The following is a 113,495-nucleotide window of genomic DNA, read 5'->3' on the forward strand; positions in this document are numbered from 1 at the left end:
GCATGGAGGAATGTATCCGAATTGTTAGGGAGGAAAACTGTGCGTTAATGGTAATGCTTTGCATTTGCGCGCGTTATCCATTACCAAACGTATCGGCTTTGAAATGTGTTACGAGATGTGTTTTTTGCCGTTTTGCGTGCGGTTTTTTGTCGCTTACAGGACTGCTGTAGGCGCTTCCTTAGAATTATTTCGCCTAAATACAGACGATTCGCGAAATTGACACATAGTTCCGGGCGCGACTAGGATTGCGCCCAACGCCTGTGGCTAACCGCCATGACTCATCCAATAAAAAAGGCCCGCGGCCTGTTAAGTCGTCCGCGGGCCTTCTTTTTTCCGGAATCAGTCGACACCAGAAAAAGCGACACGGAGCCTGGTGTCACAGCGCGTACTCAACCAGGAATAAGGAATACAAGAAAATGTTGAAGCAACGGATGAGTCTGATCGCTCTGGGGATTTTGAGCGCATCGACAGCAATGGCAAACGACCAGGACCAGTCCAAGGGCTTTATCGAAGACAGCCACCTGAACATCGCCGCACGTAACGCCTACATCAGCCGTGACTACAAGAACGGCAAGCAAGACAAAGCCGAGTGGGGCCAAGGCTTCATCGGCAAGCTCGAGTCCGGCTTCACCCAAGGCACCGTCGGTGTGGGTGTGGACGTGATCGGCCAATACGCTATTCGTCTGGACGGCGGTAAAGGCCGTGCCGGCGCTGGCGGTATCGACTTCTTCAAGCAGGGCAATGGCACCACCAACCCTGATGGCTCGAACAACCCTGGCTCGGCACCACACGACCTGGCCAAGGGCGGCGCTGCCGTGAAGTTCCGCGTTTCCAACACCGTGCTCAAGTACGGTGATCAGTTCCCGGCCGTGCCTGTGCTGCAGTACGACAACTCCCGTCTGTTGTCGGAAACCTACACCGGTACCTCGATCGTTTCCAAAGAGATCGCCGGTCTGCAACTGGACGCAGGTCACTTCACCAAAGAAGCCCGCAAGAGCATGGAAGGCACCGACAGCGGTCGCCTGAAAAGCATCGACTACATCGGTGGTAGCTACAAATTCACCGAGAGCCTGTCGGCCGCGCTGTACGCCTCCGACATGCAGGACGTGCTGAAGAAGCAATACGTCAACGTCAACTACGTGCTGGCCCTGCCAGAGAAGCAGTCGCTGACCTTTGACTTCAACGGCTACAAAACCAAGCTGGACCGCAGCTTCGCCCTGGAAAACCAGAAAGACGCTGACGCCCGTGACAACAAGATCTGGAGCCTGGGCGCTACGTGGGCTGTCGGCCCGCACAGCTTCACCGTCGCGCACCAGCGCAGCACCGGCGACACCGGTTACCTCTACGGCGGCTACCGCAACGCTGGCGGCATCGGCGACGGTGGTAACACCATCTTGCTGGCCAACTCCTACTGGTCCGACTTCAACGGCAAGGACGAGCGTTCGTGGCAGCTTGGCTACGGCATCGACTTCGCCACCTTCGGCGTACCAGGCCTGACCTACAACGTTGCCTACGTTCGCGGTACCAACATCGACGACGGTACCAACCGCGGCGACGGCACCGAGCGTGAAATCTGGAACCAGTTTAAGTACGTGGTCCAGAGCGGTCCAGCCAAAGACTTGAGCCTGCGTGCTCGCGCCTCCTGGCTGCGTGTCTCCAACAACGCTGACCAGTACAACGTAGGCGGTAACGAAATCCGTCTGTTCGCCGACTACCCGATCAACGTTTTCTAATTGATCCGACGTCGCGCCTGATTTCGGGCGATAAAAAACCCCGACTGGTTCGGGGTTTTTTTATGCCTGGCATTCCAGCGCTGTCTTGTTACACCGCAGTACGAATGAAGTACCCGGCCCCGTCTTTATCCCCTCCCGACGCAAGCCTAAATTGGCCCCACTGCCCGCCCATCACCCCGATGGCCGGCCACTGGAGTCATTGTCATGCCCTTTGTCAGCCTGCGCATTACCCGTGACGGCGTTACCCCGGAGCAAAAAGCCCAGGTCATCGCCGAGTTCACCGAAACCCTCGAACGCGTCCTGCACAAACGCCCGGACCTGACCCACATCGTCATCGAAGAAGTCGATACCGATAACTGGGGCTACGCCGGAATCACCACCACCGAGTACCGCAAATCCCAAGCCTGAATCCCTACCGGAGAACTCTCATGAAAAAAGTCGTCATCATCACCGGCGCGTCCCAAGGTATCGGCGCCGCCGTGGTCCAGGCCTACCGCGCTTTGGATTACCGGGTCGTCGCCACTTCGCGCTCGATCCAAGCGTCCACCGACCCGGACATCCTTACCGTCGCCGGCGACATCGCTGACCCGGCCACCGCCCAGCGCGTCATCCGCGAAACCCTGGCCACCTTCGGGCGCATTGACAGCCTGATCAACAACGCCGGTATTTTTATCGCCAAGCCGTTCACGGCCTACACCCAGGAGGACTACGCCAATGTGCTCGCGGTGAACCTCAACGGCTTCTTCTACATCACCCAACTCGCTATTGCCGAGATGGAAAAGAACAACGCTGGCCATATCGTCAACGTCACCACCAGCCTGGCGGACCACGCCATCGACGGCGTGCCATCGGTACTCGCCAACCTCACCAAAGGTGGGCTGAACTCAGCGACCAAGTCCCTGGCGATTGAGTACGCCAAGCGTGGCATCCGGGTGAACGCGGTGAGCCCAGGGATCATCAAGACGCCGATGCACAGCGAAGAAACCCACGCGGCGCTCGGGCAATTGCATCCGGTCGGGCATATGGGAGAGGTGAGTGACATCGCCCAGGCGATCGTCTATCTGGAGCGCGCTGGGTTTGTCACCGGCGAGATTCTGCATGTCGACGGTGGGCAAAGCGCGGGTCATTGATGAACACGTCCCGGCCTACCCCGGCCGGGCCTTGTCCTCCCGTGGCGGGCGACCAAAAAAGGCTTTGTAGGCGCGGCTGAACGCCGCCTCGGACTCATAGCCAATCGCAAAGCCAATTTCGCCGATACGAGCGTCCTGTCTGGACAGCATGGTTTTCGCTAGGACACCTCAGAAACACCCAAGCCTTAACGTGTTTGTCAGGGCTTGGTTGTTTCTGAGTGAGGGGGGCGGTGAAGGTGACTCGTACAGCACACGGGTTTTTAGGTGCGTGATGTCGAGGCGTCCCTAAAATGAAATTGGACGAATCTTGGACTGAAGGGGGGGTTAGCGGTTTCAGAAAGAGTGATTTTCCAAACCCCAGAAACCACAAAGCCCCGCATTGCGGGGCTTCGAGATATGGTGCGGCACCAGACGAACGGTAGCAGTCAGCGGGGCTAGATTTTCCGTGGCGCTGGAAGTCGGTGGAAAATTTGGCGTATCCCTACAAATAACTATAAATAAATCAGCTAGTTATGGATCTCAGTGGAGTCGAACCGGGACTTTTAGGTTAGAGCACGTTGTCGAGCTGCATATAAAATATCCAGAGCAGGATACGGCAAGGTAAACCCTTCAAGTTTGAACATTGCCGATTATTTCCCATGGTGAATCGGCAGGAGTCGGCCAAAAGCAACTAGTCGGGTGTGTCTAATCAATCATGGCGATTCACTCAACGGTACACCTGCCTGCCGTGCAATTTTGCGGACGGCGAGTTGTAGTTCGAGCTTGCATTGATATAGATCTTTATTGTTTTCACGCCCATAGGCTTTAACACATGAAAAAGCAGTGTCTACAAAAAACATGCTTGCAATTCTGGTCATCATTATTGAGTAAGCCCAAGCTTCCTTTCCAGCCTTTATCTTGTGCTCGGGTGAGGCGTGCATAAACATAAGCCACATAAGCGTGTCCTCGCCAGTTATATGGCTTGCTCCGCTGAGGCGATGATAGCTTTCATAGTAATCAGTCTCGCGCCCAAGTGTTTCAAATCTTTTATAAAGCGACTTAGGCCAGTCACTCCCCGGATTGGATGTATCTACAGAGCATTGAGTTTCAATTTCATTAACGAATTCGTCTAATACCGTAATGACTTTTCTTCTTTCCTCTATCATAGTCGATATTTCTTCTGCGTCGGTTCCGTCCAGTATTTTCTGCTTCCACTCATTGAGCTTTCTATTGTGCTCATTCAGCCATGATTGGAAAAATTTTATTAATGTCCCTGAGTCGCCTCTTTCGGCTAGGTACATGATGTTTATTGAGCCTTCTACAACAACCCTAGCTAATGCCTCCGCACTGGCTGGCGAACCTGTCGAAATAGCAACTAGCATGCCTTGGACGTGCTCGTATACACGACCGGTCAGATTTAAAAGCGAGTGAATTCGAAAGCCTTCATTGTTGTTTTTTGGCTCGATTTCTCCCAAGTAGTCATTAAGGATTTTATCTGCTTTGGCACACGATTCAATGGCTACTGCGGACTCGATAAGGTTTGCTTTTTTATCTATTTTAAAGGCTTTTCTGAAGTTTGGTATATGAGGCATTGTTGTGTGTTATTCCTGTAGGTTTAATTAATGCATTTCTAAATGGAAGCGCTATTTAATTTTTGAGTGTAGCATTTTGTCGGCTGTCAGCAAATTTTTCACTAACTTTGAATCGCGTGCATCTTGATTTTTAGCTAATTCAGCGTCGTTAAGATTGCTTTCATAACTTATTAATGTTGGGGGCTTAGGCTCAAGAAGAAAACATGGGGACAGACCCCGTGTTTCCTAAACAGGCATTGCCCCTAGAAGGGGCAGATGTATTTTCGATCTCTTATTCGTCGAATCATCAACGAGCGAGGTCGGCGAACGCCTTAGGGGATCAAGAAAGGCCCTCCGGGGGGGAGCTTAATCAGGACGAGGCTTCTGGGCACAAGCGCAATCACACCAATCCCCAGAAACAACAAAGGCCCGCATTTCTGCGAGTCTTTGTTTTGTATGGTACGGCACCAGGCGAACGTTATATTTCGGGGAGGTTGGTTTCCAGGCGTCCAGGTTTCGGTGAAAAACTTCGCGTACGGCAACTAGTTATTATTAATGAATTAGCTAGTTACGGAATTGAGTGGAGCCGAATCCGGCCGTATTTTGTTTCATTAATATCTTATAACCTTAATGGCTCATTAAATAGAAAAATCAATATCAGCTATGTCAAAAATTCTCTCCGAGAATCGCTAGGGAGGAAAGCTATCAAGCTCGCACGCTGTGCTGTTTTTTGAGAAAGTATCGCTAAGCGTAACTCGTATAGCGCGATATAGAAGTTTTCTGGGGTTTTAGCTATATTTAGTCTGGCTCTGGACTTGCATATTCATATGCGTCAAGTCTATTTTTTGTTTTTAAAATTATCTAGGCTCTGCTATAGTAGGCTGATTAAAATGCTGCGTGCGCCAAAGTAAATCGAGGTGATTGTGCTGGGAGATATTCAAATTAGATCCGCCCTTTTGGCTAGGCTTGGTCGAATGTCGCACCGCCCCAGCGCGCTAATTGAAGAGCTGAGAGTGCATAATGGAAGTGCAATAGCTGATGTGGTGGCTATTTACAAGGAGGCTCATTGTTATGAGATAAAAGGTGATGCCGATAAAATTGAGCGAGCAATAAGCCAAGCTGCCTATTATGATTTGGCGTTCAGGAAGATAACTTTAGTTACTACAGAGCGTCATGCGAATAAAGCTATAAGGGTTATTCCAGCGCACTGGGGAGTGATGATTGCCAGGGAGGTAAGTGGTGTTGTGGTTCTGCGGGGGACAAGATCTTCAAAAAATAGCCCTTTTTTTGATAAGAAGACTGCTCTCATGACTCTCTGGAGGACAGAACTTTCAGATGTGGCCGAAGGGCTGAATATACAGGTTGCTGCAAAGGCAAATAGGGATAATATTTCTAACTCCATTGCAGGAATTATGGGGAGAGAAGAGCTTAGCCTTGCAATTAGCGCTAAGCTCGCGCAGAGAAAGCTAGGGTTTTTGTAACATAAATGTGATGTGAGCATTGATAGTCGGATTCAGGATGCTGCTAGGCGTGACTAGGGTACCATGTGAGTTGGCTTTATCGTTCAGGTAATTGTCTCCCCAAGAGTATGGTGGTGTCCGATAGAAGGTTTTTGCCACCAGAATTTTCGCCATATCGTTATACTGCTGGTTCCCTCGCGGATGGTTTTTTAAGCCGTTACCTCTAATAACATATTGAAAGTCTTCAAAGGCATACAAAATTTTGGGCGCAGTAACGTTGCGCATGCTTTCTGGTGGGATGTCGATTTCCGAGAAATTAGGGCTTACGATAGTATAATCCCCAAGTTCAATGTCGCTTAGTTCATGGTGGGCAATAACTTTTTTGTGTATGGCTAGTTCACTTCTGGGTAAAGAGATCTCATGCCCGACTTCAAGTATTTCCTTGATTGATGCCGGTATTGAAGAACCGGTTATTATTATTTTTGAGAATGAATAATCGCGCTTTATAGCGATGATAAAGTTGATTAGCTCTCCCGCTCTTTTGGTCGTATCACATGTGCGGCAAATCCTATTGTCTAGAATAAGGATCATTGATGTGAAATTGGGAGGGCATTTTCTAACTAATGTTTGTATTTCTACTTTGGTTGTAGTGTAGTGCTGAAAGTCTTCAGGCTGAACTCTTAGTGCTATGGTATCTGATTTAATTTTGCCTGTGATTTTGGCGTTGAACACAGCATCATTTCGTTGTGGTGTTCTTTCGATGGCGATAACTGGGATGAACGTGGTGTCGGAAAATTTGTCGATAATATACATGTAATTGTCTTGTCCCGAAATCGTTATTGCATCTGGGACATCGAAATTATCAAGGTAGAAATTTCTATATTCTTTTAAGTGCGTTTTTATTTTTTTGTGCGTTCCGTCAATAGATTTTTTTAGGGACTGTTCATTCAGACCTTTTTTCATCGGGAAATCAAAGAAAGGAGCGATAAAAGGCTTCAGCGTAGGATGCAAAACCTTTAGGGCCCCGATCTCATTAGTTTTGGTTTTTAAGAATGGAGTATAGTTATTCATGTTTAAATATCAAATCCCTAGTGTTATATTCGGACACGATATCGGAAAAGATTTCATATCGATTTAACTCGTGCCTAAGCATGCCTGCAATTATTGCTGGATGCAGTCCTTTTTCGTTTGCGTATTTTATTACGATCTCTCTGCGTAAATCATATTTTGGTTCACAGTTCCGCCATTCGTTTCTACTGACAAAAATTGTTTTGGTAAGTCGATCGGCTTCTAATTCAATTTTTTCGGTTGATGCTTCTTCAAAGTCATCTAGTATGGGTGTCTCTAGTTGATCTATGTGCAGGTGTATATGAGATAGCTCGTGCGTTAGTGTGAACCAGAAATTATCTAGTCTACTGTGTCTTAACGTCATGCCAATGACAGGATGGCCAGACTTTAATTTGAATACAGCTCCGTCAAGCTTCATTCCTTTAAGCTGTTCGTCAAATATAAGTATTATGCCGAGGCTTAATAGCGCGCTGGAGACTAAGCGGACATTTTCAGGGGCGGGACTCATCCGAGTGATTTGATAAATTTGGTCAGTGGAAATCGGCTGGTATTTAGGTACGTCTTGCAAGTTTAAAAGTAGCTGGGCTGTATATTTTATGCGGGAAAGCCAATAGGAAGTGGTGGCGGTATTTGCATTGTTCGATTGTCTAAAGAAAGTTTTGCCTTTGTTGTCTGTGAGTAGGTCGCGAAATAAAGAGATGTTTTCACTACAAGGTGCATTTCTTTTAGTAGTTGATGCTTTTACTAAGCGGATAACTTCATCGTGGGCGTTTAATGCGTTGATTAAAACCTTTGGATTTATTGTGCTTTCAGATGTTACTACAAAATCATCCTGTTCCTCATTTTTGTTGGTCATATTGCCCCCGCATATTGAGCGGCCTTGGCCTCTGCCATTTCAAAATAGTTAAGTTGATCTTTGTCTAAACTGGGGAAGTGTTGCATTCCAATCCGTTCGTAATAGGTTTTTGCTTTTGGTAGTGAATGTAAGCTAAAACCGGGCCTGAGCCTCAATGCGTTACAAGAGTAGGCTATCGCGGATTTTATTAGAATGCTGCCAATTCCGCTAAATTGTTTGTTGCTCATTGGGTTTCGCCGATTCCAGGGAGCTACGGCAAGATACTCGATGTAAAAAATATTTCCTTTGTCAAAAATGCTTTGTTTGGGGTGGTAGATTAGACATGCCCCTTGAGGTTTTGAGTCAGCTGATAAGAAAAACCAATGATATTCGTCTGTCCGATATGCGATTGATTTTTTAAACCATTCCCAATGGCTATCCTCAAGGCTTAGGTTGCTTATTTCAGCTTCTAATAGATTCTCATCCTGACAATTGTCTCTAACGTGTCTTAGAAGTTTTATGTTGAACTCCCCCCATAATTTATCGCAAAGATTTCCGTGGGCGATGTCCCATCCATGATGGATTTTGAACTCTACTGAGCGGTTGTTTAGATCAAGTAGATTACCCTGCTGTATTATCTCGTCTTCATTAGGCGGCATTGCGTCTAATAAACTTCTAATTTCATCTAGAGTCATTATAAATATCCGGCTGAGGAAGCGAAGTCTTTTGATTCTGCTGGAGGACTATATTTTTGAGGTGAATACAATTTTCCTAGTGCTCTTCGTAACGGGAGCATAGGTGTAGATGCAGAACGATTATGGCGGGATGTGAGTTGAATGTACTCTTTCTCGATAGCGATTAACGTATCGAAGTTTAATATTTGTTGTTGTATCGAGTTGATCATTTTTTAGCCTTTCCGTGGCAAACAATCGTTCAGGTGTTTCTGCTGATCCTGCTGAGCGTTAGCTAGCTTTCTAGGTCGAGCGTACTCCACATTTTATTTGCGTGCCATGTTTTGGCCACCATTTGAGTCCGATTTGCTGGCTAGGGAGGAATGCGTTGCGTTTCTCAGAGGTGGGGGCGGATTGATTTTCTTTCGGTGTCCCCTCCTGAGTAAGATTTACACCCTCTGATCTATCGACAGGAGGACCCTTCGCCTAGAGGTTGAACTGCCAGGATTTCCCTAAGCGAAAAGCGAGCAAATGCATGGTCAGCAGATAGTAATAGCGCGTCGATTCAGCGTGCGGGCTCAAGTGGTGGTTCAGAAACCATGCGAGATGCTTTTGCTGCCATGCCCATGGATTATCTCGGCTCCAGCGTTCAGAAATGGCTGCTTGAATAGTCTTGGCCTGGTGGATGTGACGTTCGCGTGTGGCATGTGCTCCAGTCAGCACCCCAGCCAAGAAGATCTCCATATCGAATGGTTTATTCATACCCGGCCACCGATATACGCCGATACCACGTCGATTCGACCATGTCCTAGTTCATAGCTGATTTGTACTCGGGCATCCTGATCTAGGCGTTGGTCGAGTTGATAGCAATGGCCACCGTTGATGGGGGCGGGATGGTGGGTGATCTGCTCATAGCGCTCGCACGCATAGGCCGCCCGCAATTCATGGAAGCCCTTGAGGTTGTGCGTATGGAGGATGTCCCTTGCGGGGCGGACGATTTCCCGTTGGAAATCGAAGTAGCTCTCGTTCGGTGCCAGCAGGTTGCGGCTATCGTCGGGTGAGACCTTTTCGGCAAACCTCAGTGCGTCACGAATATGATCATCTACCGTAATCCAACGAGGTGCTGACGCGCCTGAACGGCCACCTTTGGTGCCGTCCTGGATGTTGATCCTCCCGAGCTGCTCGGCTTCCCGTTGCAGTCGAGGAAGGTCGGCCAAAATCGCCTCACGCAAACGCATACCGGTGGCTCGCGCTAACTGAGCGATGGCCGCGACGCGCGTCTGCTGGTTTTCGCAAAGTACCTCTACGATCCGCTTCACCTGTTCGCGGTCTTGGCCTTGCGGCACTGACCGACGAACAGCGGTGCGCCGCATTCCCAGCGCCTTACTCGGGCTCGGCACTTTCACATACTGATCACCGCGAAGCACGGCCATGGTTCGATTCACACTGGACAACCGGTTTTGCGCAGTGGCGATAGCGAGCTCACCTTGTTCAACTTGTTGGCGCAGATGTCCGGTGTAGTCCAGCAAGGTCTGCCGATCAATCTGTCGCGCATCGTTGAAGCCTGGCCCATGCTCCGACCGACACCAGCGTACAAACGCCAGCCACCGATCACTGTGCGCTTTGACCGTCCCGTAATGCCCACCGCCAAACAGATCTTTTAGCGCTTGCGGCCCGGCGTAGCTCAGTTGCCGGCCATAGCCAAAATTGCGCCCATCTCGTCTACCGACCAATGCCATGATCAAACGCCTCTCGAAGCCAAAACTTTTAAAACTTTCCCCACGTCATCCCGCCACGAATGTTGAGTGTTATCAGGGATCAAGGCCCCTGCGACTTGTGAGGGTTGTCCACTAACGCGGGACTGGCGGATCTTTACGACCGGGAGCTTGGGCATCTCATGATCTGGCCTCCTGAGCACTTCCGAGGAAGTGGGCGGGTGGAGGCTGCACTGGCTGACGAGACCAGCGCCGCAAGATCCTGAGTCGGGTGAAGGCAGTGATGCGATGACCGGGGCATGCCTGACTGTCAGTCAGGTGCAGTCCATTCCGTAGGCTGCGGCACCATCATCTGCATCGCTGTTGCGTGTGACTTCGGTGTTGTCACGCCGATTGTCACGAGGGGGAATGCCGCAATGCCTTGTACGAGTTGGGCTGCAGCAGCGTTAGGAGCGCCCGTCTCTTTCCAGAAGAAAGAGACGGGCGCAGGTTGGCGCAGTGAAATGGCCAAGCGGAAAGGTTGCTGCAGGGCAGCTGGGTAGGGGGATGTATTTGCCGCAATGGCAATGATCTGGAGTAGGCATCCATCACTCGGCGAGTGACCGTGCGAGCCGCCGGACGCTAATCGCACTTTTGGAGAACCACCACGGTGTGGCGTAGCCTTAAAGGTTCTGGCTACCTGGGTTGCTGTCAACGACAGCTCTTTGCCCGGTCTTTTCTACGCTTGTGGATAATTTGGGTCAAGGCCCGAATTTTCGGGCGTTCTACGGCTGTGGATGAAACTATCCACCGGTGGAAATCGGTGGTTTTCCACAGACAGTTTGCGTGGGCTTTAGATTTTTTAAGTGAGGTCCATCCAAGCGGGGCGGCTTTGCAGCCCCGCTTGGATGGACCCGCGTGGAAGGGCGGGCTGCGGTGATCTCATTGGCTTACCCATGTTTGGATGCGCCACGGCTATTTTGTAGGGCGGTGATGTTGTCGCCGACTGGATGAGCGAATTCGTGGGGCGTCACATGCCCATGGCGGTTAGCATCGATGTAGTTGCTCCACCACGCCATGATCAGCCGACGCTGTTCCAGAAATTCAGCTTTGTGGATATACGCGGCGCGTACGCGGTTGCGTTCCTTGTGGCTCATTTGTCTTTCGATGGCTGCGTCGGTCCATAACCCGGACTCCAGCAGGGCGCTACAGGCCATGGTCCTGAAGCCGTGGCCGCACACGTCCTTGCTGGTGTCATAGCCGACGTTGCGGAGCATGGTGTTCACCGTGTTCTCGGACATGGGCTTCCAGTACTTGTGGTCGCCCGGTAGCACCAACTCTGAAAAGCGACTGAGGCTGAGCAGGCGCTCCAGTATTTCGATGACCTGCGGCGATAGCGGAACCATTTGAATGTCGCCGTTCATCTTGGTCCCGCGTGTGGAGTTGCGTACCCCTTCAATCGGTGCGCGCGTATCGGGGATTTCCCACATGGCGCGTTGGAGGTCAAACTCACTCCATCGCGCGAAGCGCAGTTCGCTGGAGCGGACGAATACATGCAGTGTGAGCAGGACGGCGAGGCGCGTCAGCTCGCGGCCTTTGTAGTTGTCGATACGGTGTAGCAGTTCGGGTAGGCGGTTGAGGGAGAGGGCCGGGCGATGGACAGTGCGCGGCGCGTGAATCGAGCCTGCCAGATCCAGTGCAGGATTCATGGTGATCTGCCGAGCCCTTTTGGCCCCGCGCATGATGGTGGATAAGTAGTTCTGTACCCTTAACGCTACATCCATGGTGCCGCGTTCCTTGATGCGCTGGGTGATCTCTAGCAGGTCGTGGGTATCGAGTTCAGCGATGGGTCGTTGGCCGATCAGCGGGAAGACGTGGGTGCGCAGTCGGCTCATTACGGTTTTTGCGTGGCCTTCGGTCCAGCGGCGGGACATATCAGCGTGCCACTCCAGGGCGATGGTTTCGAAAAGCAGTGCCGCCCGCTGGGCTACGATCTTGGCCTTCTTCTTTTCTTCCATTGGGTCGAGGTTGTCGAGCAGCAACGCCTTGGCTTCGTCTCGCTTACGTCGTGCGACGGAAAGGGTAACGATGGGGTAATTGCCAATGATGAGCGTACCTTCCTTGCCGCTGGGCTTGGTGTACTTCAAGCGCCAGGTCTTCACGCCATTGGGTTTGACGAAAAGGTACATGCCGCCGCCGTCGAACAGTTTGTAGGCGCGTTCGCGGGTTTTGGCCGTGCGGCATTGCAGGTCGCTGAGGGGGATCGCTAGACGTGGCATAGGGGTACGCGCTCCTGATCGGGAAATCGCAGTACCCCTAACATACCCTCGGGGAAGGGGGATTTTGTTGGATCCCGACGGAGGGTCCTGGAACGAAAAAACCCGCCAAAGGGCGGGTTTTCGGGGCTTCCAGAGCATTCGGTGGAATGCAATGGAGCCTAATGTGGTGCCGGCACCAGGAGTCGAACCCGGGACCTACTGATTACAAGTCAGTTGCTCTACCAACTGAGCTATACCGGCGTGTTAGGGCGACGATTATAGCGATTGGAAAGGTTCTGTAAACCCCTGAATTCTGACTATTTTTGCAGAACCCAAGGTTTTTTCATCCGCGCCCCTTTTTCCGATCAGCAAGGGTAGGATTCTTCCTGGGTCGCTGAAGGGTCTAACCCGGTGCAATCTCATCCCATCCAAAGGACGCCCCACGTGAAACGGTCGCTTCGTTATTACCTTCTACCGCGACGCGCAGCAGACTCAGGTGATCCAGACCGAGCAGGGTTCATGGTCAGCGGCCAATGGCAAGAATGAGTTGCGCACGGACGGCGTACGTTCGCCGGATGTGTACACCTATAAGCTGCTCGACGCCGATACCGTTCACTACGTGAGTGTGTCGTCGGACCCTACCAGCGATTGCCAGGATGACTACGCGTTCACCGAGTGCCGCGTACGCCAATAAGGCAGGCCCGCTCCAATACTGGGCGCCCGGGTGCCCAGTTGTTATGGGTATCAACGCCCCTTCCCACAGTTCTTCTCGAACTTCTTGTAGTCCACTGCCTATCTCTGTCGGCATTTGCAGCAAAAGCCAACAGCCAACAGGCTGACTGCGATCAATTTAGTTTAGTTAATGGGCGGTATCCTCCGGGCTTAGCAGATTGAGTGCCCTAGGGGAGTCGTGCGGCGCGGGTTTTGCTTCGCTGTCCAGCGAGGCGCCGCCTGTACGCACCGATACACGGGCCGTGGCTTCGCGGGTGATTCGAATCAACCGCTCGGCTGGTTTTCCCTTGAATACAGGTGAGGTTTCCGTATTCTGTTGCGCGATATAAACCGTCAGATTAATCGCGGTTTGATGTAGGTAATTTTTCGAGACCATGTTGGGCAATCGAATATTTATTGATGGGTATGTCAGTTTTGCGCCGTTGTTGTCCACGCAGACAGCAATTTTCGCGAAATAACAGCGCAAGTTCATGTTCTTACAGCGAATGAATTTTTTATCACGCAAAAGTCATAAAAATGGCGCTATGCCGTTCGTCGGATTAATTTGAACTAAAAGCATCAAAATACTGACACCATCAATGTGATATCACAGAATGCGCCCGACACCACATAACTAGAAAAATACAAGGTCAGCTTATTGCTGACCTTTTTATCGCCTTTAGAGCGCAAACAGGTGGGGAGGGGCAGTGAGTGAGTCGAGCAGATGACATTTCAAAACTATTCAACAAGCTGGGTGCCAACCCGAGTGGCTACCGCGAGATCGACTTTGTCCATGAGTTTATCGAGGACGATGTAGAGGTTCTCGAGACCCCAGTAGTCACTCAAGCCCTGCCTGTGATCGAAGCGCCTTCAGCGCCTTTGTTGCGTCTGCTGGAGGAGCTGAGCCAAGGCGAAGCCGACCACCTGCGGCCGCCCGAAGTGATGGAGGGGCGTGACGGTGAAGTGTATTCGGAGCAATCCAACCCCAACGTCGTGGTGGTTGTCTCGGTGAAAGGCGGCGTCGGTCGCAGTACCCTGACCGCCGCGATTGCCAGCGGCCTGCAGCGCCAGGGTCGCCCGGCGCTCGCCCTGGACCTGGACCCGCAGAATGCTTTGCGTCATCACCTGTGCCTTGGCCTCGACATGCCTGGCGTCGGCGCGATCAGCTTGCTCAATGAAAGCTGGGAAGCCCTGCCTGAACGCGGTTTTGCCGGTTGCAGGCTGGTGGCATTTGGCAGCACCGGCCATGAGCAGCAGCAGAGTCTGAACCGTTGGTTGGGTGAGGATAGCGAGTGGCTGGGCAAACGATTGGCCAGCCTTAAATTGAATGGCCAGGACACTGTGATCATCGACGTCCCGGCCGGCAATACCGTGTACCTCGGCCAGGCCATGTCGGTGGCCGATGCGGTGCTGGTAGTCGTGCAGCCGGATGTGGCCTCGTTCAGCACCCTCGACCAGATGGACAGTGTGCTTGCGCCGTACTTCACTCGCGAAAAACCGCCACAGCGCTTCTACGTGATCAACCAATTGGACGCGGCCCACCGCTTCAGCCTGGACATGGCCGAGGTGTTCAAGACCCGTCTGGGTGCTGCCCTGCTGGGGACGGTTCACCGCGACCCCGCGTTCAGTGAAGCCCAAGCCTACGGTCGCGATCCCCTCGACCCCACCGTCAACAGTATCGGCAGCCAGGACGTCCACGCCCTGTGCCGCACCTTGCTCGAACGCATCGACTCGGACCTTCCATGACCGACAATACGTCCTCCACGCCCTTCGTCGAAGGGCGCGCTGAACAGCGCCTAAATGGCGCGATTGCGCGCTTCAATCGGTGGCCTGCGGCGCTGCGTACGGTACTGGTTGTTGCCAGTTGCGTGCTCGGGGCCCTGCTGTTGCTGGGTATTATCAGCGCACCGCTCGACCTCTACAGCCAATGCCTGTTTGCCGGCGTGTGCTTCTTGGCGGTGCTGGTGCTGCGCAAAATTCCCGGACGCCTGGCGATCCTCGCGCTGGTGGTGCTGTCGCTGGTGGCGTCGTTGCGCTACATGTTCTGGCGGCTCACCTCCACCCTCGGGTTCGAGACCTGGATCGACATGTTCTTCGGCTACGGCCTGGTCGCCGCCGAGTTCTACGCCCTGATCGTCCTGATCTTCGGCTACGTACAAACCGCCTGGCCGCTGCGCCGTACGCCGGTGTGGCTCAAGACCGAGCCCGAAGAGTGGCCGACGGTCGACGTGTTCATCCCGACCTATAACGAAGCGCTGAGCATCGTAAAACTGACCATCTTCGCTGCCCAGGCAATGGACTGGCCCAAGGACAAGCTGCGCGTCCACGTGCTGGACGACGGCCGCCGCGACGACTTCCGTGACTTCTGCCGCAAGGTCGGCGTGAACTACATTCGCCGCGACAATAACTTCCACGCCAAGGCCGGTAACCTCAACGAAGCGTTGAAGGTCACCGACGGTGAATACATCGCCCTGTTCGACGCCGACCACGTGCCGACGCGCTCCTTCCTGCAAGTGAGCCTGGGCTGGTTCCTGAAGGATCCGAAGCTGGCGATGCTGCAAACGCCGCACTTCTTCTTCTCGCCGGATCCATTCGAAAAGAACCTCGATACCTTCCGCGCCGTGCCCAACGAGGGCGAGTTGTTCTACGGCCTGGTGCAGGACGGCAACGACCTGTGGAACGCCACCTTCTTCTGCGGCTCCTGTGCGGTCATCCGCCGTAAGCCGCTCCTGGAAATCGGCGGCGTAGCCGTCGAGACCGTGACCGAAGACGCCCACACCGCGCTCAAACTCAACCGCCTGGGCTACAACACCGCCTACCTGGCTATCCCGCAAGCCGCGGGCCTGGCCACCGAAAGCCTGTCGCGCCACATCAACCAGCGAATTCGCTGGGCGCGGGGCATGGCGCAGATCTTCCGCACCGACAACCCGCTGCTGGGCAAGGGCCTCAAGTGGGGCCAGCGCATCTGCTACGCCAACGCCATGCTGCACTTCTTCTATGGTTTGCCGCGCCTGGTGTTTCTGACCGCACCGTTGGCCTACCTGGTGTTCGGCGCGGAGATTTTCCACGCGTCGGCGCTGATGATCGTTGCCTACGTATTGCCTCACTTGGTGCATTCAAGCCTGACCAACTCGCGGATCCAGGGGCGTTTCCGTCACTCGTTCTGGAACGAGGTGTACGAGACGGTACTGGCCTGGTACATCCTGCCGCCGGTGCTGGTGGCGCTGGTCAACCCCAAGGCCGGTGGCTTCAACGTCACCGACAAGGGCGGCATCATCGACAAGCAGTTCTTCGACTGGAAACTCGCGCGCCCGTACCTGGTGTTGTTGGCGGTGAATCTGATCGGCCTGGGCTTCGGTATCCACCAATTGATCTGGGGCGATGAGTCCACCGCTGTGACGGTAGCGATCAACCTGACCTGGACCCTCTACAACCTGATCATCACCAGCGCCGCCGTGGCCGTGGCTTCGGAAGCGCGCCAAGTGCGTTCCGAACCGCGTGTCAGCGCCAAGCTGCCGGTGAGCATCATTTGTGCTGACGGCCGTGTGCTTGAAGGCACGACTCAGGATTTCTCGCAAAACGGCTTCGGCTTGATGCTCTCCGATGGTCACTCGATCACCCAGGGTGAGCGCGTGCGATTGGTGCTGTCGCGCAACGGCCAGGACAGTTTGTTCGATGCCCGCGTGGTATTCAGCAAGGGCGCGCAGATCGGCGCCCAGTTCGAGCCCCTCAGCCTGCGCCAGCAAAGCGAGTTGGTTCGCCTGACCTTTTCCCGCGCCGATACCTGGGCCGCGAGTTGGGGCGCCGGCCAGCCGGATACACCGCTGGCGGCCCTGCGTGAAGTGGGCTCCATCGGCATCGGCGGCTTGTTCACCCTGGGCCGCGCCACCCTACATGAACTGCGTCTGGCCTTAAGCCGCACCCCCACAAAACCGCTTGATACGCTGATGGACAAGCCATGACCTCGAAGATATTCGCTCGCCCTCATCCGCGCCGTGCACTCGCGCTGATGATCGCCTCGCTGATGGGCCTCAACACCCTGGCGCAAGCTGCGGAGCAAGCGGCCACCACCGCGCCGGTACAAAGCACCGATAACGGCTACAGCCTGACCCTCAAGCAGTTGGGTCGTCGCGACACGATGAACCTGCAAGGCGTGGAGTCGTCCGACAGCGTCAACTTCGATATCCGTGCCGATGAAGTGGTGAAGGGCGCGCAACTGCTGCTCAAGTACAGCTACTCGCCGGCGCTGCTGGCCGACCTCTCGCAGATCAACGTGTTGGTCAACGGCGAAGTCGCCGCCAGCCTGGCGCTGCCCAAAGACGGCGCGGGCATCCAGCAGGAGCAACTGGTGCAGCTTCCGCCGAAGTTGATCACCGAGTTCAACCGCTTGAGCCTGCAGTTCATCGGCCACTACACCATGTCTTGCGAAGACCCGCTGCACAGCAGCCTGTGGGCCAAGATCAGCAACAGCAGCGAGCTCAAAGTGCAGGTCGAGCCCATCGTGCTCAAGGATGACCTGGCCGTGCTGCCGCTGCCTTTCTTCGACAAGCGTGACGCGCGCCAGGTCAGCCTGCCGTTTGTGTTCGCCACTGCGCCCGACAGCGCCGCGCTGGAAGCGGCCGGTGCCCTGTCTTCATGGATCGGCGGCCTCGCCAGCTACCGGGGCGCGACGTTCCCGACCACCCTCGGTGAGCTGCCGGCCAAAGGCAACGCCATCTTACTGGTGCAAACCACCGACGCACTGGACGTGCACGGTGTTGCGGTCGCCAAACCGACCGGTCCGACCCTGACCCTCATCGCCAACCCCAATGACGTCAACGGCAAACTGCTGATCGTCACCGGGCGTGACGGCGAAGAACTCAAGCGCGCCGCCAACGCGGTCGTGCTGGGCAACCCGGTATTGGCCGGCAACAGCGTGGTCATCACCAAGCTCGACAGCCTGGCACCGCGCCGTCCGTACGACGCGCCCAACTGGTTGCCAAGCAACCGCCCGGTGCGCCTGGGCGAGTTGATCGAACAGCAGAAACTCAGCGTGTCGGGCTACAACCCTGGCGCGATCAGCGTCGATATGCGCCTGCCGCCGGACCTGTTCAACTGGCGTGAAGAGGGCGTGCCGCTCAAGCTCAAATACCGCTACACGCCACAGCAAGTGTCGACCAATTCGTCGCTGCTGATCGGCCTGAATGATCAGTTCATGAAATCCGTGGCATTGCCGTCGGTGACCAACCTGGGCGGCGGCCAGACCCTGCTCGACCAGTTGAAGAAAGACGAAAGCCTGCCGCGCGAAGTGACGACGCTGTTGCCGATCAGCTCGGCATCGCCCAAGTCCAAGCTGCAACTGCGCTTCATGTACGACTACATCAAAGAAGGCGAATGCCGCGACATCATCGTCGACAACATGCGTGGCTCCATCGACCCGGATTCCACCCTCGACGTCACCGGCTACCAGCATTACATCGCCATGCCGAACCTGGGCGTATTCAACGACTCCGGCTTCCCGTTCACCCGCCTGGCTGACCTGTCGGAATCCGCCGTGGTCATGCCCGATAACTTCGGCACCGACGAGATGACCGCCTACCTGACCGTGATGGGCCGCTTCGGCGAAGCTACCGGCTACCCGGCCACCGCCGTCAAAGTGGTGCAGGCCAAGGACGTGCAAAGCGTTGCCGACAAAGACCTGCTGGTGCTCGCCACCGCCGCCAACCAACCGCTGCTCAAGCAGTGGCAGCAATACCTGCCGGCCACCAGCGATGGTGAACAGCACCAGTTCCTGCTGTCTGACCTGCCACGTTATGTCCGTAGCTGGGTCAGCCCGGACCCGGCGGCCAACCAGCACCCAGCCAACGCCGGCATTACCTTCAAAGGCCTGAGCAACAGCACCTGGCTGGCCGGTTTCCAATCGCCACTCAAGAGCGGCCGCAGCGTGGTGCTGATTGCCAGCAACCAGCCGCAGGGCCTGTTGGAAGCCACCTCGGCGCTGATTGGCGGTGACGATTACAAAGACTCGATCCAGGGCAGCCTGGCCGTGGTGCAGGGCACGACTATCAGCTCGCTGGTGGGTGACGAGCAGTACTACGTCGGCAAGCTCAACTACTTCAAATTCATGCAATGGCAGCTGTCGCAGCACCTGGGCTGGATGTTGTTGATCACCTTCCTGGGTCTGGCGGTGGTTACTTCCCTGATCTACCTGTCACTGCGTGCACGTGCAAAACGGCGGTTGGCATGAGCCCGCTCAAGCGCATGGCCCTGGCAGCGCTGGGCGCGGTGATGTTTGCCGGTAGCGCGCAGGCGCAAACCTGTGACTGGCCGCTGTGGCAGAACTACGCCAAGCGCTTTGTGCAGGACGATGGGCGAGTGTTGAACTCGTCGATGAAACCCACCGAGAGCAGTTCGGAAGGGCAGTCCTACGCGATGTTCTTTGCGTTGGTCGGCAACGACCGCGCGAGCTTCGACAAGCTGTGGACCTGGACCAAGGCCAACATGTCGGGCTCCGACATCGGCCAGAACCTGCCGGGTTGGTTGTGGGGCAAAAAAGCTGATAACACCTGGGGTGTGATCGACCCGAACTCCGCCAGCGACGCTGACTTGTGGATGGCCTACGCCTTGCTCGAAGCGGCCCGCGTGTGGAATGCACCGCAGTACCGCGCCGACGCGCAATTGTTGTTGGCCAACGTTGAACGCAACCTGATTGTGCGTGTGCCCGGCCTGGGCAAGATGCTGTTGCCGGGGCCGGTGGGCTACGTGCATCCGGGCGGCTTGTGGCGTTTCAACCCGAGCTACCAGGTGCTTGCACAACTGCGTCGCTTCCAGAAAGAACGCCCGAACGCCGGCTGGAACGAAGTGGCTGAAAGCAACGCGCGTATGCTCGCCGATACCGCCAGCAACCCCCACGGCCTCGCGGCCAACTGGGTCGGCTATCGCGCGACCAGCGCCAACGCCGGGCTGTTTGTGGTCGACCCGTTCTCCGATGACCTGGGCAGCTACGACGCGATCCGCACCTACATGTGGGCCGGCATGACCGCCAAAGGCGATCCATTGGCGGCGGCGATGCTCAAGTCGCTGGGCGGTATTTCCCGCGCAACGGCCGCATCGATCACCGGCTTCCCGCCGGAAAAAATCCACGTGCTGACCGGCGAAGCCGAGAAAAACAACGGCTACACGCCGATGGGTTTCTCCGCGTCCACCATTGCTTTCTTCCAGGCCCGCGGCGAAACCGCCCTGGCGCAGTTGCAAAAGGCCAAGGTCGACGAGGCACTCGCCAAGGCCCTGGCGCCTTCAGCACCCGAGAGTGCGCAGCCGATCTACTACGACTACATGCTCAGCCTGTTCAGCCAGGGCTTTGCCGATCAGAAGTACCGTTTTGAACAAGACGGTACGGTCAAATTATCCTGGGAGGCCGCATGCGCCGTCACACGCTAGCCATTGCGATTCTCGCCGCCCTGGTCTCGACGGCCAGCGTGGCTGAAACCAGCGACCCGCAGTCCCTGCTGATTGAGCAGGGCTACTACTGGCAGTCGAAAAAGAACCCTGAGCGCGCGCTGGAAACCTGGCAGAAACTCTTGAGCCTGTCGCCTGAGCAACCGGATGCGCTGTACGGTATCGGCTTGATCCAGGTGCAACAGAACCGTCCGGCTGAAGCGCAAAAGTACCTGGCCCGCTTGCAAGCGCTGAGCCCGGTGCCGCGTCAGGCGTTGCAGCTGGAGCAGGACATTACCGTGGCTGTGCCGGACAACGCCAAGTTGCTGGAGCAGGCGCGCGAACTGGGCGAGCCGGATGCCGAGCGTGAGCAGGCCGTGGCCTTGTATCGCCAGATTTTCCAGGGGCGTCAGCCGCAAGGCCTGATCGCCCGTGAGTACTACAACACGCTTGGATTCACCGCCAAGGGCACCAATGAGGCCATCGCTGGCCTGCAGCGATTGACCCGTGAGCGTCCCAACGATCCGATCGTTGCGTTGTTCCTGGCCAAGCACCTGGCGCGCAACCCGGCCACGCGGCCTGACGGCATTCGTGCCCTGGCTAAACTGGCACCGAATAACGACGTGGGTGGCAATGCCGATGAAACCTGGCGCTTCGCGCTGATCTGGCTCGGCCCGCCGAAGCCGGACCAGGTGTCGCTGTTCCAGCAGTTCCTCACCGTGCATCCGGATGACGCCGAGATCCGCGCGCTGATGAACAAAGGCATTGCCCAAGGCAAAGGCGGCGGCACCTGGCAGCGTGACCCGCAGATGACCAAGGCTTTCAAGGCGCTGGATGACGGCGACCTGAAAACTGCCGAACCGTTGCTGGCCGCGCGCCTTGCGCAAAAATCCAATGACGTCGATGCCCTCGGTGGTATGGGCGTACTGCGCCAACAGCAAGAGCGTTACAGCGAAGCCGAAAACTACCTCGTCCAGGCCACCCGCTTGCCCGGTGGTGCCGCGTGGCAGTCGGCCCTGAATGACGTACGCTACTGGAACCTGATCAGCCAAAGCCGTGACGCCCAACGCGCCGGCCGCAGCGCCCAGGCCCGTGACCTGGTGGCCCAGGCCGAGCGCCTGAACCCAGGCCAGCCTGGCGCGGCGGTCGCGTTGGCGGGTTTCCAGTCTCAGGACAACCAGTTCGAAGAAGCCGAAGCCGGCTACCGCAAGGTGTTGGCCCGTCATCCCGGTGACCCGGATGCCTTGAGTGGCTTGATCAACGTGTTGTCCCAATCGGGTCAACCGGATGAGGCCTTGAAGCTGATCGACTCGGTCTCGCCGGCGCAGCGCGCCAAGTTCGCACCGAGTGTGAAAATCAACGCATTGCGCGCGACCCAGGTCGGCAAACTGGCGGAGCAACGCGGTGACGTGAAAGGCGCACAAGCTGCCTATCGCCAGGCTCTCGACGCTGACCCTGAAAACCCGTGGACTCGCTTTGCCCTGGCGCGCATGTACCTGCGCGACGGCCAGATCCGCAATGCCCGTGCGTTGATCGACGGCTTGCTCAAGACCCAGCCCAACCAACCGGACGCGCTGTACACCAGCACGCTGTTGTCGGCGCAACTGAGCGAGTGGAAACAGGCCGAGACGACCCTTGGGCGTATCCCCGCGGCGCAGCGCACGGCAGACATGAACGAGCTGGCGATCGATATCGCGCTGCACCAGCAGACCGACGTGGCCATCGAAACCGCTCGCCGTGGCCAGCGCCCGGAAGCCTTGGCATTGCTGGGGCGTTCCGAGCCGTTGACCCGTCAGAAGCCTGAGCGTGTGGCCGTACTGGCCGCCGCCTATGTAGAAGTCGGCGCCGCGCAGTACGGCCTGGACATGATGCAGAAGGTGGTGGAGAACAACCCCAACCCGACGGTCGACCAGAAACTGCTGTACGCCAACGTGTTGCTCAAGGCCAACAAGTACAGTGAGGCGGGCGAGATCCTGCGCGAAGTGCAAGGCCAGCCTTTGAGCGAAATCGGTCGCCAGCGCTATGACGATCTGATTTACCTGTACCGGGTCAAACAGGCGGATGCCCTGCGCGAGAAGAACGACCTGGTGGCCGCCTATGACATGCTGTCCCCGGCCTTGGCCCAGCGTCCCAATGACGCGCTGGGCGTCGGCGCATTGGCGCGGATGTACGCCGCCAGTGGCAACGGCAAGAAGGCGATGGAGTTGTACGCGCCGTTGATCCAGCAGAACCCGAACAACGCACGCCTGCAGTTGGGCCTGGCGGACATCGCCCTGAAAGGCAATGACCGCAGCTTGGCGCAGAGCGCCAGTGACAAGGCGCTGGCGCTGGAGCCGGGTAACCCGGAGACACTCACCTCGGCCGCGCGCATTTACCAAGGGCTGGGCAAGAACAGCGAAGCTGCCGAGTTGCTGCGCAAGGCCCTGGCGATTGAAAACGCCATGAAGGCCAAGACCCAAGTGGCCCAGGCTGGCGCTCCAGGAACTTCGTACAACCCGTTCGTAGGCTTGCCGGGCCAGCGCCGCCAGGTCACCGACCTGACCGTTGCCGGCGCCGTACCGCCACCGATCGATGCGCCAACCAAGAGCGTGACGTCCAACGCGTTTGCGAGTGCAACGTCCAACGACCTGAGCGATCCGTTTGTGCCGCCATCGAGCATTGCCTCAATCGACAGTCCCGAGCTGAGCCCGGCGCGGCGTGCACTGGATACCATCCTGCGTGACCGTACCGGTTATGTGGTGCAAGGCTTGAGCGCACGCAGCAACAACGGTGAGAAAGGCCTGAGCAAAATCACCGATGTGGAAGCGCCGTTTGAAGCGCGGATGCCGGTGGGTGATAACACGGTGGCGCTGCGCGTGACGCCGGTGCATTTGACGTCTGGTGCGGTTAAAGGCTTCGCAGCACAGCGCTTTGGCGGTGGGACCAACGATGAGCTGGGCAAGCAAAGCGACAGCGGCGTCGGTTTTGCCATCGCGGTAGAGAATCCTGATCAGGGGTTGAAGGCGGATCTCGGGGTCAGCCCGATAGGTTTCACCTACAAGACCTGGATCGGTGGTGTGAGTGTTGCGCGACCGTTTGAGGCGAATTCGAACTTCCGCTACGGCGCCAATATTTCTCGTCGCCCAGTAACTGACAGCGTGACCTCGTTCGCCGGCTCAGAAGATAAGCGCACTGGCGAAAAATGGGGCGGTGTGACCGCTAACGGCGGCCGTGGCGAGTTGAGCTACGACAACCAAAAGCTGGGTGTTTATGGCTATGCCTCGTTGCATGAAATGCTGGGTAACAACGTAGAGGACAATACCCGCCTGGAACTGGGCAGCGGTATCTACTGGTACCTGCGTAATACCCAACGGGACACTCTGACCTTGGGCATCAGTGGTTCGGTGATGGGCTTCAAGGAAAACCAGGGTTATTACACCTACGGTCATGGCGGTTACTTCAGTCCGCAACGTTTCTTCTCTCTAGGCGTGCCGATCCGTTGGGCCCAGAGCTTTGACCGTTTCAGCTACCAAGTAAAAACTTCGGTAGGTGTGCAGCATATCGAGCAAGATGGCGTCGATTACTTCCCGGGGCACAACGATCTTCAAGACAGCCAGACCGTGGGTAATCGCACCTATGCCAGCGACAGCAAAACCGGCCTCGGCTACAGCTTCAACGCCGCCGCCGAATACCGCTTGAGCTCGCGGTTCTACCTGGGTGGCGAAATCGGTGTCGACAACGCCCAGGACTACCGCCAGTACGCCGGTAATGCTTATCTGCGCTACTTGTTCGAAGACCTGAGCGGGCCTATGCCGCTGCCGGTCAGCCCGTACCGTTCACCTTATTCCAACTGATTAATCGGAGTCATTCATGCCTGTTTCTGCGATTGCCGGCCTAACCATGCTGGTATTGGGCGAAAGTCATATGAGCTTTCCCGATTCGTTGCTCAACCCGTTGCAAGACAACCTCACCAAGCAAGGCGCGGTGGTTCACTCCATCGGTGCGTGCGGTGCCGGTGCGGCGGATTGGATTGTCCCGAAAAAAGTCGAGTGCGGTGGCGAACGCACGCCCACCGGCAAGGCCGTGATCTATGGCAAGAACGCCATGAGCACCACGCCGATCCAGGAACTGATCGCCAAGGACAAGCCCGACGTGGTCGTGCTGATCATCGGCGACACCATGGGCTCTTACACCAACCCGGTGTTCCCGAAAGCCTGGGCCTGGAAAAGCGTGACCTCGCTGACCAAAGCCATCACCGACACCGGCACCAAATGCGTGTGGGTCGGCCCGCCATGGGGCAAAGTCGGTTCCCAGTACAAGAAGGATGACACCCGCACCAAGCTGATGTCGTCGTTCCTGGCCAGCAACGTGGCGCCGTGCACCTACATCGATTCGCTGACGTTCTCCAAACCGGGCGAGTGGATCACCACCGACGGCCAGCACTTCACCATCGACGGTTATCAGAAGTGGGCCAAGGCGATCGGTACTGCCTTGGGTGACCTGCCGCCATCGGCCTACGGTAAAGGAAGCAAATAATGAAACGGATGACCCTGGGCCTGGCGACTTTGCTCGCCAGCGTCAGCGCCTACAGCGCCGACATCCCTTTGTACCCGACGGGCCCGGAGCAAGACGCAGCGTTCCTGCGTTTTGCCAACGGCACGCCTGGCGAGTTGAAGCTGGTGGCCGACGGTTCCAAGGCCAGCCTGGTGTTGAATGGCGACAAAGCCGTTTCGGCCTTCTTGCCAGTGGTCGGCGGTGACAAGCCGATCAAAGGCGTGTTGAGCAGCGCCGGTAAAAACACCGATTTCTCCGTGAAAGTGGCGCCTGGCGAATTCGCCACGGTGGTTGCACTGGTCGATGCCAAGGGCGTCACGCGCCAATTGGTGGTGCGCGAAGTGCCGGACGACTTCAACGCACTCAAAGCCTCCCTGGCCTTTATCAACGCCGACGTCACCTGCGCCGACGCCAGCCTGGAAGCCGTGGCGCAAAAGGCCGAGCTGTTCAAAAAGGTCGCGGAAGGCGCGGTGCAGCGTCGCATGATCAACCCGGTGGAACTCTCGGTGCAGCTCAAATGCGCCGGCGCGCCGGTTGGCCAGCCGCTGACGTTTACCCTCAAGGCGGGCGAGCGCTACAGCGTTTTGGCCGTTCCTTCAGACGAAGGCTCGAAGTTGCTGTTCGCCTCTGACGCACTCGCTAACTGATCGGGTCCGACACCACCATGGTCTTTGCCTCACTCGAATTCCTCACGCTGTTCCTGCCGGCCTTCCTGTTGATCTATGCCCTGGCTCGTCCGAGCTGGCGCAATGTCATCCTGTTGATCGGCAGCTGGTTGTTCTACGGCTGGTTGAGCCCGTTGTTCCTGTTCCTGCACATGGTGTTGACCGTGGTGGCGTGGGTCGGCGGCTTGCTGGTGGACCGCTCCCGTGAGGATGGCAAGGGCCGGGTGCGCCTGTTGATCGCGTTGATCGTGTTCAACACGGCGGTGCTGTGTTGGTACAAATACGCCAACATCGTCGCCGGCACGGTGAGTGAGGTGATCACCTGGTACGGCTATATGCCGCTTGATTGGCAGCGTGTGGCTTTACCGGCCGGTCTGTCGTTCATCGTGTTGCAGGCGATTTCCTACCTGGTGGATGTGCACCGGCATACGGTGCCGGTGGAGCGCAGCTTCATCAACTACGCCACCTATATCTCGATGTTCGGGCACTCGATTGCCGGTCCGATCATCCGTTATGACTGGGTTCGTCGTGAGCTGAACCAGCGCTATTTCAACTGGGCGAATTTCTCCCTCGGCGCGCGACGCTTCATGATCGGCATGGGCATGAAAGTGTTGGTGGCTGACACCTTGTCGCCGCTGGTGGACATTGCCTTTCACCTGGAGAGCCCAAGCCTGGTGGACGCCTGGATCGGTTGCCTGGCGTACTCGCTGCAACTGTTTTTCGACTTCGCCGGTTACAGCGCTATGGCCATCGGCCTGGGCCTGATGCTGGGCTTCCACTTCCCGGAAAACTTCAACCGGCCGTACCTGGCCAGCAGCATCCAGGACTTCTGGCGGCGTTGGCACCTGTCGTTGTCCAGCTGGTTGCGCGACTACCTGTACATCGCCTTGGGCGGTAACCGCGACGGCGTATGGCGCACTTATCGCAACCTGTTTCTTACCATGGCGATTGCCGGGTTGTGGCACGGCGGCGATAGCTGGAACTACCTGTTGTGGGGTTCGGCCCATGGCGTGGCGTTGTGCGTCGACCGTGCGTGGTCGCGTTCGAGCCTGCCGAGCATTCCGCCGGTGTTGTCACACATCCTCACATTGCTGTTTGTGTGCCTGGCCTGGACCTTGTTCCGTGCGCCGGACTTCCACTCGGCCCTGACCATGTACGCGGGCCAGTTCGGGATGCACGGCATGGGCCTGGGTGACGCGATGGCCGTGGCCATGCGCCCGGCCCATGGCATGGCGGCATTGTTGGGCCTGGTGTGCATCATTGCGCCGATCTGGCAGGTGCGTTGCGAACAGCGTTTCGGCACACAGCCCTGGTTTGTGGTGGCGGCTTCGCTGTGGCCGGTGGCGGGGTTTGTGTTGTCGTTTGCGCTGATTGCCAGCCGCGACGCCGTACCGTTTCTGTACTTTCAGTTCTAAGGACGCCCGACCATGCCTGCTCCTACCGCGCCGACTCCACCGAGCGACCTGGCCGTTCGCACCAGCCCCCTGGCGGCCTGGGTGCTGGTGCCCTTTTTGGCGGCGGGACTGATCTCCTGCGCCTGGCTGATGGTGAAGGGGCCGATCAGTTATATGCCGGCCAAGGTCAACAGCGACATGCTGCTGCACGGCGACCTGACCCACCGTTTTGCCAAGGAGCTGGCCAAGGCACCGTTGGCGATCCAGGCCGCGAACCTGGAGCGTGGTGGCAGCTGGCTGGCGTTTGGCGATACCGGGCCGCGCGTGCGTCCGGGGTGTCCTGGCTGGCTGTTTATCAGCGATGAGTTGCGCATCAACCGTCACGCCGAAGCCAATGCTCAGACCAAGGCCCAGGCGGTGATCGACCTGCAAAAACAACTGAGTCAAAAAGGTATCGATCTGCAAGTGGTAGTGGTGCCGGACAAGAGCCGCATTGCCGCCGCCCAACGCTGCGGCCTGTACCGCCCGGCGGTGCTCGATAGCCGGATCCAGGACTGGACCCAGTTGTTGCAGGCTTCCGGCGTTTCAGCGCTGGACCTGACCGATACGCTCAAGCCGCTGGGCGCCGAGGCTTACCTGCGCACGGATACTCACTGGAGCGAAATCGGCTCCAACGCCGGTGCCCAGGCTCTGGCGCAACGTATCCAGCAACGCGGCATCAAGGCCACGCCGGAACAAACCTTCGGCATTACCCAGGCACCGCTCGCCGTGCGCCCCGGTGATTTGGTACGCCTGGCAGGTCTCGATTGGTTGCCGCCCAAGTTGCAGCCAGCCGGCGAATCAGTTGCCGCCAGCACCGCCCATGAAACCGGTGGCGCGACCAGCAATGCCGATGACCTGTTTGGCGACGCGGGCCTGCCCAATGTGGCACTGATCGGCACCTCGTTTTCGCGTAATTCCAACTTTGTTGGCTTCCTGCAGAAAGCCCTGAATGCGCCGGTCGGCAATTTCAGCAAAGACGGTGGCGAATTCTCCGGCGCGGCCAAGGCCTATTTTGAAAGCCCGGCGTTCAAGCAAACGCCGCCTAAGTTGTTGATTTGGGAGATTCCGGAGCGGGATCTGCAAACGCCCTACGATGTGATCAGTATTGGTCAGTAATTTGACTATTTGCCGTTTGTCTAAAAAATAGGCAACTATCTCATCAAAATAATGACACTTTTACGCTCCTGAAGCAGACTGCTTGCACTAGGGCGACCACAAAAAGACCTGCGGTAAGCAGTCGTATCAGCTGACCTTTTCACGTCTTTGAGCTTCGCCGTGATGAGGGGTTTGTTATGGGCATTACTGATGGTCTTTTAGCCTTGCTCGGCAAGGACATCTGCCAGGATGAGCGCGGCATGGAGTCGCGTTTGCATTTCTTCGGCAGTATTCCCCGCGCGGATGATGTTGCCGTCAACCAGGACGCAGACACCGTGCCCCTCAAGCCAAAAGTGGTGGCGCTGGTGTCGATCAATGGCGGCGTCGGCCGCAGCACCCTGGCCACCGCCTTGAGCAGTGGTCTGCAACGTCAGGGTGAGTCCGTCGTGGCTTTGGACCTGGACCCGCAGAACGCCTTGCATCTCCACTTCGGCGTGAGTCCGGCGTTGCCGGGCATCGGGCGCACCAGCCTGGAACATGGGCCATGGAGCCCGCTTCAACAGCTCAGCTTCGCTGGCTGCCAGGTGATCCCCTTTGGCGAAATCGATACCCCACAGCAGGAAAACCTGGAGCGCTGGCTCAAGCACGAGCCGTGCTGGCTGGCTCAACACCTCGCGTCCCTGGACTTGAGTGCGCGGCATACGGTGATCATCGATACCCCCGCCGGTAACAACGTCTACTTCCATCAAGCGCTGAGCGTTGCCGATGTGGTGCTGGTCATCGTGCAGGCAGATGCTGCATGCCTGGGCACCCTTGACCATCTGGATTTACTGCTTGCCCCGCATCTTGAGGGGCAACACCCGCCTCGTGTGCAAGTGGTCATCAACCAAGTGGATGAAAGGAATGCCTTCAGCCTGGACATGGTCGAGGCCTTCACGCAAAGGCTGGGGAAAGCGGTGCTGCAAGTGCACCGCGACATAGCGATCAACGAAGCACTGGCGTTTGGTGTCGACCCATTGGATAGCGTGGAGAAGGGGCTGGCAGCTGACGATATCAACGATCTTTGCCGGTTGTTGAAGGCGCCAAAAACAAGCGCCTGAAGCGTTGGTTATACGCTGAACGCCAGATGCTTATGCACAATCGGTTAGATACAGCTGTCACTAAACAGCCATTTTGTGGAGCTGTTCTCATCACGCCGCAACTGCCTGTTTTGCGTGCGTTTTATTTTGTGAACAAAAAATGACCAGCTCGGTTTGTGACCTGCAGCGCAGATGGCTACAGGCTCCGTAAAGATTTCATCAACAGAGTTATCCACAGGCTGTGCTGCAACAAATTTGCCCTTTATTCGCGCTCGGCAAGCACCATCAAGTTGCGCGGTGTCAGTACGGGTTCGCAGAAAGTGCCTATCTGGACCTTGTAGCCGTTTTCTTCGAGAAATAATGCCCGATCCAGCACCAGCCACACTTCCAGCGGGCGCCGGAATAGACCGCGTACCAACTCCAGATTTCTGACCTCGGCCAGACGGCGCCAGCCGTACGCCTCCAGGCCCGTCCAGTCCTGTTCGCCTGTGGATAACCCTTTGAAGCTGGCCAGTTCCTGGCAATAGTCGGCAAAGGGTTTGTCCAACCAGCTGGCAGGCAGGGAGGGTGTAGGCAGGTACTCGTCGACGCCACGAAGTTCACGTTGCAGTTGATCGAAACCCAGGCGCCGCGCCATGGACGTGTCCCGTTGCAGACGCACCCGTTTGCCTGCGGTGACGGTTTCGCTCAGCGGCAGGCCGAGGTCATCGATCGATAACTGCAGCCGTGATGCGCGGCCGGCGTTGGACAGTGGTTGGTAGGAATTGGCGTTGATGCGGTTGTAGCAGCAGGGCGCCAATGCAAGCTGTTTGCAGCCGGCCGTACTCGCCAGTTGCATCAGCCGCACATGCAAGTCGCCACAGGCATGCAGGGCGACGGGCGTGTGTGCTGAGCTGATTGCCACGTCGGCCATCACGTCTTGCAGGCGATGGGTGACCGGCAGGCGGTGATGGTCGCTCAAGGCTTGGCCTGCGGCGATCAGCGCCGGGTCGTATTCCAGGCAGGTCAGCGCTTGACCGGCTTGTAACAGGCGGCGTCCGAGGTGACCCTTACCCGCACACCAATCCAGCCAATGCTTGGGCGTTTGTGCAAACTGCAGCGCCGCGCCGAAGGCTTCGATCTGTTCCCACTTGCGGCCCGGCACATCGACGTTCAGGCGATGGTGAGCCGGAGGCAGGGGCTGCGTCGGTAACTTATCCACAGCACTGAGCTGTCTGGCTTGCACGGCAAGTTGTGGAAAAGGTGCCGGCGCCGGCAGGTCAAAGGGGTGGTTGTGACTGGCTTCCGCATCGTCCAACGAGCGTTGGCGCAGCCACTGGGTGAGTTCCGGGTGCTCGGTTTCCCAAGGTAAGTGCAGGTGAGTAAAGGGCCGTGGTTTCCACAGCCCTTGATGCTCTATCAGGAACGCATCCAGCGCCTGGAAGCGTGCCTCAACGTCCTTGGCAGGCATCGACGCGTAGCCAGCGTTCCAGCAGTTTGAAGCCGCGCACCAGAATGTAGGCCATCAGCAGGTAGAACAGCCCGGCGGCGAAGAATATTTCTACCGGCAAATAGGTGCGGGCGATGATGGTCCGCGCCATGCCGGTCAATTCCAGCAAGGTGACGGTACTGGCCAGGGCGCTGGCCTTGAGCATCAGGATCACTTCGTTGCTGTACGCCGGCAGGCCGATGCGCGAGGCGCGTGGCAGGATGATGTAGAAGAGTGTCTTCGGCTTGGACATGCCCAACGCACGTGCCGCTTCAATCTCACCCGGCGGAATGGCCTGGATCGCGCCGCGCAGGATCTCGGCAATATAGGCCGCAGTGTGCAGGGTCATGGTGGCGGTGGCGCACCAGAACGGATCGCGCAGGTACGGCCACAGGAAGCTCTCACGCACGGAGTCGAACTGCGCCAGGCCGTAGTAGACGAGGAACAACTGCACCAGCAAGGGCGTGCCACGGAAGAAGAAAATGTAGGCATAGGGCAGGGCGCTGACATACCAGCGGCGCGATGAGCGGGCGATACCCAGTGGGATTGCCAGCAGCAGGCCGGCGATGACGGCAATGGCTACCAGCTCCAGGGTCAGGGTCGCGCCCTGGGCCAATCTTGGCAGCCACTTGATGATCACGGCCCAGTTCAGGCCCAGGTCGAAATGCGCCAGCCAGCTGTAGTCGCCGCTCATTGGGTGCTCCTTGCAAAGCCGCGGGCGGCGCGTTTTTCCAGGAAGTGCATGCCGGTCATGGCCAGCACGGTCAGGCCCAGGTACATGAAGGCGGCAACCATAAAGAAGGTGAAGGGTTGCTTGGTGACGGTCACGCCGATCTGCGCATGGCGCATGATTTCTTCTAGGCCTATCACCGATACCAGCGCGGTGTCTTTCATCAGGATCATGAACAGGTTGCCCAGGCCCGGCAGGGCGATGCGCCACATCTGCGGCATGATCAACCGGGTGAAGATCCTGAATTTCGACAGGCCCAATGCCACGCCGGCTTCGCGGTGGCCCTTGGGAATGGCGAGGATCGCGCCACGGAACACTTCCGTAGCGTAGGCGCCAAAGCACAGGCCCAGGGCGATAACCCCGGCGGCAAAGGCGCTAAGGGAAAGGTCGGGGTTGCCGAAGAACTCACCGAGGGCACGCATCAGGTTGACCGTGCCGAAATAAATCAGCAGCACCCACAGCAATTCGGGAATGCCACGAACGATAGTCGAGTAAGCACCGCCCGCCCATTGCAGCGGCTTGTACGGCGAAGTCTTGGCCAGGGCCCCGGCCAGGCCGAGCACCAGCCCCAGGCACAGGGCCGTGAGCGCCAGTTTGACGGTCATCAGCGCGCCAGCGGCAAGCGCCGGGCCGAATCCGTAGAGATCGAAATTCATGGTGTTTTCATATCGCGGCAGGCAGTGCAAAAAGCCGACGCGCTCAAGTGAGCGCGCCGGGCATACCGTTCAGATCATTCGATGCTGAAAGGGAAGTACTTGTCGTTGATCTTCTTGTAGGTGCCGTCTGCCTTGATCTCTGCCAGGGCTTTGTTCAGGCGCTCGCGCAGTGGGTCGCCCTTGCGTACGGCGATACCGATCTTGTCGCTTTCTACCACCGGGTCGCCTTTGAATTCATAGGCCGAACCGTCTTTGCTCTTGAGCCATTCGTACTGCACGTACTTGTCGGCGAGGATACCGTCCAGGCGACCGGAGGTCAGGTCGAGGTAGGCGTTTTCCTGGGTGTCGTACAGCTTGGCGGTGGTGTCTGGCAGTTCGTCTTCCAGATAAGTGCCAGCCAGGGTCGCGCGCTGCGCACCGATGGTCTTGCCCTTGAGGTAGGCAGCGTCGGTCTTGAAGTCGGCGGTGGCCTTAGGCGCGATGAACTGCAGCTTGTTGGAATAGTACGGGTCGGTGAAGTCGACGGCCTGCTTGCGCTCATCGGTGATCGACAGCGAGGACACCAGGAAGTCGAACTTCTTGGCGTTCAGAGCCGGGATGATGCCGTCCCAGTCGGACACATACACTTCGCACTTCTCGACTTTCATCTTGGCGCACAGGGCGTCGCCGATGTCTTTGTCGAAGCCGACGACGTTGCCGCTGGCGTCTTTATTGTTGAACGGCGGGTAAGCCGCTTCGATCCCCATTTTCAAGGTTTCTGCCATGGCCGTGGCGCTGAACGCCATCGAGACGGCCGCGGCCAGAAGGAATTTTTTATAGTTCTGCATGCATGTTGCTCCGTTAGCGGTTGCTGGACATGAATTGTTTGCAGCGCGCCGAAAGCGGGTTTTCAAACACCTGCTGTGGCGATCCTTGCTCTTCGACCAGGCCCTGGTGCAGGAACACCACCTCACTGGACACCTGACGGGCGAAGCCCATTTCATGGGTGACCAGCAGCATGGTGCGGCCTTCTTCGGCCAGCGCGCGGATCACATTAAGTACTTCCTGAACCATTTCCGGGTCAAGCGCCGAAGTGGGTTCGTCAAACAGGATGACTTTAGGCTGCATCGCCAGGGTGCGCGCAATGGCCGCCCGTTGCTGCTGGCCGCCGGACAGTTGCGCAGGGTAGGCGTGACGTTTGTCAGCAATGCCGACCTTGGCCAGCAGGGCTTCGGCCGTTTCGATGGCGTCGCGTTTGCTTTGGCCAAGCACACGGCGAGGGGCCTCGATGATGTTGTCGAGGATGCTCATGTGCGGCCACAGGTTAAAGTTTTGAAACACAAAACCGATTTCGCTGCGCAGGCGATTGATCTGCTTACCGTCGGCGGCCATCAGCTCGCCGTTTTTCGCGGCCTTGAGCTTGAGCTCTTCGCCGGCGACCAGGATCTGGCCCTGATGCGGGTTTTCCAGCAGGTTGATGCAGCGCAGGAAGGTGGACTTGCCGGAACCGGAGGAACCCAGGATCGAGATCACGTCGCCGTCGCGAGCGGTCAGCGAGATACCTTTGAGTACCTCCAGCTCACCATAGCGTTTATGCAAGTTGCGGATTTCAAGCGCGGGCGTGGCCTCGGCCATGTGGGGTCCTCATTGTGTTCGTTGCAATCCTGCTGTTGGGCCGCCTTCCTGGCGAGGCGCCAAGCTAGCATAGCGTCTTGATGGCAGCCAACAGCATGGCCGGCGGTAAACAGGTGGTGTGCGGCAAGGTGTCGCATCGGCACAGCAGCGTGTCGCGCCATCAACAACCGAACATCCGTTTGAACCCGAAAAACCGCAGGCTTCGCGTAAAAAAGGGCGCGATGGTGCCAGCTTTGGCCGGGTGTTGGAAGGGTTAACCGGGCAAACGGTGCATATCAGCCCTTTTGTGGGGCGTCACGTACTTTTTGTGTGTGTTTATGGTGCGTTTGTTCGTCGTATATGTGGGTCGCACGGTAACGCTATAGCGGAATGCCATTGTTCTCAATGACTTGCAAGTGATGTTGAAACGTCCTACAGCCCGCGTCAATCGCGGCTCTGTAACATTTTGGCGCAAATCTTGCGTAAAAAATAAAGAACGCCCTGTTGGTTTCTTTTCACGAGAAAGATCCCGGGCCGGGCGGACCGTTTTCGCAATTCCTCGTAAAGGTGTGTCAATGAGTAGTACGCAAAGCTCCAATGACCTCGAACAGGGGCTAAAACCGCGTCACGTCACCATGCTGTCGATTGCTGGCGTCATCGGTGCCGGTTTGTTTGTCGGCTCCGGCCACGCGATTGCTGCCGCCGGCCCGGCCGTACTGCTGGCTTACGCCGCTGCGGGCACGCTGGTGGTGTTGGTGATGCGCATGCTGGCCGAAATGGCCGTGGCGTCGCCGGATACCGGTTCGTTCTCCACCTACGCCGACCGGGCAATTGGCCATTGGGCCGGTTTCACCATCGGCTGGTTGTACTGGTGGTTCTGGGTGTTGGTGATTCCGCTGGAAGCCAACGCGGCTGCGACCATCCTGCATGCCTGGTTCCCGGATGTAGCCATTTGGGCCTTTACGCTGATCATCACCTTGCTGCTGACGGCGACTAATCTGTTCAGCGTGAAGAACTACGGCGAGTTTGAGTTCTGGTTTGCGTTGATCAAGGTCGTGGCGATCGTGGGCTTCGTGATCCTTGGTCTGGCTGCGATTTTCGGTTTCCTGCCGACCAGCCAGGTCAGCGGCGTTTCGCACCTGTTCGACACCCAAGGCTTCATGCCCAACGGCATGGGCGCCGTGTTGGCCGCGATCCTGACCACCATGTTCTCCTTCATGGGCACCGAGATTGTCACCATCGCCGCCGCTGAATCGAAGAACCCAGGCCAGCAGATTACCAAGGCCACCAACTCGGTGATCTGGCGCATTGGTTTGTTCTACCTGTTGTCGATCTTCATCGTGGTGTCCCTGGTGCCATGGAACGATCCGACCCTGGCGGCCGTAGGTTCCTACCAGACTGTGCTGGAGCGCATGGGTATCCCGAATGCCAAGCTGATCGTCGACCTGGTGGTACTGGTTGCCGTGACCAGCTGCTTGAACTCGGCGCTGTACACCGCCTCGCGCATGCTGTTCTCCCTGGGTCGTCGCGGTGATGCACCGGCGGTGGCCAAGCGCACCAACAAGAGCGGCACGCCTTACTGGGCGGTGTTGTTGTCTACTGGCGCGGCGTTCCTGGCGGTATTCGCCAACTACGTGGCCCCTGCGGCGGTGTTCGAGTTCCTGCTGGCCAGCTCCGGCGCTATTGCGCTGCTGGTGTACCTGGTCATCGCTGTGTCGCAACTGCGCATGCGCCAGAAACGCACGGCGGCGGGCGAGAAGATTGTCTTCAAGATGTGGCTGTTCCCAGGCCTGACCTACGCGGTGATGGTGTTCATCGTGGGCACGCTGACCATCATGCTGTTTCAGGAAGCGCATCGGATCGAGATTATTGCGACCGGTGTCCTGAGCTTGTTGGTGGTGGTGGCGGGACTGATTGTGGCGAGCCGTCGCAAGGCGCAGAGAGTAGGCGCTGCAGTACTGAACTAAACGATGACTGTAGGAGCCGGCTTGCCGGCGATGGCGTCCTCACAGGCCCCATCGCCGGCAAGCCGGCTCCTACAGGTTCAAGGTTGTGACAATTCTTTTGAGGCCGCCACGTAATCCGCCTGGAATTGCGGAGACTCGATCCACGCCAGTGCTGCGGCTTCATCATCGGTATCTGTAGCCCACTGCCGATACTCGATCAGCGCTGCAAGGATAAAGTCGGTGGCTTCTTCTTCGCCTTCCTGTTCCAGCACCAGTGCCAGCAACGGGTGGGCCAAGAATACGGCGCACAGGGCTTGTTGGCTGGTCTCGCCCGCGGTGCGCATCTCTACGAACAGCTCGGTCAAATCCACTGACTCAAGGTCAATGCGGCTGTCGTCGCCGGCAAACGCATCCGGTTTGGTCGCTACGGCGCGCTGGGTACGGTTCTGCTTGGCCTTGGCCTTTGCCCGGTGGGCACGTTTTTGCTGCTTGTTCGGCGAGGCCATGGGCTCAGCGTCCTAGGTTTCGGATCGGGATGGGGTATTGAAGCGCAGGTTGAGGGAAATCCCAAGGGTATCTGCAGCCAATTGGCCGTTTTGAAGCCACGCCAATGCAATCGGCCACAGCCGATCCTGATACTCGCTGCGAAAAAATGCGAAATGGCCGACCGTCTTTTCACCAATGTCCTCAGGCGCGATCCGCAGATGAGTGAGCTCACTGCCGTCGAAGTAACCCAATAATCGCTCGATGGCGGCCACGGTCCCGAACGGGTCGTCAGTGATGCTGATGGCCAGTATCTGCGCTTTTACACGACTGAATGGCAGCTCGCCCAAGGCCCGCCCGCTGGGACGTGTTTCGTAGCTGGGCGTCGGTGTACTCCAGTCCCTCACCACGCCCGCAGGTGTGTCTTCCAGCCAGCCCAGGCGCTTGCCGGGGAAGTACCCGTACAGTGCCGTCAGCAACGGCATTGTCACATGCCACTTGGCAAACATCCGCCAGCGCACACTCGCTGCGTAGTCGCGCCAGTACGCAAACTGCGCGCCTACGGTCACGATCCGCCGAATGACCGCGCCCGACGCCCCGAGCCCTGCCGCGCAGCCACCGAAGCTATGGCCGACGACATCAATCGGCTGCCCCGGAAACTCCCGTTGCGCGCGCTTCAGCATTGCCTCGAAATCCAGCGCGCCCCAATCCGACCATGAGGCCTTGAAGCCACGCAACGAGCCGCTGCGGGATTCGCCGATGCCACGGTAGTCGTAGGTGATGACGTCAACGCCGTTGGCGAACAGGTAGTCGGCAAAGCGGGCGTAGTGGCGGCAGCGGACGGAGGTGGCGGCGTTGATGATCACCACGGGCCGCGTTGGATCGGTTCTGATGTGTCGCCAGGTGAAGCCGCCGATGAGGTGACCGTCGGCGGCGGCCTCCTTGAAGGATTCGCGGTGTTCGCGCGCAGGTGAGGCCGAGGGCAATCGCAAAGAGGCGTCGTTCAAATTCATTGGGTTCTCGGCCTTTGTAGGTTTCTTATTTTTTTAGTAACAGTTCACCAGTTTGCCAGCAGTTGCACCGCGTCTGGCAGGCATCCATTTAGGAGGTCTCTATGAGCATCCCACTATCTCCCATCGTTTCAGAGTTTGAAACTGAAGAGCAGGCTGCCAGCTATGACCGTTGGTTCCGCTCCACTCGACCTTGCGCCAATAGATACATAGGCTTACACCTTTGCGATCTACCAAGGCGTTTTCATGACCCGCGATACCCTCGAACGCAACCAGGTCCCTTTGTACTTCGTAGTCGTGATGCTGGCTGCCGGTTTCGGTCTGCTCGCCCCCTCATTCGCCCACCACCTCGGCAGACTGATCACACCCGCCATCTCGGTACTGATGTACGCAATGTTCCTGCAAATCCCCTTTCTGGACCTACGTCAAAGCCTGACCAACAAGCGCTTCCTGTCGGCGTTGCTGTTCGCCAACTTCATCCTCATTCCGTTACTGGTGTGGGCATTGACCCAAGGCCTGGCAGGCCGTCCGGCACTGCTGGTAGGAGCGTTGCTGGTATTGCTGACCCCGTGCATCGACTACGTGGTGGTGTTTACTCATATCGGCAAGGGTGATTCGCGGTTGATGCTGGCGGCGACGCCGGTGCTGTTGTTGCTGCAGTTGGCGCTCTTGCCGATCTACCTGGGCGTGATGCTAGGGGCGCAGTCCGGAGTGGTTGTTGAGGTGCAGCCATTTATCGAGGCATTCCTCTGGTTGATCGTGCTGCCCATGGTTCTGGCAGTTCTCACGGCTTCAGTGGCGCGGCGATCATCACTCGTCAGTGCTTGGAACGGCGGCTGGGCGTGGATACCGGTGCCGGCGATGGCATTGGTGCTGTTTGTGGTGATCGGTTCGCAGATCACGTCGGTGGTGCGGGATATCAACCTGTTGCTGCCGGTGATCCCGGTGTACGTCGGTTTCCTGTTGCTGGCGCCGTTGATGGGCGCGCTGGCGTCGCGGCTGTTTGCACTGCCTGCGGTTACGGCCAGGGCGGTGACGTTCAGCGCATCGACGCGCAATTCGCTGGTGGTACTGCCCTTGGCGCTGGCGCTACCCGAAGATGTGCGTGGCTTGGCGGCGACTGCGGTGATCCTGCAAACCCTGGTCGAGCTCGTTGGTGAGCTGATTTACGTTCGGTTGATCCCGAAATGGGTGTGGCCCGCAGGTCGGTAAACGCGGGAATGTTCAGGTCTGTTCAGGCGCTATTCAGCAGGGCATTCGGCACCATAAGTCGGCGCCCCTAACTGACAGGTCAACCGATGGATCACCGCAACCGTTTTCGCCTGGAATCCCTGGGCATTTTCCTGTTTGCCCTGCTGCTGTTCACCCTGGGGATCTGGGATCAGCAGCCCCAAGGATTTGACGGACGCTGGGCGCTGTTCCTGCAAGAAATGTTTCGCCATGGCGCGAGTCTTTTCCCGACCACCTATGGTCAGCCCTACGCGGATTACCCTGGAACCGCGACCTTTTTCAGCTTTGTGTTTGCCCGACTGTTTGGCGCGCCCAATCATCTGGCCAATGTGCTGCCCACCGCTCTGGCTTCGGCTGGCGTAGTTGCCTTGATCTACCGCTTGCTGGCCCCGTCGAATCGTCAGTGGGCGCTGCTCACTGTGCTGTTGACCTTGCTTACCACCCAGCTGCTCGAAAAATCCCGCTCTGTCTGCCTGGATCAGATGGTGGCGTTGTTGTGTGTAGGAAGTTTTTACCTGTTGCACAGTGGCGGGCGCTGGAGGCGGCTTGCGGTGTTTGCGCTGTTCATCCTGGGCTTTGCGATACGCGGGCCGCTGGGGTTGATCGAAGTCTGTGGTGTGGTCTGTGTGTACTGGGCGTTGGGCAGTCCAGGGGAGCGAGTGAAGCAGTTGCTGATTCACGGCACTGTTGGCCTGGTGCTGCTGGCAATCTGTTGGTGGTTGCTGATGAAGTTGGCGCGCATCAGTGGGGGCGACGCCTTTGCAGACGAGGTGTTCAGGATGCAGGTGGGCGGTCGTCTCGATGAAACTGGAGAACCGTTTTATTTCTACTTCCAGTTGAGCCTCTACCGCTACTTCCCGGTGGTGCCGTTGGCGCTGGCCACCCTGATTGCGCTGCGTCATCGCTGGTCCGAGCGGTTCGAAGGCGACATGCAGCTGGTGGTGCGACTCGGCGCCTGCGGCTTGATGATCTTGCTCGGGCTGTCGGTGCCGCACTTCAAGCGCGCCTATTACATCCTGCCGATGGTACCGATGTTTGCGGCTGTCGCAGCCTATGGGCTGCTCCAGGCGCCGAGTTGGCTCTCGGGCATGCGCCGATGCTACGAAGGGCTGGTCGTGGCACTACCGGCGTTGTGCGTGGTTGTAGTCTTCGTCTGTCGACATGCGTGGCAAAAGCATGGTTACTGGCCTGATGTTTCGCTGCCGTTGCTGATTGGCGTGCTAGGGGTGTTGCAAGTGGCAGCGCTGATCGCCTGGCGGCGAGCGGGGCGGTTGGTGTGGCTCAGCCTGATCGCATTGCTGGCGCAATGGTTGTTGTTGGTGACGGTGGTGGAGCCGTCCAAGGATATGCAGTTCGATACCCGCAAGTTTGTCGGTCAGGTAGAAGCACTGCGTGCAGAGACGCCTGGACCGCTGGTGTTTATCAATCTGGGGCGAGACACCTGGGCGGTGCGCTACATGATGAACCTGGACCATGATGAGCAACCGCTGTTTGTCGGCGGTCAACAGCTCGAGGGGTTGGAGGGCTTGCCTCGGCCCGCCTGGGTAATTGTGTCGCGCAAGGAGACCGCATTGCTGCAAGGGACGCCGCTTGAGCGTCAGGCGCCGACCTTTGAGGGGCGGCTGAACGACAATCCACTGATGGTGTTTTTGCTGAAATGACTCAGCAAGTTGCTGTATGTTCGCCAGCTGGGTGACCGATCAGTCATTCAATTGAGCTGTTTTTTGGAATTGCCGTACTGGAAGCCTCATGGATATGACGAAAAAGGACTTTAAGCGGCCTGACTGTGGCCACGTGATCGGCCGTTCGCGAATTGGCTGGTTGAGCATCTGCTTCGACGGCGGCTGCAGCTACCCTGCGATGATCAATGTGCTGAGAGCTGTCTTCAAGCGCTATGGGCGCCTGGTGCGGTTTGGCGAGAAGCTGTCGGCGCAGGGTTGGATTGATCGAGTCGAGGAGCGGGGCTTTCAGATCTCCGATCAGGAGCGGGTGGCGGTGTTTACGTTGATGTGGGATGGAAAGTGAAAGATCTACTGGGGTGATGCTGAATCGCCTCAGGCTAGGCCGATAAATTCCAGGCAACAAAAAACCCGCACTAGGCGGGTTTCTTGTGTGTTTCAGATGACGTTTGCACCACCTGAAACTGAATAGTGGTGCCCAGAGACGGAATCGAACCGCCGACACGGGGATTTTCAATCCCCTGCTCTACCGACTGAGCTATCTGGGCAACGGGGCGCATTAAACGGGTTTTTCAGGGGGTCGTCAAGCAAGTTTTCAAAAAATATTTAATTATTACCGTCGCTTACGTGCAGACCCCGGTTTTTGATCAATTATTGAGCAGGCGGCACGTAGCCGTCAGCCTTGGCGTATTCCTCGCCGGAAAAGAACTTGTCCATCTCGCCTGCCAGGTATTTACGGTCTTCGGCGTTCATCATGTTCAGGCGTTTTTCGTTGATCAGCAGGGTCTGGTGTTTCAGCCAGTCGCCCCAGGCTTTGGCGGAGACGTGCTCGAAAATGTCCTGGCCCTTGGCGCCTGGGTACGGAGGGCGCTCGAGGCCTGGCAATTCTTCTTTGTACTTGCGGCACATGATGGTGCGGGTCATGACGGAACTCCTGCATTCAATACGTCGGCCGCGCGCTTCAGCAGTTTTTTTACCGGGGCGGCAAGGCCCAGGCGCGGCGGGGTGGCGAGGTTATACCAGAGCCAGTCTGCCTCGGCCACGTGATGGGCGGATTCCTCGACCTGGACCAGCCAGGGTTCGATGGCGAGTTGGAAGTGGCTGAAGGTGTGGATCAGCCCTGGCAGCGCCTGTTGCTTGCCCAGCTCCAGCGCGTGCTGGTGGGCCAGGTGTTCCAGGTCTTGCAGGTCGTCCAGCTCCGGCAAACTCCACAGGCCGCCCCACAGGCCTGTAGAGGGGCGGCGATAAAGCAGGATCGCGCCCTCTGCATTGGCCAGCAACGGCATCAGCGTGCGCTTCTGCGGGATAGTCTTGCGCGGCTTGGGGATTGGGTAGCGCGTCTCCAGGCCGAGCATGTGGGCTTCACAGCCTTTTTCCAGTGGGCACAGCAGGCAGCTGGGTTTGCTGCGGGTGCAGAGCGTGGCGCCCATGTCCATCATCGCCTGGGTGTAGGCGTCGACCCGATCATGAGGCGTGAAGCGTTCTGCGGTGGCCCATAGCTGCTTGGCCACCTTGGGCTCGCCTGGGTAGCCCTCTTGCGCGGTGAAGCGTGCCAGCACGCGTTTGACGTTGCCGTCGAGGATCGGTGCACGCAGGCCCATGCTCAGGCTGGCGATCGCACCAGCCGTGGACAAACCGATGCCGGGCAGCTCGGTGAGCTTCTCGACATCCTTGGGAAACTCGCCGCCGTACTCGGCCACGACAATCTTCGCGGTCTTTTGCAGATTGCGCGCCCGGGTGTAGTAACCCAGGCCGGTCCACAAGTGCAGCACTTCATCTTCCGGCGCGGCCGCCAAGGCCTCGACCGTTGGCAGCGAAGCCATGAAACGATCGAAATAGTTGAGCACGGTGCTCACCTGGGTCTGCTGCAGCATGATCTCCGAGACCCACACCCGATAAGGCGTGATGCCCTGTTGCCAGGGCAGGTCGTGGCGACCGTGGCGGTCGTACCAGTCCAACACCGCCGTTGAAAACTGCTCGTTTCTCATCGTTTGAACAGGCCTTTCAAAGCGTCTTTGAGTTGTGGATTAACCTTGTCGAGCTTCTCTTCCAGCTTTTCGTTCAGGCGGTTGCCGGCCGCCTTGATGGCGACCTGGCCCAGGCCGTCCTTGTCCAGGCGGCAGGCCTTGGCGCCCAGCTCCAGTGGGCCACGGCAGCGCAGCGGTACTTCGATACCCTGGAAGTTCGAGCCCACCTGACAGGCCGGGTCCGGCGTTGCACGCTGGTCGCCTTCGACAATGATGCCTACGCGGTAATCCATGCCCAGCACACGCAGGTCGATGTCGCCGTTGCCATTGACGGTCAGGCCGGGGATGCGCACTTTCAGGTCAGGGTTGCTGGCTACGCCGTTACGGAAGGTCAGGTTGCCCTTCAACTCTTGGAACGGCGTGTCCTTGCCTTGCGGTGTGCTGCTCAAGGTCTTGCGGTTGAGCAGGGCAATACCGGTGCACAGTTGCTGTTCGAGGTTGGCGTTGAGCAACACACCGTTGTTGATCACAAAGCTGGCGGTGCCGTTGAGGCTGTCGATCAGGGCTTTCTGGCTATTGCCACGGCCCGTGAGGTTGCTGTCGAGGGTGATCTGGCCCTTCACCGGTGGGTTTTGCCCTTGGGCTTGCAGGATGCGTTCGACCGGCACTTGCTTGATATGGCTTTGCAGCGCCAGCACCGGAATATCCTGGCGCACATCGAGGCTGCCGTTGGCCTGGAAAGTACCGTTGTAGAGGCCACCGCTCAGGGTATCGAGCTTGAGTTGACCATCGACGCCCGACGCCTTGAGCGCCGCATTCTGGATCGGCAGCTTGCTCAAGGTCAGTTGGCCGAAGGCTAGGTCGGCGTTCACATCCAGCGTGCGCAGACGCGCCAGCGGCAGCAGTTTGTCGGTACTCCAGGCACCTTTGGTCGGTGCGTCGGGCAGCGGTGTGGTGCCGCCGGCGGCCATGGCACCGGCTTCGCTGTTCTGTACTTCGGCCTGGCGGGCTGCGGCTGCACCCTTGGCGGATTCAGACTTGGCCGGCAGGTAGTTGTCGGCGTTGAAGGTATCGCCCTTGAGCTGGACGCGCAGGGATTGCTTGGCAAAATCCTCCACGGCGAGGCGGCCGGTGAAGGTGCTGCCGTCGAGTTTCAGGTTCAGGTCTTCCAGGGCCACGCTGCTCGGCGTGCCCTTGAGGCGGCTGACCAGTTCGACCTTGCTCAGGCTGCCCTCGGCCATGGGCGGCAGCGGGTGGCCAACACCGTCGAGAAACTTGGTCAGGTCAAACTGGGCTATGGACAGCGCGCCGCTGAGCTGCGGAGTCTTGTCCAGATCGTTGACCTTCAGCTCGCCCAGTGCGCGCAGTTGATTGGCCGACAACTTCATATTGGTCCATTCGGCGATATTGGCCGCCTGGTCCACCAGCAATTGGCCCTGGGTGGAGAACGTCACGGTCTTGCCTTGCAGCGGCTCGCCCGTGGCTTCACCGCTGATCTTCATGTCTTCAAGCTGATAGCGCTTGAGCGCACGCTGGATGCGCAGGTTGCCGTTGAGTTCGGTCTTGACGCGCATCACCGGCTGGTTGCTGCCGAAGAACGCAGTGAGCTTCACCGGAATGCTGGCGCCTTCGTGCACGGCACCGGCGCTCAGTTGGATGCTTTCAGCGCTGAACTGCTTGCCGGTCTGCTCGTCGTTGTATTCGACGCGAGCGTTGTTGACCGTCAGGCTGTCGATGTCCAGGCGAATGGGCTTCGAGGGTTTTTCCGGTTCGGGTTCGGAGGGTTTCTCGGTCGAGCCTGGGCTGCCGACGGTCGCCTCGGTCACGTTCTTGCCGATGTCTTCCCAGTTGCCGTGGCCTTGCTTGTCACGGTTGAGGCGCAGGTTGAGGCCTTCGACGCGCACATCGCTCATCTGTACTTCGCGGCGCAGCAGCGGCAGCACGCGGACAGAGAGACCGAGCATCTGCAGGTCGGCGAATGGCTGGGTCGGCGCGGTCAGGGTCGCCACGCTGGCTTCGTGCAGTTCCAGGCCTAGCCAGGGGAACAGGCTCCAGCCGATATCGCCATTGAGCGTCAGCTCGATGTGGGCCTTGTCGCGGGCAATCTGGCGAATCTCGTCTTTATAGTCGTTGGGATCGAAGAGATGGGTCAGGGCAAAGCCTAGAGCCACAATGATCAGCAACAGCCCGAGAAGTACCAGACCCAGGATTTTGCCGAACGCTTTCATGGGCGAGTCCTTGTATGTCGATTTCAAAATTTAGCCGCAGAGTATAACGCCCGACGGCCTGCGTCAGTGCCCCGATCGTTACATTGTATCCAGGGACGGGAAACGGGTTTTTGGCGTCAAACAAAACAGATTTCCTGAAAAAGGTGATATCAGTTTGGTTTTTCTGTCATCCACAGGTGCTAATCTGCGCAGGTTCGTCTGCCTTCTGCGACATAGCGTCGCGCTCAAATGGAGCTTTACTCAACAACAACGGCCAACGCTTTGCGTGCAAGGCCGAGGGAGAGAGCGCCTGACGGACACATACTAACAACTGGGGGAAACACCAATGAGCACTAGCACTGTGGCAGGTTCAACTGCCGCACAGCCTGCGTTCCTGTCCAAGGAACGTATCATCGCCAAGCCCGGCTTCAACCGCTGGCTGGTTCCACCGGCCGCCCTGGCCATCCACCTGTGCATCGGCATGGCCTACGGGTTCTCGGTGTTCTGGCTGCCATTGTCCAAGGCACTGGGCATCACCAAGCCGGTCGCCTGCGCGCCGGACATGAGCTTCATCACCCAAGTCTTCTCGTCCCAATGCGACTGGCCCATCTCCATGCTGGGCTGGATCTACACCCTGTTCTTCATCTTCCTGGGCTGCTCGGCAGCGATCTGGGGCGGCTGGCTGGAACACGCCGGGCCACGTAAGGCCGGTGTTGTATCGGCATTGTGCTGGTGCGGTGGTCTGCTGATCTCGGCGTTGGGTATCTATACGCACCAGATCTGGCTGATGTGGATCGGCTCCGGGGTCATTGGCGGTATCGGTCTGGGCCTGGGCTATATCTCGCCCGTGTCGACCCTGATCAAGTGGTTCCCGGACAAGCGCGGCATGGCGACCGGCATGGCGATCATGGGCTTCGGCGGCGGTGCGATGGTCGGCGCTCCGTTGGCAGCAGCCTTGATGGGCCACTTTGCCACGCCCGACAGCGTGGGCGTGTGGCAGAGCTTCCTGGTAATGGCTGCGATCTACTTCGTGTTCATGATCGGCGGCGCCTTGTCCTACCGCGTGCCGCCTACCGGCTGGAAGCCTGAGGGTTGGACCGCGCCGGCGAAAAAGGCCAGCAACGCGATGATCACTCACCGTCACGTGCACGTGAACGTGGCGTGGAAAACCCCGCAATTCCGATTGGTCTGGCTGGTGCTGTGCCTGAACGTATCCGCCGGTATCGGCATCCTCGGCATGGCTTCGCCACTGCTGCAGGAAGTGTTCGGCGGCAAGTTGCTGGGTGTGGATGTGCCGTTTGGCCAACTGGATGCGGGCCAATTGGCTTCCATCGCAGCCATCGCTGCGGGTTTCACCGGTCTGTTGAGCCTGTTCAACATCGGTGGCCGGTTCTTCTGGGCGTCGTTCTCCGACTACCTGGGCCGTAAAAACACCTACTTCGTGTTCTTCGCGTTGGGCTTTGCCCTGTACGCGCTGATCCCGAACCTGGGTCACCTGGGCAACGTGGCGCTGTTCGTGGCGGCGTTCTGCATCATCCTGTCGATGTACGGCGGTGGTTTTGCGACCGTTCCGGCCTACCTGGCCGACCTGTTCGGCACCCAGATGGTTGGCGCGATCCATGGTCGCCTGCTGACCGCCTGGGCTGCAGCTGGCGTGCTGGGCCCGGTACTGGTGAACTACCTTCGCGAATACCAGCTGAGCATCGGCGTTGAACGCGCCGCGGCCTACGACATCACGTTGTACATCCTCGCCGGCCTGCTGGTGTTGGGTTTCATCTGCAACCTGCTGGTTCGTCCGGTGGCCGACAAGTACTTCATGACCGACGCTGAACTGGCCGCCGAACAGGCGCTGGGCCACGACAAAGGCGCGGACGCGACTACTTCCCTGGAGTGGAAAGCTGCCCCTGGCACCGTGCCTTTGGCGATTGCCGCCTGGCTGGTGGTGGGTATTCCGTTGGCGTGGGGTGTGTGGGTGACCCTGCAGAAGACCGCAGTCCTGTTCCACTGATGCAAACCCTGTAGGGCCTGGCTTTGTGTGGTGAGCGGGCTTGCCCCGCGTTGGGTCGCGAAGCGACCCCAATGAGACCAGCGCGTTTTTTCAGTTAAAACGCGTAGGTAGGTTTTGGGGCTGCTTCGCAGCCCAACGCGGGGCAAGCCCGCTCGCCACATAAGCCGGTACCCACATGTATGCACATGTCTATCCCCGACATTCCTCGCTTCAACTCGTCAGTCTTATCCCCTTCGATGTTTCTGTTTAGCGCCCGCGCCCCTATAATGGCTGCCTTTTTCGCCCAATGATTTTGCGGAGCTGGTGATGGCCGAACGTAAGGCGTCCGTCGAGCGCGACACTCTGGAAACCCAGATCAAAGCCTCGATCAACCTGGATGGCACCGGAAAGGCCCGATTTGATATCGGTGTACCTTTTCTTGAGCACATGCTGGACCAGATCGCCCGTCACGGGCTGATCGACCTGGATATCGAAGGCAAGGGCGACCTGCACATCGACGACCACCACATGGTGGAAGACGTGGGCATCACCCTCGGCCAGGCATTTGCCAAGGCCATCGGCGACAAAAAAGGCATCCGTCGCTACGGCCACGCCTATGTCCCGCTGGACGAAGCGCTGTCGCGCGTGGTCATCGACTTCTCCGGCCGCCCAGGCTTGCAGATGCATGTGCCGTACACCCGTGCCAATGTGGGCCGCGGCTTTGACGTCGACCTGTTCCAGGAATTCTTCCAGGGTTTCGTCAACCACGCACTCGTCAGCCTGCACATCGACAACCTGCGCGGTACCAACACCCACCACCAGATCGAAACCGTGTTCAAGGCTTTTGGCCGCGCGCTGCGCATGGCCGTTGAGCTGGACGACCGCATGGCCGGGCAAATGCCCTCGACCAAGGGCGTCCTGTAATGCAGACGGTCGCGGTTATCGATTACGGCATGGGTAACCTGCACTCGGTGGCCAAGGCCCTCGAACACGTAGGGGCCGGCAAGGTGCTGATCACCAGCGATGCCAGCGTGATTCGCGAAGCTGACCGGGTGGTGTTTCCCGGTGTCGGTGCGATTCGCGATTGCATGGCCGAAATCCGCCGCCTGGGCTTTGACAGCCTGGTGCGCGAAGTCAGCCAGGATCGTCCGTTTCTCGGCATCTGCGTGGGCATGCAAGCCTTGCTCGACAGCAGTGAAGAGAACGACGGCGTCGACTGCATCGGCCTGTTCCCGGGCCAGGTGAAGTTCTTCGGCAAGGACCTGCATGAAGACGGCGAACACCTGAAAGTCCCGCACATGGGCTGGAACGAAGTCCGCCAGACCGTGGATCACCCGCTGTGGCACGAAGTGCCGGACATGGCGCGCTTCTACTTCGTGCACAGCTACTACATCGCTGCCGGTAAGCCGGGCCAGGTGGTGGGTGGCGGGCACTACGGCGTCGACTTCGCCGCCGCGCTGGCCGAAGGTTCGCGCTTTGCCGTGCAGTTCCACCCGGAGAAGAGCCATACCCATGGCCTGCAATTGCTGCAGAACTTCGCCGCCTGGGACGGGCGCTGGTAAATGGCCAGGAAGCCGAAGCCGCCGATCTTGAACCTCACGCCCGAGCAGGAGAGTGAGGCCACCCTCAAGATCAAGCGCTTCATGGAGGACCGCTTCGAGCTTAAATTGGGCTCGTTCGAGGTCGCCGAGATTCTTGAGCTGTTCACCACCGAAGTGGCTCCGCACTATTACAACAGGGCGATTTTCGATACGCAGACGCTCCTTAAAGAAAGGTTCGAAAGCATCGAAAGCGACCTGTGGTCGCTTGAGAAACCCTGATTTCCCAAGCATTGCTGAATTTCGAATAAGGTTTGCCAGATGCTGATTATCCCCGCTATCGATCTCAAGGACGGCGCCTGCGTCCGTCTGCGCCAAGGCCGCATGGAAGACTCCACCGTGTTCTCCGATGACCCGGTGAGCATGGCTGCCAAATGGGTAGAAGGGGGCTGCCGTCGTCTGCATCTGGTGGACTTGAATGGCGCCTTCGAAGGTCAGCCGGTCAATGGCGAAGTGGTCACGGCCATCGCCAAGCGCTACCCGAGCCTGCCGATCCAGATCGGCGGCGGTATCCGCTCCCTGGAAACCATCGAGCACTACGTCAAGGCCGGCGTGAGCTACGTGATCATCGGCACCAAGGCCGTGAAAGACCCGGCATTCGTCGCCGAAGCTTGCCGCGCGTTCCCTGGCAAAGTGATCGTGGGCCTGGACGCCAAGGATGGCTTCGTCGCCACCGACGGCTGGGCTGAGATCAGCACCGTGCAGGTCATCGACCTGGCCAAGCAGTTCGAAGCTGACGGTGTTTCTGCCATCGTTTATACCGACATCGCCAAAGACGGCATGATGCAGGGCTGCAACGTGCCGTTTACCGCCGCGCTGGCTGCTGCGACCAAGATCCCGGTGATCGCTTCCGGTGGTATCCACAACCTGGGCGACATTAAGTCGCTGCTGGACGCCAAGGCCCCAGGCATCATCGGTGCCATCACCGGCCGCGCGATCTACGAAGGGACCCTGGACGTCGCCGAAGCCCAGGCTTACTGCGATGCCTACAACGGCTGAGGACTGACCATGGCGCTGGCCAAACGCATCATCCCTTGCCTGGACGTCGACAACGGTCGCGTGGTCAAGGGCGTCAAGTTCGAGAACATCCGTGACGCCGGCGACCCGGTGGAAATCGCCCGTCGCTACGATGAGCAAGGTGCCGACGAGATTACCTTTCTCGACATCACCGCCAGCGTCGACGGCCGTGACACCACGCTGCATACCGTCGAGCGCATGGCCAGCCAGGTGTTCATCCCGCTGACCGTGGGCGGTGGCGTGCGTACCGTGCAAGACATCCGCAACCTGCTCAATGCCGGCGCGGACAAGGTCTCGATCAATACCGCCGCCGTGTTCAACCCGGAGTTCGTCGGCGAAGCCGCGCAACACTTCGGTTCGCAATGCATCGTGGTTGCCATCGACGCCAAGAAAGTCTCTGGCCCGGGCGAAACCCCGCGTTGGGAGATCTTCACCCACGGCGGGCGCAAGCCGACCGGCCTGGATGCGGTGGAGTGGGCGATGAAGATGGAAGGCCTGGGCGCGGGTGAAATCCTGCTGACCAGCATGGACCAGGACGGCATGAAAAACGGCTTCGACTTGGGCGTAACCCGCGCTATCAGCGACGCCTTGGGCATCCCAGTGATCGCCTCCGGTGGCGTCGGCAACCTGCAGCATTTGGCCGATGGCGTGATCGAAGGCCACGCCAGTGCGGTGCTGGCGGCGAGTATTTTCCACTTTGGCGAATACACCGTTCCCGAGGCAAAAGCCTACATGGCCGCGCGCGGTATCGTCGTTCGCTGAATGCTGCTGGACACCATGGCAAGTGCGCGGCACTCTTTGCGCTTGCCATGGATTCCGGTCGCCCTTCATGTTCAGACATCTTCTGCTTGCCCTCGCCAGTACGTCCATCCTTTTGGCGGGCCCAGCCCACGCCGAGGAGCTGTCTGACACTTCCCTGGTGTTGCTGACGGAAAACTTCCCGCCGTACAACATGGCGAAAAACGGCAAGAACTTCGCCAAGGAAGACAACATCGAAGGCATCGCCGTGGACATCGTGCGCGAAACCTTCAAGCGCGCCGGCATTTCCTACAACCTCACCCTGCGATTTCCTTGGGAGCGCATCTACAAGCTCGCCCTGGAAAAACCGGGTTATGGCGTGTTCGTGATGGCCCGCCTACCGGACCGCGAAGCCTTGTTCAAATGGGTCGGCCCCATCGGCCCGGACGATTGGGTGCTGCTGGCCAAGGCTGACAGCAAGATCCAGCTCGACGACCTCGAACAGGCGCGCCGCTACAAGATCGGCGCCTACAAAGGCGATGCTATTGCCGAGACCCTTGAAAAACAGGGTCTCAAGCCAATGATGGTTCTGCGCGATCAAGACAACGCGCAAAAACTGCTGGATGGCCAAATCGACCTGTGGGCTACCGGAGATCCCGCGGGCCGCTACCTGGCGCGCCAGGTGGGCGTGACCGGGCTCAAGACCGTGCTGCGCTTCAACAGTGCCGAGCTGTACCTGGCACTGAACAAGAACGTGTCGGATGAACTGGTGGCCAAGCTACAGGCGGCCCTGGATCAGTTACGGGACGAGGGTGTTGTCGCTGACATCATGGGTCGCTACCTCTAAGGTGGTTTCAGCGGCAGGTGGCAAGGCCTCGGGTTCCACAGTCTGGGCGGGCACCTGTTCGGCAGGCTCGTGAAAGTGCAGCTTCACCTCGCTGAAGTAGCCCAGCTCGGGGCCTGACTGGCTACCGTCCTTTCGTAGCAACGTGTAGTTGCTCTTGGTGATGTAGGCGTCGACATATTGGTTGGCGGGCACATAGACGATGACCTCTACGATCGTCATATTTCCCCAGCCGTGAGTCGATGAACCGTGGGTGAACTCGCTGTCGAGCCTGGCAGAGAAATTGAGTGCGGATGCTGGGGTATTCGCGGCCCATTCACCGGATATCTCGATACCGGTCAGGGTCTTGAGTTGCAATGAATAATTATAGCTTTCCCCCTTTGGACTCTGCCAATTGACGATTTTGCTGCTGTCTGTTTCGTTGCGCTCGCTGGCGAATAAGGCATGCCGGTCGGTCCTCTCCAGCCGGTAGATCGGGGAGCTTTGCAGTTGCTCCACGGGGCTCAGTTCAGCGTCCTTTACCGTAAACCATGGCAGTTCATAAGCGCTGGGTGCACTCTCCGGCCCTGGACGCCAGTGTGCCGGTTCCGGCGGTAAGGCGGGATAATGCAGTGTCAGCGCAATACGTAGGGCGTAAGCCGTTGGTTGTAAGCGCGGTTTTGTATAGGAACCTGCCCCGGCAAAGGTACCGGGGGCAAGCACCGCCTCTCCGGCAGAGGCCAGCGGGGGAGCAACCGTCCAGGCGCTGAAGGATGTGAGAGCGCCACTGCCTTTGTCGTTCCAGATCAAGGCATCAGCCTGGGATTCGACCACGAGATCTGCGCGGATACAGCGCAGGGTGCTGCGCGGCGGCTTGTCATTGCCAACACCGCACACCAGCCCCATCGCCACATACCCATTCGGTGCAATCGGCCGCCAGACCGAGCAGGCAGTCGTTACCCTTGGCCCCGAATGCTTCCAGACCAACTCGAAATCATCGGGCATGCGCAGTGCCGTGCCGTTGTCCTTGTCCACTTCGCTGACTACCGCGACGATTTTGTGCTGGTTGATATTTTGGTAGTCACCCACCGCCACGTCGCCCAGGGAATAAAACGGGGTCAGGTGGTCGGCGCTCGTGCTCGGTCGCCAAAAGGTCACGGCCTGCTTGGCGCGAGTGCCTTTGTCATTCCAAAGTTGGGTGAATTCCGTGGTGAAGCTGATCAGCAGGTCTTTGTACTTAAGCGGTTCCATAGGTTTTCCCGATGCCAAAAGTGCACTGTCGTGACGTGGCGTTCTTGCCACATGTACGCGCACTATTCGGGAACATGGAACTGCGTGAGTGGTAACTATCTAGCGATAGATGCCATCTTTGCCGTGACCGGCCATGGCGCGATTGCTGCGCACGCTGATCATCAACTTGATATCAATCCAGTCGACGCCCTGGGCCTTGAGCTTGGGCAGCTCGCGCTCCAGCACCGCCAGGGTTTGTGGATAAGGGTGGCCGATCATCACCGCTGAACCCTGCTTGTGCGCCAGTTTGATTGCGGTCTGCAATTGCGTAGTGATCGCTGCTTCGGTGCGCTCGTCATCCAGGAACACATCCCGCGAGACGTGGGCCAGGCCGATCTTCTGCGCTTCGGCCGCCGCGACGGTCTGTGCGCTGGTGCGGCTGTCGACAAAGAACTTGTTGCGCCGTTGCAGCTCGGCCATCAGCCAGGCCATGGCAGCCGGTTGTGCGGTCATGCGGCTGCCCATGTGGTTGTTGATGCCGGCGGTGTAGGGCACTGCCTTGAAAGCGGCGTCCAGGCGCTTGCCCAGTTCTTCGATGGTCAACTCGGGGTGCCAGGCGAACGGACCGGTGGCTGGGTCCATGGGCATGTGCAGGATCACGATCTTGCCGGCCTTGTGAGCTTCGCGGGCAAATTCGGCGGCGTGGGGCGTGTCGGGCATGATCGCCGTCGTGACAGGCCCAGGCAGTGCCAGCACGCGACGGTCCCGGGGCAGGTTTTGCCCGAGGTCGTCGATGATGAGCGTCAGGTAGGCTTTGTGAGGCTCGCCGGCTGAGGTCGCTTGGGCGACCCCGGCCAGGCTGCACAGCACAGCGATGATCAGGGCAAAACGCATATCAACGGCTGCGTGTGATGCTCAGGCCTTTGAGCAGGCTCAACGCCTGGGCCAACTGGTAATCGTCATCCTGCGGCATCGGCTTGGCTTTCTTGCTGCTACCGGTTGGCTGGTCGGCGCCACCGTTGCCATTGCCCAAGTGACCTTGCAGGTCTGCCTCTTTGTAGTACTCGCTGTCGATCTCGTTGGTGATCTTGGCCTTGCGCACCTCGATGTCCGGCACGATGCCCTGGGCCTGGATCGAGCGACCGTTCGGCGTGTAGTACAGCGCGGTGGTGATTTTCAGTGCGCGCTCGTTGTTCAGCGGCAGCACGGTTTGTACCGAGCCCTTGCCGAAGCTGGTGGTGCCCATCAATACACCGCGTTTCTGGTCTTGCAGGGCGCCGGCGACGATCTCCGAAGCCGAGGCGCTGCCGCCGTTGATCAGCACGGCCAATGGCACGTTTTCGCTGAGGTCGTTGCCGGTAGCCGAGAAGCGCAGTTCGGAGTTGGCGATACGGCCCTTGGTGTAGACGATCAGGCCCTTGGTGATGAAATGGTCGACCACTTCCACCGCCGACTGCAGCACGCCGCCTGGGTTGTTACGCAGGTCGAGCACGATGCCGTTGAGCTTCTTGCCGTTGTCCTTGCGCAGCTTGGCCAGGGCCTTGGCCACTTCGTCGCCGGTCTTGACCTGGAACTGGGTGATGCGGATGTAACCGTAGCCCGACTCCAGCAGCTGGCTCTTCACGCTTTTGACCACAATGGTCGCGCGGGTCAGCGTCACGTCGAACGGGTTGCCGCCGTCGCGTACCAGGGTCAGGGTGATTTTCTGGCCGATCTTCCCGCGCATCTTGTCGACGGCTTCGGTCATGGTCTGGCCACGGGTCGGCTGGCCGTTGATCTTCACGATGAAGTCGCCGGCCTGGATACCGGCCTTGGACGCCGGAGTGTCATCAATCGGCGAGACCACCTTGACGTTGCCGTCTTCGGAACCGACTTCAATACCCAGCCCGCCGAACTCACCGCTGGTGCTTTCCTGCAGCTCGGCGAAATCTTCCGGGCCCAGGTAGGCGGAGTGCGGGTCGAGGTTGCTGAGCATGCCCTTGATGGCATTTTCCAGTAGGGTCTTGTCATCTACGGGTTCGACATAGGCGGCTTTGATCCGGTCCATGACCTCGGCAAAGGTGCGCAGCTCGTCCAGCGGCAACGGCGCCTTAGTGGTTGCGGCAGAGGTCGCGGCTGTGGCGGGTGCAGCCTGGTCGGCAAATGCCAGAGGCGCGCCGATCACCAGGGCGATCGTCAGGGCCAGCGAAGTGAGGCGGGACAAATGCAGCATGTCGAACGAACTCCTAATGTAGATGCAGCCCTATCCTTGGGAACGGCACCATTGTGCAGGATCGCTCGGGCGACCCTGCTGACGAATAGCGAAGTACAGCGCCGGCGTGTCCTGGCCACCACTGTTACCGACAGTGGAGATGGATTCACCGGCTTTTACAACGTCACCTGCCGACTTGAGTAAAGTCTGATTGTGGCCGTAAAGGCTCAAATAGCCATTACCGTGGTCAAGAATCACCAACAATCCGGCGCCGCGCAGCCAATCGGCAAACACCACGCGCCCACCGTGGACGGCGTGCACCTGGCTGCCGGCGGAGGCGCTGATCATCACGCCATCCCACTTCGCGCGGGTGTCGTCGCCGCGGGTTTCCCCAAAGCGTGCCAGTAATCGACCATCAACGGGCCATGGAAGTTTGCCGCGAGCTGAAGCAAAAGGGCCGCCGAAGTTCTCACCGGCGCTGGAAACCAGCGGGCCAGGGGCTGCATGTGCCGGTTTACGCGGGGCCGGAGCGTCCGAGCTGGCAGCCAGCTCAGCTTCACGCTGACGCTTTTTTTCGGCTTCCTGCTGGGCGATCAGCGCTTTCTGCCGTGCTTCTTCGGCCTCGCGTGCCTGGCGGGCCAGGGTTTCTTCGATGGTCTTGAGCACTTTGGCCAGGTCGGCCTGGTCCTGCTCGCGGGCCTGCAGCTTGGCGTCACGGGCCTTTACGTCGTCATTGAGTTTGGCCAAGGCCAGTTGGCGTTCCTTGCGGACCTTGTCCAATTCGTTGCGCTGGGTGTCGAGGGCGACTTTCTGGTCTTGCAGCTGGGATTGCTGGTTGCCGATTTCCTGTTCGACGTTGACCAACTGGCGCAGGGTCTCATTGAAGCTTTTCAGTTGCTCCAGGCGGGCCTTGCTCAGGTAGTCGTAGTAGGTCAGGGTGCGCGCGAATTTCTCAGGATTCTGCTGGTTGAGCAGCAGCTTGAGGTATTCCTGGCGGCCGTTCTGGTAGGCGGCACGGGCCTGGATCGCGATCAGGCGTTGCTGTTCAACGCGTGCGCTCTGGAGTTTTTTTTTCTCAGCGTCGAGTCGCTCCAGTTCCGACTCGCTCTTCTTTAATTCTTTTTGCAGCTCCTGGACCTGCTTTTCCAGCTTGCCCATCTCGGTTTCCGTGCCGCGCAGATCTTTCTGCACCCCGGATTTTTCTTCCTGGAGCTTGCCGAGCAGTTTTTTCAGCTCGGTAATGTCCTGACGCGTAGCGTCCAACTGTTGTTGGGTTTGTGCGCGCTCATCGGCAAACGCCGGTTGGAGCAGGCAGACAAGAGCAAGGGTAATCAAGGCGCGAAGCATAGAGGCGGGCGACACCAGGGAAATGGACGGCCTAGTATGCCCGCCAAGCGCAGCAAAAAAAACGCCTCAAAGCCAACTGCTTTGAGGCGTTCGTCATAAAAAGCCGTTTAGGGCGATTTAATCGGTTGGTTTAGAGGTTTAAACCAATATCGAAGTCCCCGTCATCTCCACCGGTTTCTCCAGCCCCATCAGTTTCAGCATGGTCGGCGCCACATCCGCCAGCACGCCGCCATCACGCACCTTGAAATCACGCTTGCCGACATAGATGAACGGTACCGGTTCGGTGGTGTGAGCGGTGTGAGCCTGGCCGGTGGATTCGTCGGACATCTGCTCGCAGTTGCCGTGGTCTGCAGTGATCAGTGCTTCGCCGCCGACCTTTTCCAGGGCATCGACGATGCGGCCGACGCACAGGTCCAGGCATTCCACGGCCTTGGTTGCGGCTTCCAGGTTGCCGCTGTGGCCGACCATGTCGCCGTTGGCGTAGTTGACCACGATCACGTCGTAACGCTGGTGTTCGATGGCGTCGACGATCTTGTCGGTGACTTCCGGCGCGCTCATTTCCGGCTGCAGGTCGTAGGTGGCGACCTTTGGCGATGGGATCAGGATGCGTTCTTCGCCCGGGAATGGCTCTTCGCGGCCGCCGGAGAAGAAGAAGGTCACGTGGGCATATTTTTCGGTTTCGGCAATGCGCAGCTGGGTCTTGCCGTTTTTTGCCAGGTAGTCGCCCAGCACGTTATCCAAGGTGCCTGCTGCAAAGGCGGCGGGGGCCGGGATGCTGGCGGCGTACTGGGTGAGACCCACGTACTGCACTTTCGGCTGGCGGGCGCGTTCGAACTCCTTGAAACCGTCTTCGACAAACACGCGGCTCAGCTCGCGGGCGCGGTCGGCGCGGAAGTTCATGAACACTACGGCGTCGCCGTCTTCTACCTTCACGGGCTCACCAATGGCGGTGGCTTTGACGAATTCATCGCTTTCGCCACGGGCGTAGGCGGCTTCCAGGCCTTCCTGGGCGGTGGCGGCGTGGAATTCGGCCTGGCCGTCGACGATCAGGTTGTAGGCCTGGGCGACGCGGTCCCAGCGGTTGTCGCGGTCCATGGCGAAGTAACGACCCACCAGGCTGGCGATGCGGCCTTTGCCGAGGGCGGCGAAAGTGGCGTCGAGCAGTTCGATGGACGACTGCGCGCTTTTTGGCGGGGTGTCACGGCCGTCAAGGAAGGCGTGCAGGTAGATCTTGTCGGCGCCGCGCTTGAAGGCCAGTTCGGCCATGGCGACCAAGTGATCCTGGTGGCTATGGACGCCGCCATCGGACAGCAAGCCCATGAAGTGCACGGCCTTGCCAGCGGCTACTGCTTTGTCTACCGCGGCGCAGATGGTCGGGTTCTCGAAGAACTCGCCATCGCGGATCGCTTTGGTCACACGGGTGAAGTCTTGATATACCACTCGTCCGGCGCCGAGGTTCATGTGGCCGACTTCCGAGTTGCCCATCTGGCCGTCCGGCAGGCCTACGTCCATGCCCGAGCCGGAGATCAGGCCGTTGGGTACGGTGGCGGTCAGGCGGTCGAGTACCGGCTTCTTGGCCGCGTATACCGCGTTGTCGTGGTGGCTTTCACTGTGTCCGAAGCCATCGAGAATTATCAGGACCAAAGGTTTAGGCGTAGTAGTCATAGATCCTCTCGCGGCGGTAATAAAGGAAGACAATTGAAAAGGGAGTGGCAGTTTAAAGCGAAGTTCCGACCACGTCACCGCTTTACGGGGGTTGGCCCCCCCTGACGGCTGTGTATACTTACCGCCATTTTAACGCCCTGGAACCTCCTTGATGGTTGATCACCTGATTGCATTTGCCACTGCCCACTATCTGCTTGTGGGTGCCTTCGTCATCCTGCTGGCGCTGCTGATCGCTCACGAATTGAGCCGCGGTGGCCGCAGCCTGAGCACGGCGGAGCTGACCGCGCTGGTCAACAAGGACGAGGCCGTTGTCGTGGACATCCGCCCAGCCAAGGATTTCGCCACCGGCCACATCGTCGGTGCCCTGAACATTCCGCAGGACAAGCTGATCGCGCGCCTGGCCGAGCTGGAAAAGCACAAGGCCAAGACCATCATCCTGGTCGATGCCCAAGGCCAGCACGCCGGCACCCACGCCCGCGAAATGCTCAAGACCGGTTTCACCGCTGCCAAGCTGTCCGGTGGCATCAGCAGCTGGCGCGCCGATAACCTGCCGCTGGTGAAGTGATATGACTCAGGTTGTCGTGTATTCCAGCGATTGGTGCCCTTACTGCATGCGGGCCAAGGCCCTGCTGGAGAAAAAGGGCGTTGCCTTCGAAGAAATCAAGGTCGACGGCAAACCCCAGGTGCGCGCCGAAATGGCCCAGAAGGCGGGGCGTACGTCCGTGCCGCAGATCTGGATCGGCGCCAAGCACATCGGTGGTTGCGACGACCTGTTCGCCCTTGAGCGCGCCGGTAAACTCGATGCGCTGCTGCTCGTCTGACTCCTAAACCCTAAAAGACCCCAAGATCACAAGGATCTGCGATGACTGACCAACAGAACACCGAAGCTGCAGAAGCCCAAGCGCCACAGTTCTCGCTGCAGCGCATCTACGTGCGTGACCTGTCGTTCGAAGCGCCGAAAAGCCCGGCCATCTTCCGCCAGGAATGGACCCCAAGCGTTGCGTTGGACCTGAACACCCGCCAAAAAGCCCTGGAAGGCGACTTCCACGAAGTGGTGCTGACCCTGTCTGTGACGGTCAAGAACGGCGAAGAAGTGGCCTTCATCGCTGAAGTGCAACAGGCCGGTATCTTCCTGATCCAGGGCCTGGACGAAGCGTCCATGAGCCACACCCTGGGCGCGTTCTGCCCGAACATCCTGTTCCCCTATGCCCGTGAGACCCTGGACAGCCTGGTCACCCGTGGCTCGTTCCCTGCGCTGATGCTGGCTCCGGTGAACTTCGATGCCCTGTACGCTCAAGAGCTGCAGCGCATGCAAAGTGAAGGTTCGTCGACTGTTCAATAAGTCGACGCGGTAAAAAATGTGGGAGCGGGCTTGCTCGCGAATGCGGTACTTCAGTCGATATCTTCAGTGACTGACACACTGCTTTCGCGAGCAAGCCCGCTCCCACATTTGTTTTGCGGTGTTATTTGAAGCCGAGTTGGCGCCAGCCTTCGTAAACGGCGACGGCAACGGTGTTCGACAGGTTCAAGCTGCGGCAGCCCTCGCGCATCGGCAAACGCAGACGATGGCCGTCCGGCAGTGCGTCAAGCACCTCGGCCGGCAGGCCCCGGCTTTCCGGGCCGAACAGGAAGGCGTCGCCTTCGGCAAAGCTGACATCATGGAACGGCTGCGAGCCCTTGGTGGTGAACGCGAACAGCCGCGGGTGCCCCAGGCTTTCCAGGCAGCTGGCCAGGTCGGCGTGGCGCTTGAGCGTGGCGTACTCGTGGTAGTCCAAACCGGCACGGCGCAGGCGCTTGTCGTCCATGTCGAAGCCCAAAGGCTCGATCAAATGCAGGTGGCAGCCACTGTTGGCGCACAGCCTGATAACGTTGCCGGTATTCGGCGGAATTTCTGGTTGAAAAAGGATGACGTGAAACATGCACGGCTCCGAAGGCAAAGATGCGCTGCATTCTACCTCCGAAGAGGACCCAAGGCCGAAGCTTATGCCGCGGGTCATGGGCTCTTTGGCAATTGTTGGCTTGATGGTGGGCCTGATGATCGGCCGACTGACCACCCCGGACCCGGTCGAATTGCAACAGGTCGAGACTGCGGCGGACGGCGTGGTGGTGTGGTTCAACAGCGAGCCCAAGCTGCACGGCGAGCATATCGACGGCACCGTGGCGCTGCTGTTCGACGCGCAAGGCACGGCAGCCAGTGGGCAACTCAAGGTCAATGAAAAGGATGTGAACTGGCGTGTGCGCAAGACCGACGGCGGCCTGTTGTTAAACCTGGTCGCGGCTCGGCCGTTGCGCGGGGAATGGAAAGGAGAGGAGGCTGACGGCCGCTGGCGGCTGGAGATCCATCTCCAAGAGCAATAAAAGAGGGAATCCCCGGCCTGCCTGTACCAAGGTCCCCAAAACGGGTTGGAGCTATGGGCGCTGTGCCACATAAGCCCCGGGTGTAAAGAAGGGAGTTCCCGGCCTGCCTGTACCAGGGCTCCCAAAACGGGGTGAAGCCTTAAGGGCTTCGGTGTTAAAGAGGGGATTCTCGGCCTGCCTGTACCAAGGTCCCCGAAACTGGGTTGTACAAGGGTTATTGCAGGGCGCGTGCCAGACTCGTCGAGTTGTGCCAAAAAAATTCTTCAAATAGCGCAAAGCCCCGGATTACGGGGCTTTGGTGTTTTTGGCTTTTAGGTTCTTTTCTACGAGGCTGTAGTTTCGGGCTTTGGATTCGTGCCCGATGCCGGTTCATGGTGCATTGAAGCGGTGCACAGTCTTGGGTCCAACACAAAACAACTGTGGGAGCTGGCTTGCCTGCGATGGCGGTGTGTCAGCCATACATCGGGTGACTGACACGGTGCTATCGCGAGCAAGCCCGCTCCCACAGGGGATGTTCAGTGGATCAAGGATGGGTGATCAGCCCTCATCACCCTCATCATCATCCCCACCGTCCACCTTCATCCCCAGCTCCTTGATCTTGCGCGTCAAGGTATTACGGCCCCACCCCAGCAACACTGCAGCATCACGCCGGCGGCCGGCAGTGTGCTTGAGTGCCGTCTCGATCATGATCCGCTCGAACGCCGGCACGGCGCTGTCCAGCAGGTTCGACTGACCGCGTGCCAGTGCCTGGTCGGCCCATTGGCGCAAAGCCTGCTCCCAGTTGGTCACAGGGGCGGAGTCCTGCGGCAGGCTCAACAGCTCCGGCGGCAGGTCGCTGATGTGCACTTCGCGCCCGGACGCCATCACCGTGATCCAGCGGCAGGTGTTCTCCAGTTGGCGCACGTTGCCAGGCCACGGCAGGTTCTTCAGGTATTCCTCGGTCTCGCTTTTCAGCAGTTTCGGCTCGACCGCCAGCTCCTGGGCAGCGCGGCTGAGGAAATGGCGGGCCAGGGTCGGAATGTCTTCGCGACGGTCTGACATCCGTGGAATGTGAATGCGGATTACGTTGAGGCGATGGAACAAGTCCTCACGGAATTTACCCGCGTGGACCAAGGTTTCCAGATTCTGGTGGGTCGCCGCGATGATGCGCACATCCACCTTGACCGGCGTGTGCCCGCCCACGCGATAGAACTCACCGTCCGCCAGCACCCGCAGCAAGCGGGTTTGGGTGTCGGCCGGCATGTCGCCGATTTCATCGAGGAACAGCGTGCCGCCGTCCGCCTGTTCAAAGCGGCCGCGGCGCAGGTTGGCTGCGCCAGTGAACGCGCCTTTTTCATGGCCAAACAGCTCGGATTCCATCAGGTCCTTGGGAATCGCCGCCATGTTCAACGCAATGAACGGCGAGGCCGCCCGTGGGCTGTGGCGGTGCAGTGCATGGGCGACCAGTTCTTTACCGGTGCCCGATTCGCCGTTGATCAGCACGGTGATGTTGGAATGGCTCAAGCGCCCGATGGCGCGAAACACTTCCTGCATCGCCGGCGCTTCGCCGATGATTTCCGGGGTACGGGTCAGGGCCGGCGGGGCTTCCTGGTTCTGCTGTTCCTGGGCGTGCTGGTTGGCGCGCTTGACCAGCGCCACCGCCTCGTCCACGTCGAACGGCTTGGGCAGGTATTCAAAGGCTCCGCCCTGATAGGACGCGACAGCGCTGTCCAGGTCCGAGTGCGCGGTCATGATGATCACCGGCAGGCGCGGGTGCTGTTCGCGGATGCGCGCCAGCAGGTCCAGGCCACTGGCGCCGGGCATGCGGATGTCGGAGATGATCACGTCGGGCTGCTGGCGCGCCAGGCGGCTCATCACGCCGTCGGCGCTGTCGAAACTCTGGGTGGTCATGCCTTCCTGTTGCAAGGCTTTCTCGAGGACCCAGCGGATAGAACGGTCGTCATCGACGATCCAGACAGTTTCACTACGGCTCATGTCGATGGGGCTCCTTGTTCCAGTGGCAGAAAGATCGAGAAGGTGGTGTGGCCAGGATGGCTCTCACATTCGATCAGGCCCTGATGCTGGCTGATGATGTTCTGGGTAATGGCCAGGCCCAGCCCGGTACCGTCCGGGCGGCCACTGACCATGGGAAAGAAAATGGTTTCCTGGAGTTCCGCAGGAATGCCCGGACCGTTGTCGATGATCTCGACCTTGGTCACCAGGCGATGGCGCACGTGGCCGATGGTGAACTGGCGCAGGGCGCGGGTGCGCAGGCTGATGCGGCCCAGGCGCAGTTCGTTCTGGCTGCTGATGGCCTGCATGGCGTTGCGCACGATATTGAGTACCGCCTGGATCATCTGTTCGCGGTCGATCAATACGTCGGGAATGCTTGGGTCGTAGTCGCGCACCAAGGTGATGCAGCCTTGGCTTTCCGCCTCGACCAGTTGGCAGACACGCTCCAGCACTTCGTGCACGTTGGTCATCGCCAGCGACGGCAGCTTGTTGGAGCCGAGCATGCGGTCCACCAGGTTACGCAGGCGGTCGGCCTCTTCGATGATGACGTTGGTGTAGTCCTTGAGATTCTCGTCCGGCAGCTCGCGGGCCAGCAATTGGGCCGCGCCACGGATGCCGCCGAGTGGGTTCTTGATCTCATGGGCCAGCCCGCGCACCAACATCTTGCTGGTCTCCTGCTTGGATAGCTGCGCTTCCTCCTTGGTGATGCGCAGCAGGCGGTCGCGGGGGTGCACTTCCAGCAACAGCAGGGTGGCGCCGTTGCTCAGGATCGGGGTCACGGCGTAATCGACGGTCAGCGTCTGGCCTGTAAGCGCCGTGAGCATCGCTTCGCGCTTGGTGAACGGGTGCGCCTGCTCCACCGCCTGGCGCAACGAACTCAAGGCTTCGGCCGACTCGGTGAACAATTCGCTGATGAACTGCCCATGGCTGCGCTGGCCGCTGATGGCCAGGAGCATCTCCGCCGCCGGGTTCATGTACTCAAGACGCAGGTCGTCATTGAGCAGGATGGTCGCGGTGGTCAGGTTGTCGAGTAGCAATCGGTGCAGTGCATCGCTGATGGTCATCAGGACCTCTTTTGGAGCAAGGCGCGGGCTTGAGGCACACGCTGATACAAGGAAAATGCAAAAACCAAACCAAGGCTCCGAAAAGAAGCGTCCAAGCCCTGAAATGGGGGTTTTAGGCGCGAAACTGTGGCGTTCTGCCAGCTCGCTCGGGAAGTTTCGAACCAAAATGGGCTGGACAGGTGGGTAGGGTGCAGCCTATCGCACCAATATAGTGCGGTTTTGTGAAGGTTGTTCAGGAAGTGGTAAGCGGACCGCTTTCAAGGCGGGTGAAAACGGTCCGTGAGGGTCAGTGTTGCTCTGACAGCGACATGCCCGGTGTGCCCGCATAAAACACCAAAAGCTCCACCGGGGTGTCTCCGGTGACGCCGCGATGCTCGGTGCCCACCATCTCGGCCAGGGTTTGGCCTTGCCTCAAGGTGCGCGTAGCCCCACTGCTGCGGGCCTCGACGGTCAACTCACCTGAAACGATGTAGGCGGCGTTGGGCATGGGGTGGGTGTGCCATGGCAGTTGCGTGCGCGCAGGGATCTTCAGGCGAATCAGCGTGAGCTGCGGCGGGCCGGAGGGGTAGGCTTTGTAGGGTGTGCCATCCCACGACTCGCTGCGTTCAAGCAAAACCTCTTTCTCGATCTGTGCCGCAGCCTTTACCTGCGTGCCGCAGCCCAGCAACGACAAACCTACCGTAGCAGCGATCAAGCACCTGAAGGTGTCCATGGTTCCATCCTGTTCATTGAGTGAACGCTCAGGCTATGGCTGTCGGCCCAGGCGATGATGCAGGACGGTTCCTCAAATCAGGTAGGTCGAACGCAGAGCTCGGCCGTGGCTCGGATCATCGCCAGTTGACGCAGCGGATCGTTCAGCGGCTCATGCACGGCTTCGGCCAGCCATTGTGGGCACTGTGGATCGGTGCGCTGCGGGGTGAAGTCGGCCAATTGCTGCAGCAGGCGTTTTTGCAATTCGTCCAACTGCGGGCGGATCTGTTTCACCAGGTCCGGGCGCGGATCGTCAGGTGCCTTGCCCTGGAACTGCCAGTCTGACAGATGGGTGTACTGCACCAGTTTGTTCGCCTCGATCTGCGCCGAGAAAAACTGCTCGACGGCGGCAGGCGCCAATTTGTAGCTCGGTGCCTGGGCGACGACGCTGGCGATCACTTCTTGTTCGCGCTTTTTGTCCTCTACCGGCTTGTGGCTGTCCCATTTGCTCAGGGCTACCTGGTCGGCGATCTCCAGGCGTTCGGCGATGCTGTTGAGCAGCGGGGCGAGCGTGGCGGGCGCCGCAGAGGCGTTGGTGCTGATCAATAGCAGGGCAAAGGCGATTCGGAGGTTCAAGGTCGGTTTCCTTGTCGGGCTGTTGGGCGAGGCCTCAATAGTGAAGGTGCCAGGCTTTTATGTCAGGCAAAAAAAAGACCTCCCGGGGAGGTCTTTTTCGTCACGCCGCTCTCAAGGAAGCAGCGCTACCGGATCAGCAGCTGTAGTACAGCTCGTATTCCAGTGGGTGTACGAAGGTGCGAACCTTGATTTCTTCTTCGCTTTTCAGGCCGATGTAAGCGTCGATGAAGTCGTCGCTGAACACGCCGCCTTTGGTCAGGAACGCACGGCCCTTGTCCAGCTCTTCCAGGGCTTCTTTCAGGCTGCCGCACACTTGTGGGATCTCTTTGGCCTCTTCAGGCGGCAGGTCGTACAAGTTTTTGTCGGCGGCGTCGCCTGGGTGGATCTTGTTCTGGATACCGTCCAGGCCGGCCATTACCAGGGCAGCGAAGGCCAGGTACGGGTTGGCTGCTGGATCCGGGAAGCGGGCTTCGATACGGCGAGCGCGAGGGCTGGACACGTAAGGAATACGGATCGAAGCGGAACGGTTGCGCGCCGAGTAGGCCAGCATTACCGGTGCTTCGAAACCTGGGACCAGACGCTTGTAGGAGTTGGTCGACGGGTTGGTGAAGCCGTTCAGGGCCTTACCGTGCTTGATGATACCGCCGATGAAGTACAGGGCAGTGTCGGACAGGCCGGCATAACCTTCGCCAGCGAAGGTGTTCTTGCCATCTTTGGCGATGGACAGGTGAACGTGCATACCCGAACCGTTATCGCCGTACAGTGGCTTAGGCATGAAGGTAGCGGTACGGCCGTAAGCGACTGCAGTGTTGTGTACGCAGTACTTCAGGGTCTGTACTTCGTCAGCCTTGGCAACCAGGGTGTTGAACTTCACACCGATTTCGTTCTGACCGGCAGTGGCCACTTCGTGGTGGTGCACTTCGATGACCAGGCCCATGTCTTCCATGGCGTTGCACATGGAGGTACGGATTTCGTGGTCGTGGTCGAACGGCGGAACTGGGAAGTAGCCACCTTTGATACCTGGACGGTGGCCATGGTTGCCGCCTTCCACGTCTTGGTCGGACATCCAGGAGCCTTGTTCGGAGTAGATCTTGAACATGGAGCCGGAGATGTCGGACTTGAACTTCACTTGGTCGAAGATGAAGAATTCTGGCTCTGGGCCTACGAATACGGTGTCACCGATACCGGTGGACTTCAGGTATTCCTCGGCACGCTTGGCGATCGCACGTGGGTCGCGGTCGTAGCCTTGCATGGTCGAAGGCTCGATCACGTCGCAGACCAGGATCAGGGTCGGCTCTTCGGTGAACGGGTCGAGTACGGCAGTGCTGTCGTCCGGCATCAGGATCATGTCGGAGGCTTCGATGCCTTTCCAGCCAGCGATGGAGGAACCGTCGAACATTTTGCCTTCTTCGAAGAAAGCTTCATCCAGCGCGTCGCGAGCCGGCATGGTCACGTGGTGCTGAGTGCCTTTGGTGTCCGTGAAGCGCAGATCAATCCATTTAACGTCATGATCTTTGATGAGTTGAACCGACTTCGACATAGTGTCCTCCGGGTGGCTTCGGGCTGGGGTAGTGGAGTTAGCCCTTAGAATGTGGGTGATGCCGGCGCGGATAGTCCGCCATGGCAACCTGCCTCACAAGAGAGCAAATTGCATGCCAGTGCGCCAACATGGGTTTTCTACTCCAAAAACGCCCCTATAAAGGTGCATTGCGACAAAAGCCCAAAAATAGCGCACCGCAATGTAGCGCAAAGGCGCACAAATGCACCTCTTTAGTGCGTTGCGCTTGCGATGCATATTAACTGGTTAAACCTTGAGCGATTTCCGCTATAATCCGCGCCCCCCTTTTTCAGCAGGCCCGGCGCGCGCTGTTTCCATGAAATTAATCGTTAAAGTCTTCCCCGAGATCACCATCAAGAGCCGACCGGTACGGACGCGTTTCATCCGTCAGTTGGCCAAGAACATCCGTGCCGTGCTCCGCGATCTGGACCCGGCTGTGGTGGTGAACGGCGTGTGGGACAACCTCGAGCTGGAAACCCGTGTCACCGAGCCCAAAGCCTTGAAGGACATGACCGAGCGCCTGAGCTGCATGCCGGGCATCGCGCATTTCCTGCAGGTGGATGAGTACCCGCTGGGCGACTTCGACGACATCACCGAGAAGTGCAAACAGCACTACGGCAGTGAGCTTGAAGGCAAGATCTTTTCGGTGCGCTGCAAGCGTGCCGGCAAGCACACTTTCAGCTCGATGGATGTCGAGAAATACGTCGGTAGCAAGCTGCGTCGCGAGTGCGGCGCTGCCGGAATTTCCCTGAAAGCGCCGCAAATTGAAGTGCGCATGGAAATTCGCGACCAACGGTTGTTTGTGATCCACAGCCAGCACAACAGTATCGGCGGCTACCCGTTGGGCGCCCTGGAACAGACCCTGGTCTTGATGTCCGGCGGTTTCGATTCCACGGTTGCCGCTTACCAGATCATGCGCCGTGGCCTGATGAGCCACTTCTGCTTCTTTAACCTGGGCGGGCGTGCACATGAATTGGGCGTGATGGAAGTCGCGCACTTTATCTGGAAGAAGTACGGCAGCTCCCAACGCGTGCTATTTGTGAGCGTACCGTTCGAAGAAGTGCTGGGCGAAATTCTCGGCAAAGTCGATAACGGTCATATGGGCGTGGTATTGAAGCGTATGATGTTGCGCGCCGCGTCGCAGATTGCCGACCGCTTGCAGATCGACGCGCTGGTGACCGGCGAGGCGATCTCCCAGGTGTCCAGTCAGACGCTGCCGAACCTGTCGATCATCGACTGCGTCACCGAGAAGCTGGTGTTGCGCCCACTGATCGCCAGCCACAAGCAGGACATCATCGACCTGGCAGAAGAAATCGGCACCGCCGACTTCGCCAAGCACATGCCTGAGTACTGCGGGGTCATCTCGGTGAACCCCAAGACCCACGCCAAGCGTCATCGCGTGGAGCATGAAGAGAAAGAATTCGACATGGCGATTCTGGAGCGTGCGCTCGAGAACGCCAAGCTGGTCCCGATCGATCGTGTTATTGACGAACTGGGCCAGGACATCAAGATCGAAGAAGTCAGCGAAGCCCTGGCCGGCCAGATCGTCATCGACATCCGTCACCCGGATGCCGCTGAGGATGAGCCGCTGGACATCGCCGGCATCGACGTACAAACGCTGCCGTTCTATGCACTGAACGCGCGTTTCAAGGAACTGGATAACAGCCGTCAGTACCTGCTGTATTGCGACAAAGGCGTGATGAGTCGCCTGCATGCCCACCATTTGCTCAGTGAGGGGCATGCCAATGTGCGCGTTTATCGACCGAGCTAAGAGCCCGGGGCTGTTTGCCTGTGGCCTGCGTCACCGGCCCCCCGACTCTGCCGTCAAGCTGTAACGGCAAGGCCTGACTCTACTGTTAATCGCTGCCACGACCTGTCAGCACACCGAATCCTCTGATCGAGATACACAAGTGATCGAAAATCTACGTAACATCGCCATCATTGCTCACGTTGACCATGGTAAAACCACCCTGGTAGACAAACTCCTGCGTCAATCCGGCACCCTGGAGCGCAACGAGCTCAACGACGAGCGCGTGATGGACTCCAACGACCAGGAAAAAGAGCGCGGTATTACCATCCTGGCTAAAAACACCGCTATCAACTGGAACGGCTACCACATCAACATCGTGGATACCCCGGGCCACGCCGACTTCGGCGGCGAAGTAGAACGCGTAATGTCGATGGTTGACTCCGTTCTGCTGCTGGTTGACGCTCAAGACGGCCCTATGCCGCAAACCCGTTTCGTGACCAAGAAGGCTTTCGAAGCCGGCCTGCGTCCGATCGTGTGCATCAACAAGGTTGACCGTCCAGGCGCGCGTCCGGACTGGGTTCTGGACCAGATCTTCGACCTGTTCGACAACCTGGGTGCCACCGAAGAACAGCTGGACTTCAAAGTCGTCTACGCCTCGGCCCTGAACGGCATTGCCGGTCTGGACCACACCGACATGGCTGAAGACATGACCCCGCTGTACCAGTCGATCGTCGACAACGTACCTGCGCCGGCTGTTGACCGTGAAGGTCCGTTCCAGATGCAGATCTCGGCACTGGACTACAACAGCTTCCTGGGTGTTATCGGCGTTGGCCGTATCGCTCGTGGTCGCGTCAAGCCGAACACCCCGGTTGTCGCTATCGGCGCCGACGGCAAGAAGCGCAACGGTCGTATCCTGAAGCTGATGGGTCACCACGGTCTGCACCGTATCGACGTTGAAGAAGCTGCAGCTGGCGACATCGTGTGCATCAGCGGTATGGACTCTCTGTTCATCTCCGACACCCTGTGCCACCCGGACGCGGTAGAAGCGATGAAGCCTCTGACCGTTGACGAGCCAACCGTTTCCATGACCTTCCAGGTAAACGACTCGCCTTTCTGCGGTAAAGAAGGCAAGTTCGTGACCTCCCGTAACATCAAGGAGCGTCTGGACAAAGAGCTGCTGTACAACGTTGCTCTGCGCGTTGAAGAAGGCGACTCGGCTGACAAGTTCAAGGTTTCCGGCCGTGGTGAGCTGCACCTCTCGGTACTGATCGAAACCATGCGTCGCGAAGGCTTCGAAATGGGCGTTGGTCGTCCAGAAGTGATCATCCGTCAGGTTGACGGCGTGAAGCAGGAACCGTTCGAAAACGTCACCATCGACACCCCGGAAGAATCCCAGGGCAAGGTGATGGAAGAGATGGGCCTGCGTAAAGGCGACCTGACCAACATGGTGCCGGATGGCAAAGGCCGTGTGCGTCTGGAATACAACATCCCTGCGCGTGGTCTGATCGGTTTCCGTAACCAGTTCCTGACGCTGACCAACGGTGCTGGCATCCTGACCTCGATCTTCGATCGCTACGACACCATGAAGTCCGGCGACATGTCCGGCCGTCAGAACGGTGTTCTGGTATCGGTAGAAACCGGCAAGGCGCTGACCTACTCCCTGGAAACCCTCCAGGCACGTGGCAAGCTGTTCGTTGAACACGGTCAAGAGATCTACAACGGTCAGATCGTTGGTCTGAACAGCCGTGATAACGACATGGGCGTCAACCCAACCAAAGGCAAGAAGCTCGACAACATGCGTGCTTCGGGCAAAGACGAAACCATCGCTCTGGTTCCACCTGTTCGCTTCACCCTGGAACAGGCCCTGGAATTCATCCAGGACGACGAGCTGTGCGAAGTCACGCCTAAGTCGATCCGCCTGCGTAAGAAGATCCTGGACGAAGGCGAGCGTACCCGCGCTGCCAAGAAAGCCAAGAACTGAGTTAACTCAGGCTGAATGAAAAACGCCCCCGGTCGAAAGGCCGGGGGCGTTTTTTTGTGCCTGGATTTTTCTGGTGAGCCCGCTTGTTGTGGTGAGCGGGCTTGCCCCGCGCTGGGTGGCGAAGCCGCCCCAAAACCAGGCACCTGAGTTTTATCTGGAGAAATGCAGTGGCCGGGTTAGGGCCGCTTCGCAGCCCAGCGCGGGGCAAGCCCGCTTACCACAGGGGTTCGGCTGTCGATTAGAACTTATCGAGGGTCTTGAACTTGGTCTCGCGCACCACTTCCTTCGGCTTGTACGCGCAATACCCTGGCCGTGGCCCGATTTTCGGGTGGTTGCGGCAAGTATCCGGGCGCTTGTCATAAATAGTGCAGAAGCGCGTCTTACGATCCAGGTACAGGCAATCGTTGTTGCTCATGCGCTGCAGGGTAAAAATCTCGGATTTGGAATTGAAGCGCTCGACGATGCCTTCTTTCTGCAGCCGCTTGGCGATGTTCTTCGGCGGGTCGCCGCGCTCGAACTCATCGACGATACCGATGCGGATCAGGTCCTTGATCTTCACTTCGACCGGCAGCGTGCAGCAGCTGGACACGCAACCACCGCACATGTGCGCGGAATATTTCTGCCACGTTTCGAGACGGTCGAGTTCCGCGGCGGCGATCAATTGAGGCTTCATCAGGGTTCCAAAAGGTGGGGCTGTATCCGGGCGCGCGATCATACCGGGATTGGTGATTTTTTGAACAATATTTTGTGGGTTTCGGCCAGAAGGTGCGCGTTTGCCAAAAGCAGGCACGGCCAATGCATCAAAACCCTGCAAAGGTAAATGCGTTAAAAAACTGCCGAACCAGAGCGTCTACCGTCTGTCAGACCGTCTAGGCTCTAGCAACTCCTTCTATCTCGCCCGAGGTCGCAATTGATGTCTCAGGAACCACTTGCACGAGAAGCAGAGGTAGCCGCATTTCGCGATGCCGTCTTGACCAAACTTACCTACGCGGTGGGCAAGGACCCGGATCACGCCTTCGACCACGACTGGTTCGAAGCCATTGCCCTGGCCGCACGCGACCAGATGGTCGATCACTGGATGGACCACACGCGGCGCATCTACCGCAAAGGCCAGAAGCGGGTCTATTACCTTTCCCTGGAGTTCCTCATCGGCCGCTTGCTCTATGACAGCCTGAGCAACCTGGGCGTGCTGGAGATTGCGCGCGAAGCGCTGTCGGAGCTGGGCGTCGACCTGGAGCGCATCCGCCTCCTGGAGCCCGATGCGGCGCTGGGCAACGGTGGTCTGGGCCGCCTGGCGGCGTGCTTTATGGAGAGTATGTCGACGTTGGGCATTGCCGGCCATGGGTATGGCATTCGCTATGAACACGGCCTGTTCCGCCAGGCGATTGTCGATGGTTGGCAGCAGGAGCAGACCGAACACTGGCTGGATTTCGGCAACCCCTGGGAATTCGAACGCCCTGAAGTGGTGTACCCGATCGGCTTTGGTGGCAGTGTTGAAACCCTGGATGACGGCACCGGCAAGATGATTCAGCGGTGGACGCCGAACGAAACTGTGCGCGCCATTGCCTATGACACTCCGGTCGTCGGCTGGCGCGGCGCCAGCGTCAACACCTTGCGCCTGTGGCGTGCTCGCGCAGTCGAAGACTTGCACCTGGAACGTTTCAACGCCGGTGATCACTTGGGCGCCGTCGCCGAAGTAGCACGTGCCGAAAGCATCTCCCGAGTGCTTTACCCGGCCGACAGCACCGAAGCGGGGCAGGAATTGCGCCTGCGCCAGGAATACTTCTTCGTCGCCGCCTCCCTGCAAGACCTGCTGCGTCGCCACAAGAACATGCATGGCTCGGTACTCAGCCTGGGCGAACACGCGGCGATACAACTCAACGATACCCACCCGTCCATCGCCGTGGCCGAGTTGATGCGCCAATTGGTCGACCTGCACGACATTCCGTGGGAAGCCGCGTGGGATGTGACGGTCGAAACCCTGTCGTACACCAACCACACGCTGCTGCCTGAAGCGCTGGAGACCTGGCCGGTCGGCTTGATGGAACGCATGCTGCCCCGGCACATGCAGATCATCTACCTGATCAACGCCCAGCATATCGATTCGCTGCGCGCCAAAGGTATCCACGACTTTGACGTACTACGCGCCGTGTCGCTGATCGAAGAAGACAACGGCCGCCGCGTGCGCATGGGAAACCTGGCGTTCCTTGGCTCCCACAGCGTCAATGGCGTGTCCGGCCTGCACACTCAGTTGATGCGCAGCACAGTGTTCTCCGAGCTGCACAAGCTGTACCCGGAGCGCATCAATAACAAAACCAACGGCATTACCTTCCGTCGCTGGTTGTACCAGGCCAACCCCAAGCTCACGTCCATGCTGGTGGAAGCGCTCGGCCCGGACATTCTCGACAAGCCCGAAGAGCGGCTGGTAGAGCTTGAGCCGTTTGCCGAAAAACAGACGTTCCGCAAGGCCTTTGCCGAGCAGCGTCTGCACAGTAAGCGGGCGCTTGCGGACATCATTCATGAGCGCCTGGGTATCGCGGTCAACCCGGCGGCGATGTTCGACGTGCAGGTCAAGCGCATCCACGAATACAAGCGCCAGTTGCTCAACCTTCTGCACACCGTGGCGCTGTACCAGGCGATCCGGGCCGAGCCGGGCACCGATTGGGTGCCGCGCGTGAAGATCTTCTCCGGCAAGGCGGCGGCCAGTTATCACCAGGCCAAGCTGATCATCAAGCTGACCAACGACATCGCGCGCACAGTCAATAACGACCCGACCGTACGTGGTTTGCTCAAGGTGGTGTTCCTGCCCAACTACAACGTGAGCCTGGCGGAAAGCATCATCCCGGCGGCGGACTTGTCGGAACAGATTTCCACCGCCGGCTTTGAAGCCTCGGGCACCAGCAACATGAAGTTCGGCCTCAACGGTGCGCTGACCATCGGCACCATGGACGGCGCCAACGTGGAAATGCATGAGCGTGTGGGCGCCGAGCACATGTTTATCTTCGGCCTCAGCGCGCAGCAGGTGGAAGCGCGCAAACACGCCGGTGAATTCAACGCCGGGGCCGACATTGCAGCGTCCCATCGGTTGAATGATGTGCTGCAAGCGATTCGGGGCGGGGTGTTCTCGCCGGATGATCCGGGCCGGTACGTGGGGCTGATCGATGGGCTGATCGACTACGACCGTTTCCTGGTCTGTGCCGACTTCGATTCGTACTGGGACGCTCAGGCGCGGGTCGAGGCGCATTGGCATGACTCCAAGGCGTGGTGGCGTTCGGCGGTGCTGAATACCGCGCGCATGGGCTGGTTCAGTTCGGATCGGACCATCAGGGAGTACGCGACCGAGATCTGGAAAGCCCTCGACTAAACATCGCTGGCCTGCACATGTGTGCGGGTTTATGCGGGAGCTGGCTTGCCTGCGATAGCATCACCTCGGTGTGACGGATACACCGAGGTGTCTACATCGCGGGCAAGCCCGGCCCCCACATAAGCCTGCTTCCACATGGGGTCTGCGTCGATATACTAGGCGCCAGTTTGCCCGCCTCGGGCTGCTTAGGGATATCGACCATGCAATGGATTTTCATGCTGATTGGCCTGGTGCTCGGCTGGACGCTCGATGAGTCGTTCAGTGACGCGGGCATCGGTGCGCTGTTGGGCTTGGGCATTGGCCAGGCGATTCGCCTGTCAAAGTTGGCGACTCAGGCGGACCAACAGGCGCGTCAGTTGGAAACCACGCAGAAGGCGCTGATTGCGCTGGGTGATCGTCTGCGGCAGCTGGAAGTGCCCACGCCGCCGAGCAATATCGTCGTCGAAGCCGCAATCCCTGAACCCACACCTGTTGCCAAAGCGCCCGAGCTGGTTTGGGAGCTGCCGGCCGAATTGGCGCCGGTTGCCATCGTTGCCGAACCAAGCCAGCCGCTGCCGGCTGATGTATGGGCGCCTGCCCCGATACCAGAACCCAAAGAACCTGCCATCCCCCGTGGCCCCAACTTGATCGAGCGCGCCATCAGTGGCGCGCGCAATTGGTTGTTCGGCGGCAACACCGTGCTGCGTGTCGGCGTGGTGCTGTTGTTCCTCGGTCTGGCGTTCCTGTTGCGCTATGCCACCGAAGGCATGGTGGTGCCGATCGAATTACGTTACGCCGGGGTGGCTGCTGCTGCATTGGGCCTGCTGGGGTTGGGCTGGTGGCTGCGGCTGCGCAACAGCAACTATGGTCTGATGCTGCAAGGCACCGGGATCGCGGTGCTGTACCTCACGGTGTTTGCCGCGATGCGCCTGCACCCGTTGATCGATCCCGGTGCGGCCCTGGGCTTGCTGGTGGCGGTCACAGTGTTTTCGGCGATCCTGGCAATCACCCAGGATGCGCTGGGGCTGGCCTGTGCAGCGGCGCTCGGTGGTTTTGCGGCGCCGATCCTCACGTCCACCGGCGCCGGCAACCATGTGGCGCTGTTCAGTTACTTTGCCTTGCTCAACGCGGGCATTCTCGCCATCGCCTGGTTCAAGGCCTGGCGCCTGCTCAACCTGATCGGGTTTGTCGGCACCTTTGGGATCGGTTTTGCCTGGGGTCTGCGCTCGTATACGCCTGAATTGCTGTGGAGCACCGAACCGTTCCTGATTCTATTTTTTCTGATGTACCTGGCCATCGGCCTGTTGTTCGCACGGCGTAAATTGCTAGAGATGCGCGACGCGCCCGAGGATGACAGCCGTGGTGCACTGCTGCGCTGGTCGGCGGCCAAGGGCGATTATGTCGACGGCAGCATGTTGTTCGGCCCGCCGCTGGTGGGTTTCGGCTTGCAGTTTGCGCTGGTGCAGCACCTGGAGTTTGCCGCAGCATTCAGCGCCTTGGGCCTGGGCATCGTCTACATGGGCCTGGCCCGGCTGCTGAGCGGCGGGCGCGCCTTGTTGCTGGCGGAAACCTGCCTGGCCTTGGGGGTGATCTTTGCCAGCCTGGCCATCCCCCTGGGCCTCGACGCGCGTTGGACGGCTGCGGCCTGGGCGGTGGAAGGCGCCGGCATTTTCTGGCTCGGCTTGCGTCAGCAGCGGCCGTTGGCGCGCGCATTTGGCCTGTTGCTGCAAGTGGGTTCGGCGCTGGCGTTCCTCAGTGAATTGCGTTCCGGTGAGCACACCTTGCTCAGTGGCGCGCCGCTGGGCGCGCTGCTGCTGGGCGCTGCGTTGTTGTTCAGCTTTGACCAGTTGCGCAAGGCATCCGAGGAGCAGTCCTCAGACTGGGAGCGCAAAGGCCTCCCGGTGTTGGCGAGCCTTGGCTTGAGCTTTTTGTACCTGCTCGCGCCCTTGTTGCTGGATACCCAAGGCACCGCTGTGAGTTGGGCAATCGCTGGCCTGGTGACGCTGTTTATAGGCCTGCGCATCGGCTCGCGCACCTTCCTGTTCACCGCATTCGCTGTGCAATTGCTGGGTGGCGCGGTGTTCCTGCTGCGGTTGCAAGGTGGCGACGGCGCAGCGGTGTTCAATGCCGGTTGGAGCGGTTTGCTCACGGCGTCGTTGATTGGCTTGGCCTTGATCGGCGGCATGTTGTTGGCGGCGCGTGACGACATCGTGCGAAGCGATGTTCGACTGCTGCGCGGTTTGTCGGTGGTGCTGTTGGCGGGCCTCGTATTGATCAACCTTGCGGTGCTGTTCGTGCTGCCGTGGGAAAGTGCCAGTGGCGTGTGGGCGGCCAGTGGCCTGTTGGTCATCTGGCTGAGCCTGTACCTGCAACAGCGGGTCAGTTTTGTGTTCGGCTTGCTGCTGCAATTGGTGGGCGGCGGTTCTTTCCTGCTGGCGGTACCGGAGTTGCTCGGGCCACTGACCAGCGAGGGGCTGCGTCCGTTGGCCCACAGCGGTTTCTGGACGCCGATGGTACTGGGCCTGGCTGCGCTGGTAGGCGCCTGGCGCTTGCAGCGCGAACCCCATGCGCCGGTGTTTGCCGTGTTGAAGCTGCAACGCCTGTCCGACTTGCTGTTGGTCTGGGGCGCGGCCTGGTGGACGCTGGCGCTGATCGGCGAAGTGTTGCGGTTTATTCCACAGGAATTGCAGGGGGCATTCCTGCTGGGGTGCGCGGCAATCAGCGTCGCGATCTGGATGCTGCTGGCTGCGCGCCTGAAGTGGGTGTCGCTGGGGGTGTTGTCCACCCTGCTGATGCCAGCGGTGGGCTTGGTGTTGCTGGTGTACGGACATACTTATTACCACCCCGCGGCGGAGTACGGCTGGCTGGCGTGGTCGGCGGTATTTGTGGTGCATTTCATCTCGCTGCGACGCCTGGCGGTGATTGTGCCCGCCAAGGCGTTGAGCGTGGCCCACGTACTCGGCTGCTGGATGCTGATCGGCATATTGGCGCTGGAGTTGCGCTACGGTCTGCTGAGGTTTACTGCCGAGTACAACGCCTGGCGCTGGCTGGGCTGGGCGATCCTGCCAAGTCTCTATCTCGTGCTGGCCGCTTCGCCACGTCGTTGGCCATGGCCGGTGGCGGCGTATCCAAGGGAATATCGGATATTGGCGGCCGTGCCATTGGCGGTGCTGATGCTTGGCTGGTTCTGGCTGGCGAACAGCTTCAGCGACGGCACGGCCAAACCGCTGCCCTATGTGCCGCTGGTCAACCCGCTGGACCTGGGCCTGCTCTTTGCGCTGCTGGGTGTGTATTGGTGCGCGCGAAGTGTCGCGCCGCTACGGGGCCCGCGTACCGAGCTTGTCGCCCAAGGTGTCGCGGGTGTTTCGCTGTTTGCCTTCTTTACCGCGCTGGTCATGCGTACTGCCCACCATTGGGGCGGCGTGCCGTTTCAACTGGATGCGTTGCTCGAATCCATGCTGGTACAGGCCGGTCTGTCGATCGTCTGGACCCTGATCGCTCTCGGCCTGATGATCGGCGGCCACCTGCGCCATCGCCGCGAGGTGTGGCTGATCGGTGCAGTGTTGATTGCGGTGGTGGTCGCCAAGTTGTTCTTTGTCGAACTGAGCAACCGCGGCGGTCTGGCGCGGATCGTGTCGTTTATAGGTGTGGGTGGGCTGTTGCTGGTGGTGGGTTACTTCGCACCGCTGCCACCCAAGCGCGTCGAACCGGTGTTGGACACTGAAGGAGCATCCTCTTGATCGGTAAGTTGAGCGTGGCCGTGCTGGGCCTGTGTACGACCTTGTCTGTGTGGGCGCAGGAAACGCCGGCTGACTTCACCTCCCAGGTGCCGCTGAACGTCAGCGGCAGCGGCCCTTGGTATCGCCTGGAGCTGCCGCTGGCGGTGCAATTGAACGCGCGCCAGGCCGATCTTGGCGATGTGCGCGTGTTCAACGCCGCCGGCGAGCCGCAGGCCTATGCGTTGTCGCGTCAGGCCTCGCAGCGCAGCGAAAGTCGCAACGTTACGGCGGTGAAGTGGTTCCCGCTGTACGCCGCCGACACCCAGCAAGCCCTGCCAGACGTGGTAATGAAGGCCACCACTTCCGGCACGCTGGTGGAAATCAAACCGTCCACAGCCCCCAAGCCCGGCAAGCAAGTGCTGCGGGGCTGGGTATTGGACGCCAGTGCAATCAAGGCGCCCCTGCAGCAATTAAGCCTGGACTGGAGTCGCGAGCAGGAGGGCTTCCAGCGTTTCAGCATTGAAGCCAGTGATGATTTGCAGCACTGGAAAGCCTGGGGCGATGGGCAAGTGGCGCGCTTGTCATTTGCCGATGACCGGGTCGAGCAGCATGACGTGAACCTGCCGGGGCAATCGGCGCGTTATTTGCGGCTGGTGTGGCAAGGCCAGGCGGCACCGTTGTTGACGTCGGCGAAGCTGGAGAGCGCCACTAGCAGCACCTTGCCGATGCCGTTGGTGTGGTCGCAAGCCTTTCCAGGGGAGCGGCTCAAGGCGGGAGAGTACAGTTGGCAATTGCCGACGGGGCTGAATGTCGAGCGCTTGCGGGTCGAGTTGAAGCAGCCCAATACGCTGGCGCCGGTGACGTTGTCGGGGCGAAGTGACGCCAAGCAGACCTGGCAGCCGTTGAGCAATGGCCTGCTGTACCGCCTGACCCAGAACGGCAAGGACGTGCTGCAGGATGAATTGCAGTTGCCGGGCCAGACGGTTGCTCAGTTGAAGTTGCAAGTGGACGAGCGGGGCGGTGGACTGGGCGTCGAAGCCCCCGCCTTACGCGTGGCCGTGCGTGCCACGCAACTGGTGTTTCTGGCGCGGGGTGAGCCGCCCTTCAGCCTGGCGCTGGGTAACGCATCCGTGAAAGCCGCGAGCCTGCCACTCTCGACGCTGATTCCCGATTACAGTCCCGAGCGTTTGAAGGCGCTGGGCCAGGCTACCTTGGTGGGAGAAATCACGGTCAAACCGCCTGCGATTGCCGCCTTGCCCGAAGCCGGCACCGACTGGAAAAAACTCGGCCTGTGGGCCGTGTTGCTGCTCGGCGTGGCGGCACTGGGTGCCATGGCCTACAGTTTGCTGCGCAAGCCGCCGGTGGCAGGTTAAATAAAGTCCATGAACTCTATTGGGTTTAAATCCTCTGATAGGAGGAAATACGCCCCGACTCGCGTTAAACTGCGCGGGTTTTCAGCCCCCCATTCTCCGGAGCCTTACATGTCCCGCGTTACCTTGAGTCGCTATTTGATTGAGCAGACCCGCAGCAACAACACGCCTGCCGATCTGCGCTTCCTTATCGAAGTGGTGGCGCGTGCTTGCAAGGAAATCAGCCACGCCGTGTCCAAAGGCGCACTGGGTGGTGTCCTGGGCAGCATGGGCACCGAAAACGTGCAGGGCGAAGTGCAGAAGAAACTCGACGTGATCTCCAACGAGATTCTGCTCGAAGCCAACGAATGGGGCGGTCACCTGGCCGGCATGGCGTCCGAAGAAATGGACAATGCCTACCAGATCCCCGGTAAATACCCGAAAGGCGCCTACCTGCTGGTGTTCGACCCCCTGGATGGTTCCTCCAACATCGACATCAACGCCCCGGTCGGCACCATCTTCTCGGTACTGCGTTGCCCCAACGAATACCTGAGCCAGAACGAAGCCCTGAACGAAAAGGCCTTCCTGCAGCCAGGCACCGAGCAGGTTGCTGCCGGTTACGCCATCTACGGCCCACAGACCATGCTGGTGCTGACCCTGGGCGACGGCGTCAAAGGCTTCACCCTGGATCGCGAGATGGGCAGCTTCGTACTGACCCACGAAGACATCACCATTCCTGCGTCCACCCAGGAATTTGCGATCAACATGTCTAACCAGCGCCACTGGGAAGAACCTGTGACCCGCTACGTGGGCGAGTTGATGGCCGGCGAAGAAGGCCCGTTGAAGAAAAACTTCAACATGCGCTGGGTGGCTGCAATGGTTGCCGACGTGCACCGCATCCTGACCCGTGGTGGCCTGTTCATGTACCCACGCGACAGCCGCGAGCCGTCCAAGCCAGGCAAACTGCGCCTGATGTACGAAGCCAACCCGATGTCGTTCCTGGTTGAGCAGGCGGGCGGCGCATCCACCGACGGCCACCAGCGTATCCTCGACATCCAGCCTGAAGGCCTGCACCAGCGTGTGGCGGTGTTCCTGGGTTCGAAGGAAGAAGTTGAGCGTGTGACGGCGTATCACAAGAAGTAAGTTGATGCGATAAGTGAGCGGCGTTGTTGTGAGCCGGTTCACCCTTGAAGAAGCCCCGAAACGTTTCAGCGTTTTCGGGGCTTTTTTGTTTTCGTTCATCGGGAACCAGACACCTCTTTTCCCTTCTAAGCTTCTGGCAGATACCCACGCTGCTTCGTCCCTCCAGGAGTTTTTCCATGTCGTTACGCCGTCTCGCTTTGCTGGCTTTTTGCGTGTTGTTGGGCGCTTGCAGCAAGGTCAACCAAGAAAATTACGCGAAGTTGTCGGCTGGCATGGCCAAGGCTGAGGTGGAGTCGTTGCTGGGTAAGCCGACCGATTGTTCCGGCGCGCTGGGCATGTCCAGTTGCACCTGGGGCGATAAAACCAGCTTTATCAGCGTTCAATATGCCGGTGACAAAGTTCTGATGTTTTCCGGGCAAGGCCTGAAGTAAACCGGGGCGAGAGCCTGCGGGAGAAGAAGAATGATGCGTTTTGTTTTGTTCCTTTGTGCCAGCCTGTTTTTGGCGGGCTGCGCCAGCCATTCTGGCGATGATCTGCAACCCAAGACAGCGAGCAACGTCAACCTCAAGCGTTACCAGGGCACCTGGTATGAGTTGGCCCGATTGCCGATGTACTTCCAGCGCAACTGCGCGCAGTCCGAAGCCCGCTACACCCTGTTGCCCGATGGTGACATGTCGGTGTTCAACCGCTGCCTGACGACCGAATGGAAGTGGGAAGAAGCCAAGGGCACCGCCACCCCGCAAGTGCCGGGCAAGACCGACAAGCTCTGGGTGGAATTCAATAACTGGTTTACCGCGTTGTTGCCGGGCGTTGCCAAGGGCGATTACTGGGTGTTGTATGTCAGCGATGACTACAAGACCGCAATTGTGGGCAGCCCGAGCCGGCGTTATATGTGGATCCTGTCGCGCACGCCGACGGTCAGTGCGGACACCCGCGAAGACCTGTTGAGCAGGGCGCGGCAGCAGGGGTATGACACCACGCGATTGATCTGGCGTACGTCGGACAAGCAGATGGCAAAGACCTCGCAGTAACCCTGGGCCACCGCCGATCAATACATGTGGGAGCTGGCTTGCCTGCGATAGCATCACCACGGTGTAACTGATACACCTTGGTGCCTGTATCGCAGGCAAGCTAGCTCCCACATTTGTTATGTGTCGCGTGTTAGCCCAGTAGCGCTCTCAAAACTTGCGTGAACGCCCGGCTGCTTTCTTCTTCACCGGCATGATGCCCATCGCGCACCACCCACTTTCCATTCACCAGCACATCCCGCACGTGCCGATCCCCGCCCGCAAACAGCCAGCGATTCAGAATCCCATCCTCTGTTGCCGTCGCCAGGTATGGATCATTGCCATCCAGCACAATCCAATCCGCACGCTTGCCCACTTCCAGCCTACCAATCGGTTGCCCCAACGCTTGGGCACCGCCGTCCAGCGCGGCATCAAACAGCGTACGGCCGACCATCGGCTGATCACTGCGGTACAACCGGTTACGCCGCTGATCGCGCAGGCGCTGGCCATATTCCAACCAACGCAACTCCTCCACCACGCTCACTGACACATGGCTGTCGGACCCGATGCCCATGCGTCCGCCTTGGGCCAGAAAATCCACCGCCGGGAAAATCCCATCACCCAGATTAGCCTCGGTGGTCAGGCACAAGCCGGCAATCGCGCGGCTCTTGGCCATGCGTGCGACTTCATCCGCATCGGCATGAGTGGCATGCACCAGGCACCAGCGCTCATCCACTTCAACGTTGTCATACAGCCATTGCAGCGGGCGTTTGCCGCTCCAGGCCAGGCAGTCTTCAACTTCCTTCTGCTGTTCGGCGATGTGGATATGCACCGGGCACGCCTTGTCGCTGGCGGCCAGCACGTCATTGATTTGCTGTGGCGTCACCGCGCGCAACGAGTGGAAACACAGCCCCAACTGCTGCGCCGTTTGTGCGGCGAGGATGGGTTTGAGCTGCGCCTGCAGGTCCAGGTATTGCTCGGTGCTGTTGATAAACCGCCGCTGGCCTTCATTCGGGGCTTGGCCGCCAAAACCGGAGTGGGTGTAAAGCACAGGCAGCAGTGTCAGGCCAATCCCGCTGCTGGCCGCCGCCTGGCTGATCTGCCGTGACAGTTCCGTGCGATCGGCATACGGCTGGCCGCTGACGTCGTGATGCACATAGTGAAATTCTGCCACCGAGGTGTAGCCGGCCTTGAGCATCTCGATATACAGCTGTTGCGCGATCACCTGCAATTGTTCCGGGCTGATCTTGCCGACCATGCGGTACATCAGGTCGCGCCACGTCCAGAAGCTGTCATTCGGATTGCCCGCCACTTCGGCCAAACCGGCCATGGCGCGCTGGAATGCATGGGAGTGCAGGTTCGGCATGCCCGCCAATACCGGGCCCCTCAGCCGTTCGGCACCCTCTGCGCTGGCATTGGCCTCAACCTTTGTCAGCAGGCCCTCAGCGCTGACTTCAAGACGTACATCATTGGCCCATCCATTAGGCAGCAGCGCGCGTTCGGCAAAGAAAGCGGACATGATCAAGGCACCCCGGTCGTGTGTTTATTTGTATATACATATACAGACGTTTGCCTGCTCGGTAAACTCCGGCAATCTATGCATCTTTTCCCCCTGCAAGGATTCCCTGTGCCGACTCCGCCTGCCAAGTCTTCGCTGGCTGCCCACATGGACGAAAGTCCGGCGCCCTTGTATGCCCGCGTCAAACAGATGATCAGCCAGCAGATTCTCAACGGCAACTGGCCACCCCATTACCGCGTGCCGTCCGAGAGCGAACTGGTCAGCCAGCTGGGTTTCAGCCGCATGACCATCAACCGTGCCCTGCGCGAGCTCACCGCTGAAGGTTTGCTGGTGCGCATGCAAGGTGTCGGCACCTTTGTCGCTGAGCCCAAGAGTCAGTCGGCCCTGTTCGAAGTGCACAACATTGCCGATGAGATCGCCTCGCGCGGTCATCGACATACCTGCCAGGTCATCCACCTGGGCGAGGAGGCTGCCGGTTCCGAGCGCGCTGTCGCCTTGGAGATGCGTGAAGGCGGGCGTGTTTTCCATTCGTTGATCGTGCACTTTGAAAACGATATTCCCGTGCAAATCGAAGACCGCTTCGTCAATGCCCTGGTCGCGCCGGAATACCTGCAACAGGATTTCACCCAGCAAACGCCGTATGCCTACCTGAACCAGGTGGCACCGCTGACCGAAGGCGAGCACGTGGTCGAAGCCATTCTTGCCGACGCTGCCGAGTGCAAGCTGCTGCAGATCGAACCTACCGAGCCGTGCTTGTTGATTCGCCGACGCACCTGGTCGGGGCGCCAGCCGGTGACCGCTGCGCGTCTGATCCACCCCGGTTCCCGTCACAGCCTGGAAGGACGTTTCAGTAAATGAGTGCAGTGAAAGTCTGGCGCGCCACCGATTACGTGCGCATGCCTTGGAAAAACGGCGGTGGCAGCACCGAAGAAATCACCCGTGATGCCGGTACCGGCCTGGATGGTTTTGGCTGGCGACTTTCGATTGCCGATATTGCCGAGTCGGGCGGGTTTTCGACTTTCGCCGGCTACCAGCGCGTGATCACCGTGATCAAGGGCGCGGGCATGGTCCTGACCGTGGACGGTGAGGAGCAGCGCGGTTTGTTACCGCTCCAACCCTTCGCGTTCAAGGGTGACAGTCAAGTGTCATGTCGCCTGATCACCGGGCCGATCCGCGACTTCAACCTGATCTATTCGCCACAGCGTTACCACGCACGGTTGCAATGGATCGATGGCGAGCAACGTTTCTTCAGCACCGCGCAGACAGTGCTGGTGTTCAGCGTGGCGGATGAAGTGAAGGTGCTGGACCACAAGCTGGGGCATCACGACTGCCTGCAAGTGGACGGTAACACTGGCCTGCTGGATATCTCTGTCAGTGGCCGCAGCTGCATTATCGAACTGACTGCTCGCGATTAAAAACTGTGGGAGCGGGCTTGCCCGCGAATGCGGTGTATCAGTACCAGAGAGGCTGGCTGACCCACTGCATTCGCGGCAAGCCTGCTCCCACATTTGTTTTTTGGTGAGCAACAGAACTGTTTCCAACGCCCGCACCAATTTGTTACCGAATGCCCCAGCGTGGCGCAAAACCACGCCATCGCGCCAAACCTCCCTTGCTGTAAAAATCCTCCGTAAGAAATTTCATTAAGTCTCCAAGCCTTAATTTCCAAGGCTTGCGCCCACTTTCGAAAAAAATCTCAACAGCACCCTCAGCAAGTTGGCCGCTTGATTGCATATGCTTGTATGTACAAGTAAAGATGTGTGCGTAAGACTCTCCTTCGCACCATCCATGTTCGCGCATCATGCCGAGGAGTCCAGTCGTGACCGATTTTTCTAAAGCCAGGCCTACAAAATACCGTGACGTCGAAATCCGTGCCGCCCACGGTAACAAGCTCACTGCCAAAAGCTGGCTGACTGAAGCGCCGTTGCGCATGCTGATGAACAACCTCGACCCGCAAGTGGCCGAGAACCCGAAAGAATTGGTGGTGTACGGCGGTATCGGCCGTGCGGCGCGCAACTGGGAGTGCTACGACCAGATCGTCGAGAGCCTCACTAACCTGAATGACGACGAAACCCTGTTGGTGCAATCCGGCAAGCCGGTCGGCGTATTCAAGACCCACAGCAACGCCCCGCGCGTACTGATCGCCAACTCCAACCTGGTGCCGCACTGGGCCAGCTGGGAACACTTCAACGAACTGGATGCCAAGGGCCTGGCCATGTACGGCCAGATGACCGCCGGCAGCTGGATCTACATCGGCAGCCAGGGCATCGTCCAAGGCACCTACGAAACCTTCGTCGAAGCGGGTCGCCAGCATTACAACAGCGACCTGACTGGCCGTTGGGTGCTCACCGCCGGTCTCGGCGGCATGGGCGGCGCGCAACCTTTGGCCGCAACGCTGGCCGGCGCGTGCTCGCTGAACATTGAATGCCAACAAGTCAGCATCGACTTCCGCCTGAACAGCCGTTATGTCGACGAACAAGCCACCGACCTCGACGACGCACTGGCGCGCATCGCCAAGTACACCAAGGAAGGCAAGGCTATCTCCATTGCCCTGCTGGGTAACGCGGCGGAAATCCTGCCGGAACTGGTCAAGCGCGGCGTGCGCCCAGACATGGTCACCGACCAGACCAGCGCCCACGACCCACTCAACGGCTACCTGCCGGCCGGTTGGACCTGGGACGAATACCGTGCCCGCGCCAAGACCGAGCCCGCCGCCGTAATCAAAGCCGCCAAGCAGTCGATGGCCGTGCACGTCAACGCCATGCTGGAATTCCAGAAGCAAGGCATCCCGACCTTCGACTACGGCAACAACATCCGCCAGATGGCGCAAGAAGAAGGCGTGGAAAACGCCTTCGACTTCCCAGGTTTCGTACCTGCCTACATCCGCCCGCTGTTCTGCCGTGGCATCGGCCCGTTCCGTTGGGCTGCGCTGTCGGGCGACCCGCAAGACATCTACAAGACCGACGCCAAAGTCAAAGAGCTGATCCCGGACGACGCCCACCTGCACAACTGGCTGGACATGGCGCGCGAGCGCATCAGCTTCCAGGGCCTGCCGGCGCGTATCTGCTGGGTGGGCCTGGGCCAGCGCGCCAAGCTCGGCCTGGCATTCAACGAAATGGTACGCAGCGGTGAGCTGTCGGCGCCGGTGGTGATCGGCCGTGACCATCTGGACTCCGGCTCGGTATCCAGCCCGAACCGCGAAACCGAAGCCATGCAGGACGGTTCCGACGCCGTGTCCGACTGGCCACTGCTCAACGCCTTGCTCAACACCGCCAGCGGCGCGACCTGGGTGTCGCTGCACCACGGCGGTGGTGTGGGCATGGGCTTCTCGCAGCACTCCGGCATGGTGATCGTCTGCGACGGCACCGACGAAGCGGCTGAGCGAATTGCCCGTGTACTGCACAACGACCCGGCCACCGGGGTAATGCGTCACGCAGACGCCGGTTACCAGATCGCGATCGACTGCGCCAAGGAGCAGGGCCTCAATCTCCCGATGATCAAATAACCCATGTGGGAGCTGGCTTGCCTGCGATGGCATCCCCTCGGTTCTACTGATAGACCGAGTCGCCCGCATCGCAGGCAAGCCAGCTCCCACAGAAAAGCGGTTTTACACAGGCTTTATGAACAATCCATCAGAGGTTGAACCGACATGGCTGCAAATGACACCACCCCGTTGATCGAAAGGCGTTCGATCGACTACATCCCGGAAGCGGAAAGACACGGTCGTCTATTGAGCCAGTTCACCCTGTGGATGGGTGCCAACCTGCAGATCACCGCGATTGTCACCGGGGCCCTGGCCGTGGTGCTGGGCGGTGATGTGTTCTGGTCGTTGATCGGCCTGTTTATCGGCCAACTGTTGGGCGGCGGCGTCATGGCGTTGCATGCGGCGCAAGGGCCTAAGCTCGGCTTGCCGCAGATGATCTCCAGCCGGGTGCAGTTCGGGGTGTATGGCGCAGCCATTCCTATCGTGCTGGTGTGCCTGATGTACCTCGGCTTCACCGCCACCGGCACGGTATTGTCCGGTCAGGCGCTGGGCCAGTTGTTCGGGGTCAGCGACAGCGTCGGCATCCTGATCTTCGCCAGTGTCATCGTGCTGGTGACGGTGCTCGGTTATCGGGTGATCCACTTCATCGGTCGTGTCGCCAGCGTCATTGGCGTGATCGCCTTTGTCTACCTGTTCAGCCGCCTGATGAGCCAGACCGACGTTGGCGCACTCCTGCAGATCCGCCACTTCAGCTGGAGCAGCTTCCTGCTGGCGGTGTCGCTCGCGGCCTCTTGGCAGATCGCGTTCGGCCCGTACGTGGCGGACTACTCACGCTACTTGCCGAGCAATACCTCGTCGGTGAAAACCTTCCTCGCCGCTGGCGCAGGTTCGGTGATTGGCGCCCAGGTGGCGATGGTCCTCGGCGTGTTTGCCGCGGCCATGTCCAACGGGCAATTCGCCGGTCACGAAGTGGCCTACATCGTGGGCTTGAGTGGCACGGGGGCCACCGCTGCGCTGCTGTACTTCAGCATCGCGTTCGGCAAGGTCACCATCTCTACGCTCAACTCCTACGGCAGCTTCATGTGCATCGCGACCATCATCAGCGGCTTCCGTGGCCGCCTGGAGGTCACGCGCTTGCAACGCCTGGTGTTCGTGCTGGTGATTGTCGGCACCGCGACTTTGATCGCCTTGCTCGGCCAGCATTCGTTCCTCGGCGCGTTCAAGTCTTTCATCCTGTTCCTGCTGGCGTTCTTCACGCCCTGGAGCGCGATCAACCTGGTGGACTACTACTGCATCACCCGCGACCGCTATGACGTGCCGGCGCTGGCTGATCCGAACGGTCGCTACGGTCGCTGGAACCTGCTGGGGATCAGCGTGTACGTCTTCGGCGTGTTGGTGCAATTGCCGTTCATCTCCACCAAGTTCTACACCGGCCCTTTGGTAGCTGCGCTGGGTGATGTCGACATTTCCTGGATCATCGGTCTGGTCCTGCCGGCAGCGCTGTACTACCTGTGTGCGAAAAAATGGCACGGCACGGTGCCCGATCGACTGATCCTGCCGACAGAGCAGGGCGCTATACCAAGAACAAACGGGCTGGCTGCACAAGCCTGATGGGACGTGGACAGGGCAGGATGCCTACTGACTGCCGTAATCCATTTCAAGATTGGGAGCGTCACAACAATGAAAATGCATAAGACCCTGATGGCCACCCTGCTCTCGGCAGGTTTGCTGGCAAGCGCTGGCGCCCAGGCGGCTGGCTGGTGCGAATCCGGCAAGCCGGTGAAATTCGCAGGCCTGAACTGGGAAAGCGGCATGCTGCTCACCGACATCCTGCAAACCGTGCTGGAAAAAGGCTACGACTGCAAAACCGACAGCCTGCCGGGCAACTCCATCACCATGGAAAACGCCCTGAGCAGCAACGACATCCAAGTGTTTGCCGAAGAGTGGGTAGGCCGCAGTGAAGTCTGGAACAAGGCCGAGAAGGCCGGCAAAGTCGTCGGCGTCGGCGCCCCGGTTGTCGGCGCTATCGAAGGCTGGTACGTGCCGCGCTACGTGATCGAAGGCGACGCCAAACGCAAGCTGGAAGCCAAGGCACCCGACCTGAAAAACATCGCTGACCTGGCCAAGTACGCCGCGGTGTTCAAGGACCAGGAAGAGCCCTCCAAGGGCCGTTTCTACAACTGCCCGGCCGGTTGGACCTGCGAGCTGGACAACAGCGAAATGCTGAAAAGCTACGGCCTGGAAAATGCCTACACCAACTTCCGTCCAGGCACCGGCCCGGCGCTGGATGCGGCGGTGCTGTCGAGCTACAAGCGTGGCGAGCCGATCCTGTTCTACTACTGGTCGCCAACCCCGCTGATGGGCCAGGTCGACCTGGTCAAGCTGGAGGAAAAACCCGGTGTGGATAAGAGCGTGAGCATCAAGGTCGGCCTGTCCAAGACCTTCCACGAACAAGCCCCGGAACTGGTGGCCGTGCTGGAAAAGGTCAACCTGCCAATCGACCTGCTGAACCAGAACCTGGGTCGCATGGCCAAGGAGCGAATTGAGTCGCCAAAACTGGCGAAAATCTTCCTCAAGGAACATCCTGAAGTCTGGCACGCATGGGTGAGCGACGACGCAGCCAAGAAAATCGACGCGGCCTTGTAGGTTGAGCGTTTCCGGTTGCCTTCACCGGCAACCGGACGCCCAGCCACAACCCACTGGATCGAGAGCACGATATGTTTCCTGAGAGTTTTACGTTTTCCATCGCCGACTGGGTCAACGGTTGGGTGGATTCACTGGTCACCAACTACGGTGATGTGTTCCGACACATTTCCGACACCCTGCTATGGGCCATCGTCAACCTGGAAGGGTTGCTGCGCGCAGCGCCCTGGTGGCTGATGCTGGCTATCGTCGGCGGTGTCGCCTGGCACGCTACCCGCAAGGTGGTGACCACGGCGGTGATCGTCGGTTTGCTGTTCCTGGTAGGCGCGGTTGGCCTGTGGGACAAGCTCATGCAGACCCTGGCCTTGATGATGGTCGCCACGGTGATCTCGGTGCTGATCGGTATTCCGCTGGGCATTCTGTCCGCACGTAGCAATCGCCTGCGTTCGGTGCTGATGCCGCTGCTCGACATCATGCAGACCATGCCGAGCTTCGTGTACCTGATTCCGGTGCTGATGCTGTTCGGCCTGGGCAAGGTCCCGGCGATTTTCGCCACGGTGATCTACGCCGCGCCACCGCTGATCCGTCTCACTGACCTGGGTATTCGCCAGGTCGACGGCGAAGTCATGGAAGCCATCAACGCCTTCGGCGCCAACCGTTGGCAGCAACTGTTCGGTGTGCAACTGCCGCTGGCGTTGCCAAGCATCATGGCCGGTATCAACCAGACCACCATGATGGCGCTGTCGATGGTGGTGATCGCCTCGATGATCGGCGCCCGTGGCTTGGGTGAGGACGTACTCGTCGGCATCCAGACCCTCAACGTTGGCCGAGGCCTCGAAGCCGGGCTGGCGATCGTGATTCTCGCAGTGGTCATCGACCGCATTACCCAGGCCTATGGTCGTCCACGGCATGAGGCGAGCAAATGACTACTGTCAGCAAAATCGAAGTTAAAAACGTCTTCAAGATCTTCGGCGCGCGCTCCAAGGATGCGCTGGCCATGGTCGGGCAGGGCAAGACCAAGGACCAGGTCCTGGCCGAGACCGGCTGCGTGGTCGGCGTGAACGACTTGTCCCTGAGCATCGGCACGGGTGAGATCTTCGTGATCATGGGCCTGTCGGGTTCCGGCAAGTCCACGTTGGTGCGTCACTTCAACCGCCTGATCGACCCCACCAGCGGCGCGATCCTGGTGGACGGCGAAGACATCCTGCAACTGGACATGGAAGCCCTGCGCCAATTCCGGCGACACAAGATCAGCATGGTGTTCCAGAGCTTCGGCCTGCTGCCCCACAAGAGCGTGCTCGACAACGTTGCCTACGGCCTGAAGGTACGTGGCGAAACCAAGCAGGTCTGCGCCGAACGCGCCCTGCACTGGATCGAAACCGTGGGCCTCAAGGGTTACGAAAACAAATACCCGCACCAGCTCTCCGGCGGCATGCGCCAGCGCGTCGGCCTGGCCCGTGCCTTGGCGGCCGACACCGACATCATCCTGATGGACGAGGCTTTCAGCGCCCTCGACCCGCTGATCCGCGCCGAGATGCAGGACCAGTTGCTGGAGCTGCAAAAGACCCTGCACAAAACCATCGTGTTCATCACCCACGACCTCGACGAGGCCGTGCGCATCGGCAACCGCATTGCGATCCTCAAGGACGGCAAGCTGATCCAGGTCGGCACCCCTCGGGAGATCCTGCATTCGCCGGCAGATGAATATGTGGATCGGTTTGTTCAGCGGCGGGCGGCGGTGGTCTGAGCTGAAAGGTGTAATGAGGCTGCTGGCGCCATCGCTGGCAAGCCAGCTCCTACATGGAGCGCGCAATCCTCTGTAGGAGCCCGGCTTGCCGGCGATGAGGCCAGTGAAGCCACACAAGAATTCAAGAAGGTATGAAGATGTCCCAGGCAACAAAAATCACCATCGCCGATACGCCACTGCGCTGGCAGGACGTCGTCGCCGTGGCCCGCCACGGCGCGGTGCTCGAACTCTCGGGCCAGGCCTGGGCGCGCATCGACAATGCCCAGGCCATCGTGCAGCGCATCGTCACCAGCGGTGAGCGCGCCTATGGCGTGAACACCGGCCTGGGTGCGCTGTGCAATGTGTCGCTCAAGGGCGAACAACTCAGCCAACTGTCGCGCAACACCTTGCTGAGCCATGCCTGCGGCGTCGGCCCGGCGCTGAGTGACGAGCAGACCCGCGCGATCATCTGCGCGGCGATCATCAACTACAGCCACGGCAAATCCGGCCTGCATCCACAGGTGGTGCACTCGTTGCTGGCGCTGCTCAACCATGGCATCACACCGCAAGTGCCGTCCCAGGGTTCGGTGGGTTACCTGACCCATATGGCCCATGTGGGCGTGGCCTTGTTGGGCGTGGGTAATGTGAGTTACCGAGGTCGAATCGTCCCGGCTCAAGACGCCTTAAGTGCAGAGAGTTTGCATCCGGTAGTGCTCGGCGCCAAGGACGGCCTGTGCCTGGTCAACGGTACGCCGTGCATGACCGGCCTGAGCTGCTTGGCCCTGGCTGACGCCCATCACTTGCTGCAATGGGCCGACGTAATCGGCGCCATGAGCTTCGAGGCACAGCGCGGCCAGATCGACGCGTTTGACGAAGAGATCATCGCCCTCAAGCCGCACCCCGGCATGCAGCAAGTGGGTATCAACCTGCGCGCCCTGCTTGATGGCAGCGAAGTGATCGCCAGCAGCAAGGGCATTCGCACACAGGATGCGTTAAGCATTCGCTCGATCCCGCAGATCCATGGCGCGGCTCGCGACCAGGTAGAGCACGCCACCCGCCAGATCGAGACCGAACTCAACAGCGCCACCGACAACCCGCTGGTACTCGGTACGCCAGACAATTACCGCGTAGTGTCCCAGGCCAACCCCCACGGACAATCCGTGGCATTGGCGGCGGACATGCTCGCGATTGCCATGGCCGAAATCGGCTCGGTGGCCGAACGGCGCCTGGACCGCCTGATCAACCCGCACGTCAGCGGCTTGCCGGCGTTCCTGGTGAGCAACCCTGGGGTCAACTCCGGGATGATGATCGTGCAGTACGTCGCCGCCTCGCTGTGTGGGCAGAACCGCCAGTTGGCGCAACCGGCGGTGCTCGACAATTTCGTCACCTCGGGCCTGCAGGAAGACCACCTGAGCATGGGCACCAATGCCGCGCTCAAGCTGCACCAGGTGTTGGCCAACGTGACGCAGATCCTCGCCATCGAGTACTTGCTGGCAGCCCAGGCGTTCGAGTTTCTCAAAGAACAACGCTTTGGCGCCGGCACCGGCCGCGCCTGGCGCTTGCTGCGTGAAGTAGTGCCGGCCTACGAGCAGGATCGCTGGCTGGCGCCGGACATTGCGGCCACCGCCCAGCTGCTCAAAGACACCGACTTGCCGAATTTCCACTGAAGACTTATTCAAAAGAACAATTCAAAAGGAGTATGAATGTGACTGCGCTAAACCTGATTCCAGGCCAACTGAGCCTTGCCCAACTGCGAGCCATCTACCAGCAGCCGGTAACCCTCAGTCTGGATGACAGCGCCACGGCGCAGATCGAAGCCAGTGTCGCCTGCGTGGAGCAGATTCTCGCCGAGAACCGCACCGCCTATGGCATCAACACCGGTTTCGGCCTGCTGGCCTCGACCCGCATCGCCAGCGAAGACCTGGAAAACCTCCAGCGTTCGCTGGTGCTGTCCCACGCCGCTGGCGTCGGTGAGCCGATCAGCGATGCGCTGGTGCGGCTGGTCATGGTGCTCAAGGTCAACAGCCTCAGCCGTGGGTTCTCCGGGATCCGCCGCCAGGTGATCGACGCGCTGATCGCGCTGATCAACGCCGAGGTGTACCCGCATATTCCGTTGAAGGGCTCGGTCGGTGCCTCCGGCGACCTGGCGCCCTTGGCGCACATGTCTTTGGTGCTGCTGGGCGAAGGCAAGGCACGCTACAAGGGCGAATGGCTGGAAGCCACCGAAGCGCTGAAGGTCGCCGGCCTCACGCCGCTGACCCTCGCCGCCAAAGAAGGCCTGGCGCTGCTCAACGGCACCCAGGTGTCCACCGCGTACGCCCTGCGTGGCCTGTTCGAAGGTGAAGACCTGTTCGCTGGCGCCCTGGCGTGTGGCGCACTCACCGTGGAAGCGGTGCTGGGTTCGCGCTCACCCTTCGACGCACGCATTCATGCCGCACGCGGCCAGCGTGGGCAGATCGATTCGGCAGCGGCCTATCGTCACCTGCTGGGTGAAAGCAGTCAGGTATCCCAGTCGCACCAGAACTGCGACAAGGTGCAGGACCCGTACTCGCTGCGTTGCCAGCCGCAAGTCATGGGCGCGTGCCTGACCCAGTTCCGCCAGGCCGCCGAGGTGCTGGTGGTCGAGGCCAACGCCGTGTCGGATAACCCGCTGGTCTTTGCCGCCGAAGGTGACGTGATTTCCGGTGGTAACTTCCACGCCGAACCGGTGGCCATGGCCGCCGACAACATGGCGCTGGCCATCGCTGAAATCGGTTCCCTCAGCGAGCGCCGTATCTCGCTGATGATGGACAAGCACATGTCGCAACTGCCGCCGTTCCTGGTGGGCAATGGTGGCGTGAACTCCGGCTTCATGATCGCCCAAGTGACCGCCGCCGCGCTCGCCAGCGAAAACAAGGCGTTGGCCCATCCTCATAGCGTCGACAGCCTGCCGACCTCGGCCAACCAGGAAGACCATGTGTCCATGGCCCCGGCTGCGGGCAAGCGCCTGTGGGAAATGGCTGAAAACACCCGTGGCGTTCTCGCCGTGGAATGGCTGGCCGCGTGCCAGGGCCTGGACCTGCGCGAAGGCCTGAAAACTTCGCCTGCGCTTGAAAAGGCACGTGGGATTCTGCGTGACAAAGTGGCGTTCTATGAGAAGGACCGTTTCTTCGCACCGGACATCAACGCCGCCAGCGAGCTGTTGGCCAGCCGCTGCCTGAATGAGCTGGTGCCGGCCAAGTTGCTGCCGAGCCTGTAGCCCATTCGCAGGGGGGCATGCCTCCTGTGGTGAGCGGGCTTGCCCCGCGTTGGGCTGCGCAGCAGCCCCATCTGCCGTCGTCGGGTTTGGGGTCGCTTCGCGACCCAACGCGGGGCAAGCCCGCTCAGCACAAAAGAAGGCATTCATCACGCAGCCGTTCGGATTTTTCTCGGGATAAAAATAACTAGGGAAGAGAAATGCACCAGCAAGAGAAAGGGTTGAAACGCGGGCTCAGCGCCCGACATATTCGCTTCATGGCACTCGGTTCTGCGATCGGCACCGGGCTGTTCTATGGCTCTGCCTCCGCCATCCAGATGGCCGGCCCCGCGGTGCTGCTGGCCTACCTGATCGGCGGCGCCGCCGTGTTCATGGTGATGCGTGCCCTCGGCGAAATGGCCGTGCACAACCCGGTGGCTGGTTCTTTTGGCCAGTACGCCAGCACCTACCTGGGCCCCATGGCCGGCTTTATTCTTGGGTGGACCTACGCGTTTGAAATGATCATCGTCTGCCTGGCTGATGTGACCGCCTTCGGCATCTACATGGGCTTCTGGTTTCCCGAAGTCGCGCGTTGGGTCTGGGTGCTCGGCATTGTGTTTTTGATCGGCGGCCTGAACCTGTGCAACGTCAAAGTGTTTGGCGAAATGGAGTTCTGGCTGTCGCTGCTCAAGGTAGGCGCCATCGTGGCGATGATCCTCGGCGGTTTCGGCATCATGCTGTTCGGTATTCATTCTGCCGGTGAAACCCAGGCCAGCGGCCTTAGCAACCTGTGGGCCCACGGCGGCTTCATGCCTAATGGCGTCGGCGGCCTGATCGCCTCGTTCGCAGTGGTGATGTTTGCCTTTGGCGGCATCGAAATCATTGGAATCACCGCCGGCGAAGCCAAGGACCCGCAACGCGTGATCCCCAAGGCGATCAACGCGGTGCCGCTGCGTATCCTGCTGTTCTACGTACTGACTTTGTTTGTGCTGATGGCCATCTATCCATGGCCGCAGATCGGCAGCCAGGGCAGCCCGTTTGTGCAGATCTTTAGCAACTTGGGCATCGGGTCGGCGGCGACCATCCTCAATATCGTGGTGATCTCGGCGGCCGTTTCGGCCATCAACAGCGACATCTTCGGCGCTGGCCGCATGATGTACGGCTTGGCCCAGCAAGGGCAGGCGCCCAAGGGCTTCGCGCAATTGTCCAAACACGGCGTGCCGTGGATGACCGTGCTGGTGATGGGCGCAGCGCTGCTCGGCGGCGTAGTGCTTAACTACCTGATCCCGGAAAACGTGTTCCTGCTGATCGCCTCGATTGCCACCTTCGCCACCGTGTGGGTGTGGCTGATGATCCTGTTCACCCAGGTCGCCATGCGCCGTTCGATGACTAAAGAGCAGGTGGCCGAACTGAAATTCCCCGTGCCGTTCTGGCCCTATGCGCCGGCGGCCGCCATTGTGTTCATGCTGTTCGTGTTTGGCGTGCTGGGTTACTTCCCGGACACCCAGGCCGCTTTGCTGGTCGGTGCTGTGTGGATCGTGCTGCTGGTGGTGGCTTACCTGCTGTGGGTCAAGCCCGCTGCCGGGCAAGCGGCCAAGGTCCATTACGACCCGGCTTTGTCTCATCGTTAATCTAGGGAGGCGTTGATGAAAACGCTTTGGCAACACTGCCACGTCGCAACCATGGCACAGGGCAAATACTCGATCATCGAGGATGCCGCCATGGTGACCGTCGGTTCGCTCATCGAGTGGATCGGCCCCCGCAGCCAGGCACCCACGGCGGATTACGCCCAGGTGCATGACCTGCAAGGCGCGTGGGTCACCCCCGGCCTGATCGACTGCCACACCCATACGGTGTTTGGCGGTAACCGCAGCGGCGAGTTCGAGCAGCGCCTCGAAGGCGTGAGCTACGCCGAGATCGCGGCCAAGGGCGGCGGTATTGCCAGCACTGTGCGTGCCACCCGTGCGGCGACGGAAGATGAACTGTTTGCCAGCGCTGAAAAGCGCCTGCGCAGTCTGCTACGGGACGGCGTGACCACCGTAGAGATCAAGTCCGGCTACGGCCTGGACCTGGCCAACGAACGCAAAATGTTGCGCGTAGCCCGTCGCCTCGGTGAAGCGCTGCCGGTCAGCGTGCGCGCCACGTGCCTGGCGGCCCACGCGTTGCCGCCGGAATACAAGGACCGCGCCGACGACTACATCGAGCACATCTGCATCGAAATGCTGCCGGCCTTGGCGGCGGAAGGGCTGGTGGACGCGGTGGATGCGTTTTGTGAATACCTGGCGTTTTCCACCGAGCAGGTTGAGCGCGTGTTCAAAGTTGCCCAGCAACTGGGCCTGCCGGTGAAGCTGCATGCCGAGCAACTCTCGTCGCTGCACGGCTCCAGCCTAGCCGCGCGTTACCAGGCGCTGTCGGCGGATCACCTGGAATTCATGACTGAAGAAGACGCCATCGCCATGGCCGCTTCCGGCACCGTCGCGGTCTTGCTGCCGGGCGCGTTCTACTTCCTGCGCGAAACCCAGTTGCCGCCAATGGACGCCCTGCGCAGGCACGGCGTGAAGATTGCCATCGCCAGCGACCTCAATCCCGGCACCTCGCCAGCGCTGTCGGTGCGCCTGATGCTGAATATGGCCTGCACCCTGTTCCGCATGACCCCGGAAGAAGCCCTGGCCGGCGCCACGCAACATGCCGCCACTGCGTTGGGCATGGGCGACACCCACGGCTCCCTGGAAGTGGGCAAGGTGGCGGACTTCGTCGCTTGGCAGATTGATCGTCCCGCAGACCTGGCCTATTGGCTGGGCGGCGAACTGGATAAACGCGTCGTACGCCATGGCGTCGACGTCACTGTTTGAGGAGTACTGCTCGTGGATAAGGTTCTGAACTTCAAACAAGGCCGTGTGCCGCTGCTGATCAGCATGCCTCACGCCGGCCTGCGCCTGACGCCTGCTGTCGAGGCAGGGTTGATCCCCGAGGCGCAAAGCCTGCCGGACACCGACTGGCACATTCCTGCGCTGTATGACTTTGCCGATGCACTGGGTGCCAGCACCTTGTCGGCTGAATATTCCCGGTTTGTGATCGACCTGAACCGGCCATCCGACGACAAGCCGTTATATGCCGGCGCCACCACCGGCCTCTTCCCGGCGACGCTGTTCGATGGCGTGCCCTTGTTTCGTGAAGGGCATGAGCCGTCTGAAGAAGAGCGCGTGACCTACCTGCAAAAAATCTGGGGCCCGTATCACCGAACCCTGCAAGAAGAGCTGGCGCGGCTCAAGGCTGAGTTTGGCTATGCACTGTTGTTTGATGCGCACTCGATCCGCTCGGTGATCCCGCACCTGTTCGACGGCAAGTTGCCGGACTTCAACCTCGGCACCTTCAACGGCGCCGCCTGTGATCCAACGTTGGCCAGCCAGTTGGAAGCCATCTGCGCCACGCATCCGCAGTACACCCACGTACTCAACGGGCGCTTCAAGGGCGGCCACATCACCCGGCATTACGGTGACCCGGCCCAGGATATCCACGCGGTGCAGCTGGAGTTGTGCCAGAGCACCTACATGGAAGAAGTTGAGCCGTTCCGTTATCGACCAGATCTGGCCGAACCGACGCGGGTGGTGCTCAAGCAATTGCTCGACGGGTTGTTAGCCTGGGGGCAACAGCGTTACGGCTGAAATAGCTATCGCAGGCAAGCCAGCTCCCGCATTGAATCGGGTTCACACGGTCAAAATGTGGGAGCGGGCTTGCCCGCGATGACGGCCGCACAGTCGCCCCAGTGCAACTGCCCGTCGCCCCAGTTCGTGTTGACTCAGGCTCCACTGGTTAAGGTTGTGGAATAACAACAGCCAAGTGAGACCACCCCCCATGCAAAAAACCTTGTTAAGCCTTATCGGCGCCGCACTGTTCAGTGCACACGCCATGGCCGCTGAGCCGGCCTCCTGCAAGAACATCCGCATGGGCGTGGTCAGTTGGACTGACGTGGTCGCCACCTCCGGTATGGCCGACGTGTTGCTCAATGGCCTCGGCTACGACAGCAAACAGACCAGCGCCGTGCAGCAGATCATCTTTGCCGGCATCCGCGACAAACGCCTGGATATCTTCCTCGGCTACTGGAAACCGGCGATGGACAACAATATCGCGCCGTTCCTGGCGGCCAAGCAGGTCAAGGTGTTCGATACGCCTAGCCTCGCCGACGCCCAGGCCACTCTGGCCGTGCCGCAATACGTGGCCGACGCAGGCTTGAAGACTTTCGCCGACATCGCCCGCTTCAGGGATAAGCTGGGCGGCAAGATCTATGGGATCGAGCCAGGCAGCGGCGCCAATACCGATATCCAGAAAATGATCGACACCAACCACTTCGGCCTCGGCGGCTTCAAGCTGGTGGCTTCCGGTGAAGCCGGAATGCTGGCAGCGGTGCAGCGGGCGGTGAATCGCAAGGAGTTTGTAGTGTTCGTCGGTTGGACCCCGCACCCGATGAACATCAATATGAAGATGGCGTACCTCACCGGCAGTGAAGACGTGTTCGGCCCCGACGAAGGCCGCGCCACCGTCTCCACCGTCACCGCGCCGGATTTTGCCGAACGCTGCCCCAACGCCAATCGCTTGTTGGAGAACCTCACCTTCACCGCCGCCCAGGAAAGCCAGTTGATGGTGCCGATCATGGAGCGAAAGTCGCCGCAGGATGTGGCCAAGCAATGGTTGCGTGACCATCCCGAGGATTTGCAGCGCTGGCTGGCTGGGGTCAAGGCGTTTGATGGCAGGGACGGTGCCACGGCGGTCCAGGCGAGTTTGAAATGAGTCGATACCCTATTTCGCCTGAGTTGGCAGCGTTCGTGGAGAAGACGGAGTCCTTCACCAGCGACGACTCTTCGCTGGCAGGCTTACGTCAAAATTACGACCGCATGTGCCAGGCGTTTACCCCGCCGAAACCAGAAAGCTTGCAGGTCAAGGACTTCGCCTTGGCCGGCGTAGGCGTGCGCAGTTATCTACTGGCCGCGCCGGTGCCTCCTGAAGGCTGGCCATGCCTCCTTTATATGCACGGCGGCGGCTGGGTGGTCGGCGACCTGGATTCCCACGATTTCATCTGCTTCGAACTGGCCACGGCCTTGCAAGTCTTGGTGATCGCCATTGATTATCGGCTGGCGCCTGAACACCCGTTCCCGGCCGCTTACGAGGATTGTCGTGCCGTGTGGCAGGCAATCCAGGCAGGGCAGGGGCCCTATGCCATCGACGTGCAGCGTTTGGCGGTCATGGGCGACAGTGCGGGCGGCAACCTGGCGGCAGCATTGTGTACGGGATTGCGTGACGACGGGCAACCGTTGCCGCGAGCCCAGGTCTTGATCTATCCGGGGTTGGGCGGTCCCTCCGACCTGCCATCGCGGGGTGACTGCATGGACGCGCCCCTGCTCAGCAGCGCCGACACCGACTGCTACTTGGCGCTGTACCTGCAGGGCAGCGGCAAACCGTCGCCCTACGCCATGCCGCTGCTGGCCGCAGACTTCAGCGGTTTGCCCAAGGCGTTCATCGCCGTGGCCCAGTTCGACCCGCTGCGCGACGACGGCATGCTTTACGCTGAACGCCTGCAAGCGGCGGGCGTAGCCACCGTGCTGTATCCCGGCAAAGGCCTGGTGCACGGCTGCCTGCGGGCGCGGCGGCAGGTGCCGGAAGTGGACCGGCTCTACGATTACCTGCTGGATTACCTGGGGAGCGAAGGGCTGACACAGGTCTAAGCGCTCTAGGACATGCTCATTGCACAATTCGGGTTTATAGTGCCAGACGGCAAAATAAAAGACGTCCCCCCAGGGATGAACCCGACCCCTTACGGAGCGCGCAATGCAGACTTGGTTCCCGCAGATCAAACCCCACGCCCGGCACGATCTGGCTGTCGATGACACCCACACGCTGTACGTCGACGAAAGTGGCTCCCCCGAAGGTTTGCCCGTTGTCTTCATCCATGGTGGCCCTGGTGCCGGTTGTGATGCCCAGAGCCGCTGCTATTTCGACCCGAACCTGTACCGCATCGTTACGTTCGACCAGCGTGGTTGCGGGCGCTCCACCCCGCGCGCCAGCCTGGAAAACAACACCACTTGGGACCTGGTCGCCGACCTAGAGCGCATCCGCGAGCACCTGGGCATCGACAAGTGGGTACTGTTCGGCGGTTCCTGGGGCTCGACCCTGGCCCTGGCCTACGCGCAAACCCATCCGGAGCGGGTGCTCGGCCTGATTGTGCGCGGCATTTTCCTGGCACGTCCGCAGGACATTCACTGGTTTTATCAGGAAGGGGCGAGCCGCCTGTTCCCTGATTACTGGCAGGACTACCTCGCGCCGATCCCGCCGGAAGAGCGCCACGACATGATCGCGGCCTACCACAAGCGCCTCACCGGCAACGATCAGATCGCCCAGATGCACGCGGCCAAGGCCTGGTCCGGCTGGGAAGGGCGCATGCTTGGCCTGTGCCCGAGCCCACAGCATGTGGAGCGGTTTTCCGAGCCGCAACGCGCCCTGTCCATCGCGCGGATCGAGTGCCACTACTTCACCAACAACTCGTTTCTGGAGCCTAACCAGCTGATCCGCGATATGCACAAGATCGCCCATCTGCCTGGCGTAATCATCCACGGGCGCTACGATATGATTTGCCCTTTGGATAACGCTTGGGCGTTGCACCAGGCGTGGCCCAACAGTGAGTTGCAGGTGATTCGCGAGGCCGGCCATGCGGCGTCCGAACCCGGCATCACCGATGCCTTGGTGCGTGCGACCAGTGAGATGGCACGGCGCTTGCTCGACCTGCCGCCTGAAGAAGCATGAAGGGTCTGCTGCAACGGGTGCGCGGCGCCCGAGTCGAGGTGGCGGGCGAAATCGTCGGCGCCATCGACCAGGGTTTGCTGGTGCTGGTGGCCGTCGAGCCTGCGGATACGCCGGAGAGTGCCGATAAGCTGTTACACAAGCTGTTGAACTATCGGGTGTTCAGTGACGACGAAGGCAAGATGAACCTGTCGTTGAAGGATATCGACGGCGGTTTGCTGCTGGTGTCGCAGTTCACCTTGGCGGCCGATACCAAGAGCGGGCTGCGGCCGAGCTTCTCCACAGCGGCCCCGCCGGCCTTGGGAGCAGCGCTTTTTGATCACTTGCTGTTACAAGCGCAACAATTGCATGGCAAGGTGGCGTCAGGGCGTTTTGGCGTCGATATGCAGGTGCATTTGGTCAATGATGGCCCTGTGACCTTCCTCTTGCAGACGTGAATGTATTAAAAACGACTTTTAATGCCTAAAAACGCAGGGTTTCGCTACAAATACTTCGTTGTCCCTGATGCGTTGTCTCGCGGGCTACTAGATAATCGCGCGCTACGGGGATCAGCGTTGTTTGGTCCATTTTTGACTTAGGTAGAGACTTGTCCGATCGCCAATGGGGAATCATTTTGCCCCAGGGGAGTCGGAACAATGCTCGCCAACCTGGCATATAGATAGCTGGCCGTTGGTTTTTTGATCTGTTTTCGGCGAGGGTTGCTCGTGATTGTTAGTCCCTGTAATGCACCAAAATTGTCTGCCAAACGGTTACGAAACGCACTGGTGACGGGCTCCGCCCTGTTTTGCCTGTTCGGCGCGGGTCAACTGTGGGCATTCAGTCTGGATGATGTGTCGGCCAAGGCAAAAGAGCTGGCCGGGCAGAAATACGAAGCTCCGCGCAGCAATCTGCCGAACGAATTCCGTGAAATGAAGTTCGCGGACTACCAGAAGATTCGTTTCCGCAACGAAAAAGCCGAGTGGGCTGATCAGAACACCCCGTTCAAGCTGTCCTTCTATCACCAGGGTATGCACTTCGATACACCGGTGAAAATCAACGAAGTCACCGCCGACAGCGTCCAGGAAATCAAGTACGACCCGACGCGCTTCGATTTTGGCGACGTGAAGTTTGATCCTAAAGCCACCGAACAGCTGGGTTATGCCGGCTTCCGTGTGCTGTACCCGATCAACAAGGCCGACAAGCAAGACGAAATCATGACCATGCTGGGCGCGAGCTACTTCCGCGTGGTCGGCAAGGGCCAGGCGTATGGCCTGTCTGCCCGTGGCATGGCGATCGACACTGCATTGCCGTCCGGGGAAGAGTTCCCGCGGTTCACCGAGTTCTGGATCGAGCGTCCAAAGCCGGGTGAGAAACAATTGGTGATCTTTGCCTTGCTGGATTCCCCGCGGGCTACTGGCGCTTATCGCCTGATCCTGCGTCCGGGCACCGACACCATTGTCGACGTGAAATCCCAGATGTTCCTGCGTGACAAGGTCAGCAAGCTGGGCGTTGCCCCGTTGACCAGCATGTACCTGTTCGGCGCGAACCAGCCTTCCAAAGTGCTGAACTACCGTCGTGAACTGCACGACTCCAGCGGTCTGTCGATCCATGCCGGCAACGGCGAGTGGATCTGGCGCCCACTGAACAACCCGAAACACCTGTCGGTCAGCAACTTCACCGTAGAGAACCCGAAAGGTTTCGGCCTGCTGCAACGCGGTCGCGACTTCAGCCACTACGAAGACCTCGACGACAACTACGACAAGCGCCCAAGCGCCTGGATCGAGCCTGAGGGCGACTGGGGCAAAGGCACCGTCAACCTGGTGGAAATCCCAACCGCCGACGAAACCAACGACAACATTGTTGCGTTCTGGAGCCCGGCCGAGCTGCCTGAAGTCGGCAAGCCACTGGATGTTTCCTACCGCCTGCACTGGACCATGGACGAAAAGTCCCTGCACCCGAGCGACAGCGCCTGGGTCAAGCAAACCCTGCGTTCTACCGGTGACGTGAAGCAATCCAACCTGATCCGCCAGCCTGACGGCAGCGTGGCCTACCTGGTGGACTTCGAGGGCCCATCCCTCAAGGCCCTGCCATCGGATGCCCCGGTGCGCAGCCAAGTGAGTGTCAGCGACAACGCCGAACTGGTTGAAAACAGTGTGCGCTACAACGAACACACGAAAGGCTGGCGCCTGACCCTGCGCATGAAGATCAAGGACGCAGGCAAGCCGACCGAAATGCGCGCTGCACTGGTGCAGGACGTTCCGCCGCCCGCTCCTGAGCAGGATTCCAGCCACGTGCTCAAGGCTGACAAGGTCCTGGCCAAGCAGCACGAGAAACAGGCCAAGAAAGACGCGAAAGACAAGGAAGCCAAGCAGCCAGAAGCTGCCCCAGCCACACCGGAGCCGATCAAGACCGAACAAGTCCTGACCGAAACCTGGAGCTACCAGTTGCCTGCCGATGAGTAATTCTCAAGTCCAGCCAGAAACTCTGCAGGAGTATCTGGCGCATCTACCGATGACCGCTGAGCAGCGCGCCGAACTGGCGGGTTGCACATCCTTCACCGAGTTGCACGAACGCTTGTCGTCGTCGACCTTCGATGCGCCGGTCGATGCCGCCCAGGCGTCGGTTGGCCGCCGATTGACCCTCAACACTGCCGAAGAGCTGCAAGACGCCGAAATGCTGGCGGTCGACGCCGCCGGTCGCGTGTGCTTGAAGGCCGCGCCGCCGATCCGTCGTACCCGCGTGGTGCCGGAGCCGTGGCGCACCAATATCCTGGTGCGCGGCTGGCGCCGTATCACCGGGCGCAGCAATCCTCCGGCGCCGCCGAAGGATGAGCGTGTATTGCCGGCAGCGCGCTGGCGTACGGTCGGTTCGATCCGTCGTTACATCCTGCTGGTGCTGATGCTCGGCCAGACCATCGTTGCCGGTTGGTACATGAAAGGCATCATGCCGTACCAGGGTTGGTCGCTGGTCGACTTCGACGAAATCCGCAACCAGACCCTGCTGCAAACTGCTACCCAGGTACTGCCTTACGCCCTGCAAACCAGCATCCTGATTATGTTCGGGATCTTGTTCTGCTGGGTGTCAGCCGGTTTCTGGACTGCGTTGATGGGCTTCCTGGAACTGCTGACCGGTCATGATAAATACCGCATCTCCGGTAAAAGTGCCGGTGACGAGCCCATTCCGAAAGATGCCCGTACCGCGTTGGTGATGCCGATCTGCAACGAAGACGTGCCTCGGGTATTCGCCGGTTTGCGTGCGACGTTCGAGTCGGTCGCCGCCACGGGTGATCTGGATCGCTTCGATTTCTTCGTGCTCAGCGACAGTAATGACGCCGACATCTGCATCGCCGAACAGCAAGCCTGGCTCGACGTGTGCCGCGAGGCCGGTGGTTTCGGCAAGATCTTCTATCGCCGTCGCCGCCGTCGCGTAAAGCGTAAGAGCGGCAACCTCGACGACTTCTGCCGTCGCTGGGGCGGTGAATACAAGTACATGGTTGTGCTCGACGCGGACAGCGTGATGAGCGGCGAATGCCTGACCAGCCTGGTACGTTTGATGGAAGCCACGCCGGATGCGGGGATCATCCAGACCGCGCCGCGTGCGTCGGGCATGGACACCCTGTATGCGCGCATGCAGCAGTTCGCTACCCGCGTGTATGGCCCGCTGTTCACCGCCGGCCTGCACTTCTGGCAACTGGGTGAATCCCACTACTGGGGTCACAACGCAATCATCCGCATGAAGCCGTTCATCGAGCACTGCGCCCTGGCGCCGTTGCCGGGCAAAGGCGCGTTCGCCGGTTCCATTCTGTCCCACGACTTCGTTGAAGCTGCGCTGATGCGCCGTGCCGGCTGGGGCGTGTGGATTGCCTACGATCTTCCGGGCAGCTACGAAGAGTTGCCGCCGAACCTGTTGGACGAACTCAAGCGTGACCGTCGTTGGTGCCACGGTAACCTGATGAACTTCCGCCTGTTTCTGGTCAAGGGCATGCACCCGGTGCACCGTGCGGTGTTCCTGACCGGCGTGATGTCTTACCTGTCGGCGCCGTTGTGGTTCCTGTTCCTGGTGCTGTCCACGGCGTTGCTGGCGGTGAATACCCTGATGGAGCCGCAGTACTTCATGGCACCACGCCAGTTGTACCCGCTGTGGCCGCAATGGCATCCGGACAAGGCGGTGGCGCTGTTCTCTACCACCATCGTGCTGCTGTTCCTGCCGAAACTGCTGAGCATCATCCTGATCTGGGCCAAGGGCGCGAAAGAGTTCGGCGGCAAGTTCAAGGTGACCTTGTCGATGCTGCTGGAGATGCTGTTCTCCATGCTGCTGGCGCCGGTGCGGATGATTTTCCACACCCGTTTCGTGCTCGCCGCGTTCCTCGGCTGGGCCGCAACCTGGAACTCGCCGCAGCGTGACGACGACTCCACCCCATGGAGCGAAGCGGTCAAGCGCCACGGTCCGCAAACCGTGCTGGGCTTCCTGTGGGCCCTGTTGGTAGTGTGGTTGAACCCGAGCTTCCTGTGGTGGTTGGTGCCGATCGTGGGTTCGCTGATGCTGTCGATCCCGGTCTCGGTGATCTCCAGCCGTGTCGGGCTGGGCCTCAAGTCCCGCGACGAGAGCCTGTTCCTGATCCCCGAGGAATACAATCCGCCGCAGGCCTTGCTGTCGACCGAGTTGTACACTCACGAAAACCGTTGGCACGCGCTGAACGACGGCTTCGTGCGTTCGGTGGTCGACCCACAGCAGAACGCCCTTGCCTGTGCCCTGGCGACGTCGCGTCACCGTGAGGCAGAGCCGATCGAGTACCTGCGTACCGAACGTGTGCGTCACGCGTTGAAAGTCGGCCCCGCTGGCCTCAACAACGGCGAACGCCTGGCCCTGCTGAGCGACCCGGTCGCCCTGGCGCGCCTGCATGAGCACGTCTGGAACGAAGGCCATGTCGAGTGGCTCGCCGCCTGGCGTGACTCGATCAAGGCTGATCCGCACGCGCCGTTGCTGCCGCTGCAACCGTTGTCGTCCCAGGCCCAACCGGCCTGATTCAGACGCCCCCGAGGGTTCTCCTCGGGGGTGTTCGAAGCGCTGGTCCTACAGCGTTTTCCCCTTCTTCCTTCCTGACGCCAAGCTCTTGTTTTTTCGAAACAAAAGACCCTTGTTCGAGGCGTATTGCCGTGCCTGTGACTGAGTTAGCATCGCCCCGGATTTGGACTTGCCACAGGGGTATTTATGAGCAAAGGCTATTGTTTGGCACTGCTGCTAAGCGCTGCCGCATTGATTCACACGGGGTTGGCGCAGGCCGGCGCGATTGACGATGCCGTTCGACGCGGCGTGCTGAAGGTCGGCACTACGCCCACCTATGTGCCCTTCGAAATGACCGACAAACAGGGCCGCATCGTCGGCTTTGAAATCGACCTGCTCAACGTCATGAGCCAAGCGTTGGGTGTGGAGCTTGAGCTGGTCGCGGTGCCTTACACCGAACTGGTAGCGGGGTTGCAGGCGAAGAAGTTCGACCTGATCGGCAGCGGTATGACCATCACCCAAGAGCGCAACCTCAAGCTGAACTTCAGCGATTCGTTCATTGTGGTCGGCCAGTCCGCGTTGCTGCACCCACGCCTGGCGGGCAAGGTGAGCAGTGTGGAAGACCTGGATGACGCCAGCTACCGGATCGCCGCTACCGAAGGCACTACCGGCGAGGCGGCCGCGCGACGGTTTCTAGGGGCGGCCCGACTCAGCAGTTTTTCAACACCGGAGGAAGGAGTACGCCAAGTGGTACAAGGCAAGGCCGATGCCTTTATTCATGACGCGCCCTACAACCTGATCGCCCTGAGTCGCGCGGAGAACGGCACCCTACTGGCGCTTGAGCAACCTTTCACGTTTGAACCCCTGGCATTTGGCTTGAAAAAAGGTGATTTCGACAGCCTCAATTGGATTAACCATTTCCTCAACCAGATTGCCCAGGACGGCACCTACGATCATCTTCACGATAAGTGGTTTAAAGACACTGCCTGGCTGGCAGAGATCGACTGAAAGTCATAACTGCTTACATATCAAACCGTTGCTTCAATCGCCCCTGCACGTGTCTACGCCTGCCCTTTGCTGTCCTGTCGTGCGGCTTTTCCGACATACGCCGATAACAAATAGCCGTGAAACCTTTGTGACAGCAGACGAGTGGGTTAGGATCGCACCCCGAAATGGTGCAGCCCGTTTGCGCGCCGACCTTATAAGAATCGTTCAGGGGACTTGATGATGAAAAAGTATCTTTCGATGCTGCTGCTAGGCGTCACCGCGCTGGTCGCGGTCAATGCGGCCCAGGCCGGCGCCATCGATGATGCGGTCAAGCGCGGCACGCTGAAAGTCGGCATGGACCCGACCTACATGCCGTTCCAGATGACCAACAAGCGCGGCGAAATCATCGGTTTCGAAGTGGACATCCTCAAGGCCATGGCCAAGTCCATGGGCGTCAAGTTCGAACCGATCTCCACCGGCTACGACGGCATCATCCCGGCGCTGCTGACCAACAAGTTCGACATGATCGGCAGCGGCATGACCCTGACCCAGGAACGCAACCTGCGCCTGAACTTCAGCGAACCCTTCATCGTGGTCGGCCAAACCCTGCTGATCCGCAAGGAGCTGGAAGGCACTATCAAGTCCTACAAAGACCTGAACGACGAGAAATACCGCCTGACCTCCAAGCTCGGCACCACCGGTGAGATGGTCGCCAAGAAGCTGATCTCCAAGGCCAAGTACCACGGCTACGACAACGAGCAGGAAGGCGTGCTGGACGTGGTCAACGGCAAGGCCGATGCCTTTGTGTATGACGCGCCTTACAACGTGGTTGCCGAGAAGAAAGTCGGTAACGGCAAGCTGGTATACCTCGAAGAACCCTTCACCTTCGAACCCCTGGCGTTCGGCCTGAAAAAAGGCGACTACGACAGCATCAACTTCATCAACAACTTCCTGCACCAGATCCGTAACGACGGCACCTACGATCGCATCCATGACAAGTGGTTCAAGAGCTCCGAGTGGCTCAAGGACATGGAATAAGCGCTGATCCAGAACCTGTAGGAGCGAGCTTGCTCGCGAATATCGCCAACGATGACGCGGGAAACCTGACATCCCGTGGCGCTCTCAGGTTTTTCGCGAGCAAGCTCGCTCCTACAAGTGCGACACACTCCGAGAGTTGAAATGAAACAGAAAAAAGCCCAATGGCCCTGGCACCTGCTGACTGTGGTCGTGCTGGTCGGCCTGGCTGGCGCCTTGTACTACGCCACCTCGTTGATGTCCTACGAGTGGCGCTGGAACCGCGTTCCGCAGTACTTCGCCTACCAGGCTGAAACTTCCCAGCGCGCCGCTGATATCTCCACCGTTGTCGAGTTGGTACGCAAAGGCGATGTCGCCGAAGTGACCCTGCGCAACGACGCAGGCGCCGAGCAGAAGCTGACCGTTGCCGACAACAGCCTGCAAGTGGCGCGTGGCGACGATGTGGCCGAAGGCGACGTGGTGGGCGTGACCCGCCATTGGGCGCTGGGCCCGCTGATGTGGGGGTTGTGGACCACGTTGTGGCTGTCGGTGGTATCGGGCATCCTGGGCCTGGCAATCGGTTTGGCGACCGGCTTGTGCCGGTTGTCCAGCAACCCGACCTTGCGAGATCTGTCGACGATCTACGTCGAGCTGGTGCGCGGTACGCCGCTATTGGTGCAAATCTTCATTTTCTATTTCTTTATCGGCACGGTGCTCAACCTGTCCCGGGAATTTGCCGGGATCGCCGCACTGTCGCTGTTTACCGGCGCCTATGTAGCGGAAATCGTGCGCGCTGGTGTGCAGTCCATCACCCGCGGCCAGAATGAAGCCGCGCGGTCCTTGGGCCTGAGCGCGAGCCAGTCGATGCGCCATGTGGTACTGCCGCAAGCGTTCAAGCGCGTGTTGCCACCATTGGCCGGGCAATTTATCAGCCTGGTAAAAGACACTTCGCTGGTCTCGGTGATTGCGATTACCGAACTGCTCAAAAGCGGCCGCGAAGTGATCACCACCTCGTTCTCGCCGTTTGAAATTCTGTTCTGCGTCGCAGGCCTGTACCTGCTGATCAACCTGCCGCTGTCGAAAATGGCCAGCCGGCTTGAGCGGAGGCTCGCGCAAAGTGATTGAAGTCCGCGATCTGGTAAAAGTCTTCGATACCCGTGGCCATGTGGTCCGTGCGGTCGACAACGTGACCACCCAGGTGGCCAAAGGCGAAGTGCTGGTGGTGATTGGCCCGTCCGGCTCCGGCAAGTCCACCTTCCTGCGCTGCCTCAATGGCCTGGAAGAATTCGACTCGGGTTCGGTGAGCATCGACGGCCTGCAACTGGCTGATCCAAAAACCGACGTGAACGCCTATCGCCGCGAAGTCGGTATGGTGTTCCAGCATTTCAACCTGTTCCCCCACATGACGGTGCTGGAAAACCTGTGCCTGGCGCAAAAAGTCGTGCGCAAGCGCAGCAAGAAGGAACGCGAGGCCAAGGCCCTGGCATTGCTGGAAAAGGTCGGAATCGCGCAGAAGGCCAACGAGTTTCCATCACGCTTGTCCGGTGGGCAGCAGCAGCGCGTCGCGATTGCCCGGGCTCTGGCGATGGACCCCAAGGTCATGCTGTTCGACGAGCCGACCTCGGCGCTGGACCCGGAAATGGTCGGCGAAGTGCTGGACGTGATGAAGACCCTGGCCCTGGAAGGCATGACCATGGTCTGCGTCACCCACGAAATGGGCTTTGCCCGTGAAGTGGCTGACCGGGTGCTGTTCTTCGACCATGGCAAACTGTTGGAAGACGCTGCCCCGGCCGCGTTCTTCGATGCGCCGAAGGACCCACGGGCCCAGGCCTTCCTGCGTCAGGTCCTATAGCCTGTTCCTGTGCGGGCTTGAGGCGGACGCTGGCATTGACCAGCAGAGAAAACATGGTGGCCTCCGAATCTGAAGAAGCGTTTCGCAACTAAGGAAACGCTAATTCGATTCGGCACACTGCTGGGCTGATAACTACGTAGGACGTTTCATAAAGTGTGGCTCAGATCCGGAAGCGCCCCACCAGCGTTTGCAGATAAATCCCCAGGCGGGCCAGTTCTGCACTGGACGCGGCGGTTTCTTCACTGGCTGACGAGGTCTGCTCCGACACATCACGCACGTTCAACACGCTGCGGTTGATCTCTTCAGCCACCGCGCTTTGCTGCTCGGCGGCGGTGGCGATCTGCGAGTTCATCGCCTGGATGGTCGAGACCGTGCGGGTGATGCTCGCCAGGGCGCTGCCGGCACGACGGGTCAGTTCGACGCTGCTGTCGGTCAGGCCGCGGCTGTTGTCCATGATGGTCGCTACTTGCTGGGTGCCGCTTTGCAGGCCGACGATCAGCTCTTCGATCTCTTCGGTGGACTTCTGCGTGCGCTGGGCCAGGCTACGCACCTCGTCCGCCACCACGGCGAAGCCACGCCCGGCTTCCCCGGCGCGCGCAGCTTCAATCGCGGCGTTGAGGGCCAGCAGGTTGGTTTGCTGGGCGACGGACTTGATCACATCGAGCACGCTGCCGATCTTGTCGCTTTCGCGCTTCAGGTCGCCCATGGCGACCGTGGAGTTACCCACCTCGGTGGCCAGGCGTTCGATCTGGGCTATGGCTTCGCCGACGACCTTGTCGCCTTCTCGGGCCTGTTGGTCAGCCGCTACGGCGGCTTCAGAGGCTTCCTCGGCGTTGCGCGCGACTTCCTGCACAGTGGCGGCCATTTCGTTCATGGCGGTGGCGACCTGGTCGGTCTCGACCTTCTGGCTATTGACCCCGGCGCTGGTCTGTTCGGTCACGGCCGACAATTGCTCGGCAGCGCTGGCGATCTGAGTGACGCCGTCGCTGATACCGCCTATCAGCTCGCGCAGGCCGACGGTCATGCTTTGCATGGCCCGTTGCAGTTGGCCCAGTTCGTCCTGGCGTGTGGAGGTCAGGTTGTGGCTCAGGTCGCCGGAGGCGACGCGCTCCGCCACCTTGAGAGTCTGGTTCAGCGGGATGACGATCTGGCGCGTGATCGCCCAGGCGGCCACCAAGCCGAAGATCAGCGCCAGCACGGTCGCCAGCAGCAAGAGTTGTTTGGCCTGCGCGGCGTCGGTATCGCGCACCACCGTTTGCGAGGTGGTGAGTTTTTCGCTGTGAGCTAGCAGGATGTCGCCCTGGGCGCTCATGACTTTCAGCGCCTCGGCGGCAGCGGTCTGGGAGTCACGGTACTGGCTGACGGCCGCGCGGTAGGCTTGCAACGAGGTGCTGGCCTCCTGCAGATTGGCCTGGTACTGCGCGGGCAGTTGGCCTTCCAGCTCGGTGATTTTCTTCACCGCGTTATCAATGGCGTCGAGGGCCGGTTGTTCAGCCTCGACTTTGGCGCTGTAGGTATAGCCGCGCACTTGGAAGCGCGCTTGCTGAATCAGTTTGCTCAGGTCGACCACGCTGTTGAACTGCGTGACGCTGTCACCTTGCAGCAGGCTTTTCTCGACCTCGCTGACCTTCGCCACGGCGTTGTCGGCGGTGTCGCCCAGTTTGCTGCGCGCACCTTCGCGTTTGAGCCCGGCCTGGACCATGGCGGCAAAGGCCTTTTTGTATTGGTTCAAGGCGTCTTGTTGCTGTTCCACAAGGGCTTTGTCGCCGGGTTGCTCGATCAGGTCGGCGGCGGTTTTGAGGCCACTGTCCAGCTTGGCGATCAGGCTATTGACCGCGTCGGTGCCTTGTTCGCCGCGCCGCATTTCGAAGTCCAGGCGCGCCAGGCGCAAGTCCTTGGTCAGGCCGTTGAGGCTGGAGATATAGCCCAGTTTGTCACCGCGACTGATCACGTCGCCTAGGCCGGTCCAGCCGGTGAAGGTGATCATCAACGTGAGCAGCAATACCAGGCCGAAGCCCACGCCGAGTTTGGTTTTGACGCTGACATTCCCCAGCTTTTCGGCTAACCAACGATACATGCTGCGAACTCCCCTGGAACAAGGCTTGGACTTATTAAGAGCTTATCGGCAGCGTAGGTGAGTTCTGTAGCAACAAGGTCGAATGTCGGAGAGGGTTTGTGTGGTGAGCGGGCTTGACCCGCGCTGGGTGGCGGAGCCGCCCTAAACCCAGGCATCTCTGTCTTGCTGATACACTGCGGCGTCCTTGTTGGGGCCGCTGCGCAGCCCAGCGCGGGGCAAGCCCGCTCACCACAAAAAGCCCATCCATCCGGAGTAAGCGGGGTTAGAACAAGCGGGCGAGCAGGGCGGTGACGGCGGTTTCGACGCGCAGGATGCGGGCGCCGAGTTGTACCGGCTGCAACCCGGCCTTGGCCAGCAGGTCCACTTCGTAGGGAATCCAGCCGCCCTCGGGACCAATCGCCAGGGTCACTGGCTCGTCGAGGCCGCGGGGGCAGTCTGGATAGTCGCCAGGATGACCGGCCAGGCCCAGGGTGCCTTCAACCAGTGCCGGCAGGCGGTCTTCGACGAACGGCTTGAAGCGTTTTTCGATGATGATCTCGGGCAGCACCGTGTCCCGCGCCTGTTCCAGGCCGAGGATCAATTGCTCGCGAATCGCTTCGGGCTCCAGGAACGGGGTTTGCCAGAAGCTCTTTTCGACGCGGTAGCTGTTGAGCAGCACCACCTTGGGCACGCCCATGGCGGCGACGGTCTGCAACACTCGACGCAGCATCTTCGGGCGTGGCAGGGCCAGCAGCAGGGTCAGTGGCAGCTTGGCCGGTGGCGGCTGGTCGAAGCTGACTTGCAGCTCGGCTTCGGTGGCTTCCAGGCGCAGCAGTTGCGCATTGCCCATCAGTCCACCGATGCGGCCAACACGCAGGCTGTCGCCGACGGCGGCGCGGTGGACTTCCTGCATGTGCACCAGGCGTCGATCACGCAGCACCACACGGTCGGCCGCGATGAAGTCGGCCTCTTCAAGGAGCAGCAGGTTCACGGCTGGGTCGCTGGCGGCTGGTCGTCGTCGGGCTGGTCATCCGGGTGTTCGCCGCGCTTGCTGATCAAACCGCTGAATAGGATGCCGATTTCGAACAGCATCCACATGGGCACGGCCAGCAGGGTCTGGGAGAAGATGTCCGGTGGCGTAAGGATCATGCCGACCACGAAGCAGCCGATGATCACGTACGGGCGGATCTTCTTCAGGTACGCCACGTTGACCACGCCGATCCATACCAGCAGCACCACGGCCACCGGGATTTCGAAGGCCACGCCGAAGGCGAAGAACAGCGTCATCACAAAGTCGAGGTAGCTGGTGATGTCGGTCATCATTTCCACGCCGGCCGGGGTGGCGGCGGCGAAGAATTTGAAGATCAGCGGGAACACCAGGAAGTAAGCGAATGCCATGCCGGTGTAGAACAGCAGGATGCTCGACACCAGCAGCGGCACGGCGATGCGCTTCTCATGCTTGTACAGGCCCGGCGCGATAAAGCCCCAGATCTGGTGCAGGATCACCGGGATCGCCAGGAACAGCGAGACCATCATGGTCAGCTTCAACGGCGTGAGGAACGGCGACGACACGTCGGTGGCGATCATCGTCGCACCGGCCGGCAGGTACTGGCGCAGCGGCGTGGAGACGAAGGTGTAGATCTGCTGGGTAAAGGCGAACAACCCGGCAAAGATGATGAAGATGGCCGCTACGCAACGCAGCAGGCGGGTACGCAGCTCGGTGAGGTGCGAGACCAGCGGCATATGCTGGTCGTTTTCCGGTTTATCAGCGCTCATGGGGCTCGCGGCGGCAATGTAGGGTCATGGGGCGCGGGCGACGCGGTGGGCGTCGGCGCAGGCTCGGTGGGCGCGATCGGTGCCACGGGGGCGGCTTCGGCAACAGGCGCGATGCTGTTTTGGGCCACAGGCTCCGCCGGTTTGGCGGGCTCCTGCACCGGTGACAGAATCTTGCGGGCTTCCTGTTCCAACGAAAGGATGTGCTCGTTGTGCAGTTGCCGACGGATCTCGTCGGCGCCGATTTCCCGTTCAACTTCCTGTTTGATGGCGTTGAAACTGCGTTTCAGGCGCCCGATCCACAGGCCGGCCGTACGTGCTGCACCGGGCAGGCGTTCCGGCCCCAGTACCAGCAAGGCTACGAGGCCGACGAGCAGCAGTTCAGAGAAGCTGATACCAAACATTAGTCAGTGCTCACGAGTCTTTGCGGGTCGGCTCTTCGACTTTCTCAGCCTGAACGTCGAACGTACGGCGCTCGGTGATCGGCTGGGTGGCCTGCGGGTGCACAGGCTGCGCCGGAGGCACCGGATTTACAGCCGGGTCGGCCGGTTTCTCGTCGTCGTTCATGGCTTTACGGAAGCCCTTGATCGATTCGCCCACGTCGGTGCCCAAATTCTTGAGTTTCTTGGTGCCGAACACCAGTACCACCACCACCAGAATGACGATCCAGTGTTTCCAGTCAAAAATGCCCATGCTGCAAATCCTCTAGTCTTGGTTATTCAGGCCGACGGGCGCGAGGCTTTCTCGGCATGCCCGGACAAGCCGAAGCGTCGGTCCAGTTCATCCAGCACAGCCTGCGGATGCTGCCCCAGTTGGGCGAGCATGACCAGGCTATGGAACCACAAGTCAGCGGTCTCGTAGATTACATCGCTGTAATCACCGCTGATTTGCGCGTCCTTGGCCGCAATGATGGTCTCGACGGATTCTTCGCCGAGTTTCTCCAGGATCTTGTTCAAACCCTTGTGGTACAGACTGGCGACGTAGGAACTGTCGGCATCCGCGCCTTTGCGGTCTTCCAGCACCTGGGCCACGCGGTTCAGGGTATCGCTCATGTCTAGTGTCCTGCCGAGTAGATGGCGTGCGGGTCTTTGAGCACCGGCTCGACAACTTTCCATTCGCCGTTCTCGAACACGCGATAGAAGCAGCTGTGACGGCCGGTGTGGCAGGCGATGTCGCCGATCTGCTCGACCTTGAGGATCACCACGTCGGCGTCGCAGTCGATGCGCATCTCGTGCAGGGTCTGCACGTGCCCGGACTCTTCGCCCTTGCGCCACAGTTTGCCACGCGAGCGTGACCAATAGATGGCGCGCTGCTCAGTGGCGGTGAGGCTCAGGGCCTCGCGGTTCATCCAGGCCATCATCAGCACGCGCCCGGTCTTGTAGTCCTGGGCAATGGCCGGCACCAGGCCGTCACTGTCCCATTTGATCTCGTCCAGCCAGTCTTTCATGTTCGGCTCCGGCAATTTGCGACAGTGTATAACCGGATTGGCTATCGACGCACGATCAGATAAACACCCACCGCGACCATGATGCCAGCCGGCCAGTGGCCCAGTTGGTTCAGCGGGCCACCGATGGCCAGCATCACCCCGCCGACCAGGTGCGCAGCACCCAGCAGGCGCAGGAACCAGTCGTCCTTGCGCTGCTTCCAGGGCGGCGCCGGGTCCTTGGCGTGGGGCTGGGACATGCGCTCCAGCAGGTCGCGGGTCATGTTGGCCAGGTGCGGCAGTTGTTCCATCTGGCTATGCAGGTTGCCCAGCACGGTTTTCGGGCTCATGCGTTCGCGCATCCAGCGTTCGAGGAACGGCTGGGCGGTGTTCCACAGGTCCAGGTCCGGGTACAGCTGGCGGCCCAGTCCTTCGATGTTCAACAGGGTTTTTTGCAGCAATACCAGCTGTGGCTGCACTTCCATGTTGAAGCGTCGCGCGGTCTGGAACAGGCGCATCAGCACCTGGCCGAAGGAAATATCT

The 113,495-nt window shown here is 59.6% G+C and carries 101 protein-coding genes, 2 tRNA genes and 3 pseudogenes (2 of these 106 only partly in view); 62 read left to right on the forward strand and 44 right to left on the reverse strand.

The window, feature by feature from the left end; all coding sequences use genetic code 11:
• Nucleotides 1-4: the 5' portion of a TonB-dependent receptor gene (locus RB216_RS01315; protein ID WP_308908223.1), read on the reverse strand. It extends 2,084 nt beyond the left edge of the window; only the first 4 of its 2,088 coding nucleotides appear in the window; it begins with the start codon at nt 2-4; its stop codon lies beyond the left edge, outside the window.
• A 412-nt stretch (nt 5-416) separates the two neighbouring features.
• Here RB216_RS01315 and RB216_RS01320 point away from each other — a divergent pair, with 412 nt between their 5' ends.
• The 3 genes from RB216_RS01320 to RB216_RS01330 all read left to right on the forward strand — a co-directional run bounded on the left by RB216_RS01320 (nt 417) and on the right by RB216_RS01330 (nt 2,863).
• Nucleotides 417-1,733, forward strand: a complete 1,317-nt coding sequence (locus RB216_RS01320; protein ID WP_010214034.1) for an OprD family porin — start codon at nt 417-419, stop codon at nt 1,731-1,733.
• Between the two features lie 204 nt (nt 1,734-1,937).
• Entirely contained in the window at nt 1,938-2,141 is a 204-nt protein-coding gene (locus tag RB216_RS01325; RefSeq protein ID WP_016979078.1) for a tautomerase family protein, read from the forward strand.
• A gap of 20 nt (nt 2,142-2,161) precedes the next feature.
• Nucleotides 2,162-2,863, forward strand: a complete 702-nt coding sequence (locus tag RB216_RS01330; protein WP_305383398.1) for an SDR family NAD(P)-dependent oxidoreductase — start codon at nt 2,162-2,164, stop codon at nt 2,861-2,863.
• A gap of 15 nt (nt 2,864-2,878) precedes the next feature.
• On the opposite strand, the gene RB216_RS01335 is transcribed toward RB216_RS01330, so the two are convergent.
• Both RB216_RS01335 and RB216_RS01340 read right to left on the reverse strand, forming a co-directional pair.
• Complete coding sequence (locus tag RB216_RS01335) at nt 2,879-3,013, reverse strand: helix-turn-helix domain-containing protein (protein WP_308908224.1); 135 nt, start codon at nt 3,011-3,013, stop codon at nt 2,879-2,881.
• Nucleotides 3,014-3,555: 542 nt separating this feature from the next.
• Nucleotides 3,556-4,434, reverse strand: a complete 879-nt coding sequence (locus RB216_RS01340) for a DUF5677 domain-containing protein (RefSeq protein ID WP_252949501.1) — start codon at nt 4,432-4,434, stop codon at nt 3,556-3,558.
• 902 nt (nt 4,435-5,336) lie between these two features.
• On the opposite strand from RB216_RS01340, the gene RB216_RS01345 reads away from it, so the two are divergent.
• On the forward strand, nt 5,337-5,894 hold the full coding sequence (locus RB216_RS01345) for a sce7726 family protein (protein ID WP_308908225.1): 558 nt from the start codon (nt 5,337-5,339) through the stop codon (nt 5,892-5,894).
• Here RB216_RS01345 and RB216_RS01350 read toward each other — a convergent pair.
• From RB216_RS01350 to RB216_RS01380, 7 genes are all read right to left on the reverse strand, one after another.
• Nucleotides 5,880-6,944 carry a beta family protein gene (locus RB216_RS01350; protein WP_308908226.1) on the reverse strand — a complete coding sequence of 355 codons (1,065 nt, stop codon included), beginning with the start codon at nt 6,942-6,944 and terminating at the stop codon, nt 5,880-5,882. The two genes, RB216_RS01345 and RB216_RS01350, sit on opposite strands and share 15 nt — an antisense overlap.
• A complete protein-coding gene (locus tag RB216_RS01355; protein WP_308908227.1) occupies nt 6,937-7,797 on the reverse strand; it encodes an ImmA/IrrE family metallo-endopeptidase in 861 nt (286 codons plus the stop codon). Before RB216_RS01355 ends, RB216_RS01350 begins: the two co-directional genes overlap by 8 nt.
• Nucleotides 7,794-8,471, reverse strand: a complete 678-nt coding sequence (locus tag RB216_RS01360; protein WP_308908228.1) for a GNAT family N-acetyltransferase — start codon at nt 8,469-8,471, stop codon at nt 7,794-7,796. The genes RB216_RS01355 and RB216_RS01360 overlap by 4 nt, the downstream gene beginning before the upstream one ends.
• 462 nt (nt 8,472-8,933) lie before the next feature.
• On the reverse strand, nt 8,934-9,209 hold the full coding sequence (locus tag RB216_RS01365) for a hypothetical protein (protein ID WP_122764515.1): 276 nt from the start codon (nt 9,207-9,209) through the stop codon (nt 8,934-8,936).
• A complete protein-coding gene (locus RB216_RS01370) occupies nt 9,206-10,186 on the reverse strand; it encodes an integrase domain-containing protein (RefSeq protein ID WP_308908229.1) in 981 nt (326 codons plus the stop codon). The genes RB216_RS01365 and RB216_RS01370 overlap by 4 nt, the downstream gene beginning before the upstream one ends.
• A gap of 905 nt (nt 10,187-11,091) precedes the next feature.
• A complete protein-coding gene (locus tag RB216_RS01375) occupies nt 11,092-12,420 on the reverse strand; it encodes a tyrosine-type recombinase/integrase (RefSeq protein WP_308908230.1) in 1,329 nt (442 codons plus the stop codon).
• 164 nt (nt 12,421-12,584) lie between these two features.
• Nucleotides 12,585-12,660 (reverse strand) — tRNA-Thr (locus RB216_RS01380).
• A 235-nt stretch (nt 12,661-12,895) separates the two neighbouring features.
• Between RB216_RS01380 and RB216_RS01385 the strand changes: the two genes are divergently transcribed.
• The gene (locus tag RB216_RS01385) at nt 12,896-13,093 is read left to right on the forward strand and encodes a hypothetical protein (protein ID WP_308908231.1); all 198 of its coding nucleotides are present in this window, start codon (nt 12,896-12,898) and stop codon (nt 13,091-13,093) included.
• Between the two features lie 165 nt (nt 13,094-13,258).
• Here RB216_RS01385 and RB216_RS01390 read toward each other — a convergent pair whose 3' ends face one another.
• The gene (locus RB216_RS01390) at nt 13,259-13,603 is read right to left on the reverse strand and encodes a hypothetical protein (RefSeq protein WP_236317593.1); all 345 of its coding nucleotides are present in this window, start codon (nt 13,601-13,603) and stop codon (nt 13,259-13,261) included.
• Between the two features lie 218 nt (nt 13,604-13,821).
• Here RB216_RS01390 and bcsQ (RB216_RS01395) point away from each other — a divergent pair, with 218 nt between their 5' ends.
• The 10 genes from bcsQ (RB216_RS01395) to bcsQ (RB216_RS01440) all read left to right on the forward strand — a co-directional run bounded on the left by bcsQ (RB216_RS01395) (nt 13,822) and on the right by bcsQ (RB216_RS01440) (nt 29,355).
• On the forward strand, nt 13,822-14,856 hold the full coding sequence (bcsQ, locus tag RB216_RS01395; protein ID WP_308908232.1) for a cellulose biosynthesis protein BcsQ: 1,035 nt from the start codon (nt 13,822-13,824) through the stop codon (nt 14,854-14,856).
• Nucleotides 14,853-17,072 carry a UDP-forming cellulose synthase catalytic subunit gene (bcsA, locus tag RB216_RS01400; protein WP_068933761.1) on the forward strand — a complete coding sequence of 740 codons (2,220 nt, stop codon included), beginning with the start codon at nt 14,853-14,855 and terminating at the stop codon, nt 17,070-17,072. Before bcsQ (RB216_RS01395) ends, bcsA begins: the two co-directional genes overlap by 4 nt.
• On the forward strand, nt 17,069-19,336 hold the full coding sequence (gene bcsB / locus RB216_RS01405) for a cellulose biosynthesis cyclic di-GMP-binding regulatory protein BcsB (RefSeq protein WP_308908233.1): 2,268 nt from the start codon (nt 17,069-17,071) through the stop codon (nt 19,334-19,336). Before bcsA ends, bcsB begins: the two co-directional genes overlap by 4 nt.
• Complete coding sequence (bcsZ, locus tag RB216_RS01410) at nt 19,333-20,529, forward strand: cellulose synthase complex periplasmic endoglucanase BcsZ (RefSeq protein WP_308908234.1); 1,197 nt, start codon at nt 19,333-19,335, stop codon at nt 20,527-20,529. Before bcsB ends, bcsZ begins: the two co-directional genes overlap by 4 nt.
• A complete protein-coding gene (locus tag RB216_RS01415) occupies nt 20,511-24,359 on the forward strand; it encodes a cellulose biosynthesis protein BcsC (protein ID WP_028615345.1) in 3,849 nt (1,282 codons plus the stop codon). The genes bcsZ and RB216_RS01415 overlap by 19 nt, the downstream gene beginning before the upstream one ends.
• A 16-nt stretch (nt 24,360-24,375) precedes the next feature.
• Nucleotides 24,376-25,041: an SGNH/GDSL hydrolase family protein gene (locus RB216_RS01420; protein WP_308908235.1), complete on the forward strand. Its 666-nt coding sequence runs from the start codon at nt 24,376-24,378 to the stop codon at nt 25,039-25,041.
• Nucleotides 25,041-25,706 carry a cell division protein FtsQ gene (locus tag RB216_RS01425; RefSeq protein ID WP_308908236.1) on the forward strand — a complete coding sequence of 222 codons (666 nt, stop codon included), beginning with the start codon at nt 25,041-25,043 and terminating at the stop codon, nt 25,704-25,706. Before RB216_RS01420 ends, RB216_RS01425 begins: the two co-directional genes overlap by 1 nt.
• Nucleotides 25,707-25,723: 17 nt before the next feature.
• Nucleotides 25,724-27,139, forward strand: a complete 1,416-nt coding sequence (locus RB216_RS01430; RefSeq protein ID WP_028615348.1) for an MBOAT family O-acyltransferase — start codon at nt 25,724-25,726, stop codon at nt 27,137-27,139.
• A 12-nt stretch (nt 27,140-27,151) separates the two neighbouring features.
• On the forward strand, nt 27,152-28,276 hold the full coding sequence (locus RB216_RS01435; RefSeq protein WP_308908237.1) for an alginate O-acetyltransferase AlgX-related protein: 1,125 nt from the start codon (nt 27,152-27,154) through the stop codon (nt 28,274-28,276).
• A gap of 176 nt (nt 28,277-28,452) precedes the next feature.
• A complete protein-coding gene (gene bcsQ / locus RB216_RS01440) occupies nt 28,453-29,355 on the forward strand; it encodes a cellulose biosynthesis protein BcsQ (protein ID WP_068933768.1) in 903 nt (300 codons plus the stop codon).
• 241 nt (nt 29,356-29,596) lie between these two features.
• On the opposite strand, the gene RB216_RS01445 is transcribed toward bcsQ (RB216_RS01440), so the two are convergent.
• The 5 genes from RB216_RS01445 to RB216_RS01465 all read right to left on the reverse strand — a co-directional run bounded on the left by RB216_RS01445 (nt 29,597) and on the right by RB216_RS01465 (nt 33,802).
• Nucleotides 29,597-30,784, reverse strand: coding sequence for a methyltransferase (locus tag RB216_RS01445; RefSeq protein WP_068933770.1), 1,188 nt, complete (start codon nt 30,782-30,784; stop codon nt 29,597-29,599).
• The gene (locus RB216_RS01450) at nt 30,765-31,454 is read right to left on the reverse strand and encodes an ABC transporter permease (protein ID WP_028615352.1); all 690 of its coding nucleotides are present in this window, start codon (nt 31,452-31,454) and stop codon (nt 30,765-30,767) included. The genes RB216_RS01445 and RB216_RS01450 overlap by 20 nt, the downstream gene beginning before the upstream one ends.
• A 38-nt stretch (nt 31,455-31,492) precedes the next feature.
• Nucleotides 31,493-32,188, reverse strand: coding sequence for an ABC transporter permease (locus tag RB216_RS01455; RefSeq protein ID WP_126569701.1), 696 nt, complete (start codon nt 32,186-32,188; stop codon nt 31,493-31,495).
• A 74-nt stretch (nt 32,189-32,262) separates the two neighbouring features.
• On the reverse strand, nt 32,263-33,015 hold the full coding sequence (locus RB216_RS01460; RefSeq protein WP_028615353.1) for an ABC transporter substrate-binding protein: 753 nt from the start codon (nt 33,013-33,015) through the stop codon (nt 32,263-32,265).
• 13 nt (nt 33,016-33,028) lie between these two features.
• Nucleotides 33,029-33,802 (reverse strand): ABC transporter ATP-binding protein, encoded by a 774-nt coding sequence (locus tag RB216_RS01465; RefSeq protein WP_028615354.1) that lies wholly within the window; start codon nt 33,800-33,802, stop codon nt 33,029-33,031.
• Nucleotides 33,803-34,356: 554 nt separating this feature from the next.
• Here RB216_RS01465 and gabP point away from each other — a divergent pair.
• Nucleotides 34,357-35,748: a GABA permease gene (gabP, locus tag RB216_RS01470; RefSeq protein WP_028615355.1), complete on the forward strand. Its 1,392-nt coding sequence runs from the start codon at nt 34,357-34,359 to the stop codon at nt 35,746-35,748.
• Between the two features lie 77 nt (nt 35,749-35,825).
• Here gabP and RB216_RS01475 read toward each other — a convergent pair whose 3' ends face one another.
• Together RB216_RS01475 and RB216_RS01480 are read right to left on the reverse strand one after the other, a co-directional pair.
• Nucleotides 35,826-36,233, reverse strand: coding sequence for a hypothetical protein (locus tag RB216_RS01475; protein ID WP_028615356.1), 408 nt, complete (start codon nt 36,231-36,233; stop codon nt 35,826-35,828).
• 12 nt (nt 36,234-36,245) lie between these two features.
• Nucleotides 36,246-37,223, reverse strand: coding sequence for an alpha/beta hydrolase family protein (locus tag RB216_RS01480; RefSeq protein WP_308908238.1), 978 nt, complete (start codon nt 37,221-37,223; stop codon nt 36,246-36,248).
• Nucleotides 37,224-37,324: 101 nt separating this feature from the next.
• Here RB216_RS01480 and RB216_RS29950 point away from each other — a divergent pair.
• The 4 genes and pseudogenes from RB216_RS29950 to RB216_RS01495 form a co-directional block, all read left to right on the forward strand.
• A pseudogene (locus RB216_RS29950) lies at nt 37,325-37,405 on the forward strand (type II toxin-antitoxin system RelB family antitoxin); the annotation flags it as partial.
• A gap of 61 nt (nt 37,406-37,466) precedes the next feature.
• Entirely contained in the window at nt 37,467-38,432 is a 966-nt protein-coding gene (locus tag RB216_RS01485) for an arsenic resistance protein (RefSeq protein ID WP_068933773.1), read from the forward strand.
• An 86-nt stretch (nt 38,433-38,518) separates the two neighbouring features.
• Nucleotides 38,519-40,111 (forward strand): ArnT family glycosyltransferase, encoded by a 1,593-nt coding sequence (locus RB216_RS01490; protein WP_308908239.1) that lies wholly within the window; start codon nt 38,519-38,521, stop codon nt 40,109-40,111.
• 88 nt (nt 40,112-40,199) lie between these two features.
• Nucleotides 40,200-40,475: a hypothetical protein gene (locus tag RB216_RS01495; protein ID WP_028615360.1), complete on the forward strand. Its 276-nt coding sequence runs from the start codon at nt 40,200-40,202 to the stop codon at nt 40,473-40,475.
• 126 nt (nt 40,476-40,601) lie between these two features.
• Here RB216_RS01495 and RB216_RS01500 read toward each other — a convergent pair.
• The 4 genes from RB216_RS01500 to RB216_RS01515 all read right to left on the reverse strand — a co-directional run bounded on the left by RB216_RS01500 (nt 40,602) and on the right by RB216_RS01515 (nt 44,324).
• Nucleotides 40,602-40,677: transfer RNA gene (locus RB216_RS01500), tRNA-Phe, on the reverse strand.
• Between the two features lie 103 nt (nt 40,678-40,780).
• The gene (locus tag RB216_RS01505) at nt 40,781-41,053 is read right to left on the reverse strand and encodes an oxidative damage protection protein (RefSeq protein ID WP_028615361.1); all 273 of its coding nucleotides are present in this window, start codon (nt 41,051-41,053) and stop codon (nt 40,781-40,783) included.
• On the reverse strand, nt 41,050-42,117 hold the full coding sequence (gene mutY / locus RB216_RS01510; protein ID WP_028615362.1) for an A/G-specific adenine glycosylase: 1,068 nt from the start codon (nt 42,115-42,117) through the stop codon (nt 41,050-41,052). The genes RB216_RS01505 and mutY overlap by 4 nt, the downstream gene beginning before the upstream one ends.
• On the reverse strand, nt 42,114-44,324 hold the full coding sequence (locus tag RB216_RS01515; RefSeq protein WP_308908240.1) for an AsmA family protein: 2,211 nt from the start codon (nt 44,322-44,324) through the stop codon (nt 42,114-42,116). The genes mutY and RB216_RS01515 overlap by 4 nt, the downstream gene beginning before the upstream one ends.
• A gap of 325 nt (nt 44,325-44,649) precedes the next feature.
• Here RB216_RS01515 and RB216_RS01520 point away from each other — a divergent pair, with 325 nt between their 5' ends.
• The 7 genes from RB216_RS01520 to RB216_RS01550 all read left to right on the forward strand — a co-directional run bounded on the left by RB216_RS01520 (nt 44,650) and on the right by RB216_RS01550 (nt 50,490).
• A complete protein-coding gene (locus tag RB216_RS01520; protein ID WP_028615364.1) occupies nt 44,650-46,311 on the forward strand; it encodes an OFA family MFS transporter in 1,662 nt (553 codons plus the stop codon).
• A 306-nt stretch (nt 46,312-46,617) separates the two neighbouring features.
• Nucleotides 46,618-47,214: an imidazoleglycerol-phosphate dehydratase HisB gene (hisB, locus tag RB216_RS01525; protein WP_028615365.1), complete on the forward strand. Its 597-nt coding sequence runs from the start codon at nt 46,618-46,620 to the stop codon at nt 47,212-47,214.
• Complete coding sequence (gene hisH / locus RB216_RS01530; protein ID WP_016979116.1) at nt 47,214-47,852, forward strand: imidazole glycerol phosphate synthase subunit HisH; 639 nt, start codon at nt 47,214-47,216, stop codon at nt 47,850-47,852. The genes hisB and hisH overlap by 1 nt, the downstream gene beginning before the upstream one ends.
• The gene (locus RB216_RS01535; protein ID WP_028615366.1) at nt 47,853-48,110 is read left to right on the forward strand and encodes a DUF2164 domain-containing protein; all 258 of its coding nucleotides are present in this window, start codon (nt 47,853-47,855) and stop codon (nt 48,108-48,110) included. It begins immediately after the preceding gene.
• 39 nt (nt 48,111-48,149) lie between these two features.
• Nucleotides 48,150-48,887 (forward strand): 1-(5-phosphoribosyl)-5-[(5-phosphoribosylamino)methylideneamino]imidazole-4-carboxamide isomerase, encoded by a 738-nt coding sequence (gene hisA / locus RB216_RS01540; protein WP_010213887.1) that lies wholly within the window; start codon nt 48,150-48,152, stop codon nt 48,885-48,887.
• A 9-nt stretch (nt 48,888-48,896) separates the two neighbouring features.
• On the forward strand, nt 48,897-49,667 hold the full coding sequence (gene hisF, locus RB216_RS01545) for an imidazole glycerol phosphate synthase subunit HisF (RefSeq protein WP_003171107.1): 771 nt from the start codon (nt 48,897-48,899) through the stop codon (nt 49,665-49,667).
• 67 nt (nt 49,668-49,734) lie between these two features.
• Entirely contained in the window at nt 49,735-50,490 is a 756-nt protein-coding gene (locus tag RB216_RS01550) for a substrate-binding periplasmic protein (protein ID WP_068935628.1), read from the forward strand.
• Here the strand turns inward: RB216_RS01550 and RB216_RS01555 are convergent.
• The 5 genes from RB216_RS01555 to gpmI all read right to left on the reverse strand — a co-directional run bounded on the left by RB216_RS01555 (nt 50,443) and on the right by gpmI (nt 56,899).
• Nucleotides 50,443-51,717 (reverse strand): Vps62-related protein, encoded by a 1,275-nt coding sequence (locus tag RB216_RS01555; protein WP_122685739.1) that lies wholly within the window; start codon nt 51,715-51,717, stop codon nt 50,443-50,445. The two genes, RB216_RS01550 and RB216_RS01555, sit on opposite strands and share 48 nt — an antisense overlap.
• 99 nt (nt 51,718-51,816) lie before the next feature.
• The gene (locus tag RB216_RS01560; protein ID WP_068935632.1) at nt 51,817-52,590 is read right to left on the reverse strand and encodes a divergent polysaccharide deacetylase family protein; all 774 of its coding nucleotides are present in this window, start codon (nt 52,588-52,590) and stop codon (nt 51,817-51,819) included.
• Between the two features lies 1 nt (nt 52,591).
• Complete coding sequence (locus RB216_RS01565; RefSeq protein WP_028615370.1) at nt 52,592-53,908, reverse strand: S41 family peptidase; 1,317 nt, start codon at nt 53,906-53,908, stop codon at nt 52,592-52,594.
• Nucleotides 53,909-53,938: 30 nt separating this feature from the next.
• Nucleotides 53,939-55,234: a murein hydrolase activator EnvC family protein gene (locus tag RB216_RS01570; protein ID WP_122554718.1), complete on the reverse strand. Its 1,296-nt coding sequence runs from the start codon at nt 55,232-55,234 to the stop codon at nt 53,939-53,941.
• Nucleotides 55,235-55,372: 138 nt separating this feature from the next.
• Nucleotides 55,373-56,899, reverse strand: a complete 1,527-nt coding sequence (gene gpmI, locus RB216_RS01575; RefSeq protein ID WP_068936358.1) for a 2,3-bisphosphoglycerate-independent phosphoglycerate mutase — start codon at nt 56,897-56,899, stop codon at nt 55,373-55,375.
• A 151-nt stretch (nt 56,900-57,050) separates the two neighbouring features.
• Here gpmI and RB216_RS01580 point away from each other — a divergent pair, with 151 nt between their 5' ends.
• The 3 genes from RB216_RS01580 to secB are packed head-to-tail and all read left to right on the forward strand — an operon-like array spanning nt 57,051 to nt 58,241.
• Nucleotides 57,051-57,464, forward strand: a complete 414-nt coding sequence (locus RB216_RS01580; protein WP_010213877.1) for a rhodanese-like domain-containing protein — start codon at nt 57,051-57,053, stop codon at nt 57,462-57,464.
• Nucleotide 57,465: 1 nt separating this feature from the next.
• Nucleotides 57,466-57,720 carry a glutaredoxin 3 gene (gene grxC, locus RB216_RS01585; RefSeq protein ID WP_016979125.1) on the forward strand — a complete coding sequence of 85 codons (255 nt, stop codon included), beginning with the start codon at nt 57,466-57,468 and terminating at the stop codon, nt 57,718-57,720.
• A 41-nt stretch (nt 57,721-57,761) separates the two neighbouring features.
• Nucleotides 57,762-58,241, forward strand: coding sequence for a protein-export chaperone SecB (gene secB, locus RB216_RS01590; RefSeq protein ID WP_016979126.1), 480 nt, complete (start codon nt 57,762-57,764; stop codon nt 58,239-58,241).
• 121 nt (nt 58,242-58,362) lie between these two features.
• Here the strand turns inward: secB and RB216_RS01595 are convergent, their stop codons facing one another.
• A complete protein-coding gene (locus RB216_RS01595; RefSeq protein ID WP_010213874.1) occupies nt 58,363-58,818 on the reverse strand; it encodes a tRNA (cytidine(34)-2'-O)-methyltransferase in 456 nt (151 codons plus the stop codon).
• Here RB216_RS01595 and RB216_RS01600 point away from each other — a divergent pair.
• Nucleotides 58,817-59,257: a hypothetical protein gene (locus RB216_RS01600; RefSeq protein ID WP_028615373.1), complete on the forward strand. Its 441-nt coding sequence runs from the start codon at nt 58,817-58,819 to the stop codon at nt 59,255-59,257. The genes RB216_RS01595 and RB216_RS01600 overlap by 2 nt on opposite strands.
• Before the next feature lie 537 nt (nt 59,258-59,794).
• Here the strand turns inward: RB216_RS01600 and ntrC are convergent.
• The 5 genes from ntrC to glnA form a co-directional block, all read right to left on the reverse strand.
• Nucleotides 59,795-61,231, reverse strand: a complete 1,437-nt coding sequence (gene ntrC, locus RB216_RS01605; protein ID WP_003218003.1) for a nitrogen regulation protein NR(I) — start codon at nt 61,229-61,231, stop codon at nt 59,795-59,797.
• Nucleotides 61,228-62,313 (reverse strand): nitrogen regulation protein NR(II), encoded by a 1,086-nt coding sequence (glnL, locus tag RB216_RS01610; RefSeq protein WP_016979130.1) that lies wholly within the window; start codon nt 62,311-62,313, stop codon nt 61,228-61,230. Before glnL ends, ntrC begins: the two co-directional genes overlap by 4 nt.
• A 286-nt stretch (nt 62,314-62,599) precedes the next feature.
• Nucleotides 62,600-63,025 carry a cupin domain-containing protein gene (locus tag RB216_RS01615; RefSeq protein WP_308908241.1) on the reverse strand — a complete coding sequence of 142 codons (426 nt, stop codon included), beginning with the start codon at nt 63,023-63,025 and terminating at the stop codon, nt 62,600-62,602.
• Nucleotides 63,026-63,102: 77 nt separating this feature from the next.
• Nucleotides 63,103-63,639, reverse strand: a complete 537-nt coding sequence (locus RB216_RS01620) for a chorismate mutase (protein ID WP_068936362.1) — start codon at nt 63,637-63,639, stop codon at nt 63,103-63,105.
• Between the two features lie 133 nt (nt 63,640-63,772).
• Nucleotides 63,773-65,179 (reverse strand): type I glutamate--ammonia ligase, encoded by a 1,407-nt coding sequence (glnA, locus tag RB216_RS01625; protein WP_016979133.1) that lies wholly within the window; start codon nt 65,177-65,179, stop codon nt 63,773-63,775.
• A gap of 334 nt (nt 65,180-65,513) precedes the next feature.
• Here glnA and thiI point away from each other — a divergent pair, with 334 nt between their 5' ends.
• Both thiI and typA read left to right on the forward strand, forming a co-directional pair.
• On the forward strand, nt 65,514-66,968 hold the full coding sequence (thiI, locus tag RB216_RS01630) for a tRNA uracil 4-sulfurtransferase ThiI (RefSeq protein WP_028615376.1): 1,455 nt from the start codon (nt 65,514-65,516) through the stop codon (nt 66,966-66,968).
• A gap of 139 nt (nt 66,969-67,107) precedes the next feature.
• Nucleotides 67,108-68,928: a translational GTPase TypA gene (typA, locus tag RB216_RS01635; protein ID WP_025859468.1), complete on the forward strand. Its 1,821-nt coding sequence runs from the start codon at nt 67,108-67,110 to the stop codon at nt 68,926-68,928.
• A gap of 238 nt (nt 68,929-69,166) precedes the next feature.
• On the opposite strand, the gene RB216_RS01640 is transcribed toward typA, so the two are convergent.
• Complete coding sequence (locus tag RB216_RS01640; protein WP_017529542.1) at nt 69,167-69,601, reverse strand: YkgJ family cysteine cluster protein; 435 nt, start codon at nt 69,599-69,601, stop codon at nt 69,167-69,169.
• Between the two features lie 240 nt (nt 69,602-69,841).
• Here RB216_RS01640 and RB216_RS01645 point away from each other — a divergent pair, with 240 nt between their 5' ends.
• The 6 genes from RB216_RS01645 (at nt 69,842) to RB216_RS01670 (ending at nt 79,513) form a co-directional block, all read left to right on the forward strand.
• Nucleotides 69,842-72,292: a glycogen/starch/alpha-glucan phosphorylase gene (locus tag RB216_RS01645; RefSeq protein WP_122685745.1), complete on the forward strand. Its 2,451-nt coding sequence runs from the start codon at nt 69,842-69,844 to the stop codon at nt 72,290-72,292.
• 200 nt (nt 72,293-72,492) lie between these two features.
• Complete coding sequence (locus RB216_RS01650; protein ID WP_308908242.1) at nt 72,493-76,011, forward strand: DUF2339 domain-containing protein; 3,519 nt, start codon at nt 72,493-72,495, stop codon at nt 76,009-76,011.
• The gene (locus tag RB216_RS01655; RefSeq protein ID WP_122685922.1) at nt 76,011-77,363 is read left to right on the forward strand and encodes a DUF3999 domain-containing protein; all 1,353 of its coding nucleotides are present in this window, start codon (nt 76,011-76,013) and stop codon (nt 77,361-77,363) included. Before RB216_RS01650 ends, RB216_RS01655 begins: the two co-directional genes overlap by 1 nt.
• A gap of 108 nt (nt 77,364-77,471) precedes the next feature.
• Complete coding sequence (locus tag RB216_RS01660) at nt 77,472-78,482, forward strand: class 1 fructose-bisphosphatase (protein WP_003237460.1); 1,011 nt, start codon at nt 77,472-77,474, stop codon at nt 78,480-78,482.
• Between the two features lie 176 nt (nt 78,483-78,658).
• Nucleotides 78,659-78,913, forward strand: coding sequence for a hypothetical protein (locus RB216_RS01665; RefSeq protein WP_010213853.1), 255 nt, complete (start codon nt 78,659-78,661; stop codon nt 78,911-78,913).
• Nucleotides 78,914-78,943: 30 nt separating this feature from the next.
• Nucleotides 78,944-79,513 carry a lipocalin family protein gene (locus tag RB216_RS01670; RefSeq protein ID WP_028615380.1) on the forward strand — a complete coding sequence of 190 codons (570 nt, stop codon included), beginning with the start codon at nt 78,944-78,946 and terminating at the stop codon, nt 79,511-79,513.
• A 130-nt stretch (nt 79,514-79,643) separates the two neighbouring features.
• Here the strand turns inward: RB216_RS01670 and RB216_RS01675 are convergent, their stop codons facing one another.
• Nucleotides 79,644-81,008: a formimidoylglutamate deiminase gene (locus tag RB216_RS01675; RefSeq protein ID WP_308908243.1), complete on the reverse strand. Its 1,365-nt coding sequence runs from the start codon at nt 81,006-81,008 to the stop codon at nt 79,644-79,646.
• Between the two features lie 147 nt (nt 81,009-81,155).
• Between RB216_RS01675 and hutC the strand changes: the two genes are divergently transcribed.
• The 23 genes and pseudogenes from hutC to RB216_RS01790 all read left to right on the forward strand — a co-directional run bounded on the left by hutC (nt 81,156) and on the right by RB216_RS01790 (nt 107,700).
• Nucleotides 81,156-81,866: a histidine utilization transcriptional repressor HutC gene (gene hutC, locus RB216_RS01680; protein ID WP_232920667.1), complete on the forward strand. Its 711-nt coding sequence runs from the start codon at nt 81,156-81,158 to the stop codon at nt 81,864-81,866.
• Nucleotides 81,863-82,423, forward strand: a complete 561-nt coding sequence (locus RB216_RS01685) for a HutD/Ves family protein (protein ID WP_028615382.1) — start codon at nt 81,863-81,865, stop codon at nt 82,421-82,423. Before hutC ends, RB216_RS01685 begins: the two co-directional genes overlap by 4 nt.
• Nucleotides 82,424-82,806: 383 nt before the next feature.
• Nucleotides 82,807-84,510, forward strand: coding sequence for a urocanate hydratase (gene hutU / locus RB216_RS01690; protein ID WP_122685750.1), 1,704 nt, complete (start codon nt 82,807-82,809; stop codon nt 84,508-84,510).
• Between the two features lie 144 nt (nt 84,511-84,654).
• Nucleotides 84,655-86,100: a purine-cytosine permease family protein gene (locus tag RB216_RS01695; protein ID WP_068933863.1), complete on the forward strand. Its 1,446-nt coding sequence runs from the start codon at nt 84,655-84,657 to the stop codon at nt 86,098-86,100.
• Between the two features lie 69 nt (nt 86,101-86,169).
• Nucleotides 86,170-87,135: an ABC transporter substrate-binding protein gene (locus RB216_RS01700; protein ID WP_028615385.1), complete on the forward strand. Its 966-nt coding sequence runs from the start codon at nt 86,170-86,172 to the stop codon at nt 87,133-87,135.
• Between the two features lie 71 nt (nt 87,136-87,206).
• Nucleotides 87,207-88,058 carry an ABC transporter permease gene (locus tag RB216_RS01705; RefSeq protein ID WP_028615386.1) on the forward strand — a complete coding sequence of 284 codons (852 nt, stop codon included), beginning with the start codon at nt 87,207-87,209 and terminating at the stop codon, nt 88,056-88,058.
• Nucleotides 88,055-88,879 carry a quaternary amine ABC transporter ATP-binding protein gene (locus RB216_RS01710; RefSeq protein ID WP_005783958.1) on the forward strand — a complete coding sequence of 275 codons (825 nt, stop codon included), beginning with the start codon at nt 88,055-88,057 and terminating at the stop codon, nt 88,877-88,879. Before RB216_RS01705 ends, RB216_RS01710 begins: the two co-directional genes overlap by 4 nt.
• A 137-nt stretch (nt 88,880-89,016) precedes the next feature.
• The gene (locus tag RB216_RS01715) at nt 89,017-90,525 is read left to right on the forward strand and encodes an HAL/PAL/TAL family ammonia-lyase (protein ID WP_308908244.1); all 1,509 of its coding nucleotides are present in this window, start codon (nt 89,017-89,019) and stop codon (nt 90,523-90,525) included.
• A 32-nt stretch (nt 90,526-90,557) separates the two neighbouring features.
• Entirely contained in the window at nt 90,558-92,096 is a 1,539-nt protein-coding gene (hutH, locus tag RB216_RS01720) for a histidine ammonia-lyase (RefSeq protein WP_016979148.1), read from the forward strand.
• Nucleotides 92,097-92,293: 197 nt separating this feature from the next.
• Nucleotides 92,294-93,703, forward strand: a complete 1,410-nt coding sequence (gene hutT / locus RB216_RS01725; RefSeq protein WP_028615389.1) for an L-histidine transporter HutT — start codon at nt 92,294-92,296, stop codon at nt 93,701-93,703.
• Between the two features lie 15 nt (nt 93,704-93,718).
• On the forward strand, nt 93,719-94,924 hold the full coding sequence (gene hutI / locus RB216_RS01730) for an imidazolonepropionase (RefSeq protein ID WP_308908245.1): 1,206 nt from the start codon (nt 93,719-93,721) through the stop codon (nt 94,922-94,924).
• Nucleotides 94,925-94,936: 12 nt separating this feature from the next.
• The gene (gene hutG / locus RB216_RS01735) at nt 94,937-95,737 is read left to right on the forward strand and encodes an N-formylglutamate deformylase (RefSeq protein ID WP_028615391.1); all 801 of its coding nucleotides are present in this window, start codon (nt 94,937-94,939) and stop codon (nt 95,735-95,737) included.
• A 190-nt stretch (nt 95,738-95,927) separates the two neighbouring features.
• Complete coding sequence (locus RB216_RS01740; protein WP_308908246.1) at nt 95,928-96,860, forward strand: choline ABC transporter substrate-binding protein; 933 nt, start codon at nt 95,928-95,930, stop codon at nt 96,858-96,860.
• Complete coding sequence (locus RB216_RS01745) at nt 96,857-97,792, forward strand: alpha/beta hydrolase (protein ID WP_236317545.1); 936 nt, start codon at nt 96,857-96,859, stop codon at nt 97,790-97,792. The genes RB216_RS01740 and RB216_RS01745 overlap by 4 nt, the downstream gene beginning before the upstream one ends.
• A 103-nt stretch (nt 97,793-97,895) precedes the next feature.
• A complete protein-coding gene (gene pip / locus RB216_RS01750; protein ID WP_028615394.1) occupies nt 97,896-98,867 on the forward strand; it encodes a prolyl aminopeptidase in 972 nt (323 codons plus the stop codon).
• Nucleotides 98,864-99,301: a D-aminoacyl-tRNA deacylase gene (gene dtd / locus RB216_RS01755; protein WP_308908247.1), complete on the forward strand. Its 438-nt coding sequence runs from the start codon at nt 98,864-98,866 to the stop codon at nt 99,299-99,301. The genes pip and dtd overlap by 4 nt, the downstream gene beginning before the upstream one ends.
• 267 nt (nt 99,302-99,568) lie before the next feature.
• On the forward strand, nt 99,569-101,305 hold the full coding sequence (locus RB216_RS01760; RefSeq protein WP_028615395.1) for a glucan biosynthesis protein G: 1,737 nt from the start codon (nt 99,569-99,571) through the stop codon (nt 101,303-101,305).
• Nucleotides 101,298-103,868: a glucans biosynthesis glucosyltransferase MdoH gene (gene mdoH / locus RB216_RS01765; protein WP_308908248.1), complete on the forward strand. Its 2,571-nt coding sequence runs from the start codon at nt 101,298-101,300 to the stop codon at nt 103,866-103,868. The genes RB216_RS01760 and mdoH overlap by 8 nt, the downstream gene beginning before the upstream one ends.
• A gap of 186 nt (nt 103,869-104,054) precedes the next feature.
• Nucleotides 104,055-104,855, forward strand: coding sequence for a transporter substrate-binding domain-containing protein (locus RB216_RS01770; RefSeq protein WP_028615397.1), 801 nt, complete (start codon nt 104,055-104,057; stop codon nt 104,853-104,855).
• Between the two features lie 219 nt (nt 104,856-105,074).
• Entirely contained in the window at nt 105,075-105,872 is a 798-nt protein-coding gene (locus RB216_RS01775; protein WP_025999974.1) for a transporter substrate-binding domain-containing protein, read from the forward strand.
• Nucleotides 105,869-105,988: pseudogene (locus RB216_RS01780) on the forward strand (outer membrane lipoprotein carrier protein LolA); the annotation flags it as partial. The gene RB216_RS01775 and the pseudogene RB216_RS01780, both read left to right, overlap by 4 nt.
• A 25-nt stretch (nt 105,989-106,013) precedes the next feature.
• Nucleotides 106,014-106,973, forward strand: a complete 960-nt coding sequence (locus RB216_RS01785; RefSeq protein WP_028615398.1) for an amino acid ABC transporter permease — start codon at nt 106,014-106,016, stop codon at nt 106,971-106,973.
• Nucleotides 106,966-107,700, forward strand: coding sequence for an amino acid ABC transporter ATP-binding protein (locus RB216_RS01790; protein ID WP_028615399.1), 735 nt, complete (start codon nt 106,966-106,968; stop codon nt 107,698-107,700). Before RB216_RS01785 ends, RB216_RS01790 begins: the two co-directional genes overlap by 8 nt.
• Nucleotides 107,701-107,860: 160 nt before the next feature.
• On the opposite strand, the gene RB216_RS29745 is transcribed toward RB216_RS01790, so the two are convergent.
• The 9 genes and pseudogenes from RB216_RS29745 to ubiB all read right to left on the reverse strand — a co-directional run.
• Nucleotides 107,861-108,733 carry a methyl-accepting chemotaxis protein gene (locus tag RB216_RS29745; protein ID WP_371317946.1) on the reverse strand — a complete coding sequence of 291 codons (873 nt, stop codon included), beginning with the start codon at nt 108,731-108,733 and terminating at the stop codon, nt 107,861-107,863.
• Nucleotides 108,719-109,777: pseudogene (locus RB216_RS29750) on the reverse strand (methyl-accepting chemotaxis protein); the annotation flags it as partial. The gene RB216_RS29745 and the pseudogene RB216_RS29750, both read right to left, overlap by 15 nt.
• A 262-nt stretch (nt 109,778-110,039) precedes the next feature.
• Nucleotides 110,040-110,747, reverse strand: coding sequence for a 16S rRNA (uracil(1498)-N(3))-methyltransferase (locus RB216_RS01800; RefSeq protein ID WP_308908249.1), 708 nt, complete (start codon nt 110,745-110,747; stop codon nt 110,040-110,042).
• On the reverse strand, nt 110,744-111,532 hold the full coding sequence (gene tatC, locus RB216_RS01805) for a twin-arginine translocase subunit TatC (protein ID WP_010213805.1): 789 nt from the start codon (nt 111,530-111,532) through the stop codon (nt 110,744-110,746). The genes RB216_RS01800 and tatC overlap by 4 nt, the downstream gene beginning before the upstream one ends.
• Entirely contained in the window at nt 111,529-111,933 is a 405-nt protein-coding gene (tatB, locus tag RB216_RS01810) for a Sec-independent protein translocase protein TatB (protein ID WP_028615402.1), read from the reverse strand. Before tatB ends, tatC begins: the two co-directional genes overlap by 4 nt.
• Before the next feature lie 10 nt (nt 111,934-111,943).
• Nucleotides 111,944-112,222, reverse strand: coding sequence for a twin-arginine translocase TatA/TatE family subunit (locus tag RB216_RS01815; protein ID WP_016979166.1), 279 nt, complete (start codon nt 112,220-112,222; stop codon nt 111,944-111,946).
• A gap of 26 nt (nt 112,223-112,248) precedes the next feature.
• Entirely contained in the window at nt 112,249-112,581 is a 333-nt protein-coding gene (locus RB216_RS01820) for a phosphoribosyl-ATP diphosphatase (RefSeq protein WP_003187881.1), read from the reverse strand.
• Nucleotides 112,582-112,583: 2 nt separating this feature from the next.
• Nucleotides 112,584-112,976, reverse strand: coding sequence for a phosphoribosyl-AMP cyclohydrolase (gene hisI, locus RB216_RS01825; protein WP_012721796.1), 393 nt, complete (start codon nt 112,974-112,976; stop codon nt 112,584-112,586).
• 41 nt (nt 112,977-113,017) lie between these two features.
• Nucleotides 113,018-113,495 carry the 3' portion of a ubiquinone biosynthesis regulatory protein kinase UbiB gene (ubiB, locus tag RB216_RS01830; protein ID WP_028615403.1) on the reverse strand. 1,127 nt of this gene lie beyond the right edge of the window, so 478 of the gene's 1,605 nt are visible here — the last part of the coding sequence; its start codon lies beyond the right edge, outside the window; its stop codon occupies nt 113,018-113,020.

Source organism: Pseudomonas canadensis, assembly GCF_030980095.1.
Lineage (GTDB): Bacteria > Pseudomonadota > Gammaproteobacteria > Pseudomonadales > Pseudomonadaceae > Aquipseudomonas > Aquipseudomonas canadensis.

What these genes read in the sequence shown, in the direction of transcription:
- RB216_RS01745 (WP_236317545.1), top strand. Translation starts at nt 96,857, where the DNA reads ATGAGTCGATACCCTATTTCGCCTGAGTTGGCAGCGTTCGTGGAGAAG.
- gpmI (WP_068936358.1), bottom strand. Translation starts at nt 56,899, where the DNA reads ATGACTACTACGCCTAAACCTTTGGTCCTGATAATTCTCGATGGCTTC.
- tatB (WP_028615402.1), bottom strand. Translation starts at nt 111,933, where the DNA reads ATGTTTGGTATCAGCTTCTCTGAACTGCTGCTCGTCGGCCTCGTAGCC.
- RB216_RS01685 (WP_028615382.1), top strand. Translation starts at nt 81,863, where the DNA reads ATGAGTGCAGTGAAAGTCTGGCGCGCCACCGATTACGTGCGCATGCCT.
- RB216_RS01535 (WP_028615366.1), top strand. Translation starts at nt 47,853, where the DNA reads ATGGCCAGGAAGCCGAAGCCGCCGATCTTGAACCTCACGCCCGAGCAG.
- RB216_RS01555 (WP_122685739.1), bottom strand. Translation starts at nt 51,717, where the DNA reads ATGGAACCGCTTAAGTACAAAGACCTGCTGATCAGCTTCACCACGGAA.
- hisH (WP_016979116.1), top strand. Translation starts at nt 47,214, where the DNA reads ATGCAGACGGTCGCGGTTATCGATTACGGCATGGGTAACCTGCACTCG.
- RB216_RS01335 (WP_308908224.1), bottom strand. Translation starts at nt 3,013, where the DNA reads ATGCTGTCCAGACAGGACGCTCGTATCGGCGAAATTGGCTTTGCGATT.
- RB216_RS01435 (WP_308908237.1), top strand. Translation starts at nt 27,152, where the DNA reads ATGCCTGCTCCTACCGCGCCGACTCCACCGAGCGACCTGGCCGTTCGC.
- RB216_RS01490 (WP_308908239.1), top strand. Translation starts at nt 38,519, where the DNA reads ATGGATCACCGCAACCGTTTTCGCCTGGAATCCCTGGGCATTTTCCTG.
- RB216_RS01515 (WP_308908240.1), bottom strand. Translation starts at nt 44,324, where the DNA reads ATGAAAGCGTTCGGCAAAATCCTGGGTCTGGTACTTCTCGGGCTGTTG.
- bcsB (WP_308908233.1), top strand. Translation starts at nt 17,069, where the DNA reads ATGACCTCGAAGATATTCGCTCGCCCTCATCCGCGCCGTGCACTCGCG.
- RB216_RS01710 (WP_005783958.1), top strand. Translation starts at nt 88,055, where the DNA reads ATGACTACTGTCAGCAAAATCGAAGTTAAAAACGTCTTCAAGATCTTC.
- bcsA (WP_068933761.1), top strand. Translation starts at nt 14,853, where the DNA reads ATGACCGACAATACGTCCTCCACGCCCTTCGTCGAAGGGCGCGCTGAA.
- hutI (WP_308908245.1), top strand. Translation starts at nt 93,719, where the DNA reads ATGAAAACGCTTTGGCAACACTGCCACGTCGCAACCATGGCACAGGGC.
- hutH (WP_016979148.1), top strand. Translation starts at nt 90,558, where the DNA reads ATGAATGTGACTGCGCTAAACCTGATTCCAGGCCAACTGAGCCTTGCC.
- RB216_RS01365 (WP_122764515.1), bottom strand. Translation starts at nt 9,209, where the DNA reads ATGAATAAACCATTCGATATGGAGATCTTCTTGGCTGGGGTGCTGACT.
- RB216_RS01565 (WP_028615370.1), bottom strand. Translation starts at nt 53,908, where the DNA reads ATGCTGCATTTGTCCCGCCTCACTTCGCTGGCCCTGACGATCGCCCTG.
- RB216_RS01460 (WP_028615353.1), bottom strand. Translation starts at nt 33,015, where the DNA reads ATGCAGAACTATAAAAAATTCCTTCTGGCCGCGGCCGTCTCGATGGCG.
- RB216_RS01415 (WP_028615345.1), top strand. Translation starts at nt 20,511, where the DNA reads ATGCGCCGTCACACGCTAGCCATTGCGATTCTCGCCGCCCTGGTCTCG.
- RB216_RS01495 (WP_028615360.1), top strand. Translation starts at nt 40,200, where the DNA reads ATGGATATGACGAAAAAGGACTTTAAGCGGCCTGACTGTGGCCACGTG.
- RB216_RS01455 (WP_126569701.1), bottom strand. Translation starts at nt 32,188, where the DNA reads ATGAATTTCGATCTCTACGGATTCGGCCCGGCGCTTGCCGCTGGCGCG.
- bcsQ (WP_068933768.1), top strand. Translation starts at nt 28,453, where the DNA reads ATGGGCATTACTGATGGTCTTTTAGCCTTGCTCGGCAAGGACATCTGC.
- RB216_RS01420 (WP_308908235.1), top strand. Translation starts at nt 24,376, where the DNA reads ATGCCTGTTTCTGCGATTGCCGGCCTAACCATGCTGGTATTGGGCGAA.
- RB216_RS01650 (WP_308908242.1), top strand. Translation starts at nt 72,493, where the DNA reads ATGCAATGGATTTTCATGCTGATTGGCCTGGTGCTCGGCTGGACGCTC.
- tatC (WP_010213805.1), bottom strand. Translation starts at nt 111,532, where the DNA reads ATGAGCGCTGATAAACCGGAAAACGACCAGCATATGCCGCTGGTCTCG.
- RB216_RS01480 (WP_308908238.1), bottom strand. Translation starts at nt 37,223, where the DNA reads ATGAATTTGAACGACGCCTCTTTGCGATTGCCCTCGGCCTCACCTGCG.
- pip (WP_028615394.1), top strand. Translation starts at nt 97,896, where the DNA reads ATGCAGACTTGGTTCCCGCAGATCAAACCCCACGCCCGGCACGATCTG.
- RB216_RS01445 (WP_068933770.1), bottom strand. Translation starts at nt 30,784, where the DNA reads ATGCCTGCCAAGGACGTTGAGGCACGCTTCCAGGCGCTGGATGCGTTC.
- RB216_RS01505 (WP_028615361.1), bottom strand. Translation starts at nt 41,053, where the DNA reads ATGACCCGCACCATCATGTGCCGCAAGTACAAAGAAGAATTGCCAGGC.
- RB216_RS01600 (WP_028615373.1), top strand. Translation starts at nt 58,817, where the DNA reads ATGCACGGCTCCGAAGGCAAAGATGCGCTGCATTCTACCTCCGAAGAG.
- RB216_RS01465 (WP_028615354.1), bottom strand. Translation starts at nt 33,802, where the DNA reads ATGGCCGAGGCCACGCCCGCGCTTGAAATCCGCAACTTGCATAAACGC.
- mutY (WP_028615362.1), bottom strand. Translation starts at nt 42,117, where the DNA reads ATGAGAAACGAGCAGTTTTCAACGGCGGTGTTGGACTGGTACGACCGC.
- hisF (WP_003171107.1), top strand. Translation starts at nt 48,897, where the DNA reads ATGGCGCTGGCCAAACGCATCATCCCTTGCCTGGACGTCGACAACGGT.
- RB216_RS01580 (WP_010213877.1), top strand. Translation starts at nt 57,051, where the DNA reads ATGGTTGATCACCTGATTGCATTTGCCACTGCCCACTATCTGCTTGTG.
- RB216_RS01640 (WP_017529542.1), bottom strand. Translation starts at nt 69,601, where the DNA reads ATGAAGCCTCAATTGATCGCCGCCGCGGAACTCGACCGTCTCGAAACG.
- glnA (WP_016979133.1), bottom strand. Translation starts at nt 65,179, where the DNA reads ATGTCGAAGTCGGTTCAACTCATCAAAGATCATGACGTTAAATGGATT.
- RB216_RS01665 (WP_010213853.1), top strand. Translation starts at nt 78,659, where the DNA reads ATGTCGTTACGCCGTCTCGCTTTGCTGGCTTTTTGCGTGTTGTTGGGC.
- gabP (WP_028615355.1), top strand. Translation starts at nt 34,357, where the DNA reads ATGAGTAGTACGCAAAGCTCCAATGACCTCGAACAGGGGCTAAAACCG.
- ntrC (WP_003218003.1), bottom strand. Translation starts at nt 61,231, where the DNA reads ATGAGCCGTAGTGAAACTGTCTGGATCGTCGATGACGACCGTTCTATC.
- RB216_RS01350 (WP_308908226.1), bottom strand. Translation starts at nt 6,944, where the DNA reads ATGAATAACTATACTCCATTCTTAAAAACCAAAACTAATGAGATCGGG.
- RB216_RS01340 (WP_252949501.1), bottom strand. Translation starts at nt 4,434, where the DNA reads ATGCCTCATATACCAAACTTCAGAAAAGCCTTTAAAATAGATAAAAAA.
- RB216_RS01740 (WP_308908246.1), top strand. Translation starts at nt 95,928, where the DNA reads ATGCAAAAAACCTTGTTAAGCCTTATCGGCGCCGCACTGTTCAGTGCA.
- hisA (WP_010213887.1), top strand. Translation starts at nt 48,150, where the DNA reads ATGCTGATTATCCCCGCTATCGATCTCAAGGACGGCGCCTGCGTCCGT.
- RB216_RS01485 (WP_068933773.1), top strand. Translation starts at nt 37,467, where the DNA reads ATGACCCGCGATACCCTCGAACGCAACCAGGTCCCTTTGTACTTCGTA.
- RB216_RS01330 (WP_305383398.1), top strand. Translation starts at nt 2,162, where the DNA reads ATGAAAAAAGTCGTCATCATCACCGGCGCGTCCCAAGGTATCGGCGCC.
- hutC (WP_232920667.1), top strand. Translation starts at nt 81,156, where the DNA reads ATGGACGAAAGTCCGGCGCCCTTGTATGCCCGCGTCAAACAGATGATC.
- RB216_RS01520 (WP_028615364.1), top strand. Translation starts at nt 44,650, where the DNA reads ATGAGCACTAGCACTGTGGCAGGTTCAACTGCCGCACAGCCTGCGTTC.
- RB216_RS29745 (WP_371317946.1), bottom strand. Translation starts at nt 108,733, where the DNA reads ATGCAAAGCATGACCGTCGGCCTGCGCGAGCTGATAGGCGGTATCAGC.
- RB216_RS01675 (WP_308908243.1), bottom strand. Translation starts at nt 81,008, where the DNA reads ATGTCCGCTTTCTTTGCCGAACGCGCGCTGCTGCCTAATGGATGGGCC.
- RB216_RS01775 (WP_025999974.1), top strand. Translation starts at nt 105,075, where the DNA reads ATGAAAAAGTATCTTTCGATGCTGCTGCTAGGCGTCACCGCGCTGGTC.
- RB216_RS01705 (WP_028615386.1), top strand. Translation starts at nt 87,207, where the DNA reads ATGTTTCCTGAGAGTTTTACGTTTTCCATCGCCGACTGGGTCAACGGT.
- grxC (WP_016979125.1), top strand. Translation starts at nt 57,466, where the DNA reads ATGACTCAGGTTGTCGTGTATTCCAGCGATTGGTGCCCTTACTGCATG.
- RB216_RS01430 (WP_028615348.1), top strand. Translation starts at nt 25,724, where the DNA reads ATGGTCTTTGCCTCACTCGAATTCCTCACGCTGTTCCTGCCGGCCTTC.
- RB216_RS01360 (WP_308908228.1), bottom strand. Translation starts at nt 8,471, where the DNA reads ATGACTCTAGATGAAATTAGAAGTTTATTAGACGCAATGCCGCCTAAT.
- RB216_RS01595 (WP_010213874.1), bottom strand. Translation starts at nt 58,818, where the DNA reads ATGTTTCACGTCATCCTTTTTCAACCAGAAATTCCGCCGAATACCGGC.
- RB216_RS01560 (WP_068935632.1), bottom strand. Translation starts at nt 52,590, where the DNA reads ATGCGTTTTGCCCTGATCATCGCTGTGCTGTGCAGCCTGGCCGGGGTC.
- hutT (WP_028615389.1), top strand. Translation starts at nt 92,294, where the DNA reads ATGCACCAGCAAGAGAAAGGGTTGAAACGCGGGCTCAGCGCCCGACAT.
- RB216_RS01325 (WP_016979078.1), top strand. Translation starts at nt 1,938, where the DNA reads ATGCCCTTTGTCAGCCTGCGCATTACCCGTGACGGCGTTACCCCGGAG.
- RB216_RS01785 (WP_028615398.1), top strand. Translation starts at nt 106,014, where the DNA reads ATGAAACAGAAAAAAGCCCAATGGCCCTGGCACCTGCTGACTGTGGTC.
- RB216_RS01770 (WP_028615397.1), top strand. Translation starts at nt 104,055, where the DNA reads ATGAGCAAAGGCTATTGTTTGGCACTGCTGCTAAGCGCTGCCGCATTG.
- glnL (WP_016979130.1), bottom strand. Translation starts at nt 62,313, where the DNA reads ATGACCATCAGCGATGCACTGCACCGATTGCTACTCGACAACCTGACC.
- RB216_RS01670 (WP_028615380.1), top strand. Translation starts at nt 78,944, where the DNA reads ATGATGCGTTTTGTTTTGTTCCTTTGTGCCAGCCTGTTTTTGGCGGGC.
- secB (WP_016979126.1), top strand. Translation starts at nt 57,762, where the DNA reads ATGACTGACCAACAGAACACCGAAGCTGCAGAAGCCCAAGCGCCACAG.
- RB216_RS01660 (WP_003237460.1), top strand. Translation starts at nt 77,472, where the DNA reads ATGTCCCGCGTTACCTTGAGTCGCTATTTGATTGAGCAGACCCGCAGC.
- RB216_RS01425 (WP_308908236.1), top strand. Translation starts at nt 25,041, where the DNA reads ATGAAACGGATGACCCTGGGCCTGGCGACTTTGCTCGCCAGCGTCAGC.
- RB216_RS01695 (WP_068933863.1), top strand. Translation starts at nt 84,655, where the DNA reads ATGGCTGCAAATGACACCACCCCGTTGATCGAAAGGCGTTCGATCGAC.
- bcsZ (WP_308908234.1), top strand. Translation starts at nt 19,333, where the DNA reads ATGAGCCCGCTCAAGCGCATGGCCCTGGCAGCGCTGGGCGCGGTGATG.
- dtd (WP_308908247.1), top strand. Translation starts at nt 98,864, where the DNA reads ATGAAGGGTCTGCTGCAACGGGTGCGCGGCGCCCGAGTCGAGGTGGCG.
- RB216_RS01715 (WP_308908244.1), top strand. Translation starts at nt 89,017, where the DNA reads ATGTCCCAGGCAACAAAAATCACCATCGCCGATACGCCACTGCGCTGG.
- hisB (WP_028615365.1), top strand. Translation starts at nt 46,618, where the DNA reads ATGGCCGAACGTAAGGCGTCCGTCGAGCGCGACACTCTGGAAACCCAG.
- RB216_RS01700 (WP_028615385.1), top strand. Translation starts at nt 86,170, where the DNA reads ATGAAAATGCATAAGACCCTGATGGCCACCCTGCTCTCGGCAGGTTTG.
- RB216_RS01615 (WP_308908241.1), bottom strand. Translation starts at nt 63,025, where the DNA reads ATGGACACCTTCAGGTGCTTGATCGCTGCTACGGTAGGTTTGTCGTTG.
- mdoH (WP_308908248.1), top strand. Translation starts at nt 101,298, where the DNA reads ATGAGTAATTCTCAAGTCCAGCCAGAAACTCTGCAGGAGTATCTGGCG.
- RB216_RS01820 (WP_003187881.1), bottom strand. Translation starts at nt 112,581, where the DNA reads ATGAGCGATACCCTGAACCGCGTGGCCCAGGTGCTGGAAGACCGCAAA.
- RB216_RS01370 (WP_308908229.1), bottom strand. Translation starts at nt 10,186, where the DNA reads ATGGCATTGGTCGGTAGACGAGATGGGCGCAATTTTGGCTATGGCCGG.
- RB216_RS01355 (WP_308908227.1), bottom strand. Translation starts at nt 7,797, where the DNA reads ATGACCAACAAAAATGAGGAACAGGATGATTTTGTAGTAACATCTGAA.
- RB216_RS01320 (WP_010214034.1), top strand. Translation starts at nt 417, where the DNA reads ATGTTGAAGCAACGGATGAGTCTGATCGCTCTGGGGATTTTGAGCGCA.
- hutU (WP_122685750.1), top strand. Translation starts at nt 82,807, where the DNA reads ATGCCGAGGAGTCCAGTCGTGACCGATTTTTCTAAAGCCAGGCCTACA.
- hisI (WP_012721796.1), bottom strand. Translation starts at nt 112,976, where the DNA reads ATGAAAGACTGGCTGGACGAGATCAAATGGGACAGTGACGGCCTGGTG.
- RB216_RS01390 (WP_236317593.1), bottom strand. Translation starts at nt 13,603, where the DNA reads ATGAACTTGCGCTGTTATTTCGCGAAAATTGCTGTCTGCGTGGACAAC.
- RB216_RS01475 (WP_028615356.1), bottom strand. Translation starts at nt 36,233, where the DNA reads ATGGCCTCGCCGAACAAGCAGCAAAAACGTGCCCACCGGGCAAAGGCC.
- RB216_RS01570 (WP_122554718.1), bottom strand. Translation starts at nt 55,234, where the DNA reads ATGCTTCGCGCCTTGATTACCCTTGCTCTTGTCTGCCTGCTCCAACCG.
- RB216_RS01375 (WP_308908230.1), bottom strand. Translation starts at nt 12,420, where the DNA reads ATGCCACGTCTAGCGATCCCCCTCAGCGACCTGCAATGCCGCACGGCC.
- thiI (WP_028615376.1), top strand. Translation starts at nt 65,514, where the DNA reads ATGAAATTAATCGTTAAAGTCTTCCCCGAGATCACCATCAAGAGCCGA.
- RB216_RS01550 (WP_068935628.1), top strand. Translation starts at nt 49,735, where the DNA reads ATGTTCAGACATCTTCTGCTTGCCCTCGCCAGTACGTCCATCCTTTTG.
- RB216_RS01815 (WP_016979166.1), bottom strand. Translation starts at nt 112,222, where the DNA reads ATGGGCATTTTTGACTGGAAACACTGGATCGTCATTCTGGTGGTGGTG.
- RB216_RS01645 (WP_122685745.1), top strand. Translation starts at nt 69,842, where the DNA reads ATGTCTCAGGAACCACTTGCACGAGAAGCAGAGGTAGCCGCATTTCGC.